The following is a 115343-nucleotide window of genomic DNA, read 5'->3' as shown; positions in this document are numbered from 1 at the left end:
CAACCCCAAGGTCGATGAGAGCACCCGCAACCTGCTGGTACGTGCGACCCTGGCCAACCCCGACGGCAAGCTGCTGCCCGGCATGTTCGCCAGCCTGTTGGTGCTGCTGCCCAACCCACAGCCACAGGTGGTGGTCCCGGAAAGCGCCATCACCTATACCCTCTACGGCAACTCGGTGTATGTCGTGACCCAGAAGAAAGGCAAGGACGGCCAGGTGGAAAAGAACGCCGATGGCCAGCCGCAGCTGATCGCCGAGCAACGCACGGTCAAGACCGGCGAACGCCGCGATGGCCTGGTGGTGGTGAGCGAAGGCCTCAAGGCTGGCGAGCAGGTGGTGAGTGCAGGCCAGTTGAAGCTGACCCCAGGCGCCGCCATCCGTATCAGTGCCGACAAGGCGCTCGAGCAGGGTGGCCAGGGCGCCGCCGGCGCCGAGTGAGCAGGAGGCAGGCATGGCGTTCACCGACCCGTTCATCCGCCGCCCGGTCCTGGCCAGCGTGGTCAGCCTGCTGATCCTGCTGCTGGGCTTCCAGGCCTGGAGCAAGCTGCAGATCCGCCAGTACCCGCAGATGGAAAACGCCCTGATCACGGTGACCACCGCCTACCCTGGCGCCAATGCCGAGACCATCCAGGGCTACATCACCCAGCCGTTGCAGCAGAGCCTGGCCAGCGCCGACGGCATCGACTACATGACCTCGGTCAGCCGCCAGAACTTCTCGGTGATTTCCGTCTACGCACGCATCGGCGCCGACACCGACCGGCTGTTCACCCAACTGCTGGCCAAGGCCAACGAGGTGCGCAACAAGCTGCCCCAAGACGCCGAAGACCCCGTGCTGAGCAAGGAAGCGGCCGACGCCTCGGCCCTGATGTACATCAGCTTCTACAGCCAGCAGATGAGCAACCCACAGATCACCGACTACCTGTCGCGGGTGATCCAGCCCAAGCTGGCCACCCTGCCCGGCATGGCCGAGGCCGAGATCCTCGGCAACCAGGTGTTCGCCATGCGCATCTGGCTCGACCCGGTGAAGCTGGCAGGCTTCGGCCTGGCCGCGAGCGATGTGACCGATGCGGTGCGCCGCTACAACTTCCTCTCTGCCGCAGGCGAGGTCAAAGGCGAGTACGTGGTCACCAGCATCAACGCCACCACCGAGCTGAAGTCCGCCGAGGCCTTCGCCAAGCTACCGGTCAAGACCGCCGGTGACCGGCGCGTGCTGCTGGGCGACGTGGCACGGGTGGAAATGGGCGCGGAAAACTACGACACGGTCAGCTCCTTCGACGGCACGCCTTCGGTCTACATCGGCATCAAGGCCACCCCGGCGGCCAACCCGCTGGAAGTGATCAAGGAAGTGCGGCGCATCATGCCCACCCTGGAGTCGGAGCTGCCCGCCAACCTCAAGGTTTCCATCGCCTACGACGCCACCTTGTTCATCCAGGCGTCCATCGACGAGGTGATCAAGACCCTTGGCGAGGCGGTGCTGATCGTGATCGTGGTGGTGTTCCTGTTCCTGGGGGCCTTGCGTTCGGTGCTGATTCCGGTGGTGACCATTCCGCTGTCGATGATCGGTGTGTTGTTCTTCATGCAGATGATGGGGTATTCGCTGAACCTGCTGACCTTGCTGGCCATGGTGCTGGCCATCGGCCTGGTGGTGGATGACGCCATCGTCGTGGTGGAGAACATCCATCGGCACATCGAGGAAGGCAAGACACCGTTCGAGGCAGCCCTGGAAGGCGCACGGGAAATCGCCATGCCGGTGGTGTCGATGACCATCACCCTGGCGGCCGTGTATGCGCCCATCGGCTTTCTCGAAGGCCTGACCGGCGCGTTGTTCAAGGAGTTCGCCCTGACTTTGGCGGGCGCCGTGATCATTTCCGGCATCGTCGCCCTGACCCTGTCGCCGATGATGTGCGCCCTGCTGCTGCGCCACGAGCAGAACCCCAGCGGCCTGGCGCATCGTCTGGACGTGCTGTTCGAAGGGCTGAAGGTTCGCTACCAGCGCTTGCTGCACGGCACCCTGGACAGCCGCCCGGTGGTGCTGGTGTTCGCCGTGCTCGTGCTGTGCCTGATCCCGGTGCTGTTGATGTTCACCCACAACGAACTGGCGCCGGACGAAGACCAGGGCGTGATCTTCATGATGAGCAATTCGCCGCAGACAGCCAACCTGGACTACCTCAACGCCTACACCGATGAATTCACACCGCTGTTCAAGACCTTCCCCGAGTACTATTCATCCTTCCAGATCAACGGCTTCAACGGCGTGCAAAGCGGCATCGGCGGCTTTCTCCTGAAGCCCTGGAACGAGCGCGAACGCACCCAGATGGAGCTGCTGCCGCTGGTGCAGGCCAAACTCGAGGAAATCGGCGGCCTGCAGATCTTCGGCTTCAACCTGCCATCGTTGCCCGGTACCGGCGAAGGCCTGCCGTTCCAGTTCGTGATCAATACCGCCGGCGACTATCCGGCGCTGCTGGAGGTGGCCCAACGGGTCAAGGAGCGGGCCCAGGCCTCGGGCAAGTTCGCCTTTCTGGACATCGACCTGGCCTTCGACAAACCGGAGGTGGTGGTCAACATCGACCGGGCCAAGGCCGCGCAGATGGGCGTATCCATGGACGATCTGGGCGGCACCCTGGCGACGCTGCTGGGCGAAGGGGAAATCAACCGCTTCACCCTCGAAGGGCGCAGCTACAAGGTCATCGCCCAGGTCGAGCGGCCCTACCGGGACAACCCCGGCTGGCTGAACAGCTACTACGTGAAGAACGACCAGGGCCGATTGCTGCCGCTGTCGACCCTGATCAGCGTCAGCGACCGCGCCCGGCCGCGCCAGCTCAACCAGTTCCAGCAGTTGAACTCGGCGATCATCCAAGGCTTCCCGCTGGTCAGCATCGGCGAGGCGCTGCAGACGGTGCAGGCGATCGCCCGCGAGGAAGCGCCTGAAGGCTTTTCCTTCGACTATGCCGGCGCGGCGCGCCAGTTCGTGCAGGAGGGCAGCGCCTTGTGGGTCACCTTCGGCCTGGCGCTGGCGATCATCTTCCTGGTGCTGGCCGCGCAGTTCGAAAGCTTCCGCGACCCGCTGGTGATTCTGGTGACCGTGCCCTTGTCGATCTGCGGCGCGCTGTTGCCGTTGTTCCTGGGGGTCTCCAGCATGAATATCTATACCCAGGTGGGCCTGGTGACGCTGATCGGGCTGATCAGTAAGCATGGCATCCTGATCGTCGAGTTCGCCAACCAGTTGCGTGAGGAAAAGGGGTTGGCCGTGCGCGAAGCGATCGAAGAGGCAGCCGCCATTCGCCTGCGCCCGGTGCTGATGACCACCGCGGCCATGGTGTTCGGCATGGTGCCACTGATTCTCGCCACCGGGGCCGGGGCGGTGAGCCGGTTCGATATCGGCATGGTGATCGCCACGGGGATGTCGATCGGGACCTTGTTCACATTGTTCGTGTTGCCGTGCATCTACACACTGTTGGCGCACAGGACGGCGGTACACGCTTGACTAACTGCTTTGGCCCAATCGCCGGCAAGCCGGCTCCCACAACATGACACTGCTCCTGAGCGGAACGCTATCCCTGTGGGAGATTCTGGAGCCCATCGCAGGCTGTCGCCAGCTCCCCCCACCGAGATTGCGCCGCTCTCAAGACTTGCGAAATCACTGTGGGAGCCGGCTTGCCGGCGATCGGGCCGGAATGAAAACGCCAGGGGCCCGTCATGGGCCCCTGGCGTTTTCAACCATCACGCGCTCGCTCACCCGAACGGCCGCAGCCCCTGGCGCATGCCGAACAGGAACAACAACAGGTCGTTGTCCGGCTGGACCCTGACCTGCTGCTTCACCTCACGGGGCACCGCGCACAGCCCCCCGACCTCTGCCTTGCTGAACACCGCGGGACGCGGCTCTTCCCAGGCCGCCACCGCCGCGGTGGTCACCGCCAGTGCAGCCAACAGGAACAAAGCTCGAGCGATTTCTAGTTTCATTGCTCTAACCCTTTGACAGCGCTGCCAAACGCCATCTGGTAAAAATAGAGCAGTGTCTGCCAGTGCGCCTCATTGAATGACGAATGGCGCCGCAACTGGCGAAGATCGTTGTAGGCCGCACGTTGGCAGCTGATGCGCCGCCGGCACTTTTCCAGGTCCAGCAGGGCGACTTCGGCCCGGGCCTGTTCACCTTCGCCGATGACTTTGACGAATACGTGCTTGCCATACAGGCAACCATGCTGCCAGTGCCCCAGGTGCATGCGCGCCAGGTTGTCCGCCAGGTCTTTGAGCAGGCGTTCATGCAGCGCTTGCGGGTAATGCTCCACGGCACCCTCGGCATGCCAGGTGTCCAGGTCGACGAAGCCGTCCAGGGCCTCGCTCACCAACAGCGCCCGCCATTGATGGTCGGCGCCTCGTTCAGCGCCAGCGAAGACAATACGCGGTACGCGCACGCCCAATTGTTCGAAGCTGTGCAAGGCGTCCAGTTCACGTAATACCGTCGGCCGGCCGAAGGGATGGCGCAGGCTGCGGTAGATATGCCCGACCTGGCGCTTGGCATACAGCAACTGCCCACCCGCAGCGGTCAAACGTTGCACGCCACTTTCGCCGCCACGGCGCTGATTGGGCGCTTCGACCCATTCACCCTGCTGGCTCCAGTAGAACTCGAACTGGGAAGCTGTATTGCCGGCCACTGCCATGAAACCTACCCCTTGCGTAATACGTATACCCGCCACATGGCGTAGAACGGCAGGAAGTCCAGGCGATCCTGGATCCGGAAACCTGCTGTCATAAATTCTTCTTCGATTGTATCAACTGGTAACACAAAACGATTCTGGTAACTGCCCTGCTCCGCCTTGGCGCTGCGACGGCGCTCGAGTTTCTTGCGACGCCACGCCTTGAAATTGCCATCGACCCACAGCGAGAGGATCACGCTGTCGCGACTAACCCGGTGAAACTCCGAGAGAATCGCCTTGCGATGAGTGGCCTCGCCGATGTGATGGAACAGGCGCATGCAGAAGATGTTGTCGACCGCATTGTCCGGCAGTTGGATATCGAAGGCGGAAGTCTGCAAGGGGCGTACCCGTGACACCACGTCTGCCGGCTGCGAGGCACAGGCGGTCTCGATCATTGCAGCGGAGTTGTCGGCGCCGATGATCACTCGATTGGGTTTTTCCGCCAGCAGCGGCCAGAAGCGGCCGGCACCGCATGGCAGGTCCAGCACCAGCCCCGGCTCTCCGGCCAAGGCCAGGGCACGGCGCGCCAGTTGTTCGTCGCGTTGGTGCGAGAGGCGACGCGCCAGGCCGTCCTGGTGCTTGAGGAAGTACTCCTGGGCGTGCTGCCGGTCGTACTTCTCGGAAAATTCGAGTTTGATGGGGCTACGCATGGTGCTCTCCTGACTCCAAGTGCGCTCACTCTAGGGCGCCAAGCGTTGGAATCAGGTCATGCGAATGTGAAAATTACGTCAGCCCTGCAACAGGATATTTCCGAAAAATCAACGGGAAACCGGTATCTGGTCACCGGTTTCGCTATCTTCGGCAGGGGTCTTGCCCTGGCTCAGGTCCACCTGGAAACGGCAGCCATGGGGCTGGGTTGCCGTCAGGGTGACCCGCCAGCCCTGGTCATCGCAGATCCGCTGCACCAGCGACAACCCCAGGCCCAGGCCTTCACCACGACGCTCGTCACCGCGCACGAAGGGCCGGAACATGGCTTCGCGCTGTTCTTCCGGGATACCCACGCCGCTGTCCTCGACACTGAAGCCGGCGGGCTCCAGGCTCAGACGAATGTAACCGCTGTCGGTGTAATGGGCAGCGTTACGTAGCAGGTTGCCCATCACCGATTGCAGGAACGTGGCGTTATAGAGCACCCGACCGGCGCTGATGCGGCCGTCGTAGTAGAGCGTCAGCCCCTTCTGCTCGATCGTGTCGCGCCACACACCGATCAAGTCGTCGGCCACCTCGCTCAAGGTCGCCTGGGAAGCGACCGCGCCTTCGTCGCGCTGGGCCCGGGCGAGCATCAGGAAGGTCTTGACCAGCTCGCGCATTTCTTCCATTGCCCGGGCGATGCGCTCCACCTGGCTGCGCGAACGGCTGTCGAGGTTCGGGTTCTCCATCAGCAATTCGCAGGAGGTGGCCAGCACCATCAAGGGCGTACGCAGTTCATGGCTCACGTCACTGGTGAACAGCCGCTCGCGGGTCAGGGCATCGCGCAGGCGGCCCAAGGTATCGTCGAAGGCCACCGCCAGCTGGCCGACTTCGTCCGCAGCGTAATCGGGGGCCAAGGGCGGCGCCAGGCCCAGTAACTGGTCACGATGGCGCACCTGTCGGGCCAGGCGGATGACCGGCGCCATCACGCGCCTGGCCAGCAACCAGCCAAGGGTCACGGCCAGCACCAGGCTGAGCATGAACCCTACGACCACGACGGCGAACAGCACCCGCTCGCGCTCTTCGAAGTCGCTCTGGTCCTGCAGCAGTACGTAATGGCGACCGTCGACGATCTCCACCATGGCGTGGTAGGACAGCTGGTCGCGAAACACTTCGTGGAAACCCGGCTTCAGATGGCGCAGGTCCTTGGGCAATTCGAAATCGTCGCGGCCTCCGCTGAAGTAGAACAGCTGGTCAGGGCGCGGTCGATGGCTCCAGTCACTGATACTGTCCATACGCAGCAAGCGCTGCAGGTCCCCACCGAGCACGGCGGAAATCAGCCGCTCCTCGACCAGGTGCACGGTGGCGACGATACCGAAGGCGAAGGCGCCGGCCACCAGCGCACTCATCAGCGCGAAAGCGATGATGATGCGCTGGGCAAGGCTCTGCTTAAACTCCATCACGGCCCTCGGCGAGGCGATAGCCGACGCCATGGACGGTATGCAGCAGCGGTTTTTCGAACGGTTTGTCGATCACCTGACGCAGTTGGTGGACATGGCTGCGCAGGCTGTCGCTGTCGGGGCAGTCATCGCCCCACAAGGCTTCTTCGAGCACCTCGCGGCGCAGCACATGGGGGCTCTTCTGCATCAGCACGGCGAGCAGCTTGAGGCCGACCGGGTTGAGCTTGAGCAGGCGCCCCTGGCGGGTGACCTCCAAGGTATCGAGGTCATAGCTCAGGTCCGCGACCTGCAGGGTACGGCGGCCCCCGCCCTGGGAGCGGCGTAGCACCGCCTCGATGCGCGCCGCCAGCTCCGACAGGGCGAACGGCTTGAGTAGGTAGTCATCGGCACCGGAGCGAAAGCCCTGCAGGCGGTCATCGAGCTGATCGCGGGCGGTCAGCATGATCACCGGGGTATCGCGGCGGGCATCCTCGCGCAGGCGCTTGCACAGGGTATAACCGTCGATGCCCGGCAGCATGATGTCGAGCACGATCAGGTCGTAATGCTCGGTGGCGGCCAGGTGCAACCCGGATAGGCCATCCTGGGCGCAGTCGACGGTGTAGCCTTTCATGCCCAGGTAGTCGGCCAGGTTGGCGAGGATATCGCGGTTGTCTTCAACCAGTAGAATGCGCATCGGGGTCTCCTGTGCGGCGCTTTCGCTGTGCGCGGCAGGCGCAGCTTAAGGCCATCGCCGGCGCGGCGCCAGTCTTGGGCAACGATCCTGAAGGCTGACGGATTTTTCACCCATCCTTCACGAACCCAGCATAGCGGCAAGCCGACAATGGCCGGCATTTATCGCCCCTGGAGCCGTCATGCAGCAAAATCCCCGCCCCCGCCCGCTCAACCTGTGGTTGTACCTGGGCATCCCGCTGGCCACCGCCGTGGCCTTGATCCTGCTGGAATGGACGTCGCTGGACATGGATGTGGCCAAGCTGGCTTTCGACCCGGTCGCTGGCCAGTTCATCGGCCGGCACAGCTACCTGTTGGAAAACATCCTGCACGACCGGGCCAAACAGGTGGTCATCGGCCTGGGCCTGCTGTCGATCGTCGCCTTCGTGGCCAGCGGCTTCTGGTCACGGCTGTTCGGTTGGCGTCGCGAGCTGGGCTGTCTGGTATTGTCGCTGGCGTTGTCCACTGCCTTCGTCACCCCGCTCAAGGCCGCGACCGAGGTGCAGTGCCCGTGGAGCCTGAGCCAATTCGGCGGCAAGGAGACCTACAGCAAACTGCTCGAACACCGCCCGGCCACCGACAAGCCCGGGCGCTGCTGGCCTGGCGGCCATGCGGCGACCGGTTTCAGCCTGTTCGCCCTGTTCTTCGTCCTGCGCGACCGGCGCCCACGCCTGGCGCGCGCCGCCTTCGTGCTGGCGTTCACCACCGGTACGGTACTGTCGATCGGGCGCATGCTGCAGGGCGCGCATTTCTTGTCGCACAACCTGTGGACAGCGGTGTTCTGCTGGATGATCGGGCTGGGGTGCTATTACCTAGTGCTGTATCGCCGGGGCGCAGTGACGGTGCCCGAAGCACAAGGTAGCGTTGCCTGAATGAACGGGGGCGCTTTGCGCCCCTTTCGCGGCACAAGGCCGCTCCTACAAAAAAGCGTGACCACGTAGGGGCGGCCTTGTGCCGCGAAAGGGCCGCCAAGCGGTCCACAGCTTGTCTAGTCCTGAAATAGGTTTACACCTGTTCAGGTAGGCCGATAGGCCTCAAAACGCCCGATGCACCGCATCGGGCGTTTTGTTTTTCAGGGCCATGTGAGGCCGCTCCGTGTTGTAGATTTGCACCGCCTCATCAACCATCTTTCTCGCCTGCTCCAGATTTTCTGGATTGCTCAGCAGCAGCTCTGTTTTGAGGATTCCGTTGATCCGTTCGGCCAGCGCGTTCTGATAGCAGTCATATCCGTCAGTCATCGAGCATTGGACCCCGTTCCGTGCATGCAGTGACTGATACAGCGCTGAGCAGTACTGAATGCCTCGGTCTGAGTGATGGACTAACGGCTGGCGACGCCGCCGTTTGCGCAGGGCCTGTCTAAAGGCTTGTGCAACCGACTCGGCATGCAGGCTCTCATGAACATGATGGCCAACAATCTTTCTAGAGTAAGCATCTGTTACCAGGCTTAGGTACAGTGGGCCGCTTCTGGCCGGCAGGTAGGTGATGTCCGCCACCCACACGTGCTCTGGCCCTGATGGGACAATCTGATTGGGGCCTGGCTTGAGTAGGTTGGGATGACGATAGAAGCGATGAAAGCTCTGTGTCGTCTTGTGATACGCCCGCTTGGGTAGCACCAACAAACGGCGCTCCCCCAAGACCTCAAACAGCCGGTCTCGGCCAACTTGAATCCGCCTATCAGGCTGGCAACGCAGCAGATAGTGCAGTTTCCGTGTGCCTAGCCGTGGCTGACGCATCCGGACTTGTTGCACAAACTCGACAACCCGATCTGCCTGGCGCGCTTTGCTATCAGCAACTCGATTACGTTTGTAGTAAGCCTGTCGGCTGATGCCTAGAAACTGACAAGCCCTAGCAATGCTCAGTCCTGCGACTTGACCTTGCGAGAGGACTTGCCGGATCGCTTTTTTACGACCGACACACCGTAGTCATTCTTTAGGACATCAACGACGGTCTCGAAGAACTGAGCCTTCTGGCTCATTAACTCAAGCTGCTGTTCAAGCTCTTTGATCCGCTGCTCTGGAGTGAGCGTTTTAGGGTCGGACATCGCGCAGCTCCTCTCGGCCCGGATCGACGCCCCTTGGCTCCAATCCTGCCGACCATGCTTACGCAACCATACCAGAACAGTCGACCGACCCTGGATGCCATATCGCGCCTGGGCCTGTTTGTAGGTCAGCTCGCCTTTTTCGATCTGATCAACGACAGCCAATTTAAAAGACAGCGAGTAATCTCGCTGCGTGCGCTTTACACCTTGCTCCATCTAGCTCTCCGGAAAATCGGGATAGGAGGTGTAAACCTTATTCAGGACGGGACAGCTGTAACAAAAAAGCCCCGCACTAGGCGGGGCTTTCTTGTTACAGCAGAGGGTAAGGCTGGCTTACATCATGCCGCCCATGCCACCCATGCCGCCCATGTCTGGCATGCCGCCAGCTGCTGGCTTGTCTTCCGGCAGGTCGGCAACCATCGCTTCGGTGGTGATCATCAGACCGCCGATCGAAGCTGCGGCTTGCAGGGCCGAACGGGTGACCTTGGCTGGGTCCAGGATACCCATCTCGATCATGTCGCCGTATTCGCCGGTAGCAGCGTTGTAGCCGTAGTTGCCCGAACCTTGCTTGACCTTGTCAGCGACAACGCTTGGCTCGTCGCCGGCGTTGGCAGTGATCTGACGCAGCGGAGCTTCGACCGAGCGACGCAGCAGCGCGATACCAACGTTCTGGTCTTCGTTCTCGCCCTTGAGGTCGGCAACGGCTTGCAGGGCACGCACCAGGGCAACACCACCGCCAGGCACCACGCCTTCTTCGACGGCTGCACGGGTAGCGTGCAGGGCGTCTTCGACGCGAGCCTTCTTCTCTTTCATCTCGACTTCGGTGCCAGCACCGACCTTGATCACGGCAACACCGCCAGCCAGCTTGGCCAGGCGCTCTTGCAGCTTCTCACGGTCGTAGTCCGAGGAAGTCTCTTCGATCTGGGCACGGATCTGCTTGACGCGTGCTTCGATGTCGGCATCGGAACCGGCGCCGTCGATGATGGTGGTGTTTTCCTTGGACAGGATTACGCGCTTGGCGTTACCCAGGTGCTCCAGGGTGGTGGTTTCCAGGGTCAGGCCGATTTCCTCGGAGATGACCTGGCCGCCGGTCAGGGTGGCGATGTCCTGCAGCATGGCCTTGCGGCGGTCGCCGAAGCCAGGTGCCTTGACAGCAGCGACCTTGACGATGCCGCGCATGTTGTTGACCACCAGGGTGGCCAGGGCTTCGCCTTCGACGTCCTCGGCAACGATCAGCAGCGGACGGCCGGCCTTGGCAACGGCTTCCAGAACAGGCAGCAGCTCGCGGATGTTGGAGATCTTCTTGTCGACCAGCAGCAGCAGCGGGCTTTCCAGCTCGGCAACCATGGTGTCCGGCTTGTTGATGAAGTACGGCGACAGGTAGCCACGGTCGAACTGCATGCCCTCGACGACGGACAGTTCGTTTTCCAGGCCCGAGCCTTCTTCAACGGTGATCACGCCTTCTTTACCGACCTTTTCCATGGCTTCGGCGATGATTTCACCGATGGAGGTGTCGGAGTTGGCGGAGATGGTACCTACCTGGGCGATGGCCTTGGAGTCGGCGCATGGCTTGGACAGGTTCTTCAGCTCGGCGACGATGGCGGCGGTGGCCTTGTCGATACCGCGCTTGAGGTCCATCGGGTTCATGCCGGCAGCAACGGCCTTCAGGCCTTCGTTGACGATGGCCTGGGCCAGGACGGTAGCGGTGGTGGTGCCGTCACCGGCAGCGTCGTTGGCCTTGGAAGCGACTTCCTTGACCAGCTGGGCGCCCATGTTCTCGAAGGCGTCCTTCAGCTCGATTTCCTTGGCGACGGAAACGCCGTCCTTGGTGATGGTCGGCGCGCCGAAGCTCTTGGCCAGGACCACGTTGCGGCCTTTCGGGCCCAGGGTCGCTTTGACGGCGTCAGCCAGAACGTTGACACCAACCAGCATTTTCTTACGAGCGGAATCGCCGAATTTTACGTCTTTAGCAGCCATGATCGTTTATTCCTTGAAAATCTTTGGAGTAACGGGAAGTCGGGGAAATCAGCCTTCGATGACGGCCAGGATTTCGTTTTCAGCCATGACCAGCAGGTCTTCGCCATCGACTTTCACGGTGTTGCTGCCCGAGTAGGGGCCGAAAACCACTTTGTCACCCACTTTCACGGCCAGCGCGCGTACTTCGCCGTTTTCCAGGATGCGACCGGTGCCGACGGCGACGACTTCGCCGCGGTTTGGTTTTTCAGCGGCCGAACCCGGCAGGACGATACCGCCAGCGGTTTTCGATTCTTCTTCGCTGCGACGGATGACGACGCGGTCATGCAGAGGACGAAGCTTCATTGTCGATCTCTCCCAAATTGTGGTTTTCATCGGCCGGTGTCGATACCGGCGGGTTGATACGGTCCGGCGTTGCCGGTCGGGGCTCGCCCGGGCGAACCCCGTATATATGTCTGGTGTTGCCACCAGAAACCTTGCGGTGACCCATACATGTGGTCGGCGAAATCAATTACAAGGCTTGGTGTGTAAAATTTTTTATCGGTTCGAAAAAGCGGGGCCGCTGCGCGCCCCTTTCGCGGCACAAGGCCGCTCCTACAGAAGCAAGCGCGATCCTGTGGGAGTGGCCTTGTGCCATGGGCGGGGCGCGAAGCGGCCCCAGCGATATTACTTGTCGCGACGCTCGTACTCGCCCTCGATCACATTCGGGCGATGACCACCGTCACGCGGCTGCGCCTGGAACGGGTCGTCCTGGAAGGCGCGTTGACGCATGGCCTGGGCTTCGGCGCGCTGGCGCATCTTGCGTGCGGCCAGGTGGCGGGTGAATGGCAACAGGCACAGCAGGCCCAGCACGTCGCTGATGAAACCGGGCAGCAACAGCAGGCCGCCACCGACGGCCAGCATCATGCCCTGGAACATGTCCTCGGCGGGCAGTTCGCCGCGCTGCAGGCTTTCACGGGCACGCAGGGCGGTCGCGAGGCCTGCCACGCGCATCACCAGCACACCCAGGGCGGAACCGGCGATGATCAACAGCAGCGCCGGGAAGAAACCGATGGCGGCGCTGACCTTGACGAAGACGAACAGCTCCAGCACCGGAAAAATCAGGAACAGCAGTAGAAAAGCACGCATTCAAGGGGTCCTCGGCGGAAGAAAACCTTCCAGTAAGACCATCAAATGGATGCGTGTGTGCCTGTTTTCAACCCTCGACCTTCGCCACAACCGGCCATTGGTCGGCGCGAGCCAGTAAAACCAAGGCTTCGCGAACCTGTATCGGCGTATTGCAAACAGTGGGAAACGCCAGCCAGTGGATGCCCTGGCCGATCCGCAGGTGCATGCCCTCGCTGTCGATGCCCACCAGTTGCGCCGGCGCCGTGCGCGGCAGGTTGGTGAGCTCGACGTAGTGGGCGATGGCATTGGCATGGTCGTTGTTCATGTGCTCGACCATGCTCGCCTCGACTTGGCCGGCGAAGGGGTTGGCCAGGGTCACCTGGTCGAGCCAGTGGATCGCGCCGAAGCCGCCGATGTAGCGGTGGCGCACCGGCTCCAGGCCCCAGAAGTCGAAATCGTGCGCCTTGTGGTAGTTCGCCGCATCCGGGAAGTAGCGGTAGTAGCGCTCGGCCGCCGCCTCGATGGCGGCTTCGTCGGTGAGCTTGCGGGCCTGCGCCATGATCGTCAGCCGCCCCACGGCCTGGACATCCTCCGCATCGCGCTCGCCCACCAGCAGCGAACACTTGGCGTCCTTCTGCAGGTTATGGGTGTGCTGGGCGATACGGCTGATCAAGATCAGCGGGTGTCCATCGCCGTCCAGGCAGTACGGCACCACCGAACCAAAGGGGAAACCGGGCATGGACTTGGAATGGGTCGAAAGGACGCCACGGTATTCCTTGAGCAGCAGTTCCCGGGCGGGGCGGATGGCATTGTTACTCACGAAGCGCGCTCCTGGGCGGCGGACTGGATGCGGACAAGATAAGCACTATCACTGCCCACTGCCAATCACCGCCTTGTCACACCCGTTGCTGGCGCAAGCCACCTTACGCTTTACCAGGTCACCCCGAAGCCGGCGGTGTAACGGGTCTTGTCCAGGTCGCTGTCCCGGGTTCCGCTGATGATGTCCTTCTCCGCCTTGAGGTTGAGCGAGGCCCATTCGGTGACCTTGTAGCGCAGGCCCGCCTCGGCATCCAGCGAGTAATCGGCCACGCCACCCAGAGGCTTGCCGAATTCGCCATTGGTGAAGATCTCGACGCTCTTGCCGATCAGGTAGCGGTTGTAGTCCCACTTCAGCGCCGCGGAATAGAAGTTGTCCTTGCCACCGTCCCGGTATTCGAAGTCGGTGCGGTTGATCAGCGAACCAAGGGAGAACGCCCCCAGCTCGTCGTCCCAGAACTGGTAGCCCGGGCCTGTACCGACGGTACGCTGGCGCGCCAAGTCCTCGATGTGGTCGCGCTTGTATTCCATGCGCCCCTGCCAGAACCATTGGTCGGTGATGAAACGGTCCAGGGCGTATTCGGCGCTCCAGTTGTTGGTGGTGGTGACGTCGTCCTTGGTCTCACGGTTGTATTCGCCTTCGGCATTGTGCCGCCAGCGACCATGGCGCGCGGTGGTCTTGAAGCTGACGTCATAGTCGTCGGTATCGTTCTCGGCGCGCTTGTAGTCCATGGCCACATCGACGTTGCCCTTCCACAGGAAGTCCTCGACCAATGGCTTGGGCTTCATGATCTGTTCGATGCTCGCCAGGTCCACGGTCTTGGGCGCCTCGCCATTGGCCAGGGTCACCTTGCCCGGTTCGGCAGCCTTGAGCGACTTGGTCTTCTCGCCGTTGTAGGCGTCCTGCTTGACCAGCAGTTCCTGGTCGCTTTCCAGGGTCTGCACTTCTTTCCAGTCCAGGGCGATGGAACCGCCATACGGGGTTTCCAGCAACAACTTGCCGCCATCGAAGACCTTGATCTTGCCGCTGAGCCTGTCGCCATTCTTCATCCACACGGTGTCGGCGAGCGCCGGCGCGCAGAGTGAGGCGGCAAGGATGCATAGCAGGGTTCTAGAATACATAAGCTGACTACGGGTTCGATTTACCAAAAAAAGCCGGGCATTATCCAGATCACCACGACCAGAGCAAGGACAGACCCAGACCATGCCGTTGAGTTCCACTCTCATTTACCCCGACCGCCGGTCCGCTTTCATCCACAGGCCAGGGCTGCAGTGATGCCGGCGCCCTTTCCTGGGCCAGCGGAAGATGCCGAGGGCCGACGAATGGCGCTTTACTCGGTGCTTGGCCAGATCCCGCCGGGCAAAGTCGTCAGCTATGGCCAGCTGGCCGAGCTGGCCGGCCTGGGGCGTGCAGCCCGCTGGGTCGGGCGCACCCTCGGGCAACTCCCGGTGGACACCCGCCTGCCCTGGCACCGGGTGCTGGGTGCAGGCGGCCGCCTGAGCCTGGCGCTGGGCACGCCATCGGGGGATGAACAGCGTGCTCGCCTGCGTGCAGAAGGCGTTGCAGTCGTGAACAATCGCGTCGATATGTCGCGTCATGGCTGGCGTCCGATGGAGCACAGCGGTTAGAGTGCGCGCTTTGTTTTCGCAAATGTTGAGGCAGATGTTGGCCCATGCCCCGTAAAACCTGGCGCGCTGCGCTCGCTGCCTATGCCAGCCCGTCGACCTTGGTGCTTTTGCTGCTTGGATTCGCTGCCGGCCTGCCCTACATGCTGGTGTTTTCGACGCTTTCCGTGTGGCTTCGGGAAGCAGGCGTAGCACGCGAGACCATCGGCTATGCCAGCCTGATCGGCCTTGCCTACGCGTTCAAATGGGTCTGGTCGCCGCTGCTGGATCAATGGCGCCTGCCGGTGCTCGGTCGCCTTGGCCGGCGCCGCTCCTGGCTGTTGCTGTCGCAGGCCCTGGTCGTGGTCGGCCTGGTCGGCATGGGCTTGTGCGATCCACAGAAACACCTGTCCTGGCTGATCGCCCTGGCCGTGCTGGTGGCTTTCGCCTCGGCGACCCAGGACATCGCCGTGGATGCCTACCGCCTGGAAATCGCCGATGACCAGCGCCAGGCCGCCCTGGCTGCCAGCTACATGGCCGGCTACCGTGTCGCGGCCCTGCTCGCCACGGCCGGTGCGCTGTTCTTCGCCGAATGGTTCGGCTCCACCGGTTTCAGCTACCTGCACAAGGCCTGGACCGGCACCTATGTGCTGTTCGGCGTACTGATGCTACCTGCGGTGTTCACCACCCTGGTGATGCGCGAGCCGCCCGTGCCGATGCGTACCCAGCTGTCGGCTGCGCGCTACGGCCTGGTCCACCAGCTGGCGTCGGTGTTCGTGCTGATCATTCTGCTGGTGTCGGTGCCGGCGAGCTTCACGCAGATGTTCAATACCGGCTGGTCCAGCGTGATTGCTGGTGATGCGACCATGCTCGACCTGCTGCTCGAGGATCGTGCCTTCCTGCGCCTGATCCTCTATGTGCTGCTGACCTGGGCTTGCCTGTCGTCCCTGGGCCGAAGAGGCCTGGCACCGGTGTTGACACCGGTCAACGACTTCATCCTGCGTTATCGCTGGCAGGCGTTGCTGCTGCTCGGGCTGATCGCCACCTATCGCATGTCCGATACGGTGATGGGCGTGATGGCCAACGTGTTCTACATCGACCAAGGCTTCACCAAAGACCAGATCGCCAGCGTCAGCAAGATCTTCGGGCTGGTCATGACATTGGTCGGCGCCGGGGCCGGCGGCCTGCTGATCGTGCGCTTCGGCATCCTGCCGATCCTGTTCATCGGTGGTGCAGCCTCGGCGGCGACCAACATCCTGTTCCTGATGCTGGCCGACATGGGCCCGAACCTGGAAATGCTGGTGGTCACCATATCCCTCGACAACTTCAGCTCGGGCCTTGCCACCTCGGCATTCGTGGCCTACCTGTCGAGCCTGACCAATCTGAAGTTCTCGGCCACCCAGTACGCACTGCTCAGCTCGATCATGCTGCTGCTACCGCGTCTGATCGGCGGTTACTCAGGGGTGCTGGTGGAGAAGTTCGGCTACCACGATTTCTTCCTGATCACGGCCCTGCTGGGCGTACCGACGCTGATCCTGATCGCCCTGCACTGGCACCAGGAGGCCGGGCGTGGCAAGCCGGCGCCTGTGGACAATTCTGCGGCCGAGCGACCTTGAGATCTTGGAGCTGCGATGCAGCCCATCGCGGGACAAGCCCGCGCCTACAGAGGGGGTAAGTCCCTGTAGGTGCGGGCTTGCTACGCGATGCGGCCCCAGGACCTAGACCACAGCGCCCTGGTCCCGACGCCCGCCTACCACAAACCACAACGGCCACAGCGCCAATGCTCCGGCAAGGCCGGCGCCCAGGGCAAAGTGCACCAGGCTCGCCCCCGCCCCCAGCATCGCCAGCACCGCGCCACCGAGCCCCAGCAGGGCGATGGTGATCATCCCCAGCATCGCCGATACCAACCCCTTGCTCTGCTCACTGGCGAACAGCGTCATGCGATACAACACGGCATTGGCCACACCCAGGCCCAGCGCATACAGCGACATGCCCGCTACCAGGCTGGTCACCGTCGGCCAGTACCAGGTCGCCAGAGCCATCAGGCACAGCCCTGCCAGGTATGGCCAAAGCGCCCCGCGCACCAGGCTGGCCAAGGGGTAGCGGTCGGCGATACGGTTGATGATCAGGTTGCCCAGGATCAGTCCACCGAACACCGGCAACTGCCACAGGGCGTACTCCATCGTGCTCAAACCTTCGTCGGTGATCAGCAACACCGGCGACAGGCCGATCCAGCCGATCAGCGGCAAGCCCACCAGCCCGAGCGCCGCACTGCCCGCGACGAAGCGAGAGTTGCCCAGCAGCTGGCCATAACCGGCGAGCAACGGCAGCAGGTGGATCGGCGTGAACGGCAGGCGCGAACCATCGCGGCGCTCCACGCCCAGGGTCTCCGGCATCAACCGGTAGAGCAGCGCCCAGGTCAGTACAGCGCCCACGGCAAACGCCACGAACAACCAGCGCCAATCCAGCCATTGCAGCATCAGGGTCCCCACCAGCGGCCCCAGCAGCGGCGACAACAGGGCGATGTTGGCCAACAGGGCCATCATGCGCACGGCATCGGCCTCGCTGAATGCCTCGTTGAGCGCCGGATAGCTGACCGTCACCACGAAGCCCAGGCCAATGCCCTGCAACAGCCGCAGCAGGTTGAATAGGCCAATGTCGTGCACCCAGTAGGTGGCCAGGCACGCCAGGCCGAAGAACGCACAACCGGCCAGCAGCAGCGGCCGCCGCCCATAGCGGTCGGCCAAGGGGCCGATCAGCCACTGCAGCAGCACGCCACCGAGCAGGTACAGGTTCAGGGCATGGGGAATGTATTCGGGGCTGGCCTTCAGATCGTCGACCACCACCGGCATGGCGGGCATGACCGCATCGCTGGCCAGGTAGGTCAGCAATTCGAACAGGGCCAAGGTCAGCCCGAACAGCAAGGCACGCAGGGGCGTGATGTACAGCAATGGTTTCATGGTCGAAGACAGCTTGGAAAACAGGAGGGGCCAGCCTATATGCCAGAAACGGCGGGGCGAGGCTGTGAACAAGTGTAATGGCTACCAACGCATCGCGGGGCAAGCCCGCCCCCACAGTCCTCTGTAGGAGTGGGCTTGCCCCGCGAAAGGGCTGCAAGCAGCCCCAGGAACACCGGCTTTACTGCGCAGCCGCTTCCTGCACCACGCGGATCACCCGCTGCGGGAACGGAATGTCGATACCCTCGGCCTTCAGGCGATCACGGGCCTGTTCATTGAGCATGAACATCACACTCCAGTAGTCGGCGGTTTTGACCCAGGCACGCAGGGAGACGGTAATGGCACTGTCGCCCAGGGTCGACACCACGGCTTCCGGAGCCGGGTCCTGCAGCACGCGCGGGTCCTTGGCCAGCTCCAACAGAACGTTGCGAGCCTTTTGCAGGTCAGCGTCGTAATCCACACCCACGTCGAACACCACCTTGCGGGTCGGCTGGCGGTTGTAGTTGGTGATGATGCCGTTGGACAGGTTGCCGTTGGGCATGATCACGGTCTTGTTGTCACCGGTGCGCAGCACGGTATGGAAGATCTGGATACTGTCGACAGTGCCGCTGACCCCTTGGGCCTCGATCCAGTCACCGACACGGAACGGGCGGAACAACAGGATCAGCACCCCTCCGGCGAAGTTGCCCAGGCTGCCCTGCAAGGCGAGGCCGATGGCCAGGGCCGAACCACCGATGGCCGCCACGAACGAGGTCGTCTCGATGCCGATCATGGAGGCGACGCTGATGACCAGCAGGACCTTCAACACGATGTTGGCGATGGTCTTGATGAAACCCTGCAATGCGGGATCAGGCGCGCGCAGGCCCACTAGCCGGCCCAGGCGGTCACTGATCTTGTTGGTCACCCACCAGCCGATGCCCAGGGTCACCAATGCCAGCAGCACACGGCTGCCGTATTCCATGATCAACGGGATCCAGGTCTGCGACTGGCGGACCAGCTGGTCCACTTCAGCATTCAAGTCCATCTATTTCATCTCCTGATGCCAAACGGCATGTACACGAAAAAAACAGGCCGCGAAGATCTCGCGGCCCCAGGTTCCGATGGACATCACTAGGCCATCAAGGTTCCTGTTTCACAAACGGTCAGTCGCGGAAGTTGTTGAACTGCAGCGGCATGTCGAATTCCTTGGTGCGCAGCAGGGCGATGGCTTCCTGCAGGTCGTCGCGCTTCTTGCCGGTAACCCGCACCTGCTCGCCCTGGATGGCGGCCTGGACCTTGAGCTTGGCGTCCTTGATGGTAGCGACGATCTTCTTGGCCAGTTCTTTATCGATACCCTCGCGGAACTTGGCTTCCTGCTTCATTTCCTTGCCGGAGGGGTAGGCATCCTTGACTTCCAGGCATTTGACGTCGATCTTGCGCTTGACCAGGGCCAGGCGCAGGATCTCGATCATCGCCTCGAGCTGGAATTCCGCCTCGGCGGTCAGGAGCACGGTCTGCTCCTTGTCCTTGAACTCGAAGCTGCCCTTGCCCTTGAGGTCGTAGCGACGGTCCAGTTCCTTCACCGCGTTGTCCACGGCGTTGGTGACTTCGTGCTTGTCCAGTTCCGATACCACGTCGAACGAAGGCATGGTTGTTCTCCAAAATAAAAGCGCGCTCGGTCGGATGGAGCGCGCCAGGTTTGACGGTTAAAATGCGGGCTCATTATAACGGGTTGCGAAACGCAGATGAGCAGCACCTGGCATATTCTCGGCGCCGGTAGCCTCGGCAGCCTCTGGGCCTGCCGCCTTGCCCGCGCGGGCAAGGCGGTGCGCCTGGTCCTGCGTGACGAACAGCGCGTGGCCGCCTACCAGGCCGTCGGCGGCCTGACCCTGGTCGAGCATGACCAGGCCAGCCGCTATGCGATCCCGGCCGAGAGCCCCGGTGCCCATGGGCCGATCCATCGCCTGCTGGTGGCCTGCAAGGCCTATGACGCCGCCCCTGCCGTGGCCCGCCTGGCGCCGCGCCTGGCCGAAGGGGCCGAACTGGTGCTGCTGCAGAACGGCCTGGGCAGCCAGGACGAAGTCGCCGAGCAGGTGCCTCGGGCCCGCTGCATCTTCGCCTCGAGCACCGAAGGCGCCTTTCGCGAGGACGACTGGCGCGTACGCTTCGCCGGGCAAGGCTTCAACTGGCTGGGCGACCCCGCCAACCCCACCATGCCGCACTGGTACGACGAACTGACCGAAGCCGCCATCCCCGCCGAATGGACGGTGGATATCAACACCCGCCTGTGGCGCAAGCTGGCGCTCAATTGTGCGATCAACCCCCTGACGGTGCTTCACGACTGCCATAACGGTGGCCTGTTGGAACACCTGGGAGAAGTCGCCACACTGTGCGACGAGCTCGCCGCACTGCTGCGCCATTGTGGCCAGCCCCAGGCCGCCGACAGGCTGTACGAGGAAGTACAGCGGGTCATCCTGGCCACGGCAGCCAACTACTCTTCCATGTACCAGGACGTACGCCATGGTCGGCGCACCGAAGTGCACTACCTGCTCGGCCATGCCTGCCGGACCGCAGCCCGCCATGGCCTGGGCCTGCCGCACCTGGAACGCCTGCACCAGCGCCTGGTCGATAGCTTGCAGGCCCGTGGCCTGCCCAGCGACTGACGCTGCCCCATCAACCGCACAGAGGACACCGCCTAGCCCATGACCCTGCGCCAACGCCTGGAAAACCTCCCGGTCGGGCAGAAACTGCTGGCGGCCTTGCTGGTACTGCTGGTCACCATCCTGCTGGTAGCCAACCTGGCGTTCATCAGCGCCGCCTATTGGATCACCCAGGAAAGCATGGCGCCCCAGGCCCTGCACACCATCGGCCGGCTGGTATCCAACCCACAGCTGTCGGCGCGCGCCGGCGACTCGCAGGAGGCGGCCAGCGCACTGCTCAAGGAACTGGACAGCTACTCTCCCCTGCGCGCCGCCGCCCTCTATGGCGGCGATGGGCGCATGCTCGCACAGCTGCAACATGGCGACCCGCTGGCGCTGCCCAAGCGTTTTCGCAACATCAGCGGCTGGCGCATGATGGAATTTCGCAGCACCCAGCTGATCCCCCTGCCCCGCGAAGGCAAGCCCCCGGCCCACCTGCTGCTGGTCGCCAGCAGCGAACTGCCGACGGCCTTCTACACTGGCACCCTCACCGCGAGCTTGGCGATCCTGGTCTTCAGTGTGCTGCTGTGGTTGCTCATCGCCCGGCAGATCAAGCGCCTGATCACCGAACCGATCAACCAGCTCGAAGAGCTGAGCCGCCAGGTCACCCGTGAGGAAAGCTACGCCCTGCGCGCCCAACGCGGCAACGACGACGAGATCGGCAGCCTGGCCAACGCTTTCAATACCATGCTCTCGCGCATCGAGGCCCGCGAGCAGCAGCTCAAGCGCACCCGCGACGAATTCCAGATGGCCTATGACCAGGCCCAGGGCCTGGCCGAAGAAACGCGACACACCAATCGCAAGCTGGAACTGGAAGTCCAGGTGCGCAGCAAGATCGAGAAGAAGCTCACGGGCTTCCAGAACTACCTCAACAGCATCATCGACTCCATGCCCTCGGCCCTGATCGCCCTCGATGAGCAGCTCTACGTGACCCAGTGGAACCATGAAGCCACGGTGCTCTCCGGCACACCGCTGGACGAGGCGCTGAACCAGCCGATCTTCATCGCCTTCGAGCCGCTCAAGCCGTTCCTTCCGCAATTCAAGGAAAGCGTGGAAAAACACCGCGTGGCGAAGATCGAACGGGTCACCTGGCCCAAGGGCGAGGACGTGCGCCACTACGCCCTGACCTTCTACCCGTTGACGGGCGGCGGAGGGCGTGGCGTGGTGATCCGCATCGACGACATCACCCAGCGCCTCTCGCTGGAAGAGATGATGGTGCAGTCGGAGAAGATGCTCTCGGTGGGCGGGCTCGCCGCGGGCATGGCCCACGAGATCAACAACCCCCTGGGGGCCATCCTGCACAACGTGCAGAACATCCGTCGACGGCTGTCGCCGGAGCTGCCTCGCAACCAGGAGCAGGCGGCCGAGCTGGACATCGACCTGTCCAGCGTCAACCGCTACCTGGAAAGCCGCGAGGTGCCCCAGCTGCTCGATGGCATCCAACAAGCCGGCGCGCGCGCAGCGAAGATCGTCACCCACATGCTCAGTTTCAGCCGCCGCAGCAACCGTCAGCTGGCGCCCTGCGATCTGCCGGCGCTGATCGACCAGGCCGTGGAAATCGCCGGCAACGACTTCGATTTGGCCATCGGCTTCGACTTCAAGGGCCAACACATCGTGCGTCAATTCGACCCAGCGCTCGGGCCAGTGCCCTGCACGGCCAATGAGCTGGAGCAGGTGCTGCTCAACCTGCTCAAGAACGCCGCCCAGGCCATCCACCAGCGCCCGCAAGCCAGCGAACCGGGGCGCATCACCCTGCGCACCCGGCTCAACCCGCCGTGGGCGGAAATCCAAGTGGAAGACAATGGCGTCGGCATGCCCGAAGCCGTACGCAAGCGAACCTTCGAACCGTTCTTCACCACCAAGGAGATTGGGCAGGGCACCGGCTTGGGCTTGTCGGTCTCGTATTTCATCATCACCAACAACCACAAGGGGCAAATGGAAGTGCATTCCGCCCCCGGCCAGGGTACCTGCTTCACCTTGCGCCTGCCCCTTGGCCAACCGGCGCCGACGGCACCGGGCACCACGGAGGCATGACATGGGCTATCGCCTGTCGAAGATCTACACCCGCACCGGCGACAAAGGCGAGACCGGCCTGGGCGATGGGCGCAGGGTGCCTAAGGACCACCCACGCATCGAAGCCATTGGCGAGGTGGACAGCCTCAACAGTCAACTGGGCCTGCTGCTCGCAGGGCTCGCCAGCGAAGGGCTGCAGGAGGTGATCGAGGTCCTTGCGCCCTGTCAGCACCGGCTGTTCGACCTGGGAGGCGAGTTGGCGATGCCCAGCTACCAGGCGTTGGATTCCCAAGAGGTCGAACGGCTGGAAGCGGCGATCGACCGCTGGAACGAAGAGCTGGGGCCGCTGAAGAACTTCATCCTGCCCAGCGGCTCGGCGCTGGTGGCCCAGGCCCATGTGTGCCGGAGCCTGGCCCGGAGCACGGAGCGGCGTTGCCAACAGCTGAATGCGCTCGAGCCGCTGGAGGGGGTCGGGTTGGCGTATATCAACCGATTGTCGGACCTGCTGTTCGTGGCGGCGCGGATCATCGGCCGGCGGCAGGGGGTGGCTGAGGTGTTGTGGCAGCCTGCGGATAAGCCTAACGGCTGATTTTTTGGGGCTACTTTGTAGCCCATCGCCGGCAAGCCGGCTCCCACAAAGTTCTGTGCAGGCCCTGCGGGAGCCGGCTTGCCGGCGATGGGCCGCAAAGCGGCCCCGATTACTCAGACTTCAGGCCAGAACGCCCGGATCCCGGCAACACCCTGTGCTCCGGCATCCCAGGCTTGCTCCCGCTCACCGGCACCGACGCCTCCGAGCAGGAACACCGGATGGTTGATCCCCTGGATCAACCGACTCGCCTGCTCCCACCCCAACGGCGTGGCGTCCGGATGAGTCTGGGTCGCCTGCACCGGCGACAGGGTGACGAAGTCCACGCCCATTTGCTCGGCCAGGGCCAACTCCTCGGCATCGTGGCAGGACGCCGCCAGCCAGCGCGCCTTGGGGAAGGGGCGGCCATTGGCAGCGTACTTGCGCAGCTGTGCCGAGGTCAGGTGCCAGCCGGCGGAAGGGAAATCCCCCAACCACTCCAAGGGCCCCTTGAGCATCAGCTGGGCCTTGCCGGCACACAGGCCGACCGCATCCACCGCCACGTCGCGATACTTGGGGTCGTACATGTCCGGTGCACGCAGCTGGATCAGGCGGATGCCGTTGGCGATGGCCTTCTGGATACCACGCAGCAGTTGCGGCGCGTCCAGCCCGTCCGGGGTGATCAGGTACTGGTCTGGCAGGCGGGCGGCTGCCACGATCGGCGTGTTGGCCTCGGGGAAGTCGTACTGCCCCAGGTCCCGGGGCGCCACCCAGGCCAGCGGCTGGCCCTCGGCGCCATGGGGCTCGCCGGTGAAACCGTCGACTTCACGGACATCCAGCAGCACCTGCTTGTCCGGGTAATCATGGCTGACCTTGATCAGCGGCCGGGAACGGGTCACCTCGATGCCCAGTTCCTCGCGCAGCTCACGGGCCAGCGCCGCCTCGACGGCCTCGCCCTCCTCCACCTTGCCGCCGGGGAACTCCCACAGGCCGCCCTGGTGCTGGGTGTCGGCGCGCCGAGCGATCAGGATGCGCCCATCGATACCACGAATGACTGCTGCTACCACATGAATCCGCTTCACCCTTCACGCTCCGCCAGGCCTGCCTTCTGCCAGGCTTGGAAGGCCGGCCACTGGTAGATGGTCTCGATGTACGTGGCCGCTTGCGCAGGCACTTCGACGCGGTAGGTACGCAGGCGCACAGCCACCGGGGCGAAGAAGGCGTCGGCCAGGCTCGGCTTGCCGAACAGGAACGGGCCGCTTTCCTTGGCCGCCAGCCGGCATTCGGACCACAGGGCGACCATACGATCGATATCCACCTGGACATCCAGCGGGATGCTTTCCAGGCCTTCGTCGCGAGACAGGTCGAATGGCATGGCACTGCGCAGGGCCATGAAGCCGCTGTGCATCTGCGCGCAAGCCGAGCGGGCCTGGGCACGGGCAGTGACATCGGCAGGCCACAGCTGGACGTCGGGGTGGCGCTCGGCCAGGTACTCGGCGATGGCCAGGGAATCGGCGATCACACCATGCTCGGTCTTGAGCAGCGGCACCTTGCCACTGGTCGAGAACTCGAGGATGCGCTTGCGGGTGTCGGGCTGGTTCAGCTTGATCAGCGTTTCTTCATAGGGCACGCCAGCCAGCTCCAGGGCCAGCGCGCCACGCAGCGACCAGGAGGAGTACAGCTTGTCGCCGATGATCAGGTGATAGCTCATGGTTCGGCTCCATTGGTTTGGAAATTCGTGGCTGCCTTGCAGCCCATCGCCGGCAAGCCGGCTCCCACAGGTTCAGCACAGATCGGGGGGTATACGGCGACATCTGTGGGAGCCGGCTTGCCGGCGAAAGGGCCGCGAAGCGGCCCTATGGATGGTTCAGGTACGGTACTCGGCGTTGATTTTCACGTACTCGTGGGACAGGTCGGTGGTCCAGATGGTTTCGCTGCATTGGCCACGGCCCAGCTCGATGCGAATGGTGATTTCCTCCTGGGCCATCACCTTGGAACCCTGCTCCTCGGTATAGCTCGGGCTACGGCCACCCTTACTGGCGATGCAAACGTCATCGAGGAACACGTCGATCAGGCTGACATCCAGCGCCGGTACGCCGGCACGGCCGACCGCGGCGAGGATGCGGCCCCAGTTGGGGTCGGAGGCGAACAGCGCGGTCTTGATCAGCGGCGAGTGGGCCACGGCGTAGCCGACGTCCAGGCACTCCTGGTGGTTGCCGCCGCCATTGACCTGCACGGTGACGAACTTGGTGGCGCCTTCACCGTCGCGCACGATGGCCTGGGCCACTTCCATGCACACCTCGAACACGGCCTGCTTCAGGGCGTCGAACAGCGCTCCGCGGGCTTCAGTGACTTCCGGCAGGTTGGCCTTGCCAGTGGCGACCAGCATGCAGCAGTCATTGGTCGACGTGTCGCCGTCGATGGTGATCCGGTTGAACGACTTGTTGGCGCCGTCGAGCAGCAGGTCCTTGAGCACGCCCGGCGCGACCTTGGCGTCGGTGGCGATGTAGCCGAGCATGGTGGCCATGTTCGGGCGGATCATCCCGGCGCCCTTGCTGATGCCGGTGACCGTGACGGTGACGCCGTCGTGCTGGAACTGGCGGCTGGCACCCTTGGGCAGGGTGTCGGTGGTCATGATGCCGGTGGCGGCTTGCGCCCAGTTGTCTTCCGACAGGTCGTCCAGGGCGGCCTGCAGCGCACCCTCGATCTTCTCGACCGGCAGCGGTTCGCCGATCACGCCGGTGGAGAACGGCAGTACCGTGCTGGCATCGACACCCGCCAATTCGGCCAGCTTGGCGCAGGTGCGCTCGGCGGCGGCGAGGCCCGGCGCGCCGGTGCCGGCATTGGCGTTGCCGGTGTTGGTCAGCAGGTAGCGCACGGTGCCTTGTACACGCTGCTTGGAGAGGATCACCGGTGCTGCACAGAAGGCGTTGAGGGTGAACACACCCGCGACGCTGGAGCCTTCGGCGCAACGCATCACCACCACGTCCTTGCGCCCAGGGCGCTTGATGCCGGCAGACGCGATGCCGAGTTCAAAACCGGGAACCGGGTGCAGGGTGGGCAAAGGACCAAGACCAACAGCCATTAGAGCGCTCCTAGAAAATACGGTGGACAGGTGATGGAAGAGCGAGGCCGCTTCGCCCCCCATTCGCGGCACAAGGCCGCTCCTACAGGGACAAGGCTCGAGCCTCTGTAGGAGCGGCCTTGTGCCGCGAATGGGCCGCACAGCGGCCCAGGTTGTCACGTTACAACAGGCGGATCAGATCATTCGATCTGGCCGTGGCAATGCTTGAACTTCTTGCCCGAACCGCACCAGCATGGCTCGTTGCGGCCCAGCTTCTGTTCGTTGCGCACCGGCGCGGTGGCCACGGCCACTTCGGCACCTTCCTGGGCAGCTTGCTCTTCGCTTTCCAGGCCAGGGGCGGCGGCATGCTGGAACTGCATGCGCTGGGCCAGTTCCTCGGCCTCGCGACGCAGGCGCGCTTCCTCTTCGGCCGGGTCCTCGCGACGGACCTGGACATGGGACAGCACACGGATGGTGTCGCGCTTGATCGATTCCAGCAGCTCCTGGAACAGGCTGAAGGACTCGCGCTTGTACTCCTGCTTCGGGTTCTTCTGTGCATAGCCGCGCAGGTGGATACCGTGACGCAGGTGGTCCATGGTGGACAGGTGGTCCTTCCACAGGTCGTCCAGTACACGCAGCAGGATCTGTTTCTCGAAGGTACGCAGGGCTTCCTCGCCGGCCTGGTCTTCCTTCTCGTTGTAGGCTGCGGTGATTTCGCTGAGCAGCTTCTCGCGCAGGGTCTCCTCGTAGAGGCGCTCGTCCTCGTCGAGCCACTGCTGGATCGGCAGCTTGATGGCGAAATCGCTGGCCAGGGCAGCTTCCAGGCCGGCCACGTCCCACTGCTCGGGCAGCGACTGTGGCGGAATGTGCTGGCTGATGGTGGCATCGAGCACTTCCTGGCGGAATTCGGCGATGGTGTCGCCGATGTTGTCGGCCGCCAGCAGGCTGTTGCGCATGTGGTAGATCACCTTGCGCTGCTCGTTGGCCACATCGTCGTATTCGAGCAACTGTTTGCGGATGTCGAAGTTACGGCCTTCGACCTTGCGTTGGGCCTTCTCGATGGCGTTGGTGACCATGCGATGCTCGATGGCCTCGCCGGACTGCATCCCCAAGGCCTTCATGAAGTTCTTCACCCGGTCGGAGGCGAAGATACGCATCAGGCTGTCTTCGAGCGACAGGTAGAAACGGCTGGAACCCGGGTCACCCTGACGGCCGGCACGACCGCGCAGCTGGTTGTCGATACGGCGGGATTCGTGACGCTCGGAGGCGATCACGTGCAGGCCGCCAGCCTCGATCACCTGCTGGTGACGCTTCTGCCAGTCGGCCTTGATCTGGGCGATCTGCTCAGGGGTCGGGTTCTCGAGCGCTGCGACCTCGGCTTCCCAGTTACCACCCAACAGGATGTCGGTACCCCGACCGGCCATGTTGGTGGCGATGGTCAGCGCGCCCGGCGCACCGGCCTGGGCGATGATTTCGGCTTCCTTCTCGTGGTACTTGGCGTTGAGCACCTTGTGGTCGATACCTTCCTTCTTGAGCAGGTTGGACATGTGCTCGGAGGTTTCGATGGTGGCCGTACCGACCAGGACCGGGCGGCCCTGCTTCATGCTTTCCTTGATGTCGGCGATGATCGCCGCGTACTTCTCGTCGGCGGTCAGGTACACCAGGTCGTTGAAGTCCTTTCGTGCCAATGGCTTGTTCGGCGGAATGACCATCACGTTCAGGGCGTAGATCTGGGCGAACTCGAAGGCCTCGGTGTCGGCGGTACCGGTCATGCCGGACAGCTTGGTGTAGAGGCGGAAGTAGTTCTGGAAGGTGGTCGAGGCCAGTGTCTGGCTCTCGGCCTGGATGTTCAGGTTTTCCTTCGCCTCGATGGCCTGGTGCAGGCCTTCGGACAGGCGGCGGCCCGGCATGGTACGACCGGTGTGCTCGTCGATCAGCAGGACCTGGCCGTCCTGGACGATGTATTCGACGTTGCGATGGAACAGCTTGTGAGCGCGCAGGCCGGCATAGACGTGGGTCAGCAGCCCCAGGTTGTGCGCCGAATAGAGGCTCTCGCCCTCGGCCAGCAGGCCGGCCTGGGTGAGCATCTCCTCGATGAACTGGTGGCCGGCTTCGTTGAGCTCCACCTGACGGCTCTTCTCGTCGATGGTGTAGTGGCCTTCCTGGGTCACCTGGCCTTCGACTTCTTCGATGTGCTGGGTCAGGCGTGGGATCAGGCGGTTGATCTCGATGTACAGCTTGGAGCTGTCCTCGGCCTGGCCGGAGATGATCAGCGGGGTACGGGCTTCGTCGATGAGGATGGAGTCGACTTCGTCGATCACGGCGAAGTTCAGCTCGCGCTGGAACTTCTCCTCCTGGCTGAACGCCATGTTGTCGCGCAGGTAGTCGAAACCGAATTCGTTGTTGGTGCCGTAGGTGATGTCGGCGGCGTAGGCGGCGCGCTTCTCCTCCGGCGGTTGGAAGGCCGAGACGATACCCACGGAAAGACCGAGGAACTCGTACAGTGGGCGCATCCAGTTGGCGTCACGGCGGGCCAGGTAGTCGTTCACCGTCACTACGTGCACGCCCTTGCCGGACAGTGCGTTGAGGTAGACGGCCAGGGTACCGACTAACGTCTTGCCTTCACCGGTACGCATTTCTGCGATCATGCCCTCGTGCAGGGTCATGCCGCCGATCAGCTGCACATCGAAGTGACGCATGCCCATGACGCGCTTGCCGGCCTCACGGGCCACGGCGAAGGCTTCGGGCAGCAATTGGTCGAGGGTCTCGCCTTTGGCCAGGCGCTCCTTGAACTCTGCGGTCTTGCCCCGCAGCTGCTCGTCGGAGAGGGCCACCATCTTCTCTTCGAAGGCATTGACGATATTCACCGTCTTGAGCATGCGTTTGACTTCACGCTCGTTCTTGCTTCCAAAAAGTTTCTTTAACAAAGGCGCAAACATATCGACAGGATCTTCCACACTTAGGGATGGAGGGCGGCCCCGTGAGTCGCCCGTGCAGCCCATGGGCTGCATGCGAACGAGCATTCTACCCGGAAACGATGGTGAGGAAAGTGGTGGATTTCCACGATGCTGGCACAGCGCTTTGGCGGGGGCCCTCCTAACATAAGGGCTTTTCGGGCAAGTTCAAGGTGCTGGAAGATGAAACGTATCCGGGACATTTCCGAAGCGGATCAGGCGGTTGCGTTGCATTTGCTGCCCAATGCCTGCTCCGGCAGGGGTTCGGCAAGACAAGCCGTGAGGCGTGCAGCTTCTGTTAAGATGGCCACCCAGCAACCCACTGTGTACTCCAATGGCCTACAAGCCCTCCCCCGCCCGCCCACCGGCCGCCCTGCTACGCCAGGCCCGACCGCTGCGCCTGCTGCTCAACCAGGCCGAACGCCTGGAATACCTGCAGCGCCTGCTGGAGAGCCAGCTGCAGCCGGCTGCTCGCGAGCATTGCCATGTGGCGTCCTGGCGCGATGGCACTTTGTTGCTGGTGGTGACGGATGGTCATTGGGCGACACGCCTGCGCTACCAGCAGAAACGGCTGCAACGTCAGCTGCAAACGCTGGAGGCGTTCGGCAACCTGCAGCGCATCCTGTTCAAGGTGCAGCCGCCGCTGGTGCCGGCCAAGCGCGAGGGGCAAGGGGTCGAACTGTCGAGCAAGGCAGCCGAGAGCATTCGCGATTCGGCCGAAGGCATTGCCGACCCCAGGCTGCGCGCCGCCCTGGAGCGGTTGGCCAGTCACGCGCGCGACAAGCGATAGGCCCGCAGGGACCGCTTCGCGCTCCGTCAGCAAGCATAAAAAAGGCCACCCGAAGGTGGCCTCAATGAACTAGAGAGTGTTCGAACTTACACGGCCGCAACAGGGCGCATGTAGGAGATCGGTGCCGTGCTGGCATCTTCGAAGGTGACCACTTCCCAGGCGTCTTTCTCGGCAATGAGCTTGCGCAGCAGCTGGTTGTTCAGCGCGTGTCCGGACTTGTAGCCCTTGAACTCGCCGATCAGGCTGTTGCCCAGCAGGTAGAGGTCGCCGATGGCGTCGAGGATCTTGTGCTTGACGAATTCGTCTTCGTAACGAAGGCCGTCTTCGTTGAGCACGCCGTCCTCATCGACCACGATGGCGTTTTCCACACTGCCGCCCAACGCAAGATTGTGCTTGCGCAGGTACTCGATGTCGCGCATGAAACCGAAGGTACGGGCGCGGCTGACTTCCTTCACGAACGACGTGCTGGAGAAGTCGACGCTGGCGCTCTGGGTCCGGTTGCGCAGTACCGGATGATCGAAGTCGATCTCGAAGCTCACCTTGAACCCGTCGAAAGGCAGGAAGGTGGCGCGCTTGTCGCCCTCCTCCACCGTCACTTCGCGCAGGATGCGGATGAACTTCTTGGCTGCGTCCTGTTCTTCCAGGCCGGCGGATTGAATCAGGAATACGAAGGGGCCCGCGCTGCCATCCATGATCGGTACTTCCGAGGCGGAGAGCTCGACGTAGGCGTTATCGATGCCCAGGCCCGCCATGGCGGAGAGCAGGTGCTCGACCGTATCGACCTTTACGTCACCGTTGACCAGCGTCGTCGACATGGTTGTCTCGCCGACGTTGGCCGCGCGCGCCGGGATCTCGACGACAGGGTCGAGGTCGGCACGGCGGAAGACGATGCCGGTGTCCACAGGCGCTGGCTTGAGGGTCAGGTAGACCTTCTCCCCGGAGTGCAGGCCGACACCTGTGGCACGGATGGTATTCTTCAGGGTGCGTTGTCTAATCATGGCATTGGCCGCTTCAGCGCAAATTGCGAACAGGTATCAACAAAGGCTGGGGATGATAACAGACCCGGCCTTTGCTGAACACCAATCACCCCTATACCCCTGATAAATTCCATTAATCGGCCTGACGACGCAGGAACGCCGGGATGTCGAGGTAGTCCAGATCATCCTGTGGGTTGAGTTTAGCGGCTGCGGCAGCACCGCCGTGGGCCTGGTTACGCATCACGGTCGGACGCTCCAGGTCACGGTAGTTGACCGCTGGCTGCTCCTGGCGGGCCGGTGCCGGGATGGACGCCTCGTAGGCCTGTTGGGCGTTCTGCAGGGTGTTGTCCACGACCTTGACCGGCTTCTCGATGCGCGCGCCCAGGCCGGTGGCCACCACGGTCACGTGCAGTTCGTCGCGCATGTCCGGGTCGATCACGGTGCCGACCTTGACCATTGCGTGGTCGGAGGCGAAGGCTTCGATGATGCTACCGACGTCGGAGTACTCGCCCAGGGACAGGTCCGGGCCAGCGGTGATGTTCACCAGGATGCCGCGGGCGCCCTGCAGGTTGACGTCCTCGAGCAGCGGGTTGCGGATCGCCGCCTCGGTCGCTTCGCGGGCACGGTTCGGGCCACTGGCGCAACCGGTACCCATCATTGCCATACCCATTTCGCCCATCACGGTGCGCACGTCGGCGAAGTCGACGTTGATCATGCCTGGGCGCTTGATGATGTCGGAGATACCGCGTACGGCACCGGCCAGTACGTCGTCGGCCTTGGCGAAGGCAGACAGCAGGCTGGCATCCTTGCCCAGGATGGTCAGCAGCTTCTCGTTGGGGATGGTGATCAACGAGTCGACGCTCTCAGCCAGCATGCGAATGCCTTCATCGGCGATCTGCATGCGCTTGCGGCCTTCGAACGGGAACGGACGGGTCACCACCGCAACGGTGAGGATCCCCATTTCCTTGGCCACTTCGGCGATGATCGGCGCAGCACCGGTACCGGTACCGCCACCCATGCCGGTGGTGATGAACACCATGTTGGTGCCCTGCAGCACTTCGGCGATGCGCTCGCGGTCTTCCAGCGCAGCCTGGCGGCCGACTTCCGGATTGGCACCTGCACCCAGGCCCTTGGTGACGCCGGTACCCAGTTGCAGGATGGTGCGCGCGCCGATGTTCTTCAGCGCCTGTGCATCGGTGTTGGCGCAGATGAACTCGACGCCTTCGATGTTGCTTTTGACCATGTGGTTGACGGCGTTGCCGCCACCACCGCCGACACCGATCACTTTGATGACCGGGCTTTGCGGGACGTTGTCTACGAGCTCGAACATTTTCCCTCTCCTTACAGTTCTCTAGTTTTTGCGCCTACCACTACTGCTTTGAAACTTAGAAGTTGCCCTGGACCCAACGCTTGAATCGCTCAAGCACCGGGGCCTTCGGTTCATCGCCATAGCTGTTGTTGCTGCTGTTACCGGTCAAGGGCAGGTCCTCGGTCTGCTTTTGCAGGCCATAGGTGAGCAGGCCCACGCCGGTGGAATAGATCGGGTTGCGTACTACATCGCTCAGCCCCCGAACGCTGTGCGGCACGCCCAGGCGTACCGGCATGTGGAAGATTTCCTCGGCCAATTCCACGGCGCCTTCCATCTTCGCGGTGCCGCCGGTGAGGACGATGCCGGCCGGCACCAGGTCCTCGTAACCGCTGCGACGCAGCTCGGCCTGGATGAGGGTGAAGAGCTCGTCGTAACGGGGCTCCACCACCTCGGCCAGGGCCTGGCGCGACAGCTCGCGCGGCGGGCGATCGCCCACGCTCGGCACCTTGATGGTCTCGCCGGCGCCGGCCAGCTTGGCCAGGGCGCAGGCGTAGCGGATCTTGATTTCCTCGGCGTACTGGGTCGGCGTACGCAAGGCCATGGCGATGTCGTTGGTCACCTGGTCGCCGGCGATCGGGATCACCGCGGTGTGGCGGATCGCGCCTTCGGTGAAGATGGCGATATCGGTGGTGCCACCACCGATGTCCACCAGGCACACGCCCAGTTCTTTTTCGTCATCGGTCAGCACCGAGTAGGCCGAGGCCAGCTGCTCGAGGATGATGTCGTCGATTTCCAGGCCGCAGCGGCGCACGCATTTTTCGATGTTCTGCGCTGCATTGACCGCACAGGTGACCACGTGAACCTTGGCCTCCAGGCGTACGCCCGACATGCCCAGGGGCTCGCGCACGCCTTCCTGGTTGTCGATCACGTAGTCCTGCGGCAGGGTGTGCAGCACCCGCTGGTCGGCCGGAATGGCCACAGCCTGGGCAGCGTCGAGCACACGCTCGAGGTCAGCGGTGCTCACTTCCCGGTCGCGGATGGCGACGATGCCGTGGGAGTTCAGGCTGCGGATGTGATTGCCGGCGACACCGACGAACGCCGAGTGGATACGGCAGCCGGCCATCAGCTGCGCTTCTTCCACGGCGCGCTGGATCGACTGCACGGTCGATTCGATGTTCACCACCACGCCCTTCTTCAGGCCGCGGGACGGGTGGGTGCCGATCCCCACGATCTCCAGGGAGCCGTCGTCGGCCACTTCACCCACCAGCGCCACCACCTTGGAGGTGCCGATGTCCAGCCCGACGATCATTTTGCCGCTATGCGCGTTTGCCATGGTCCTGCCTCTCTCTAATTCTTCGCAACGGCGGGTTGGGCCGTCGTCGGTGCAATCGGTTCCCGCCAGCCAACGGCAAGCCCGTTGGCGTACCGCAGATCAACGCGGGCGATGTTGGTGATCTGCTCTTTGAGTGTCTTGTCGTAAATGGCAATGAAACGGCGCATCTTCTCCACCAGGTGGTCGCGCCCCAGCAGCAGCTCGATCCCAGGCCCAGCGCTGCCCGCGCCGGTGGTCAGGAACCAGCTGCCTCGCTCGCGCAGCTCCAGGCGAGCGATGGAAAAGCCCAAGGGGCGCAGCATCTGGCTCAATACCTGATACTGCTGCATGACTTGTTGCTGAGCGCGCTGCGGCCCGAACAGCTGCGGCAGATGCTCATAGTTGGCCAGCTCGCGCGGGGTGAAGGCCTGCCCCTGGTTGTTGAGCAGGGCCTCGTCGCCCCAGCGCGCCACCGGCAACTGTTCTTCCAGGCGGATCACCACCTCGTCCGGCCAGACACGACGGACTTCGGCATGGGCGATCCACGGCATCTGTTCGAGCTCCGTACGCATCGCTGTGAGGTCGACGCTGAAGAAGCTCGCCGCCACGTAGGGCGCGATCCGCTGCTGCACCGCCTGCTGGCTGATGTAGCTCAGGTCGCCCTGCACGGCGACCTTGGTGATCGGCCGATCGGCGTACGGCATCAGGCGCACGGCACCTTCATAGGCACCGAAGCCCGCGGCCACCAGCAGCACCGGCCACAGCAGGCGCTTGAACACACTGAAGTTGGCCCTGGGCAGGCGCGCCGACATTGGCTCCTTGGCCACCAGTCGGCTGGCACCACGCGGCACCGGCTTGCTACGGCCGGTGGCGGGTTGCTGATGACGTAACATCGCGCCTTGCATGGCTGTTAACCTCGCGTCTCGACGCTGGCGGCCAGGATCGCCAGCACCAATTGCTGGAAGTCCAGGCCGGCCGCGCGGGCCGCCATGGGCACCAGGCTATGGTCGGTCATGCCGGGTGCGGTGTTGACTTCGAGCAGCCAGAACCGGCCCTGCTCGTCCTGCATCACGTCCAGCCGGCCCCAGCCTTCGATGCCAATGGCATCACAGGCGCGCGCGGTCAGGTCGATCAGTTCCTGTTCCTTGGCACTGTCCAGTCCGCACGGGATGCGGTACTGGGTGTCATTGGCGATGTACTTGGCGTCGTAGTCGTAGAACACATGCGGGGTGCCCAGCGCGATCGGCGGCAGCACCTGGCCACGCAGCACCGCGACGGTGAACTCCGGGCCGCGAATCCACTGTTCGACCAACACTTGGGAATCGTACTTGGCGGCATCCTTCCAGGCAGCGACCAGCTCTTCGACGCTGTTCACCTTGGCCATGCCGATACTGGAACCTTCATGGGCCGGTTTGACGATCAAAGGGAAGCCCAGTTCCGTGCCCGCCTCGACACAATCGTTTTCGTTACCCAGCACGGCGTGGCGCGGGGTCGGGATGCCCAGGCTCTGCCAGACCTGCTTGGTACGCAGCTTGTCCATGGCCAGCGCCGAGGCGAGGATGCCGCTGCCGGTGTAGGGAATGCCCAGGCACTCCAGCAGGCCCTGCATGCTGCCGTCTTCGCCGCCACGACCATGGAGGATGATGAAGGCGCGGTCGATCTTCTCGCTCTGCAGGCGAGCCAGCAGGTCATCGCCTACATCGATGCCGACCACGTCGACCCCGGCGTCGGTCAGCGCCTGCAGCACGGCCTTGCCGGACTTGAGCGAGACTTCGCGCTCGGCGCTCTTGCCTCCGTACAGCACGGCGACCCGCCCGAAGGCCTTCACGTCCAGGGTGGAATGCAACTTGGCGTATGCGCTGCTCATTTCGACTTCTCCGGGCTGGCGACGGCGCCAGCGAACAGCGGGCTCTTGATCAGTTGCGGGGCCAGGCCGCCGATGTCACCGGCGCCCTGGCACAGCAGGATGTCATCGGCGCGCAGCAGTGGCTTGACCAGCGGTGCCAGGTCGACACCACGCTCGATGTAGATCGGGTCCAGCTGGCCGCGCTGGCGGATGCTGTGGCACAGCTGGCGGCTGTCGGCACCGGGGATCGGCTCTTCGCCGGCCGGGTACACCTCCATCAGCAACAGCACGTTGGCGTCGGCCAGCACCTGCACGAAATCGTCGTACAGGTCGCGGGTACGGCTGTAGCGGTGCGGCTGGTAGACCATCACCAGGCGCCGGCTCGGCCAGCCGCCACGCACCGCCTTGATCACCGCAGCCACTTCGGTCGGGTGGTGGCCGTAGTCGTCGACCAGCATCACGCTGCCACCTTCGACCGGCAGCTCGCCATACACCTGGAAGCGTCGGCCGACGCCCTGGAAGCCGGACAGCCCCTGGACGATGGCTTCGTCGCTGATGCCTTCGTCAGTGGCGATGGCGATGGTGGCCAGGGCATTGAGCACGTTGTGGTTGCCCGGCATGTTGACCGAGACGTCCAGCGGCTCGCAGTCGCGGCGCAACACGGTGAAGTGCGTTTGCATGCCCTGCTGGCGCACGTTGATCGCGCGGATGTCCGCCTCGTCGCTGAAGCCGTAGGTGACGGTCGGGCGCTTGACCTGCGGCAGGATCTCACGCACCACCGGGTCGTCCAGGCACATCACCGCCAGGCCGTAGAACGGCAGGTTGTGCAGGAATTCGACGAAGGTTTTCTTCAGCTTGTTGAAGTCGCCCTCATAGGTGGCCATGTGGTCGGCGTCGATATTGGTGACCACCGCGACCATCGGCTGCAGGTGCAGGAAGCTGGCGTCGCTCTCGTCGGCCTCGGCGATCAGATAGCGGCTGGTGCCGAGCTGGGCGTTGGTGCCGGCGGCAGTCAGGCGGCCGCCGATGACGAAGGTCGGGTCCAGGCCGCCGGCGGCGAATACCGAGGCCAGCAGGCTGGTGGTGGTGGTCTTGCCATGGGTGCCGGCCACGGCGATGCCATGGCGGTAGCGCATCAGCTCGGCGAGCATCTCGGCGCGTGGCACCACGGGAATGCGACGTTCCAGGGCGGTAGCGACTTCCGGGTTGGCCGGGTTGATCGCGCTGGATACCACCAGCACATCGGCGTTGGCCGCGTTCTCGGCGCGGTGGCCGACGAAGATCTCGGCACCGAACGACTCCAGGCGCTCGGTAACCGGCGAGGCCTTGAGGTCGGAGCCGGACACCTGGTAACCCAGGTTCAGCAGCACTTCGGCGATGCCGCACATGCCCACGCCGCCGACACCGACGAAGTGGATACGACGGATACGGCCCATCTTCGGCTGGGGCATGGCTTTCTGGCTCTCAACCATGGGCCACCTCCAGGCAGATGTCGACCACGGTGCTGGTTGCGGCAGGTTTGGCCAGGCGCCGTGCGGTGCTGGCCATGGTGTTGAGTTTCTCGGGTTGCATCAGCACCTCGTTCAGGCGTTCAGCGAGCTGCGCTGCGCCAGTTGTCGCTTGTGGCATCAGGAAGGCGGCGCCTTCACGTGCCAGGTATTGGGCGTTATGGGTCTGGTGGTCATCGATGGCGTGGGGCAAGGGCACCAGCACCGAGGGCAGGCCTGCGGCCGCCAGTTCGCTGACGGTCAGGGCACCGGCCCGGCAGACCACCATGTCGGCCCAGCCATAGGCGTGGGCCATGTCCTTGATGAAGGGCTCTACCTGAGCCTCGACCCCGGCCTGGCGATAACGCTCGGCGGTGATCGGCGCATGCTGCTTGCCGGCCTGGTGGAACACCTCGGGGCGTACACTGGCGGGCACCTCCGACAGGGCCTTAGGCAGCAATTTGTTCAATGGTTCCGCACCCAGGCTGCCGCCGAGCACCAACAGGCGTGCACGACGCTCGGCCAGGGGCGCGCGATGGGCGTCCAGGAACAGCTCCGGGCGTACCGGGTTACCAGTGGTACGGCGCTTGTCGCTGGCCTCGAAGGTGTCCGGGAAAGCCTCGCAGACACGGGCCGACAATGGCACCAGCAGCCGATTGGCGGTACCGGCGCGGGCATTCTGCTCGTGAATCACCAGCGGAACGCCGCACAGCCGTGCGGCAACGCCGCCGGGGCCGGTCACGTAACCGCCGAAGCCCAGCACGCATACCGGCTTGAGCTGGCGAATGACACGCCGCGCCTGGAGCACAGCCTTGACCAAGGTGAACGGCGCCTTGAGCAGCGACAGCTTGCCCTTGCCACGCAGGCCGCTGACCTGGATCAGGTGCAGCGGCAGGCCCGCCTGGGGCACCAGTTCGTTTTCGATGCCACGCGGGGTACCCAGCCAGTGCACGCTGTAACCGCGGGCCTGGAATTCGCGGGCACAGGCCAGGGCCGGGAACACATGCCCTCCGGTGCCGCCAGCCATGATCAGGACGTTCTTGCCGTCAGCGGCCATGATAGGTCTCCTCGGCAAAATCGCTTTCCTTGAATTCGTGCTCCTCGCTGCCCAGGTGCGTGCGGCTCTCCCATTCGATGCGCAGCAACAAGCCCACACAGGCACAGCAGATCACCAGGGAACTGCCGCCGTAGCTGAGGAACGGCAAGGTCAGGCCCTTGGTAGGCAGCAGGCCGACGTTCACACCGATGTTGATCAGGAACTGGCCGATCCACAGGAAAGCCAGGCCGAATGCCATGTAGGCGGCGAAGAACTGCTTCGCCTTCTCGGCCCACAGGCCGATGTACAGGGCACGCACGGTGACGAAGACGAACAGCGCCACGGTGCACAGCGAGCCGATCACACCCAGCTCCTCGGCCAGTACCGAGAACACGAAGTCGGTGTGCGCCTCGGGCAGGTAGAACTGCTTCTGCACACTGTTGCCCAGGCCCACGCCCAGCCATTCGCCGCGACCGAAGGCGATCAGCGCCTGGGTCAGCTGGTAGCCGGAGCCGAACTGGTCGGCCCATGGGTCGGTGAAGGTGATCAGGCGCGCCATCCGGTAGGGTTGCGCCTGGACCAGGACGAACACCGCCACCACTGCCAGCGCCACCATCAGGCTGAAGCGGAACAGACCCACCCCGCCAAGGAACAGCATGGCCGCCGCAGCGCCCATCATGACCACGGTGGCCCCGAAGTCCGGCTCCATCAGCAACAGGCCTGCCATCGGCAGCAGGACGATGAACGGCTTGAAGAAGCCCATCCAGCTTTCGCGCACTTCCTGTTGCCGACGAACCAGGTAGCCAGCCAGGTAAATGACCACGAAGACCTTGGCGATCTCCGAAGGCTGGACGTTGAAGAAGCTGAAGCCGATCCAGCGCATCGAGCCGTTCACTTCCCGGCCGATGCCCGGCACCAGCACCAGCACCAGCAGGCCGAAGGCGCCGACCAGCATGGTGAAGCCCATGCGTTGCCAGGTGGCGATCGGGACCAGCAAGGTGGCGCCGCAGGCGACCAGGCCCAGGGCTACATACACCAAGTGCCGGAACATGTGGTACAGCGGGTTGCCCGACTGTACCGCGGCGACTTCCGACGACGCCGAGGTGATCATCACCAGGCCCAGGCCGAGCAGCGCCAGGCAACCGGCGAGGAAGGCGAAGTCCAGATCGATGCCGCGACCGCTGATCAGTGGCGATGGGTAGGGCTTGAGGATGCCGAAGATCATGCCAGCCCTCCCGCCGCCTGGGCGAACAGGCGCCCGCGTTCTTCGAAGTTCTTGAACATGTCCAGGCTGGCGCAGGCCGGCGACAGCAGCACGGCGTCCCCTGGCTGGGCCAGCTCGGCGCACTGCTGCACCGCTTCGTCCAGGGTCTTGACCCTGACCTGGCGCACGCCCTCGCCCAGCGACTCGGCCAGGCGTTCGGCGTCACGGCCGAGCAGCACCACCGCGCGGCAGAAACGCGCCACTGGTTCGCGCAGGGCAGAGAAATCGGCGCCCTTGCCATCGCCACCGGCGATCAACACCAGCTTGCCATCGATATCCGCGCCCAGGCCTTCGATCGCCGCCAGGGCGGCACCGACATTGGTGGCCTTGGAGTCGTCGTACCAGTTGACGCCATTGCGCTCGCGCACCCATTGGCAGCGGTGGGCGAGCCCGGCGAATTCGCGCAGGGCTTCGAGCATCGGGGCGAACGGCAGGCCCACGGCATGGCCCAGGGCCAGGGCGGCCAGGGCGTTGCTCTGGTTGTGGGCACCACGGATCTTCAGCTCGCGCACTGGCATCAATGCCTGGAACTCGAAGGCCAGGTGCTTCTCGCCGTTCACTTCACGCAAGCCGAAGGCCTTGAAGTCCGGAGTATTGAGACCGAAGGTCCAGCATGGGCGGCCTTCGACCGGCAAAGGCCGGCTCAGGGCATCCTGGCGGTTGACCACTACCTGACGCGCGCCACGGAAGATCCGGTGCTTGGCCAGGTGATAGGCCGGCAGGCCACTGTAGCGGTCCATGTGGTCTTCACTGATGTTCAGCACGGTGGCCACTTCGGCGTTGAGCTGGTCGGTGGTCTCCAGCTGGAAGCTGGACAGCTCAAGAACGTACAGCTCCACGGTGTCGTCCAGCAGGTCCAGCGCCGGAGTGCCCAGGTTGCCGCCCACGGCCACGCGCTTGCCGGCCTTGGCCGCCATCTCGCCGACCAGGGTGGTCACGGTGCTTTTGGCGTTGGAGCCGCTGATGGCCACGATCGGCGCCTTGGCGAAACGTGCGAACAGCTCGATGTCGCCGGACAGCTTCACGCCACGTGCGGCAGCCTGCTGCAGCGCCGGAGTGGCCAGCGCCAGGCCTGGGCTGACATAGAGTTCGCTGGCGCGGCACAGGAAGTCCACGTCCAATTCGCCACAGCGCACTTCCACCTGCGGGTATTCACGGCGCAGGGTGTCCAGTTCCGGCGGCTGCTCGCGGGTGTCGGCGACCGCAAAGGCGATGCCCCGGTTCGCCAGGAAGCGAACCAGGGACATGCCGCTCTTGCCGAGGCCGACAACGATGCGGAATTGGTCGGAAGCGATCAGTGACACGCTCGTCTACCTCAGTTTCAGGGTGGCAAGGCCGATCAGCACCAGAATCACGGTGATGATCCAGAATCGGACGATCACCCGCGGCTCGGGCCAACCCTTGAGTTCAAAGTGGTGGTGAATCGGCGCCATGCGGAACACGCGCTTGCCGGTCAGCTTGAAGGAGGCCACCTGGATCACCACCGAAAGGGTCTCCATGACGAACACGCCGCCCATGATGAACAGCACGATCTCCTGGCGAACGATGACCGCGATGGTGCCCAGGGCCGCGCCCAACGCCAGTGCGCCGACATCGCCCATGAAGACCTGTGCCGGATAGGTGTTGAACCACAGGAAGCCCAGCCCGGCGCCGATCAGCGCGCCGCAGAACACGATCAGCTCGCCGGCGCCCGGCACGTAGGGGATCAGCAGGTATTCGGCAAACTTCACGTTGCCCGACAGGTAGCAGAAGATGCCCAGGGCACCGCCGACCATCACCGTCGGCATGATCGCCAGGCCATCGAGGCCGTCGGTCAGGTTGACCGCATTGCTCGAGCCAACGATGACGAAATAGGTCAGCACGACGAAGCCGATGCCCAGCGGAATGGTCACATCCTTGAGCATCGGCACGATCAGGGTGGTCTCCACGCTGGTCGGCGCAGTCATGTAGAGGAACACTGCGGCCCCCAGACCGAACACCGACTGCCAGAAGTACTTCCAGCGGCTTGGCAGCCCGCGGGAGTTCTTCTCGATCACCTTGCGGTAGTCATCGACCCAGCCGATGGCGCCGAACAGCAAAGTGACGATCAGCACGACCCAGACGTAGCGGTTGGTCAGGTCGGCCCACAGCAAGGTGCTGATGCCGATGGCGGACAGGATCAGCGCACCGCCCATGGTCGGGGTGCCGGACTTGGACAGGTGCGATTGCGGGCCGTCGTTGCGCACGGCCTGACCGATCTGGCGAATCTGCAGGGTACGGATCATCCACGGCCCCAGCCACAGCGCCAGGGACAATGCGGTCAACACGCCCAGGATCCCGCGCAGGGACAGGTACTGGAAGACCGCGAAGCCCTTGTGGAACTGTTGCAGATACTCGGCCAACAGCAGCAGCATTAATGTTTCTCCCCGCTGGAACCGCACAAGGCCGCCACGACGTTTTCCATCGCAGCGCTGCGCGAGCCCTTGATCAAGATAGTGGTGTCGCTGGCAGTCTCGGCGCGAACGGCATCGATAAGCTCAGCCTGAGTAGCGAAATGACGGCCATTGGCACCGTACGCCGCAACCGCATGGGCCATGTTGGTACCCACCGCATACAGGGCGTCGACCTTGCCGCGCGCATAGTCGCCCACCTGACGGTGGCCTTCCTGCGCCCATTGCCCCAGTTCGCCGATATCTCCGAGCACCAGGACGGTGCGGCCGGAAAAGCCGGCGAGTATATCAATGGCGGCGCACATCGAGGTGGGATTTGCGTTGTAGCTGTCGTCGATCACCCGCACGCCGTTGGGCGCGATCTGCGCCACGGTACGGCCCTTGACCGGCTGCACTGCGCCAAGGCCTGCGGCGATACCGCTCAGGCTCAGACCGACGGCATGGGCGGCGGCGGCGGCGGCCAAGGCGTTGCTGACGTTATGGGTACCCAGCAGGTTCAGTTGCACCGGGACGCTGCCGTCCGGGCCATGCAAGGTGAACGACGGGCAGCCTCGGGCGTCGCGACCGATGTCGCTGGCATGGAAGTCGGCCTGCGGGTTGTCCAGGGCGAAACTCAGGACACGGTGCTCGCCCGCACGCCTGCGCCAGGTATCGAAGGCCTTGTCGGCCAGGTTGAGGATGGCGGTGCCCCCCTCGCTCAGGCCTTCGAGAATCTCGCCCTTGGCCTCGACGATCTTTTCAGGGCCACCGAACTCGCCCACATGGGCAGTGCCGGCATTGTTGATGATGGCCACTTGGGGTTGGGTCAGGCCGACGGTGTAGCGGATCTCGCCGATACGCGAGGCCCCCAGCTCGATCACCGCGGCGCTGTGTTCAGGCGCGATCTCCAACAAGGTCAGCGGCGCGCCGAGGTCGTTGTTCAGGTTGCCACGGGTCGCAAGCACCGGGCCACGGGTACGCAGGATGCTGGCCAGCATTTCCTTGACCGTGGTCTTGCCGCTGGAGCCGGTGATGGCCACCACCGGCTTGTCGAACGCGCCACGGTTCAGGGCGCCGAGCTGGCCCAGGGCGACGCGGCAGTCGGCGACCAGCAGCTGCGGCAGGTCGACATCGGCGACTTCGCGTTCGACCAGAGCGGCGACGGCGCCCTTGGCCTTCACATCGGCCAGGTAATCGTGGCCATCGAAACGCGGCCCGGCCAGGGCGATGAACAGCTGGCCGGCAGCCACGGTACGGCTGTCGATGCTCACGCCGATAAAGCTGGCATCGGCACCGACCACACGTGCCTGCAGCGGCGTGGCCAGCTGGCTGAGTGTCATGGGCTTAAGCATCGGTCGCCTCCCAGGCTGCAAGTGCCTTTTCGGCTTCGATCAAGTCGGAGAAGTCATGGCGCTGGCCGTCGATCTCCTGGTAGTCCTCATGCCCTTTGCCGGCCAGCACGATCACATCGTCAGCCGCAGCCGTGGCGATCAGGCGGCCGATGGCCTCGCCACGGCCGGCGACGAACTCGACCTCGGCGGGCTTGGCAAAGCCGGGGCGGATGTCATCGAAGATCCGCAGGGGGTCTTCGGTGCGCGGGTTGTCATCGGTGACCAGCACGCGATCGGCCAGGCGCTCGGCCACTTCGGCCATCAGCGGACGCTTGCCGCGATCGCGGTCGCCACCACAGCCGAACAGGCACAGCAGGCGGCCGTGGGCGTGGGGGCGCAGGGCTTCCAAGACTTTTTCCAGAGCGTCCGGGGTGTGCGCGTAGTCGACCACCACCAGCGGCTTGTCGCCGCCTCCCAGACGCTGCATGCGACCGACTGGGCCTTGCAGCTGCGGGGTGACCTTGAGGACTTCGTCCAGCGGGTAGTCCAGCGCCAACAGCGTGGCGACCGCGGCGAGCATGTTGCTCAGGTTGAAGCGGCCCAGCAACTGGCTGCGCAGGGTATGTTCACCCTGGGCGGTGACCAGGATGGCGCGCACGCCATCGTCATCGAAATGGGCTTCGCGGCAGAACAGCGAGGCGTCCGGGTTTTCCAGGCTGTAGCTGAGCAGCCGGGTTTCGACATGCTCGGGGCTCGGACGCCGGGCAAAGTCTTCAGCCAGGCGACGCCCGAACTCATCGTCCAGGTTGACCACCTGGCAACGCAGGTTCGGCCAGGCGAACAGCTTGGCCTTGGCGGCCTCGTAGGCCTCCATGCTGCCGTGGTAGTCCAGGTGATCGCGGGACAGGTTGGTCATCACCGCGATATCGAAGGCCAGGGCGGCGACCCGGCCCTGCTCCAGGGCGTGAGAGGAAACCTCCATGGCCACGGCCTTGGCGCCACCTTTCTTGAGGTCGTTCAGGGTCGCCTGCACAGCGATAGGGTCTGGGGTGGTCAGGCGGCCGCTGCGCAGCTCGCCATAGAAACCGGTACCCAGCGTGCCGATCAGCCCGCAACGCTGGCCCAACGCATCGAGGGCCTGGGCCACCAGCTGGGTGACGCTGGTCTTGCCGTTGGTACCGGTGACACCCACCAGGTCGAGCTGGCGGCTGGGCTCGCCGTAGAAGCGCCCGGCGATCTCCGACAACTGGCCGATCAGGCCACGCACCGGGATCAAGGGCGCCTCGGTGAGCGGCAGGACGCTGGCGCCCTGCTCTTCGTAGGCCACGGCGGCAGCGCCGCGAGCCAGTGCATCGGCAATGTGCGCACGGCCGTCGACCTTGGCACCGGGCACCGCCAGGAACAGGTCACCCGGCCGGACCAGGCGGCTGTCGAGGGTCAGCTCGCGGATCAACGGATCGCGGCTGGCATGGGCGAAAAGCTTGCTCAATGGCATTGTCATCAACCACGCCCTCCATTGGCGGGTACTGCGCTGGCCTGCTGGGTCTGGGGCTGGGTCGCCGAAGGGGCCGGTGGCGGTGGCAGGTTGTCCGGCGGCACGTTCATCAGGCGCAGGGTGCCCGACATCACCTTGCTGAATACCGGGGCCGATACCAGACCGCCGAAATAGCCCCCCTTGCTCGGCTCGTCGATGACCACGACGATGGCGTAGCGCGGGTCGCTCATCGGGCCGAAGCCCGCGAACAACGAGCGGTAGGCGTTTTCCCGGTAGCCCTTGGCGCCCACGGAAACCTTACGCGCCGTACCCGACTTGCCGCCCACGTGATAGAACGGCACCTGCGCACGGAACACGCCCCGCGGCGCCTCGATCACCTGTTGCAACATCGCTTGGACGGTCTCAGCCGTATCTTTCGGGATCGCCTGCACAGCATCAGGAGCCTTGTCGACCTTGACGATGGACAACGGCACCATCTTGCCGTCGTTGGCCAAGGCCGCGTAGGCATGCACCAGTTGCAAAGCGGTCACCGAAACGCCATAGCCATAGGACAAGGTGGCGGTTTCAGCCTTGCGCCACTCACGATGGTTAGGCAGGTTGCCAACGCGCTCGCCCGGGAAACCCAAGCCGGTGTATTGGCCAAGCCCCAGTTGCGACATGACCCGGTAGATCGCCTCGCCGCCGATGTCGAAGGCGATCTTGCTCATGCCCACGTTACTGGAGTTGATCAGGATGCCGGTCAGGTCGAGGATCGGCCCCTCGCTGCGGGACACGTCCTTGATGGTGTAGCGGCCGATCTGCAGGCTGCCGGGGTAGACCTCGACCTTGTCGGTAGGTTTCCAGCGACCGCTCTGCAGGGCGGCACTCATGGAGATCGGCTTGACCGTGGAGCCTGGCTCGAACACGTCGATGATCGCCCGGTTGCGCATGGCCGCGGGGAACATGCTGCGGCGGTTGTTCGGGTTGTAGGTCGGCTGGTTGACCATGGCCAGGACCTCGCCGGTCTTGACGTCCATGATCACCAGACTGCCGGCCTTGGCTTCCTGCTCGGCGATGGCGTTGCGCAGCTCGCGGGTGGCCAGGTATTGCAGGCGCAGGTCGATCGACAACGCCAAGGTCTTGCCGGCCTTGGCGTTCTTGGTCACCTGGATGTCCTTGATCAACCGGCCGCGCCGGTCCTTGATCACCTGCCGCTTGCCGGGCACCCCGGCGAGCCATTCGTCATAGGCCAGCTCCACCCCTTCGCGACCGTGGTCGTCCAGGTCGGTGAAACCGACCATGTGCGCGGTGACATCACCGGCCGGATAGAAGCGCCGGAATTCCTCCATGCCGTAGACACCCGGCACCTTGAGGTCAAGCACCTGCTGCCCCTGCTCCGGGGTCAGGCCTCGCACCAGGTAGATGAATTCCTTGCCGGCCTGCTGGGTCAGGCGGTCGGCCAGCTGCTGCGGGTTCTGCCCGAGTGCGGCGGCCAGTTGTGGCCAGCGCTCGCGGGAGGCCTGCATTTCCTTGGGGTTGGCCCACAAGGTGGTGACCGGCGTACTGACTGCCAACGGCTCGCCGTTGCGGTCGGTGATCAGGCCACGGTGCGCGGGAATGGGAATATGGCGCAGGCTGCGGGCATCGCCCTGGCCCTTGAGGAAGTCGCGATCGACCACCTGCAGGTCGATGATGCGCCAGGCGATCGCGCCGACCATCAACGCCAGCAATGCGATCACCACCCGGAAGCGCCAGGGGTAGAGTGCGCCTTCAAGCTTCATCATGGCGCCACCATCCGCACTTCGTCAGCGGCCGGCACGCGCATCTTCAATTGCTCGGAGGCCAGGTTCTCGATACGGCTGTGAGCCGTCCATGTGCTTTGCTCGAGGATCAGCCGGCCCCATTCGGCCTGGGCCTTGTCACGCTCGTTCAGTTCACCGTACAGCGTGTTGAGCAGTTGGCGGTTCCAGTGGGCGCTGTAGGACACGGCAATGGCCGAAACCAGGACGCCGACGAACAGCAGAAGCATCAGGAAGCTTCCGCCTGGCAGGGGCTTGGCGAACAGCCGGCTCACCGCAATTTCTCCGCCACCCGCATGACGGCGCTGCGCGCCCGCGGGTTGGCCTTGAGTTCGGCTTCAGAGGCGAACTGTGCTTTGCCGATCAGGCGGATCTTCGGCTCGAACACCTTGTGTTGCACCGGCAGGTTGCGCGGCAGGTTGTCCGCCTCGCCCTTGGCCAGTTTGCGCATGAACAGCTTGACGATGCGATCTTCGAGCGAGTGGAAGCTGATCACCGCCAGGCGGCCACCGACCTCCAGCGCCTCGATAGCAGCCTCCAGGCCCGCCTCCAGGTCGCCCAGTTCGTTGTTGACATGGATGCGCAGGCCCTGGAAGGCGCGGGTCGCCGGGTTCTTGCCCTTCTCCCAGGCCGGGTTGGCGACCTTGAGGACTTCGGCCAGGTCGGCCGTGCGGGTGAACGGCTGCTGCTCGCGGCGCTGCACCACGGCGCGCGCCATGCGCTTGGCGAAACGCTCTTCGCCGTACTCCTTGAAGACACGGGCGATTTCTTCTTCGGGCGCGGTGGCGATGAACTCGGCAGCGCTGATGCCCTGGTCCGGGTTCATGCGCATATCCAAAGGGCCATCATTGAGGAAGCTGAAGCCGCGCTCTGGGTCGTCCAGCTGCGGCGACGACACGCCCAGGTCGAGCAGTACGCCGCTGACCTTGCCGTCCAAGCCACGCTGGGCGACTTCATCGCCCATCTCGGCAAAGCTGCGCTGCACAATGACAAAGCGGCCGTCTTCGGCCGCCAGCGCTTGCCCCGTGGCAATCGCTTGTGGATCTTTGTCGAAGCCCAGCAGCCGCCCTTGCGGCCCGAGCTTGCTGAGGATCAGGCGGCTATGCCCGCCCCGGCCGAACGTGCCGTCCAGATAGCAACCGTCGGCGCGCAGGGCCAATGCCTCGACAGCCTCGTCGAGCAGCACGGTGATGTGGTTGAAGCCGCTATCTATCGTCACAGGATCAGGTCACGCAAATCGTCGGGCATGGCGCCCGGTTGTTGGATAGCTGCAAGATCAGCTGCCGAAACCGCGTTCCAGGCATCCTCATCCCACAGCTGGAATTTGTTCAGCTGCCCCACCAGCATCGCCTTCTTGTCGAGCTTGGCGTATTCGCGCAGGCGGGGCGGTACCAGGAAACGGCCACTGCCATCGAGCTCCAGGTCCACCGCATTACCGATCAGCAAACGCTGCAAACGGCGGTTTTCCTCACGCAGCGACGGCAAGGCACGCAACTTGGCTTCTATCTGTTCCCACTCATCGAGGGGATAAACACACAAGCAGGGGTCCACCGCGTCGATGGTCACGATCAATTGACCATTGCAACGCGAATCGAGCTCGTCACGGTACCGACTCGGCATGGCGAGTCGGCCCTTTGCATCGAGGCTGACGGCGTTAGCTCCGCGGAACACGGCTGCGATTCCCCACAATGTTAGCTTTTTTGTGTCAGAAAACCCACTTCATCCCACTTTCTGCCACTTGCGCACACTATAGGAATCCGTCCGGCACACCGTCAAGGCACGTTCAGAAGGAAATCCCTTACAGGACGGAGATTTAGCGCAACAAAGGAAGGAGGAAGCATTACCGGAAGGAAAAACTGGCGAGAAAAATCAAGTTCACTCAAGCGGATAGAGTGAGAACTTAAAGTGATTTATTAAGAGTAAGATTTTTTTGGTATTACCGGGACGTATCTGCTGACGATTCAAGCAGGGAAGGAAGGAGGTGGAGAGTCGATCTGTAAGCCGGGTTCTGTCGAGGACAGTCATTCCTCTACGACGGCCATCACTGGACGCCTTTAGCAACCTACCCGGTTCCGACGCGGGCCACGCCGTATGGAACCCTATTTGGTCTTGCTCCGAGTGGGGTTTACCTAGCCACGAACTGTTACCAGTCGCGCGGTGCGCTCTTACCGCACCTTTTCACCCTTACCGGCACCGAAGTGCTTAGGCGGTTGTTTTCTGTGGCACTTTCCGTAGGCTCGCGCCCCCCAGGCATTACCTGGCACTCTGCCCTATGGAGCCCGGACTTTCCTCCCCCCTCTTTTGCGGAACAAAAGAAGGCAGCGACTGTCCAATCGACTCTCCGCCGACAAGGTTAACGGCACAAGCGCCCAAGAACAAGTGACACAATGAACCATGTCACTTTGCCACTACTGCGCTTTTTGTTTTTCCAATGCCACCTGATAGAGCAGGTTCTTGCGCACACCGGTGATTTCCGCCGCCAGCGCAGCCGCACGCTTGAGTGGCAGCTCCGCCAGCAGCAGGTCCAACACGCGCTGCGCTTCGCTGCCGATGGCCTGCTCATCCTCGGGAGCACTCCAGCCGCCCACCAGAACCACGCACTCTCCACGCTGTTGGTTGCTGTCGCCTGCGACGAAGGCTCGCAACTCACCCAACGGCAACCCCTTGAGCGTCTCGAAGGCCTTGGTCAGCTCACGGCCCAGCACCGCCGGGCGCTGCGCGCCGAATACCGCTTCCATGTCCTCCAGGCACTCGAGGATACGGTGCGGCGCCTCGTAGAAGATCAAGGTACGCGGCTCCTCCTTGACCTGCTCCAGGCGCGCGCGACGGCCAGCCGCCTTGGCGGGCAGGAAACCTTCGAAGATGAACCGGTCCGACGGCAGGCCGGCCGCAGACAACGCGGCGATCAAGGCGCAAGCGCCCGGCACCGGCACCACCTGCACCCCGGCGGCGCGCGCCTGGCGCACCAGATGGTAGCCGGGGTCTGAAATCAACGGCGTGCCCGCGTCGGACACCAGGGCCACGTCATCACCGGCCAGCAGGCGAGTGATGAAGCGCCCACCCTCGTCGCGCTCGTTGTGCTCATGGCAGGCGGCCAGAGGCGTATCGATGCCGAAGTGCTGGAGCAGGCGCACCGAGTGACGGGTGTCCTCGGCGGCGATCAGCGCCACGTTGGCCAGCACCTTGAGGGCCCGGGCACTCATGTCGTCGAGGTTGCCGATTGGCGTGGCGACCACGTAAAGCGTGCCCACCGTGGATTTCGAAGCCCCTGCACCATCAGTCACTGCGCATACCTGTCATGTGGATCAAAGGCGCCATTGTAGCCCGAGCGCCCGCAACAACGCGCAAAGAACTTCGCCGGCAAGCCCCGCAAGGCGACCTATATTGAAGGATCAACGTCAGCGACATCGCACCCCGGCCGACGCTTGGGTACAATTGCCGGCCAACTTGATCGAGTAATAGGACTTTTACATGATCGCTTGCCTGCGGCTGTTCACAGCCCTCTGCCTGGCTGCCCTGCTGGCAGCCTGCGCCAGCTCGCCCTCATCCAGCCTGGGCGAACTGCCACGCACCCCGGATGCCAGCATCGAGCAACTGCTCGACAAGGCCGCCACCAGCAAGTCCGCTGAAGATGCCGCCCTGCTGCGCCTGAGCGCCGCCGACCTGGCCTACAAGCAGAAGGACTACCCACGCGCCGCACGCATTCTCGAGCAGGTCCCGCTGGACTCGCTCAAGCCTGCCCAGCAGGTGTTCGCCAGCACCCTCGCTGCCGAGCTCGCCATGAGCCGCAACCAGCCCAAGGCCGCCCTGACCGCCCTCGCCCACCCGAGCCTGCAGCGCCTGGGCGAACTGCCGCAGGAGCAGCAGGCACGCACCTACAGCGTCCATGCCGCCGCCCTCGAGGCCGATGGTCAGGCACTGGCCGCCGCCCAACAGCGCGTGTTGCTCGCGCCTCTGCTCAGCGACCAGGCTGCTGCCGCCAACAACGACTCGATCTGGGCATTGGTCGCCTCGCTGCCGGCCGAACAGCTGCAACAGCCCGCCGCCAACGAAACCCTGGCCGGCTGGACCAGCCTGGCCCTGGCGGTGAAGAGCGCCGGCACCCTGGAGCAGCAACAGGCCGCCATCGACACCTGGCGCAACCAGCACCCGGAACACCCTGCCGCCAAGCAACTGCCCCTGGCCCTGGTCAAGCTCAAGGAGCTGGCCAGCCAGCCGCTGACCAAGATCGCCCTGCTGCTGCCCCAGGAAGGCCCGCTGGCCGGCGTCGCCCGCGCCCTGCGCGACGGCTTCATGGCGGCCCACTTCCAGGCCCAGCAATCCGGTCAGCCGGCTCCTGCCGTACAGGTGTTCGACAGCTCGCGCCTGACCTCGCTGGACGATTTCTACCGCCAGGCCCAGGCCGCCGGCGTGCAGCTGGTGGTCGGCCCGCTGGAAAAACCACTGGTGAAGAAGCTCGCGGCCAACCCGCAACTGCCGATCACCACCCTGGCACTGAACTACGCCGATGCCGGCCAGAAAGCACCACCCCAGCTGTTCCAGTTCGGCCTTGCCGCCGAGGACGAAGCCCGCGAAGTCTCGCGACGTGCCCGCGCCGATGGCCTGGTCCGCGCCGTAGCCCTGGTACCGAGCGGTGAGTGGGGCGATCGCGTGCTCGCCGCCTTCCGCCAGGATTGGGAAGGCCATGGCGGCACACTGCTGGCCGCCGAACGCATCGCCCAGCCGGTCGCCCTGGCCCAGCAGATTGCCGAGCTGTTCCAACTGCGCCAGAGCGAAGGTCGTGCCAAGAGCCTGCAGAGCACCGTTGGCGGCAATATCGCCGCGCAACCGTCGCGGCGCCAGGACATCGACTTCATCTTCCTCGCCTCCACCCCACAGCAGGCCCAGCAGATCAAGCCGACCCTGAACTTCCAGTACGCAGGCGATGTGCCGGTCTACGCCACCTCCAACCTCTACAGCGCCAGCGGTGACGTGAACCAGTACAACGACATGAACGGCATCCGCTTCTGCGAGACCCCCTGGCTGCTCGACAGCAGCAACAGCCTGCGCCAGCAGGTGGTCCAGCAGTGGCCCCAGGCGGCCGGCAGCCTCGGCCGCCTCTACGCCATGGGCGTGGACGCCTACAGCCTGGCCCCTCGCCTGGGCCAGCTGAAGGCCCTGCCGGACAACCGCATCGAAGGTCTCTCCGGCAGCCTGACCATGAGCTCCAGCCAGCGCGTCGAGCGCCAACTGCCCTGGGCCGAGTTCTCCGGTGGCCAGGTCAAGCGCCTGCCGGACACCCCACGCTGATGCCCGACGCATCGCCTTCCAGCGCAGGTCTTGCCGCGGAAAACCATGCCCTCGAATACCTTCGAGGACATGGCCTGCGACTACTGGCGCGCAATTGGCGATGCAAGGGCGGTGAGCTCGATCTGGTCATGCTCGACGCCGATACAGTAGTATTCGTCGAAGTCCGCTACCGGTTGCATGCGGCCTTCGGCGGCGCCATCGGCAGCATCGACAGACGCAAGCAGAAGCGACTGGCGCTAGCCGCCAACCTGTTCCTGCAGAAGGAGCCGCGCTGGGCCAACCAACCCTGCCGCTTCGACGTTGTCGCCCTGCAGGGCAGCCACCACGCGGGCCAGCCGCTGCAATGGCTGAAAAACGCCTTCGAATGCTGAACCCATTCCGATTTTTTAGCTCTATGTTTCGCGGGCTGGTTCCTGTCGCGCGTCGCGTCGGCCACCGCCCCACTTAAGGTCACACCAGATGGACATGCAATCCCGAATTCGCCGGCTGTTCCAGGCCAGCATCGATACCAAGCAACAGGCGATGGACATCCTGGCACCCCACATCGAGCAGGCCAGCCTGGTCATGGTCAATGCGCTGCTCAACGAGGGCAAGATGCTTGCCTGCGGCAACGGCGGCTCGGCCGGCGACGCGCAGCACTTCTCCTCGGAGCTGCTCAACCGCTTCGAGCGCGAGCGCCCCAGCTTGCCGGCCATTGCCCTGACCACCGACAGCTCGACCCTGACCTCGATCGCCAACGACTACAGCTACAACGAAGTCTTCTCCAAGCAGATCCGTGCCCTGGGCCAACCGGGCGACGTGCTGCTGGCGATCTCTACCAGCGGCAATTCCGCCAACGTGATACAAGCGATTCAGGCCGCGCACGACCGTGAAATGATCGTCGTGGCACTGACTGGGCGTGACGGCGGCGGCATGGCCTCGCTGTTGCTGCCTGAAGATGTGGAGATCCGCGTGCCGTCGAACGTCACCGCGCGAATCCAGGAAGTCCACCTGCTGGCGATCCACTGCCTGTGCGACCTGATCGACAGCCAACTGTTCGGGAGTGAAGAATGATCCCCAAGCGCCTTGGCCTGATGGCCCTGACCCTGTGCCTGAGCATCTCCGGCTGCAGCTCGGTACTGACCTCGGCTCGCAATTCGCCCATCGAGGATGATCGCGGCACCCGCACCATCGGCAGCAAGATCGACGACTCGCTGATCGAAACCAAGGTCTCGGTGAATATCGCCAAGGCCAACGCGGACCTCGACAAAGGCTCGCACATTGTCGTCAGCAGCTACAACGGCATCGTCCTGCTGGCCGGCCAGACCCCGCGCGCCGACCTCAAGAGCCTGGCCGAACAAACCGCAGGCCAGGTACAGCGGGTCAAGAAGGTGCACAACGAACTGCAGGTCATGCAGCCCTCTTCGATCCTGGCGCGCAACAATGACGCCTGGCTGACCACCAAGATCAAGGCACAAATGCTTGGCGATGCCAACGTACCAAGCACGCGCATCAAGGTGATCACCGAGAACGGCATCGTCTACCTGCTGGGCCTGGTGACCCAACAGGAAGCCAACGCCGCCACCAACGTGGTCCAGGGTGTGTCGGGCGTGCAGAAGATCGTCAAGCTGTTCGAATACATCGATTGATACCCAACTGCATCGCCGGCTTGCCGGCGATGAGACCATGACTGGCAACAACAGCGTTCAACCAAAACCCAGGAAGTACCCATGAAGAAGTCCCTGCTGTCCGTCCTTGCAATCGGCGCCTTCGCCGCCCTGGCCGGCTGCTCCACCCCGAGCCAGATCACCCTCAACGACGGCCGCGAATTCCAGACCACCGACGCCCCAGAATACGACGCCGATTCGGGCTTCTACGAGTTCGAGCAACTGGACGGCAAACGCACCCGCGTCAACAAGGACCAGGTGCGCAGCATCAAGGATCTGTAATCACAGGCCCCGCGACACAAAAAAGGCGATCCATCCGGATCGCCTTTTTTGTTTACTTGACCACTTTGAGGCTGGGCCGGCCACTCGGGCGCGGTGGCTCGGGCGGGCCATCGTCATCCGGCTCGACGCTTTCGTCGTCCAGATCGTCGCCGCCCATCAACGGCGGCTCCAGCTCGAACACCATGCCCTGGCCATTCTCCCGGGCATAGATGCCCAGGATCGCGCCCACCGGCACGAACAGCGAATGGGCCACACCACTGAAGCGACCTTCGAAGCTCACGGCGTCGTTATCCATGTGCAGGCTGCGCACGGCATTGGGGGAGATGTTCAGGACGATCTGGCCGTCACTGGCGAATCCCTGGGGAACCTGGACAGCCGGATATTCAGCGTTGACCAGCATGTGGGGGGTGCAATCGTTGTCGACGATCCACTCGTACAGCGCTCGAACCAGATAGGGGCGACTGGAGTTCATCAACGGCTCCTTAAAGCTTGCGCATTTCAAGTTCTGCAGCGGACAGGCTCGCCTGGAAAGGCTCGCGGGCAAACTGCCGCTCCATGTAATCCAATAGCGGCTTGGCCTGCCGCGGCAATTCGATACCCATGACCGGCAACCGCCACAATATGGGTAATAGACAACAATCGACCAGGCTTTGCTCCTCACTCATGAAGCAGGAGAACTCGCCGAACAACGGCGACACGCCTGTCAGGCTTTCGCGCAGCGCCTTGCGCGCCTCGGCACGCGCCGCATCCGTGCTGCGCGGGTCGAGGATGGTGTCCGCCAACACGCACCAGTCGCGCTGGATACGATGCATCAGCAAGCGGCTGTTGCCCCGGGCCACCGGGTAGACCGGCATCAAGGGCGGGTGCGGGTAACGTTCCTCGAGGTACTCCATCACCACGCTGGGCTCGTAGAGCGCCAGGTCACGATCGACCAGCGTCGGCACACTGCCGTAAGGGTTCACTTCGACCAGCTTGGGCGGCAGACGACCGGGGTCGACGTCGACAATCTGTACACTGACGCCCTTCTCGGCGAGAACAAGGCGTACCCGATGAGAATAATGATCAGCGGGGTCGGAATAGCAGGCTAACCTGTTGGTTGCGCCCATGTAGCGCCTCCTCGCATGGGGATGCTTGTGAAACTCCAAATGCAAACGCGCCCTGGAGGACCCCGACGCAATCGCGAAGGGGCGCCCCAGGGCGCGTTCAACTACCAGAAACTACTGCGTGATCAGTGCACGTCCTTCCAGTATTCGCGCTTGAGCAAGTAGGCGAACACGAAGAAGAAAGCCAGGTACAGCAACACATAGGTACCGATGCGCTGGCTTTCCAGTTTGACCGGGTTGGCCGAATAGGCCAGGAAGGTCACCAGGTTCTTGACCTTCTCGTCGAACTGCTCGGTCGTCAGGGTACCGGAATTCGGCTCGATGGTCAGCTGGTCACAGGCTTCATGGGTCAATGGGCTGCCGGTCAGCGGGTCGAATTGTTTCTTGCCGTCGACCACAGTCTGCACTTGCTTGCAGCCGATCACCTGGTTGCCTTGCAAGCCCACCAGCACGTTAGGCATGCCGACGTTCGGGAACACCTTGTTGTTCACCCCATAAGGACGCGACTTGTCCTCATAGAAGCTGCGCAGGTAGGTGTACAGCCAGTCAGTGCCGCGCACGCGGGCGACCAGGGTGAGGTCCGGCGGCGCCGCACCGAACCAGGTCTTGGCATCGTCGGGCTGCATGCCGATCTTCATGTGGTCGCCAATCTTGGCCCCGGTGAACACCAGCTTCTCGAGCATCAGCTCGTGCGGGATGTCCAGGTCGTCGGCGACCCGCTCGTAACGCTGGAACTTGGCGCTATGGCACCCCATGCAATAGTTGGCGAAGGTACGCGCACCGTCCTGCATGGCGGCCTTGTCGGTGAGGTCGATATCGACCTTGTCCAGCACCGGGCCGTGCTCGCTGGCGGCAAAGGACAAGGCGGGCATCACTGCCAGGAACAATACTGCTATTAGCTTTTTCATCAGCCAGTCACCCTTTCCGGAACCGGTTTGGTCTTCTCGAGCCTGGTGTAGAACGGCATCAGGAGGAAGTAGGCGAAATACAGCACGGTGCAGACCTGCGACAGCAAGGTCCGACCCGGCGTCGGCGCCAGTACGCCCAGCACACCCAGGATCATGAAGGCCACGCAGAACACGAGCAGGAAGATCTTGCTCAGCCAGCCCTTGTAGCGCATGGAGCGCACGGGGCTGCGGTCAAGCCAGGGCAACACGAACAGTACGGCAATGGCGGCGCCCATGGCGATGACGCCGAACAACTTGTCAGGGACGGCACGCAGGATCGCGTAGAACGGCGTGAAGTACCATACCGGCGCGATGTGCTCGGGGGTCTTGAACGCGTTCGCCTGCTCGAAGTTCGGTTTCTCCAGGAAGTAGCCACCCATTTCAGGGAAGAAGAACACCACGGCGCAGAACACGAACAGGAACACCACCACCCCGACGATATCCTTCACGGTGTAGTACGGGTGGAAAGGAATGCCATCGAGCGGCACGCCGTTCTCGTCCTTGTTCTTCTTGATGTCGACGCCATCGGGGTTGTTGGAACCCACCTCATGCAGCGCCAGGATGTGCAGCACCACCAGGCCCAGGATGACGATCGGCAAGGCGATCACGTGCAGGGCGAAGAAGCGGTTCAGGGTGATGCCCGAGATCAGGTAGTCACCACGGATCCACTGGGTCAGGTCGTCGCCGATCACCGGAATGGCACCGAACAGCGAGATGATCACCTGTGCGCCCCAGTAGGACATCTGGCCCCAGGGCAGCAGGTAGCCCATGAACGCCTCGGCCATCAGTGCCAGGTAGATCAGCATGCCGAACAGCCAGACCAGCTCGCGCGGCTTCTGGTACGAGCCATAGAGCAGCCCGCGGAACATGTGCAGGTACACCACGATGAAGAACGCCGAAGCACCGGTGGAATGCAGGTAGCGCAGGATCCAGCCGTACTCCACGTCGCGCATGATGTATTCGACCGAGGCGAACGCCTCTTCGGCCGACGGCGTGAAACTCATGGTCAGCCAGACGCCAGTGACGATCTGGTTGACCAGCACCAACAAGGCCAGGGAGCCGAAGAAGTAGAAGAAGTTGAAGTTCTTGGGCGCGTAATACTTGCTCAGGTGGTCTTCCCACATCTTGGTAGCGGGGAAGCGAGCATCAATCCAGTCCATGAACTTGCTCATCATGCGTTCTCCTGATCGACGCCGATGACGATGATGTCATCCGACTCGTACGAGTGCGGAGGCACTGGCAGGTTGAGAGGTGCCGGCTGCGCCTTGTAGACGCGACCAGCCAGGTCGTAGTGCGAACCGTGGCAAGGGCAGAAGTAGCCCCCCACCCATTTCGGCCCCAGGTCGGCGGGCGCCACTTCAGGACGGAACGTGGGCGAGCAGCCCAGGTGGGTGCATAGACCGACCAGCACGAGGATCTCGGGTTTGATGGCGCGGTTCTGCGGATCGACATAGGTCGGCTGCACCGACGACTTGGACTCGGGGTCGGACAAATCCCCGGTGATCTTCTTCAGGTTGCCGAGGATCTCCTCGGTTCGTCGCACAATGAAAACAGGTTGCCCCCGCCACTCAGCCACCATCTGCTGACCCGGCTCGACCTTGGCGATATTGACCTTCACCGGTGCACCTGCGGCTTTCGCCTTGGCACTGGGGAACCATGACCCCACGAACGGTACCGCAGCCCCCACTGCCCCCGCTGCGCCTACCACGGATGTGGCGGCTACGAGGAAGCGGCGCCGGCCTGCGTTGACGCCGTCATTGCTCATTCAGTCCTCTCCCATCAGCTGCTTTGGCCTGTTGGATCAGGCATCTACTTAGTAATGTCTGTGGCACTAAAAATTGGCCGCAATGGTAAGGAACAAGTCCACACACTGACAAGGTGATTACCCCCCGGTCGGGCTGCAACCCTCGCTTTGCTTGATCTGTGTCTATGCGGCAAGTCGTCACTGACATGCTGACAGGTTAGTTCAAGACATAAAAAAAGCCCGGTTCCAAATATGGAACCGGGCTTTTTTTCGACTGCCGAAGCGGTATTAACGCTTGGAGTACTGAGGACGCTTACGCGCTTTACGCAGACCCACTTTCTTACGCTCGACTTCACGAGCGTCGCGGGTGACGTAGCCAGCACGACGCAGGGCGCCACGCAGGGTTTCGTCGTATTCCATCAGCGCACGGGTGATACCGTGACGGATCGCACCGGCCTGACCGCTGACACCACCACCGGCGACGGTGACGTAGATGTCGAACTTCTCGACGGTCTCGGTCAGCTCCAGCGGCTGGCGAACAACCATGCGAGCGGTTTCGCGGCCGAAGAAGGTGTCCAGAGGACGGTTGTTGATGGAGATGTTACCAGTACCCGGACGCAGGAAAACGCGAGCGGTTGCGGTCTTGCGACGGCCAGTGCCGTAATTTTGAGTCGCCGACATAATGAACTATCCCGTTAGATCTTCAGTTCTTGAGGCTGCTGAGCAGTGTGAGGGTGAGCAGCACCCGCGTACACTTTCAGCTTGCGGTACATGTCGCGACCCAGCGGGTTCTTCGGCAGCATGCCTTTGACCGCAGTTTCGATAACACGCTCAGGGGCTTTGTCGATCAGCTTCTCGAAGCTGATTTCCTTGATGCCGCCTGGGAAACCGGAGTGGGAGTAGTACATCTTGTCCGAAGTCTTGGCACCAGTGACACGTACCTGCTCGGCGTTGATGACGACGATGTAGTCGCCGGTGTCAACGTGAGGGGTGTATTCTGGCTTGTGCTTGCCACGCAGGCGACGAGCGATTTCGGTAGCCAGACGACCCAGGGTCTGACCAGCGGCGTCAACTACGTACCAGTCGCGCTTTACTGTTTCCGGTTTAGCAGTAAAAGTTTTCATTCTCTAAAGCCTCAGAGGCCGCCCAGCGAAAAATAGACGGCGAATCTTACTGGATAGTGCACAGCTTGCCAAGGGCAAGCGCGCAGCCGCACACGGACGCTATTGGGGGCTCGGGTCGGCGCGTCCAATGTTCGACAAGGGTTCCTCCTGCATGGTGGTGCATCACTTCCGCCACACGGAGAGGGGCAGAATTATCCAGATTGCGCAAAAAATTTCAACCTGATTTGATGGCTTCATTTGCAAGGAGACGATGCCTGATGGAATACCGCCAGCTCGGCCGTACCGACCTCAACGTCAGCGCCCTGTGCCTGGGGACCATGACCTGGGGCGAGCAGAACGACGAGGCCGAAGCCTTCGCCCAGATCGCCCTGGCCAAGGCCAGTGGGGTCAATTTCATCGATACCGCCGAGATGTACCCGGTGCCCCCGCGCCCGGAAACCTACGCTGCCACCGAGCGCATCATCGGCAACTGGTTCCGCCGCCATGGCGATCGCGACGACTGGGTCCTGGCCAGCAAAGTGGCCGGCCCAGGCAACGGCATCAGCCATATCCGCGATGGCCAGCTCAAGCACAACCGCCAGCACATCGTCGCCGCCCTGGACGAGAGCCTGCGCCGCCTGCACACCGATCGCATCGACCTGTACCAGCTGCACTGGCCCGAGCGCAGCACCAACTTCTTCGGCAAGCTCGGCTACCAGCACCTGCCGCACGACCACTTCACGCCGCTGGAAGAAACCTTGGAAGTGCTCGACGAGCAGGTGCGCGCGGGCAAGATACGCCACATCGGCCTGTCCAATGAAACGCCCTGGGGCACGATGAAGTTCCTGCACCTGGCCGAAACCCGCGGGTGGCCGCGAGCAGTGTCGATCCAGAACCCCTACAACCTGCTCAACCGCAGCTTCGAGGTGGGCCTTGCGGAAGTGGCGATCCGTGAACAGTGCGGGCTGTTGGCCTATTCGCCTCTGGCGTTCGGCATGCTCTCGGGCAAGTACGAAGACGGTGCCCGGCCGGAGCGTGCGCGTCTGACCCTGTTCAGCCGCTTCGCCCGCTACTCCAACCCGCAGACCGTGGCGGCCTGCAGCCGCTACGTACAACTGGCCCGGGCCCATGGCCTGGACCCGGCGCAGATGGCCTTGGCGTTCGTGACCCGCCAACCGTTCGTGACCAGCAATATCCTCGGCGCCACCAGCGTGGAGCAATTGCAGAGCAACCTGGACAGCCTGGCCCTGACCCTCAGCGACGAACTGCTCGCGGCCATCGAGGCGATCCATCAGGAGCAGCCCAACCCGGCGCCTTGAGCGCAGCCCCGTACCGCCCTCTTCGCGGGTAAACCCGCTCCCACTGGGCCTCGCTGCCCTTCTGGCCTGTCGGGCACTTGTGGGAGCGGGTATATCCGCCAAGGAACCCGCGCGGTATGCCAGGGTAGACACAACCGCCAAAAAATAAGACGATCCAGCCGGTGATTGACCACTCTACCCTATAAGAACAATGACAATGATGTTCACCCAACCCTCCGCGTCGCTGCGGCGCGTCAGCATCCTGGCCATCGACAAGGTGTTCGCTTCGACCCTCATGCAGGCCAAGGACTTCTTCCACCTGGCCAGCCTGCGCTACAGCAAGCAATTGGGCCTGGGCCTGCAACCGATGTTCGACATCAGCCTGGTGAGCCCGGACGCCAAACCCGTGGACAGTTTCAGCAACGTGCAGGTGCCGGTCGATGGTGGCCTGGGTGATGCCGACGTGATCATTCTCCCGGCGTTCTGGGAAGACTTCGACATCTTGCAGCAACGCTACCCGCAGGTCCTGCCGTGGTTGCGCGAACAGCACGCCCGCGGCGCCGTGCTGTGTGGCGAGGCCAGTGGCGTGTTCTGGCTCGCCGAGGCCGGCCTGCTCGACGGCAAGGAGGCGACCACCTACTGGCGCTTCTTCAACAGCTTCGCCGAGCGCTTCCCGAACGTGCGCCTGAACCAGGACAAGCACCTGACCGATGCCGACAACCTTTACTGCGCAGGCGGCTCCACCTCGGCGTGCGATCTGTACATCTACCTGATCGAGCGTTTCTGCGGCGCCAACGTCGCCCGCGCCGTGGCACGTGACATTCTCTACGAGGTCCAGCGCAGCTATACCCCGGGGCGCATGGGTTTCGGCGGGCAGAAGCTGCACCAGGACCTGATCATCCTGCAGATCCAGCACTGGCTGGAGGAGCACTTCGCCGACAAGTTCCGGTTCGAGGACGTGGCGCGCAACCACGGCATGAGCATTCGCAACTTCATGCGTCGCTTCCAGAGCGCCACCGGTGACAAGCCCCTGCACTACCTGCAGCGCCTGCGCATCGAGACGGCCAAGGGCTTGCTCTCGAGCACCCGCAAGAGCATCAAGACCATCAGCTACGAAGTGGGCTATGACGATGCCAGCTTCTTTGCGCGGTTGTTCCGCCAGCATACCGAACTGTCGCCGAACCAGTATCGGCAGCAGTTCATGCAGGAAGCCTGAAACAAAAAAGGCCGCTTCGCCCCCCAATCGCCGGCCAGCCGGCTCCCACAAGACCCGCGCAGATCGTGGGAGCAACTGTCTTGATCTTTTTGCCCTGGCTCAATCGCCGGCAAGCCGGCTTCCACAAGACCCGCGCAGATCTTGTGGGAGCAACTGTCTTGATCTTTTTGCCCTGGCTCAATCGCCGGCAAGCCGGCTTCCACAAGACCCGCGCAGATCTTGTGGGAGCAACTGTCTTGATTTTTTTGCCCTGGTTCAATCGCCGGCAAGCCGGCTCCCACAGGCTCTGAAAACAGCACAGGACAGGTGGGAGCCGGCTTGCCGGCGATTGGCCGCGAAGCGGCCCCTTTCACCCAATCAAGGCTTGTGCGCGCGGGACAGGAACTCGTGGGACTGCATCTCCAGCAGGCGGCTCAAGGTGCGCTGGAACTCGAAGCTCAGACGCCCGCCCGTGTACAGGTCCTTGAGCTCCACCTCTGCCGAGATGATCAGCTTCACGTTCCGGTCGTAGAACTCGTCGACCATGTTGATGAAACGGCGGGCGATATCGTCGGTGGTCACCCCCATCTGCTCGACATTGCTCAGCAGCACGGCATGGAAGATCTTGCCCAGCTCGATGTAGTCGTTCTGGCTGCGCGGGCCGTCGCACAGGGCGCGGAAGTCGAACCAGGCAACGTCGTCGCAGGTGCGGATGGCCTGGATCTCGCGGTTCTCGATCACCAGCACGTCGTTCTCGACCGCCTGGGTGCACTCGGGTGTCAATGCCCGGAAGCTCTGGCGCAGGCTCTCGTGAGCGGCATCGTCGAGCGGGTAGTGATACAGCTCGGCCTGCTCCAGGTGGCGCAAGCGATAGTCGACGCCGCTGTCGACGTTGACCACTTCGGTGTTCTGCTTGATCAGGGCGATGGCCGGCAGGAAGCGCGCGCGTTGCAGGCCGTCCTTGTACAGGCCATCGGGGACGATGTTGGACGTCGCCACCAGGGTCACGCCGTTCTTGAACAGCTCTTCCATCAAGGTGCCGAGGATCATGGCATCGGTGATGTCGGAAACGAAGAACTCGTCGAAGCAGATCACCTTGGCTTCCTCGGAGAAGCGCTTGGCGATAATGGTCAGCGGGTTCTTCTCGCCCTTGAGGGTCTTCATTTCTTCGTGCACACGCTTCATGAAGCGGTGGAAGTGCGTACGCATCTTCTGCTTGAAGGGCAACGCCTCGAAGAAGGTGTCGACCAGGTAGGTCTTGCCTCGCCCTACCCCACCCCAGAAGTACAGGCCCTTGACCGGCGCCTGTTCCTTCCTGCCGAACAGCTTGCCGAACACGCCCGGCTTGTTGTTCTGCGCCGCCAGCAGGTCGTCGTACAGGCGCTGCAGGTGACGCACCGCAGTTTCCTGCGCCGCATCATGGAAGAAGTCGGGACGTTTCAGATCTGCTTGATATCGTTCGAGGGGCGTCATGATTCGTTAGCGAGGCAACAAAAAACGGGCCGTCACTGTAGCGACAGGCCCGCATAATGGCAATTGGCGTTGCGGCGAATTGCCTCAGCCCTGCTGCGGCGCCAAGGCCTCGTGCAGGCTCTGGATGGCCGAATCACGGGCCTCGACGCTATCGAACTGCGGCCCGTCGGCAACCTGCTCGCCGTTCAGCCAGAGCGAGAAACCCAGCCCTTCGACGCGCACATCGGCGTCACCGCCCTGCTGCAGCTGCTTGCTCACGGCGCCGGCGCTCTTGCCATCGGCGAAGCGGCGCGAAAGCAGCAATTGCTCGCCATCGGCGGCCAGCAGGCGGAAGCGGAAGCTGCCGTCTTCATCACGGAAGCTGACGAAGCGGGCGCTCTTGGCAGCCTTCTTTTTCACTTCGGTGGACACCTGCACGGCGGTGCGGAAGGAACGCAGGCCAACAGCTTCGCGCAGCTGCTCGAGGAACGGCGTGGCGATCTTGCGGGCCTTGGCGGCACCAGCCAGGAGAATGTCTTCCAGGTCCGAAGGGCGAGCGATCAGCTGGTGGTACTGCTCGCGAGGCCCGGCCAGCTGGCCGTCGAGCAACTGGAACAGGCGCTGCTTGGCCTCGCCCCAACCCAGGCCCTGCAGCAGCTCTTCGCGGAACTCGGCCGACTGCGCCGGGGTGGAGAAGGCCTGGAACAGGGTGAACAGGTGGGAGGTGTCCGGATCCTTCGGCTCGCCCGGGGCACGGGAATCGGTGACGATGCGGGAGATGGCATCCTTCATGTCCTTGGCGCTGGTGAACAACGGGATGGTGTTGTCATAGCTTTTGGACATCTTGCGGCCATCCAGGCCCGGCAGGGTGGCCACGCTTTCCTCGATCACAGCCTCCGGCAGGGCGAAGAAGTCCTTGCCCTGGCCGAACAGGTGGTTGAAGCGCTGGCCGATGTCGCGGGCCATCTCCACGTGCTGAATCTGGTCGCGGCCAACCGGCACCTTGTGGGCATTGAACATCAGGATGTCGGCGGCCATCAGCACCGGGTAGCTGAACAGCCCCATGGTCACGCCGGCGTCCGGGTCTTCGCCGGCCTCGACGTTCTTGTCCACGGAGGCCTTGTAGGCATGGGCGCGGTTGAGCAGGCCCTTGGCGGCCACGCAGGTCAGGAGCCAGGTCAGCTCGGGGATCTCGGGGATATCGGACTGGCGGTAGAAGGTGACCTTGGCTGGGTCCAGGCCGCCGGCCAGCCAGGTGGCGGCGATTTCCAGGCGCGAGCGCTGGATACGCAGCGGGTCGTCGCACTTGATCAGGGCGTGGTAGTCGGCCAGGAAGTAGAACGAGTCGGCGCCGGGCTGCTGGCTGGCGAGGATCGCCGGGCGGATGGCGCCGGCGTAGTTGCCCAGGTGCGGGGTGCCGGTGGTGGTGATACCGGTGAGGATGCGCGTAGTCATGGGTTATCGCTTGATCAGGCTTGGCTCAGTTCGAAAGACGCGGCAGCACCAGATCCTTCAGATCGGTCAGCTTGCCATGGAAGAAGTGTCCGCATTCTGCCACTTTCAGCAGCTCATGGGGGCGCGGCAGCTTGTCGGACCAGTCGTATACCAGCTGTGGGTCGACGACTTCGTCGGTTTCCGGCTGCACCACGGTCAGCGGGCAACGCTGGGGCAGCGGGAACTGCTCGCTCAGGCGCATCACGGCCGGGGCAATCATGAACAGATGCTGCAGCTCGACGGCATCGACCTCCAGGCGACCGGCCAGGCTGGCGGCGACGAAACCGCCGAACGAGAAGCCCATCAGCACCAGCGGCAGGCCAGGATGCTTGGCACGCAACCAGGTGGCGGCGGCCTCGGCATCGGCGACTTCGCCGGCGCCCATGTCATGGCTGCCAGCACTCTGGCCCACGCCACGGTAGTTGAAGCGCAAGGTGATGTAGCCGGCATCGCGGGCAGTGCGCTGCAGGGTCGAGACCACCTTGTTGAGCATGGTACCGCCCTGCACCGGGTTCGGGTGGCAGATCAGCACCGCACCGCGGGCATCGGCCACATCCAGGTACAAGGCTTCCAGCTGGCCGCAGGGACCATCGATGAACAAGGGGGTTTCGCGGATAAGCAAGGCACAACTCCGTGACCTCGGGAAGGGTCGACTCGTCTAGCTGAAGAATTCTGTTCTGATTTGCGATCGCTCGCGGTATACAGCGCAGGTCTGAGCCGTTAACGTAAAGCAAAGCCGTTTATAGAGGAAGGACTCGTGGAACTCTCGCTCCTTGTTTGGTTGTTGCCGACCCTGGCCCTCGTCGTCGGCGTGGTGGTCGGCTTCGTCGTGGCCCGCCTGCTGCCCAACGCAGCGCCCAGCAATACCCAGCGCCAGCTGGATGATATCCAGCAGCGTTTCGACAATTACCAGAATGAAGTGGTCACCCACTTCAACAGCACTGCAGCCCTGGTCAAGAAACTGACCCAGAGCTACCAGGACGTACAGGACCACCTGGCCGACGGTGCCAACCGCCTGGCCCTGGATGACCTGACCCGCCAGCGCCTGCTGGCCGCGCTGCACTCTGAAGCCGCGCAGGGCCCACGTGACCGCCTGACCCCGCCGAAGGACACCGCCGAGGTACCACGCGACTACGCGCCCAAGGCACCGAACTCGCCGGGCATGCTCGACGAGAGCTACGGGCTCAAGCGCTGAACATCGAAAAGGCCTCGCAAGAGGCCTTTTTCATGGATGCCGCCGGGCGGGCTACGCCCTCGCCTCAGCAATACCAGGGAGCCATACGCTCGCCCACTCCATACCGCTCCCTCGCCTGCGCCAGCACCTCCTCACTCAACCGCCCCTGCCCGACCAGGCTGTACAACGCTCCCATCACCACGCTGTACCGGTCCACCTCGAAGAAGCGCCGCAATTGCGGGCGGGTGTCGCTACGCCCGAAGCCGTCGGTGCCGAGGGTCATATAGGGCGCCTGTACATATTCGGCAATCAACTGCGGCCAGGCCCGCGCATAGTCGCTGGCCGCGACCACGGGCGCATCACCGGCCAGGCAACGGCTTACATGGCTTTCCTGCCCACCGCCGTGCCCACGTACCGACGCACGCTGCGCATCCCGCGCCTCGCGGGCCAGTTCGCTGTAGCTGGTCACGCTGAACACCTCGCTGTCGACCTGCCATTCGGTGGCCAACAGCTCACTGGCGGCGACGACCTCGCGCAGGATCGCACCCGAGCCCAGCAGCCGCACCGTGCCACGCGACTGCAGCGCGTGCTGGCTGGCGAACAGGTACATGCCGCGCAACACATCCGCATGCTTGCCCTCGGGGAGCGAAGGCTGTGGGTAGTTTTCGTTCATCACCGCCACGTAATGGAACTCGTCCTGCTGTTCCACCAGCATGCGCCGGGCGGCATGGTCGAGGATCACCGCCAGCTCACCGGCAAAGCAGGGGTCCCAGGCTCGGCAATTGGGGACCAGCGCCGCCATCACCAGGCTCGAACCGTCTTGGTGCTGCAGCCCTTCGCCACCCAAGGTGGTACGCCCGGCCGTGGCGCCCAGCAACAGGCCGCGGGCACGCTGGTCCGCGGCCGCCCAGATCAGGTCGCCGACCCGCTGGAAGCCGAACATCGAATAGTAGATGTACACCGGCAGCATGGGCTCGCCATGCACCGCATAGGACGTTGCCGCAGCCACCCACGAGGAAATCGCCCCAGCTTCGGTGATGCCCTCCTCCAACAACTGACCGTCCCTGGCTTCCCGGTAGGTCAGCAGGGAACCTGCATCCTCCGGCTCATAACGTTGCCCGCAGGACGAGTAGATGCCGATCTGCCGGAACAGGCTGGCCATGCCGAAGGTACGCGCCTCGTCCGCGACGATGGGCACTACCCGCGGCCCCAACCCTGGCGCCTTCAGCCAATGCCCAAGCAGGCGCACCGCCGCCATGGTGGTGGACATCTCCTTGCCCTGGGCCTGCAGGGCGAAGTCGCCGAAGGTTGCCAGGTCAGGCACCGGCAGTCGGGGGCAATCGCTGCGCCGTACAGGCAAAGGCCCACCGAGAGCCGCACGGCGCTGGTGCAGGTACAGCATTTCCGGGCTGTCGTCGGCCGGGCGATAGAAGCGCAACTGCGCCACCGCTTCGTCCGATAACGGCAGGTGGAAGCGATCACGAAACGCCAGCAGCGCCTGGACATCCAGCTTCTTGGCCTGGTGCGCGGTCATCCTTGATTCGCCGGCACTGCTCATGCCGTAGCCCTTCTTGGTCTTGGCCAGGATCACCGTTGGCCGGCCCTTGCAGGCCTTGGCCGCAGCGTAGGCCGCATGCAACTTGCGAAAATCGTGGCCACCCCGTTTGAGGGCGTTGATCTGCTCGGCGCTCATGTGCGCCACCAGCCGCTGCAGGGCCGGGTGCTGGTTGAAGAAGTGCTCGAGGTTGTAGGTGCCGTCCTTGGCGCCGAGGGTCTGATACTGCCCATCCGGCGTCGCGGCCAGCTGGCGCAGCAGCACGTGCTCATGGTCGCGGGCGAACAGCGGGTCCCATTCCGAGCCCCAGAGCACCTTGATCACATTCCAGCCGGCGCCACTGAACAGTGCCTCGAGTTCCTGGATGATCTGGCCGTTGCCGCGTACCGGGCCATCCAGCCGCTGCAGGTTGCAGTTGACGATGAAGGTCAGGTTGTCCAGCCCCTCCCGCACCGCCAGGGTCAAGCCGGCGATGGATTCCGGCTCGTCCATCTCGCCGTCTCCGAACACGCCCCAGACATGCCGCGAGTCTGTGTCGGCCAGGCCGCGATGCTGCAGGTAGCGCATGAAGCGCGCCTGGTAGATTGCATTGAGCGGGCCGATGCCCATGGAGCCGGTGGGAAATTGCCAGAAATCGGGCATCAGCCAGGGGTGTGGATAGGAGCACAGGCCAGTGCCAGTGACCTCCTGGCGATAGTTGGCCAGTTGCGCCTCGCTCAGGCGCCCTTCGAGAAAGGCACGCGCATAGATGCCCGGTGCCGAATGGGGCTGGAAGAACACCAGATCGCCGGTGCGCTGTTCTCCACCGCCTTCGCCGCGGAAGAAATGCTGGAAGCCGACCTCGAAGATCTCCGCAGCCGAAGCGTAGCTGGCGATATGCCCGCCCAGGTCCCCATAGGCGTGATTGGCTCGCACCACCATGGCCAGGGCGTTCCAGCGCAGGATGCCGGTGATGCGTTCGTCCAGTTCCAGATCACCGGGATAGGCGCCCTGCTGCTCCACCGGCAAGGTGTTGCGGTAGGCGGAAAACGGCAGGGCATCGCGCGCCAGGCCCAGCGCCAGGGCATGGCTCTGCAGGCGCTGCAACAAGTAGCGTGCCCGCGCCGGGCCGCAATGGGCCAGCGTGGATTCGAGTGCATCGCACCATTCAGCCGTTTCGGCCGGGTCGCTGTCCAGATCGACATCTTGAGCCGAGGATGGCTCGTTCGGGTTGATCATTGCCACCATCGGGTGTCCCCTTCGCAGAACAAACGCATCACTGTCTGATTTCGCGGTCCCTGTAGGAGCGGGCTTGTCCCGCGAAGCCCTTGCCAGGCAACCGCGATGGCAAGACCAGCCCAATCGCGGGGCAGGCCCGCTCCCACAGCGTTCAGCGTTGCCCCGAGAAAGCACAGGCCTTCAACGCCTGGGCGATATCGGCGACCAGGTCCTCGATGTCCTCCAGGCCCACCGACAGGCGCACCAGGCCTTCGGAAATGCCATGGTGGGCGCGCTCCTGCGGCGTATAACTGGAATGGGTCATGCTCGCCGGGTGCTGGGCCAACGACTCGGCGTCGCCCAGGCTCACGGCGCGGCTGAACAGTTGCAGCGCATTCATGAACCGCCGCCCCGCCTCGATGCCGCCTTTGAGTTCGAAGGCGATCATCCCGCCGGGCAGGCGCATCTGCCGCTGGGCCAGCGCATGCTGAGGGAAGCTGGGCAAGCCTGGATAGTGGATCAGTTCCACCTGGGGCTGGCGCGCCAGGTACTCGGCCAGTTGCTGGGCATTGCTGCAATGGCGCTCCATGCGCAGGGTCAGGGTCTTCATGCCGCGCATCAGCAGCGAGGCATCATGGGGCGAGAGCACCGCACCGGTCATGTCCTTGAGACCTTCCAGGCGGATCCGGTCGATCAACGCCTTGCGCCCTACCACCAGGCCTGCCGTGATATCGCCATGGCCGCTCAGGTACTTGGTGGCCGAATGCACCACCAGGTCGGCGCCGAGCTCCAGCGGGCGTTGCAGGTAGGGCGTGCAATAGGTGTTGTCGACCACGATGTGGATGTCATGCCCGCGCACCGCGTCGGCCACGGCCGCGATATCGACCAACTGCATGTTGGGGTTGGCCGGGCTTTCGAAATAGATCATCCGGGTTTTCGCCGTGATGGCCGCCTTCAGGGAGTTTTCGTCGTTGAGGTCGACGTGGCGGATCTTCACGCCGAACTCACCGATGCCGTGGTGCAGGTAGGCGAAGGTGCAGCCATACAAGGTGCGCCCCACAATCAGCTCGTCGCCCGGACGCAGCAAGGTCCATAGCGTCGAGGTGATGGCGCCCATCCCCGAGGCCAGCGCCAAGCCCGCCTCGCCGCCTTCCAGTGACGCCATGCGCTGCTCGAGCAAGGCCAGGGTCGGGTTGGAGATGCGGCTGTAGAAATGCCCGCTCTCCTCTCCGGCGAAACAGGCAGCACCGTACTCGACAGTCGGGAAGGCATAGGTCGCGGTCTGGTATACCGGCGGCACCAGTGCGCCGCCATGGGACAACGGGTCGTAACCATGGTGGATGGCCCGCGTGGAAAAACCGGTCTTGTTATCGCAGTCGCGCATGGCAACAGCCTCTGGTGGTTTGTTATAAGCTTATGCCACCAGGCGGCGGGTATTTTTCCAAAATCGCCCACTCACCTGCAGGTTTTCTGGAATAAAAACAACAATCATGACATCGGGAGGGCAAGAAATGCCTTCGACCCTGGACCGCACCGACCGCGCCCTGCTCGCGGCCCTGCAAGACAACGCCCGCCTCACCGTCGCCGAACTGGCCGACCAGGTTTCCCTGACCACCTCGCCCTGCTGGCGGCGCGTGAAGCTTCTAGAGGACAACGGCTATATCACCGGCTACCAGGCCATCCTTTCGCCCAAGTCACTGGGCTTCGGCGTCACGGCCTTCGTCAGCATCATGATGGATTCGCACACCAAGGAGATGGCCCTGGCATTCGAAAAGCGATTGCTGGAGATCCCGGAGATCGTGTCTTGCCACAACATCTCTGGGCGGTATGACTTTCTGCTGGAGATATTGGCGCGGGATTTGGAGTCGTTTGGGGAGTTCACCCGGGAAGTGTTGCAGCGGTTGCCGGGGGTGAAGGAGATCTATTCGAGTTTTTCGTATAAGGCGGTGAAGGAGCGGCGGGTGATCCCAGTGTCGGAGCAGCATATATAAATTCGAAAATCAATTTAAGCCAATACATCCAACAAAGGCGGAAATCGAGAGGTGCCTCGATGCCCGCCCAAAATACCGCATCAACATGCTATTAGAATTCAAACACCCATTTTTTAGTAAGAAACCATACGTCTGCCATCCAAATAACAGCGCTTTTTTTCTTCAAGCACTAGATTTCCATCCTGACGGTAACATTTCCCACTAAACACATAGAAAAACCCTACCCATGCAAGAAACCAATAAGTGATAGCGTGCATCTGATCCATATCAGATCGGAACTTAATCATGGAAAAAGCTGCGCCACACCGCCTATTGGCATCCTTACGAAGCTCGTTAAAAACGGAAAAATGCTGCCATATGACAAGACTCGGACTCGTCACAGCCACTTTTTTGATATCAGCCTGTGGCTCAGGACGACCTTATCTATTACAGGACAATGACGAGCGACGTTTCAAATGCCACATGGATCCACTCATGCAACAGTGCGCGGAAATTCAAGATTTCGATCGACATCTTGAAGACATAAAAAACAAAAAATCAAACTAAGATAGGTTCGGCGTGATGGATTTTGAATAGGGGCAATCTTGATGAGTCGCCGGTTACACAGCGGCATCAGAACAATAGACCTGAACCTTGATCAGAGCCCCCACCATGGCGGGGTGCTCTGCATCAGCGGAACAAGAGGGTCATTGCCCGCATCCAACCCGACTCACGGCTTGCGCCAGGAGTGGCCGCCCTCGTCATCGCCACCACGGCGGAGGTCGATAATGCCCTGCTGAATTGCTGCTTTCATGGTCATGCTCCTTGTGCAAAAGCTGGCGGCGTTGCCAGCTTGGGTAGCATGCCGGTGGTAGCGACCGGGATGCAGCATGCAGCGATTCCTGGATTGGTTTGTGAGCCGGAGGCCGGTGCTGCGTTGTCTAGGCAGCCGCAATCGCAGGGCAAGCTGCTCCCACAGGATCGGCGCTACGCGCCTGTTCTCGGCCTAACAGCGCAGCCCGGCTCGCGGGACGTCAATGATGAGCGGCCTGGGCCTTTTCCAGCACTTCGATACGCTGGTTCAGCTCACGTACCGATTCGATCAGCGGGCCCACCAGCTTCTCGTAGTCGACCGTCAGCAGGCCATCCTTCTCATGCACCAGCTCGGGGTACACCTCTTTCACATTCTGCGCAACGACGCCGATGTCCTCGCGCCCCGATTCCTTCCACTTGAAGCGCACACCTTGGATCTTGGTCAAGGTGTTGGTCGAGTCCGACAGGGTCTCGACGTTGGTCTTCAAACGCTCATCGCTGAACGGGCAGCACTTGGCGCCGAGGTCGGCGTAGGCAGTGCTTGCAACGGTACCGGAAAGAGCGAGTAGCGCGATGGAGACGACTTTCTTGAGGGTCATGAATTTTCCTACACGGATTGTTTATTTGCCGCACAACGATGCCGCAGCGAGGCAACGCGCAAAAGTTGGCTTTTCAACAACACCCTGGGGAAAACAGCCAAATGCAAAAAAGAAAAGGTTCTTCACGGAAAGCCGGGGAAGAGTGGCTGCGATTTGCATGTCGGGGAGATAGGATGAGGGCTTCCAGATGCATGCCTTGGGATTTAAGGTGATGCACAGATCGAGCGCCGCCCGCGCGGCGCATCGCGAGCTGCGCTCGCTCCTACGCTTGTTTCGGGCCAGTCCATCCTGTGGGTTTTTCGCGCGGACGCTTTGGCGCCAGACGCGAGATTGTGTCGTACGAACCAAGCGGTCGCGCGCACCTGTCACAGGCGTTACTGGCCGTAAACAAACGTAGGAGCGAGCGCAGCTCGCGATGCGCCGCGCGGGCGGCGCTCGATCGGATAGGCGCTGAACCTCTCACGACGAACACCCGCCCCCTGACACATCCTCAAAGCCCCATAAAAAAAAGAAAACCCCGCCGAAGCGGGGTTTTCCATTGACGCATCGCAGATCAGATCGCGCCGCGTTTGCGCAGCACGTCCAGCACCTGCTTGACGCCTTCTTCGACGCTGGTGACCTGGGTGTCGATCACCAGGTCCGCGTCCAGCGGCACATCGTACGGGAAGCTTTCGCCCGGGATGTTGTCGCCACCAGCAGCGTACAGGCCTTGCGGGTCGCGCTCACGGCAGGCGATCGGCGATGCCTGCACGTAGACGGTGACCAGGCGCTCCTTGCCGATCAGTGCCTTGGCCTGCTCGCGGCCTTCGGCGTCCGGCGCCACGAAGGCGGCCAGGGTCAGCATGCCGGCTTCGTTGAACTGGCGCGCCACATGGGCGGCACGACGCCAGTTCTCGGTACGGCCGGCGCGGTCCTGCGGCAGGCCCTTGTTCAGGTCATGGCGCAGGTTCTGGCCGTCGAGCACGTATACCGCACGGCCCATGTCGAACAACTTGCGCTCCACGGCATAGGCCAGGGTGCTCTTGCCCGCGCCGGACAGGCCGCTGAACAGCACGGTGGCCGGCTGCTGGCCGAAGCGCAGGGCACGTTCCTCGGTGGAGACGTGCGCCAGCTTGCCATGGTGGCCGGTGCTGCCGTGCGGCAATACGGGCGGCGCGATGATCATGCCGGCGCCGACGGTGCCGTTGGTCAGGCGGTCGATGACGATGAACGCGCCGGTGGTGCGGTTGCTGTCGTAACCGTCCAGGGCGATAGCGGCGTCCAGGCTGACCTTGACGCGGCCGATCTCGTTCAGTTGCAGCGCACTGGCAGCGCCCTGCTCCAGGGTATTCACATCCACCTTGTGGGTGATGCTGGCGATAGAGCCCGGCACGTAGCTGGTGGCGCGCTTGATGTCGTACTTCTTGCCCGGCAGCATCGGCTCCTCGGCCATCCACACCAGCATGGCGTCGAACTGGTCGGTCACCGGTGGGACGTTGTCGGCATGCACCAGCAGGTCGCCACGGGAAATGTCGATCTCGTCTTCCATGGTCAGGGTCACGGCCTGGCCTGGCCCTGCGTTTTCCAGCTCGCCTTCGAAGGTGACGATGGACTTGACCCGGCTGCTCTTGCCCGACGGCAGCACGACCACTTCGTCACCCTTGTGCACGATGCCGCTGGCGATGGTGCCGGCAAAACCGCGGAAGTTCAGGTTCGGACGGTTGACGTACTGCACCGGGAAGCGCAGGTCGGTGAAGTTGCGATCGGCCGCCACTTCCACGGTCTCGAGGATCTCCATCAGCGCAGGGCCGGTGTACCAGGGCGAACGCTCGCTGCGGTTGACCACGTTGTCGCCCTTGAGCGCCGACATCGGCACGAAGTGCAGGCTCGATGGCTTGAGGTTGATGCCTTCGGCGAACTTCAGGTAGTCGGCTTTAATCGACTCGAAGACCTGCTCGTCGAAGTTTTTCAGGTCCATCTTGTTGACCGCGACCACGATGTGCTTGATGCCCAGCAACGAGGCGATGAAGCTGTGCCGGCGGGTCTGGGTCTGCACGCCGTAGCGGGCATCGACCAGGATGATCGCCAGGTCGCAGGTCGAGGCGCCGGTGGCCATGTTGCGGGTGTACTGCTCGTGGCCCGGGGTGTCGGCGATGATGAACTTGCGCTTGGCGGTGGAGAAATAGCGGTAGGCGACATCGATGGTGATGCCCTGCTCGCGCTCGGCCTGAAGGCCATCGACCAGCAGCGCCAGGTCCACGTCCTCGCCGGTGGTGCCGACTTTCTTGGAGTCGCGGGTGATGGCCTCGAGGTGGTCCTCGTAGATCATCTTGGAGTCGTGCAGCAGGCGCCCGATCAGGGTGCTCTTGCCGTCATCCACGTTGCCGCAGGTGAGGAAACGCAGCAGTTCTTTGCGCTCGTGCTGAGCCAGATAAGCGACGATGTCTTCGCTGATCAAATCGGATTGGTGCGACATGGAGTAACCCTGAGAATTAGAAATAGCCCTGACGTTTCTTGTCTTCCATGGAGCCTGCGCCATCGTGGTCGATGACACGGCCCTGGCGCTCGGAAGTGCGCGTCAGGAGCATTTCCTGAATGATGTCGGTGAGGCTGTCGGCCTCCGACTCCACCGCGCCCGTCAACGGGTAGCAGCCGAGGGTACGGAAACGCACCTTCTTCTTGACGATACGTGCCTTCTCCTCATCGGTAAGGTGCTCGAGGATGCGCTCGTCGTCGATCATGATCAGGGTGCCGTTCTTCTCGATGACCTCGCGCTCGGCGGCGAAGTACAGCGGCACGATCGGGATGCCTTCGAGATAGATGTACTGCCAGATGTCCAGCTCGGTCCAGTTCGACAGCGGGAAGACGCGGATCGACTCGCCCTTGTTGACCTTGCCGTTGTAGATGTTCCACAGCTCCGGGCGCTGGTTCTTCGGGTCCCAGCGGTGCTTGCTGTCGCGGAAGGAGTACACGCGCTCCTTGGCCCGGGACTTCTCCTCGTCGCGGCGGGCGCCGCCGAACGCGGCATCGAAGCCGTACTTGTCCAGCGCCTGCTTCAGGCCCTGGGTCTTCATGATGTCAGTGTGCTTGGAGCTGCCATGGGTGAACGGGTTGATGCCCTGGGCCACGCCCTCGGGGTTGACGTGGGTGATCAGTTCCAGGCCCATCTCCTCGACCATCTTGTCGCGGAAGCGGTACATCTCCTGGAATTTCCACTGGGTGTCGACGTGCATCACCGGGAACGGCAGCTTGCCCGGGAAGAAGGCCTTGCGCGCCAGGTGCAGCATCACGGCGGAGTCCTTGCCGATCGAGTACAGCATCACCGGGTTGTCGAACTCGGCGGCCACCTCGCGGATGATGTGGATGCTCTCCGCCTCCAGCTGTTTCAAGTGCGTCAGTTTGTCGACCATGGCTACTCACGAAAAACGATCTTATGGACGGCCAGCGGGCCGTGTTCGAGGCTGGCACTGTATCACAGCACTTGATTCTATTTAGGAGGCTGGATAGACCGAAAGAATCTAACGATATGACTGGGGGTTTGGGGTGAATCGAGGGCCGCTGCGCAGCCCAATCGCCGGCAAGCCGGCTCCCACCGGCCTGCGCTGTTCCAGAGACAGCGCCATAGCAGTGGAAGGCGGCTTGCCGGCGATTGGGCCGATGAAATCAGATCGGGTTCGGGCAGTCGATGAACAGGTGCTCCAGCGCAAAGCGCCGTGCCAGGTAGTCGCCCAGGGCCTGGACGCCATAACGCTCGGTGGCGTGGTGGCCAGCGGCGATGAAGCTGATGCCGTTCTCGCGGGCGCTGTGGAAGGTCTGCTCGGACGCCTCGCCGCTCAAGAACAGGTCGACCCCTGCAGCAATGGCGGTGTCGATGTACCCCTGCCCACCGCCGGTGCACCAGCCCACCCGACGGATCATCTGCTCGCCCTCGATCACCAGCGGTTCGCGCCCCGTGACCTCCTGCACCCGCCGAGCGAAATCACGCGCCGACACCGGCTCGGCGAGCGACCCCACCAGGCCGACCACCTTGGGGTTGTCCGGGTCCAGCAGCCCCTCGACGGTGATATCCAGTTGGCGAGCCAGCTGCACGTTGTTGCCCACCTCCGGGTGCAGGTCCAACGGCAGGTGATAGGCCAGCAGGCTGATGTCATGCTTGAGCAGGGTCTTGAGGCGGCGCTGCTTCATGCCGGTGATGCAGGGGTTCTCGCCTTTCCAGAAGTAACCGTGGTGCACCAGCACCAGGTCGGCCTCGGCCTCGACCGCGGCGTCGAGCAAGGCCTGGCTGGCGGTGACACCACTGACGATGCGGCTGACCTGCGGCCGGCCCTCGACCTGCAGGCCGTTGGGGCAGTAATCCTGGATCTTGGCGCTGGCCAGGTAGCGCTCGGCTTCCTCCACCAGGGTGCTCAGGGCGACGGCCATGGAAAATCTCCTCGAAATCTGCACGTTCGGTGGGCGCAACGCCCGTATAATGGCCGCCATTATGGGCCGTCGCCGGCTTCGGGGAAACCGGCCGCAATCGCCTGGGGATCCGTGCGTGGCATCGTCAGTCGCGGGTAAATCCGCTCCCACAGGGTCGAGACACCCCGTGTAGGAGCGCTGCTACCAGTGTATGATCGCGCGCGCTCGCTCCCCGCTGCGTAGCCACCGGCCCCTGCCCTACTCCCAGGATTCATTCGATGCTCAAGGCTTTGCGTTTTTTTGGATGGCCCCTGCTTACCGGCGTGCTGATCGCCATGCTGATCATCCAGCGTTTTCCCGAATGGGTCGGCCTGCCCAGCCAGGACGTCAACCTGCAGCAGGCCCCCCAGACCTCGCGCATCGTGCAGGGGCCGGTGTCCTATGCCGACGCCGTGACCCTGGCGGCCCCGGCCGTGGCCAACCTGTACACCACCAAGGTGGTGAACAAGAGTTCGCACCCGCTGTTCGAAGACCCGCAGTTCCGCCGCTTCTTCGGCGACAACCTGCCCAAGCAACGGCGCTGGGAGTCGAGCCTGGGTTCGGCGGTGATCATGAGCCCCGAAGGCTACCTGCTGACCAACAACCATGTGACCAGCGGCGCCGACCAGATCGTGGTAGCGCTCAAGGACGGCCGTGAAACCCTTGCGCGGGTGATCGGCAGCGACCCGGAAACCGACCTCGCCGTCTTGAAGATCGACCTGAAGAAACTGCCGGCCATCACCATCGGCCGCTCCGACACCATCCACATCGGCGACGTATCCCTGGCCATCGGCAACCCCTTCGGCGTCGGCCAGACCGTGACCATGGGCATCATCAGCGCCACCGGCCGCAACCAGCTGGGCCTGAACAACTACGAAGACTTCATCCAGACGGACGCGGCGATCAACCCGGGCAACTCGGGCGGGGCGCTGATCGATGCCAACGGCAACCTGATCGGCATCAACACTGCGATCTTCTCCAAGTCCGGTGGTTCCCAAGGCATCGGTTTCGCCATCCCGGTCAAGCTGGCGTTGGAGGTCATGAAGTCGATCGTCGAGCACGGCCAGGTGATCCGCGGCTGGCTGGGCATCGAGGTTCAGCCGCTGAGCCAGGAGCTGGCCGAGTCCTATGGCATGAAGGACCGCCCGGGCATCGTGGTGGCAGGCATCTTCCGCGACGGCCCGGCGCAACGTGCAGGCCTGCAGCTCGGTGACGTGATCCTGAGCATCAACGGCGAACCGGCCGGCGACGGACGCAAGTCGATGAACCAGGTGGCGCGGATCAAGCCCAACGAGAAGATTTCCATCGAAGTGATGCGCAATGGCGAACAGCTCAAGCTGATTGCCGAAGTGGGGCTGCGGCCGCCACCGGCGCCGGTTGCGGCGCAGGAACAGAAGTAAACCAGGGGCTGCTTTGCAGCCCTTTCGCGGCACAAGGCCGCGCCTACAGGAAATCGCGTGTCTCCCGTAGGAGCGGCCTTGTGCCGCGAAAGGGCCGCAACGCGGCCCCAACATATCAATGCAGGATCTGGCTGAGGAACAATTTGGTCCGGTCACTGCGCGGCCGGTCGAAGAAGTCATCCGGCGCCGCCTGCTCCACGATCTCGCCCTTGTCCATGAAGATCACCCGGTTCGCCACCGTCCGGGCAAAGCCCATCTCGTGGGTCACACAGAGCATGGTCATGCCGTCCTCGGCCAGGCCCACCATGGTATCGAGCACCTCCTTGACCATCTCCGGGTCCAGCGCCGAGGTCGGCTCGTCGAACAGCATGATCTTGGGCTTCATGCACAGCGCCCGGGCGATCGCCACGCGCTGTTGCTGGCCGCCGGACAACTGCCCCGGATACTTGTGCGCCTGTTCGGGAATGCGCACCCGCTCCAGGTAGTGCATGGCGATTTCCTCGGCCTTGCGCCGGGGCATCTTGCGTACCCACATCGGCGCCAGGGTGCAGTTCTCCAGGATGCTCAGGTGCGGGAACAGATTGAAGTGCTGGAACACCATGCCCACCTCGCGGCGGATCGCCTCGATCTGCTTGAGGTCATTGGTCAGCTCCACGCCATCGACCACGATACGGCCCTGCTGGTGCTCTTCCAGGCGGTTGAGGCAGCGGATGGTGGTCGACTTGCCCGAGCCCGACGGCCCGCACAGCACGATACGTTCACCCTGGCGCACGTTCAGGTTGATGTCCTTGAGCACGTGGAACTGCCCATACCACTTGTTCACACCCTGCATCTGGATGATGCCTTCGGGGCCGACAGGCTGCTTGCTCGCTTCACTCATTTCGAAACTCCTAACGCTTGTGGCCAGTGTCCAGCTTGCGCTCCAGGTGCATGGAGTAGCGGGACATACCGAAACAGAAAACCCAGAACACCAAGGCCGCGAACACGTAACCCTCGGTGGCCATGCCCAGCCAGGCCGGGTCGGCGGCGGCCTGCTTGACGCTGTTGAGCAGGTCGAACAGGCCGATGATGATCACCAGGCTGGTGTCCTTGAACAGGGCGATGAAGGTGTTGACGATGCCGGGGATCACCAGCTTCAGCGCCTGGGGCAGGATCACCAGCCCCATCGCCCGCCAGTAGCCCAGGCCCATGGCCGCAGCCGCCTCGTACTGGCCCTTGGGGATGGCCTGCAGGCCACCGCGAACCACTTCGGCGATGTAGGCCGACTGGAACAGGATCACCCCGATCATCGCCCGCAGCAGCTTGTCGAAGCTCATGCCCTCGGGCAGGAACAACGGCAGCATCACCGAAGACATGAACAGCACGGTGATCAGCGGCACGCCACGCCAGAACTCGATGAAGGTCACGCACACCACCTTCACCGCCGGCAGGTTGGAGCGCCGCCCCAGCGCCAGCAGGATGCCCAGCGGCAAGGCACCGACGATACCGACGGTGGCGATCACCAGGGTCAGCATCAGGCCACCCCATTGGCTGGTGGAGACTGTGGCAAGGCCCAGGTAACCACCATGCAGCAATGTGTAGGCCAGCACCGGGTACGACACCAAGAAGCCCAGGCCGTAGGCCACCTTGCGCGGGAAGCGCTTGATGAACAGCGGCGCGGCGCCGAGCACGGCGAGCCAGACGGTCAGATCGACCCGCCAGCGCAGCTCCACCGGGTAGTAGCCGTACATGAACTGGCCGAAGCGCTGCTGGATGAACACCCAGCAGGCGCCCTCCTGGGTGCAGTCGGCACGGGTGGTACCGACCCAGTTGGCATCGATGAACGCCCACTGCACCAGCGGTGGCACGATGAGCCAGACCAGGTACAGGGCGAACAGGGTCAACAAGGTGTTGAGCCAGTTGGAGAACAGGTTGGCACGCATCCATGCGAGCGCGCCGACGGTCTTTACCGGTGGCGGCATGTCGGGTTTGAAAACATGGGCTGTCACAGGCGTACCCTCACCGCTCGATCAGCGCGATGCGCTTGTTGTACCAGTTCATCAGCAGCGAAATGCTGAGGCTGATGGCGAGATAGACACTCATGGTGATGGCGATCACCTCGATGGCCTGGCCGGTCTGGTTGAGCACGGTACCGGCGAACAGCGAGACCATCTCTGGGTAGCCGATACCGGCCGCCAGGGATGAGTTCTTCGCCAGGTTCAGGTACTGGCTGGTCAACGGCGGCACGATCACCCGCAAGGCCTGGGGGATGATCACCTTGCGCAGGGTCGGCCCCTCGCGCAGGCCCAGCGAACGCGCGGCCTCGGTCTGGCCATGGCTGACCGAGCGGATACCCGAGCGCACGATCTCGGCGATGAACGCTGCGGTGTAGATGGTCAGCGCCAGGGTCAATGCCAGCAGCTCGGGGATCAGCACCCAGCCGCCGACGAAATTGAAGCCTTTGAGCTGTGGCACCTCCCAGTGCACCGGGCTGCCGAACAGCAGCACGCAGATCCCAGGGATGCCGATGAACATCAAAAGCCCCACCCAGAACTTGTGGAACGGCTCGCCAGTCTCGTCGAAACGCTTGTTGGCCAGGCGCACCATGAGCACGATGGCGAGCACCGCCAGCACCAGCGCCAGCACGAACGGCCAGAAGCCTTCGGCCAGGGTCGCACCGGGCATGTTCAGGCCACGGTTGCTGATGAAGAAGGTGTCGTCGAGGTTGATGCTGCCCCGTGGCCCCGGCAAGGTGAGGAACACGGCGAAATACCAGAACAGGATCTGCAGCAGCGGCGGGATGTTGCGGAAGGTTTCCACGTACACGGTCGCCAGCTTGCTGATCATCCAGTTCGGCGACAGCCGCGCCACGCCGATGACGAAGCCCAGCACCGTGGCCAGGATGATGCCGATGAAGGTCACCAGCAGGGTGTTGAGCAGGCCGATGACGAATACCCGGGCATAGCTGTCCGACTCCACGTACGGAATCAGGTGCTGGGCGATGCCGAAGCCCGCACTGCGCTCGAGGAAGTCGAAGCCCGAGGTGATGCCCCGGTGTTGCAGGTTGGCCTGGGTGTTATGGAACAGGTACCAGCCCAGGCCGACCACGAACACCACCGTGACCACCTGGAACAGCCACGCGCGCACACGTGGATCGCTCAGGGAAAACCCCTTCTGCGCGCCGATTCGATTTTGCATGAAATGCCCCGCAAGGATGGGATCGAACAACCTGCGGCGGCGGGATGCCGCCGCAGGGTGCAGCCATCAGCGCACTGGAGGCGCGTACTGGATGCCACCGTTGTTCCACAGGGCGTTCATGCCACGGTCGATCTTCAGGTCGGTGCTCTGGCCCAGGTTCTTCTCGAACACTTCGCCATAGTTGCCTACCTGCTTGACGATCTGCACCACCCAGTCCTTGGGCAGCTTCAGGTCCTTGCCGTATTCGCCGTCGGTGCCCAGCAGGCGGGCGACGTCAGGGTTCTTGGTGGACTTGGCCTCGGCTTCGACGTTCTTCGAGGTGATGCCCGCCTCCTCGGCGTTGAGCATGGCGAAGAGCGTCCACTTGACGATGCTGAACCACTCCTCGTCGCCCTTGCGCACCACCGGGCCCAGCGGCTCCTTGGAAATGGTTTCCGGCAGGACCACGTATTCGCTCGGTGCGGCCAGCTTCGAGCGCTGGGCGAACAGCTGCGACTTGTCCGAGGTCAGCACGTCGCAACGGCCGGACTCCAGCGACTTGGCGCTTTCGTCGGAGGTGTCGAAGGTGATGGGGGTGTACTTCAGGCCATTGGCGCGGAAGAAGTCCGAGACGTTCAGCTCGGTGGTGGTACCGGCCTGGATGCAGATGGTCGCGCCATCGAGCTCCTTGGCGCTGGAGACGCCCAGTTTCTTGTTGACCAGGAAACCGACGCCGTCATAGTAGGTGACACCGGCGAACACCAGGCCCATGCCGGCATCGCGCGAACTGGTCCAGGTGGTGTTGCGCGACAGCACGTCGACTTCGCCCGACTGCAGCGCGGTGAAGCGTTCCTTGGCGTTGAGCTGGCTGAACTTGACCTTGGTGGCATCGCCGAACACCGCCGCTGCCACGGCGCGGCACACATCGGCGTCGATACCGACGATCTTGCCGGTGCTGTCCGGTACCGAGAAGCCCGGGAGGCCGTCACTCACGCCACACTGGACGAAGCCCTTCTTCTTGACCGCATCGAGGGTGGCGCCGGCCTGGGCGAAACTGGTGGCGCCCAGCGCAGCGGCAGCGGTCAGGACTGCCAGGGTGGTTTTCAACATCTTCATTCACAACCTCCAATCGCTCTTGTTGTATCGAGCCGGAATTGCACCGCACCCTTATGAGGCGCATCCGACCCTGGTTGGCTTGTTATTGGGTCAATGGCGCAATGAGCTGTTCTGATGACAGCCTTACTCTCCGCACAGGGGTGTTACCGTCGCCGGCCTCTCCCCTCGCATCGGTTGATCCGTAGCAAAGGGCGTACCACAGTCGCGCGCTTAAGCGTTTAAGCGGTCGTCAAGCCGGAAAAGTTGTAGAGTTGCGACATCTTCTTGTGGCATTACCCATGCACGCCTTCTTTTCACGCACCAGAACCTGGGCGTGCGCACACTTTCGGAGCAGCCATGACCAACCCGTTGATCCTCGAACCCCAGAACACCGCCGACGCCTGTGTGATCTGGTTGCACGGCCTGGGGGCCGATCGTTACGACTTCCTACCTGTGGCCGAATTCATGCAGGAGCGCCTGCTCAGCACCCGCTTCGTCATGCCCCAGGCCCCCACCCGGCCGGTGACCATCAATGGCGGCTACGCCATGCCCAGTTGGTACGACATCAAGGCCATGACCCCGGCACGCGCGATCGACGAGGCGCAACTGGAGGAGTCGGCCGAGCAGATCATCGGCCTGATCGAAGCGGAACGGGCCAAGGGCATCGACCTGACCCGAATCTTCCTGGCCGGTTTTTCCCAAGGCGGCGCCGTGGTCCTGCACACAGCCTATATAAAGTGGCAAGAGGCGCTGGGTGGCGTGATCGCGCTGTCTACCTACGCCCCGACCTTCAGTGACACCCACCAGTTGAGCGCCTGCCAGCAACGTACCCCAGCCCTGTGCCTGCATGGTGTGCACGACCCGGTGGTGATCCCCTCCATGGGCCGTACCGCCTTCGAATACCTGAACAGCTGGGGTGTCGCCGCCCGCTGGCATGAATACCCGATGGAACACGAAGTGGTGGTCGAGGAACTCGGCGATATCCACGACTGGCTGGGCAAGCAGCTGCAATAAGCAGGGTTCGCCTGTAGTTGTCAGCGCACTCCACTACGCCGCGCCCGGTTCTTGCATTACACTGCCCGGCGTACATTCCTTAACCAGTTGACGAGACGATCGTGCTCAAGGCACTCAAGAAAATATTCGGCAAGCCCGACGCTGCCCCGCAGGCCGTCGCGCCCGTTGCCAACGTGATTACCCCTCCGCCCGCGGCAGAGCCGCCGACAGCGGCCGTGCAACCCGTCGAAACGCCAGCGCCGGCAGCCGCCCCGCGCGCAGACAAACCCGCAGCCAAGGACAAGCCGCGCCGCGAGCGCAAGCCAAAGCCCCAGGCCAGCCTGTGGAAGCCGGAAGACTTCGTGGTCGAGCCCCAGGAAGGCAAGACCCGCTTCCATGACTTCAAGCTGTCCAACGAGCTGATGCATGCCATCCACGACCTGGGCTTCCCCTACTGCACACCGATCCAGGCCCAGGTACTGGGCCATACCCTGCGTGGCAAGGACGCTATCGGCCGGGCCCAGACAGGCACCGGCAAGACCGCGGCGTTCCTGATCTCGATCATCTCCCAGCTGCAGCAGACCCCACCGCCCAAAGAGCGCTACATGGGTGAGCCGCGTGCGCTGATCATCGCGCCGACCCGAGAGCTGGTGGTGCAGATCGCCAAGGACGCCATGGCCCTGACCAAGTACAGCGGCCTGAACGTGATGACGTTCGTGGGCGGCATGGACTTCGACAAGCAGCTCAAGGCACTGGAAGCGCGCCATTGCGATATCCTGGTGGCCACCCCGGGCCGCCTGCTGGACTTCCACCAGCGCGGCGAGGTGCACCTGGACATGGTCGAGGTACTGGTGCTGGACGAAGCCGACCGCATGCTCGACATGGGCTTCATCCCGCAGGTGCGCCAGATCATTCGCCAGACCCCACCCAAGAGCGAACGCCAAACGCTGCTGTTTTCGGCCACCTTCACCGATGATGTAATGAACCTGGCCAAGCAGTGGACCACCAACCCGGCCATCGTCGAGATCGAGCCGGAGAACGTGGCCAGCGAAACGGTCGAGCAACACGTCTATGCCGTGGCCTCGAGCGACAAGTACAAGCTGCTGTACAACCTGGTGACCCAGAACAAGTGGGAACGGGTGATGGTCTTCGCCAACCGCAAGGACGAAGTGCGGCGGGTCGAGGAGCGCCTGGTGCGCGACGGCATCAACGCCGCCCAGCTGTCAGGCGACGTGCCGCAGCACAAGCGCATCCGCACCCTGGAAAGCTTCCGTGAAGGCCGCATCGCCGTGCTGGTGGCTACCGACGTGGCCGGCCGCGGCATTCACATCGATGGCATCAGCCACGTGATCAACTTCACCCTGCCGGAAGACCCGGACGACTACGTGCACCGCATCGGCCGCACGGGCCGGGCCGGCACCAATGGCGTGTCGATCAGTTTCGCGGGCGAGGACGACGCCTACCAGCTGCCGGCCATCGAAGAGCTGCTGGGGCGCAAGATCAAGTGCGAAATGCCGCCGGACGAGCTGCTGAAGGCGGTACCGCGCAAGCATCACTGATGCGCTGTACCTTGGGGCACCTTGTGCCCCTTCCCGAACGGTCCGGTACCCCGGCAAGACCGCCCCCACACGCACTGCGCCGAGCCGCAGTGCCTGTTCTCTGGGCAACGCCCCGCCCCTCCTCCTTTGCCCCTCCCTTTCTGGTGCTGCGCTGCATCCCAACCTTTTTGCGCCCGCGATATTGTCCAAATAAACAAAAAGTCCATAATGGAAAAAATAGTTTATCCGGAGCTTCGCATGACCGCGCCCCTCGTCGTCGATCAACAACACGCCCGCCAGTTGCTCGCCCAGGTGGATGTCCCACACATCCTGCGTAACCTGTTCCGAGACCTGGCCAGCGGCCAGGCGGTACAGCCGCCCCAACAACGGGTGGAGTTTCCGGCTGGCCGGGGCGACTTCATCAACTATGGCGGCGTGTTGGCCACCGAGGGGGTCTATGGGGTAAAAACCTCGCCCTACATCGTCCGTGACCAAGGCCCCCTGGTCACCGCCTGGACCCTGCTGATGTCCATGGATAACGGTCAACCGCTGATGCTCTGCGACGCCGGTGAACTGACCACCGCACGCACTGCCGCCACCACTGCCGTGGCCATCGACACGCTGGCCCCAGGCCATGCCCGTCGCCTGACGGTAATCGGCAGCGGCCCGATCGCCCGCGCTCACCTGCACCACGTGCGCGGCCTGCGCGACTGGCAGGACATTCGCCTGTATTCCCCCAGCCTGCGCCAGCAGAGCGCGGGGCAACGCGAACAACTGGCCGGCCTCGACAGCCGCCTGCAACTGATGGAAAACCTGGAGCAGGCCCTGGACGATGCCGACGTGATCATGCTCTGCACCTCCTCGGCCGTGCCAGTCATCGACCCACGCACGCTGAGCAAACCTGCGCTGATCACCTCGATCAGCACCAATGCCGTGCGCGCCCATGAAATCCCGCCAGCCTGCCTGGCCGAGATGGATATCTACTGCGATTACCGGGTAACCACCCCCGCCAGCGCGGGCGAAATGCGCATCGCCGCCGAGCAGTTGGGGTGGCAGGCAGACGCGATCGTCGGCGACCTGCCGCAACTGCTCAGTGGCAAGGCCCCCGTGCCCGCCTACCAACGCCATGCCTTCTTCCGCTCCATCGGACTGGGCCTGGAGGACATTGCCCTGGCCAATGCCCTGTACCAGCTGCTGCGCGAAGCCTGAGGAGAACAGCATGCAAACTGCCGACTACATCATCGTAGGCGCGGGTATCGCCGGTGCCTCCACCGGCTACTGGCTCTCAGCCCATGGCCGCGTGCTTGTGCTCGAGCGCGAATCCCAGCCCGGCTATCACTCCACCGGCCGCTCGGCGGCGCTCTACACCGCCGCCTATGGCACACCCCAGGTACGCGCCCTGACCCTCGCCAGCCGCGCCTTCTTCGATCATCCGCCCAGTGGCTTCGCCGAGCACCCACTGCTCACCCCGCGCGGTGAGATGACCGTGGACTTCAACGGCGACCCCATCGAACTGCAACGCCAGTACCTCAGCGCCAAGGCCTGCGTGCCCGAGTTCGAGCTGCTCGATGCCGACCAGGCCTGCGCCCGCCTGCCGGTGCTGCGTCGGGATAGGGTCCATGGCGCCCTCTACGACCCGAGCGCCAGCGACATCGACACCGATGCCCTGCACCAAGGCTACCTGCGGGGCATTCGCCGGCAGCAGGGCGAAGTGCGCAGCGATTGTGAGGTGCAACGTGTGGAGCGTGACGTCCAAGGGCTGTGGCAGGTGCATACCAACCACGGCAATTTCAGCGCGCCCGTGCTGATCAACGCCGCAGGCGCCTGGGCGGACCATATCGGGATGTTGGCCGGCGCTCACCCCCTCGGCCTGCAACCCAAGCGCCGCGCTGCCTTCATCTTCGCCGCCCCCGAGGGCGTCGACTGCCACCACTGGCCGATGCTGGTCAGCCTCGATGAGTCCTTCTACATGAAGCCGGATGCCGGCATGCTCCTTGGCTCTCCCGCCAACGCCGACCCGGTGGAACCGCACGATGTACAGCCCGAAGAGCTCGACATCGCCCTGGGCATCTACCAGATCGAGGAAGCCACCACCCTGCGCATCCGCCGCCCTACCCGCACCTGGGCCGGGCTGCGCAGTTTCGTTGCCGACGGCGACCTGGTCGCCGGCTTCGACCCGCAGGTACCTGGGCTGTTCTGGGTCGCGGGCCAGGGCGGCTACGGCATCCAGACCTCACCCGCCATGGGCCAGGCCAGCGCCGCTCTGGTGCGTGGCGAGGCGCTACCGGAACACCTGCATGGCTTTGGCCTGACGGCCGCCATGCTGTCCCCGGCGCGCCTGTCGGGATGACGCGCCGCCGCGATTGCGGCACACTCGCAGCGCCCTGGCCGCAGGGCGCTGACACAACCTGGAGCCTGCCTCAATGCCATCCCCTCGCCCTGACCCGGCCCTGGACAACTACCGGGCCATCGCCGATGCCATCGCCACTCTGTTCTTCCCCCATGCCGAAGTGGTGCTGCACGACCTGCGCACACAGAAGATCGATTACATCGCCAACAACCTGTCCAAGCGCGAGATTGGCGACGATGCGGCCCTGGAAGACATGCTCGAACACGGCACCGATGAAACCAACATCGGCCCCTACGAAAAACTCAACTGGGACGGGCAAAAGATCCGCTCGTTGAGCACCGTGTTGCGCGATGCCGCAGGCACGCCTCTGGCAATGCTGTGCATCAACCTGAATATCTCGTTGTTCGAGAACGCCAAGGCGGCGCTGGACCTGTTCCTTTCGCCCAGCCGATTGATTCCCCAACCCGACGCGCTGTTTCGCGACGACTGGCAGGAACGCATCAACACCTTCCTCAACGGCTGGCTGCGCCAACGTCAATTGAGCCTTAACCTGCTGACCCGCGATCACAAGCGCGAGCTGGTCCTGGCCCTGCATGCCGAGGGCGCCTTCAAGGGCAAGAGCGCGGCCAACTACGTGGCCAACGTGCTGGGAATGGGACGGGCGACGGTGTACAAGCACCTGAAGGAACTCAAGGCCTGAGCGGTTCAGGCGTCCCTTGACGATTGCCGAAGCCCCTACGCGAATGCCTGTCAGTTAAGGCCCATCGCCGGCAAGCCGGCTCCCACCTGTCCTGCGCTGCTGTTGTAGACACCGCAGAACCTGTGGGAGCCGGCTTGCCGGCGATGGGCTGCGAAGCAGCCCCAAATGCAGCCGATAAGGCTTAACTGACTGGCATTACCCCCTACGCACTGTTTCAGTCGCCGTAGATATCCGATTTGAAATACTTGGCCTGGATCTTCTGGTATTCGCCGTTGGCACGAATGGCATCGATGGCGCTATTGAGCTGGCTCACCAATTCGGTGTTGCCTTTGCGCACTGCGATTCCGGCACCTTCACCGACGTACTTGGGGTCCTTCAGCTCCGGCCCTACGAAAGCAAAGTCGGCGCCACGAGGCATCGACAGGAAGTCCTCCAGGGGAATGGTATCGGCAAAAATGGCATCCACACGCCCGGACGCCAGGTCCATGTAGATCTCTTCGTTGTTGCTGTAGCGGTTGACCTTCACCCCCATCGGCTCGAGCACTTCGGTGGCGTAGCGGTCGGTGGTGGTGGCACGCTGCACGCCGATGGTCTTGCCCTTGAGGCTCTGGTATTGGTCATCGACGACCGCCCCCTTCTTCATCACCAGACGCGATGACGTGAAGTAGTACTTGTGGGTGAAGTCCACCGATTGCTTGCGCTCTTTGGTGATGGTCATCGACGACAAGGCCGCATCGATCTTCCTGACCTTCAACGAGGGGATCAGCCCGTCGAACTCGACCTCGTGCCAGACACACTTGACCTTCATCTGCGCGCACAGGGCATTGCCGATCTCGTAGTCGAAGCCCACGATTTCGCCCTTGTCGTTTTTCGAGGCAAACGGCGGGTAGGCGGCCTCGATACCGATACGCAGGACGTTCTCGGCAGCGTACAGGTTGCTGCCGGCCAACAGGCCCAGGGCCAGACCACTGATCAGGGTGAGCTTTCTCATGGGGATCTCTCTCGCTCGTTATTGGAGGTGTGGTGCAAGACAGAGGAAAAGTGACAGGCGCAAGGCTGCCTGGAATCATTTTGTACTTATGATTCCATACTGGACTTTTTTGTATAGAAACTCAACTACCCACCACACAACGTGCGGCGAGGGCGAACGCATCCGGCCCGCCCATGCCTCGGCAGGTTTACCAGCGGCCGGCGGCGTCCTGATCGCTTTGTCGGCCTTCGACCCAACGCGGCCCATCCTGGGTGCTCTCTTTCTTCCAGAACGGCGCCCGGGTCTTGAGGTAGTCCATGATGAAATTGCAGGCGTCGAACGCCGCCTGACGGTGGGCGCTGGCCACGCCGACAAAGACGATCGGTTCACCCGGCTCCAGCGCACCGATGCGGTGCAGCACCTCGACCTTGAGCAGCGGCCAGCGCTGCTCGGCCTCGACGACGATCTTGGCCAACGCTTTTTCGGTCATGCCTGGGTAATGCTCGAGGAACATCCCCGCCACGTCCAGGCCGTCGTTGAAATCACGCACGTAGCCCACGAACCCCACCACCGCGCCGACGCCGACGTTGGCGGCATGCATGGCATTGGTTTCTACGCCGGGGTCGAACGCCTGCTGCTGAACTCGAATACCCATGGTCAGCCCCCGGTTACCGGCGGGAAGAACGCCACTTCGTCGCCCTCTTCCAGCGCCTCGTCGAGCTTGCACAGTTCTTCGTTACGCGCACACATCAGGTTCTGCTCGGCCAGCACCGCGTATTGGCCACCTTTGGCGACCAATGCCTGGCGCACATCCTCGAGCACTGTGAAATCCCCTTCCAGGCGCTCGCTGTCGAGCCCCAGCAATTCGCGATAACGGGCGAAATACATGACTAGGACCTTCATCACGCCTCCACCTGGTAATGGCCGCTCTTGCCACCGACCTTTTCCAGCAGGCGCACCTGCTCGATAACCATGCCCTTGTCCACGGCCTTGCACATGTCATAGATCGTCAGCGCCGCAACGCTGGCGGCGGTCAGCGCTTCCATTTCCACACCGGTCTGCCCGGCCAGCTTGCAACGGGCAACGATGCGCACCGCATCAGCGCCTTCGGCGGTGAGCTCGACCTTGACGCTGGTGAGCATCAAGGGATGGCACAGCGGGATCAGGTCGCTGGTCTTCTTCGCCGCCTGGATACCGGCGATGCGCGCCACGGCGAACACGTCGCCCTTGGGGTGTTCGCCATCGACGATCATCTGCAAGGTCTGCGGCAACATGCGCACCCGCGCCTCGGCAACGGCCTCGCGCGCCGTCACGGCTTTTTCAGTGACGTCGACCATGTTGGCGCGCCCCTGGGAATCGAGATGAGTCAGCACTGCTCTGCTCCTGTGAAGGGAACAAAGAGTGTAAACCTGTAGGTCAGGTTTGAGCAGGGGAATGTGTCGGGCCGGTGCTCGCCTGCAACGGGTCTGCGCAATGAACAGGCAAAGGCCGGGCGGCGAACCGCCCGGCGGTGGGGTTACAGATGCGACTCGGCGTACTCGGCCAGCACCGAGCGTGGCACGCCCTGCAGGGTGATGTGAACGCCGTGGGGGAAGTCCTTGAAGCGTTCGGTGAGGTACGTAAGGCCAGAGCTGGTGGCCGACAGATAAGGGGTGTCGATCTGCGCCAGGTTGCCCAGGCAGACCACCTTCGACCCGGCCCCGGCACGGGTGATGATGGTTTTCATCTGGTGCGGGGTAAGGTTCTGGCACTCGTCGATCAGGATCAAGCTCTGCTGGAAGCTGCGGCCGCGAATGTAGTTCAGCGACTTGAACTGCAGCGGTACCCGCTCGAGGATGTATTCCACGCTGCCGTGGGTGCTCTCGTCATCCATGTGCAGGGCTTCGAGGTTGTCGGTGATGGCGCCCAGCCAGGGTTCCATCTTCTCGGCCTCGGTGCCCGGCAGGAAGCCGATCTCCTGGTCCAGCCCCTGCACGCTGCGCGTGGCGATGATGCGCCGGTAGCGCTTGCTGACCATGGTCTGTTCGATGGCTGCAGCGAGTGCCAGGATGGTCTTGCCGGAGCCTGCGGCGCCGGTGAGGTTGACCAGGTGGATATCCGGGTCGAGCAGTGCGAACAACGCCAGGCTCTGGTGGATGTCGCGCGGTTTCAGGCCCCAGGCTTCCTGGTGCAGCAAAGGCTCCTGGTGCAGGTCGAGCAACAGCAGCTCGTCTTCACGGATGCCCTTGATCCAGCCGACGAAGCCCTGTTCATCGATGATGAACTCGTTGACGTGCACCGCCGGCAGGTTGTCGGTCAGCTGCACCCGATGCCAGGTACGGCCGCGCTCCTGGCGGGTCTCGACCTTGCTGACCCGGTCCCAGAACGAACCCGTCACCGAGTGGTAGCCCTTGGACAGCAAGGACACGTCATCGACCAGTTGGTCGGTGCTGTAGTCCTCGGCAGCGATGCCACAGGCACGCGCCTTCAGGCGCATGTTGATGTCCTTGGTCACCAGCACGACGTCAAGGTCGGCACGCCGGCTGCGCAGTTCCAGGAGCTGGTTGATGATGATGTTGTCGTTGAGGTTTTCCGGCAGCAGCCGGTTCGGTTCGTTGCGCGGGCTCATCAGGATCGACAGGAAGCCTTTCGGCCCGCCCTTGCCACGCTGGATCGGCACACCCTGTTCGACATCGCTGGGCGAGGCATCACCGAGGGTCTGGTCGATCAGGCGGATGGCCTGGCGGCATTCGGCGGCGATGGTATGTTTGCCGGTCTTGAGTTTGTCGAGTTCCTCCAGCACCGTCATCGGGATGGCGACATGGTGCTCCTCGAAGTTGAGCAATGCGTTGGGATCGTGAATCAGGACATTGGTATCGAGCACATACAGGATTGGCTGGGTGGAGGAAGGGTTGCGTCCTTGGTCATCCATACTCGGTCACCTTATGTGAAAGCCACACGGCGCGTAATGCTGCGCCGCAGAGTGACCGCCGTTCTCCCCGTATCCGCGTCGTTACGGGCGGGGAGCGCACCTGGCAAGGAGGGCCTGGATGACGCCACCTGTGCTGCAGGATTCGGCTGTCTGGTTCCTACATACCGCATAAATGATGACCAGAAAAAGTCTTTTTACGTTCAGTTGAAGTTTATTTTTCCGATTGATGTTCGGGGCTTGGCTTGCGGCCGGGACGGGTCTAGAGTCAAAGATCAAGCACGGCGTCATTGCGCGATATACACCGTTCCTGCAGTGGCCCTCTTACTCGCGCCGCCCGTATTCCAGGCAATCCTCCCAGCCGATCCCGCTCTGCGCCGTACTGCGCAACAACCACTCCACTGCCGGCTGCGCCTTGGGTTGGCTGTCGTGCAGCTGGATCACGCCCTTGCGCCACAACAACATCAAGGTCAGTACCCGCTGGGCCGAGGCCTGGGCGCTCAAGGCGCTGTCATCCTGGGCATCGATGTCCCACAACGATACTTGCAGTTTCTGACGCCTCATGAACGCCTCGCCATCGGCCCTGCGCTGCCCATAGGGCGGTCGGAACAGCGGCACGTACTGCTCCGGCAGGTCTGCCTGGACCCGCGCCTGGGCTCGGCGCAGCGAGTCCTGCCAATCCTGCCACTGGGCATGCGAGCGGTACTCCCAACCCTGGATACCCACGCATTGGCCGTCATAGAGTGCGCCGAGCGAGCCAGCCGCACCGGCGTCACGTCGCTGTTGCAGGCGGTTGCCGATGACGAAGAACAGGCCGCCAAGCTTCTGCCGGCGCAGGTAGTCAGCCAGCACGTCGGTACTGCCGCCTGCCGGGCCAGGGCCACCGACGAAGGTCAGCAGGAACATCCGGTCGTTGAGCTCGTCGCCATTGCGCTCGCGGCTGGAGACGCGGTCGATCTCACTGCTGGTCTGGGGCAACACCGCCGCCTTGCGCAGCTGTTCGTCCAGGTAACGACTATGGAACTGCCGGCTGGGCTCGATCCATGGCACATAGAACTCCCCCACGTCGGCAGCGAAATTGGCAGCCAGGGTGCGCAACTCGGCCATCGAGTCCAGGGGGTAGCAGAACGAGGCATCCTGTTCACAGCTTCGCTGGGCCTGTTGGTAGTTTTCCCACAGCCTTTGCCACATGCGCGCACGCACCGCACGCACCGACGCCAGGTTGACCTGACGCAGCTGCAAACGCGCCGCCAGGGCCGGTTCGTCGAGCAACTCGCTTTCCTGCAGCACTTGGGCGAATGACAGGATCTCGGCCCGGGAGGCGACATCGAACAGCGCCGGGCTGTCCAGCTGCTCCGGCCACGAGCTGCGGTCCAGGCTGGCCACAGGTAACGGGGCGGCCTGGGCAGCCAGGCTCAGCAGGGCCGTCAACAGGACGAAGGCAATACGCACGATCGGACTCTCCGCAGCATCATCACGCGCACTATAACGTGGCGCCCGTCGATGGTCCGCGACTATCGTCGCCATAGTTTGGCCTCGCCTGCGCCAACCCGTAGAATCGGCGCCGACGATTCCAGGAGCCGACCCGATGCTGACGGTGATTTCCCCCGCCAAGACCCTCGACTACGACACCCCGCCGGTGACCCAGCGCTTCACCCTGCCCCAGTACCTGGACGACTCCCAGGAGCTGATCACCCAGCTGCGCGAATTCACGCCCGCCCAGATCGCTGAACTGATGCATCTGTCCGACAAGCTTGCCGGCCTCAACGCCGCCCGCTTCGGCAGCTGGACACCGGATTTCACGCCCGCCAATGCCAAGCAGGCCCTGCTGGCCTTCAAAGGTGACGTGTACACGGGGCTCGATGCCGAAAGCCTCGGCGAAGACGATTTCACTTACGCCCAGGATCACCTGCGCATGCTCTCGGGCCTGTACGGCCTGTTGCGACCACTGGACCTGATGCAGCCTTACCGCCTGGAGATGGGCACCAAGCTGGCCAACGCCCGCGGCAAGGACCTCTACGCCTTCTGGGGCACACGTATCAGCGAATGGTTGAACCAGGCCTTGGCCGACCAAGGCGATGACGTGCTGCTGAACCTGGCGAGCAACGAGTACTTCAGCGCAGTCAAGCGCAGCGCATTGAAGGCGCGGGTGGTCAATGTCGACTTCAAGGACCTGAAAAACGGCCAGTACAAGATCATCAGCTTCTATGCCAAGAAGGCTCGCGGGATGATGAGCCGCTTCGTGATCCAGGAACGGATCGACACCCCCGAGCAACTCAAACGGTTCGATGTGCAGGGGTATTACTACAGTGCCGAGCAGTCGAAGCCGGATCATTTGGTGTTCCTGCGGGATCATCCCTCCGACTGAATATGGCAGGGGCGGATCGAACACCCGCCCCTGGTTCCGTCAGGGTATTGCCTAACTGCGAAGAAGCGATTTGAAACCGTTTCGTCTGGCAGGGACTGAAGACGAAACTTTCGTGTTGTGACCCTCTGCTGCAACACGGCTGGGGTTGGCGGCGCTTTGTTGTGCGCCTCGCATCTGCTGCATTAACTCTGACACTTGCGAAATTCTTTTATTCCCTACCGCTTCACCATAATGAGCCAAAAGCGTTTTAAGTTTATTGATTTTCTGATCCAACAGCTCTTTTCTTTTGCCCGTATTGAATTCACTACTCCATTGGTATAGCTGTTCGTCGATGCTGAGCTCAAGTTTTTCTCCGGCCTCTCTCAGCAAACGTGAAAATATAGATGACCTGGACTCATCATAGGCCCGCCCCCGCGCCTCGACCTCTTTGCGCAGACCATGTTCGCCCAGGAATTCCAGCACGCGCCGAGCCCGCTCGGCACGGTCCTGTATGCTGCGAAACTCTTGGACTTTGTTCACATATTCTTCCGGCGACGACAACATCGTCATACGCGGCATGTGCGGGGAGGGGTCATATTTATGCTTATATTTGAAGTTGTGCGAAATGGCACCTTCATGACCTCCGGGCGTCTTATAATGACCGGTCTCGTTGGTCACTTTTTGATCAGGGTACAGAACGCCGACAAAATCAGGAAACCCCTTTTCTTCGGGACGTATACTCAAATGCCGATTTGCTGCGCTTGCATAAATATTGTCCCCCCAGATGGCGATGGCCAATCCATCCCTCGGTATGGCATCACCCTCGCGGTACGGGACATAGCCGCTCTCCAGGCTTGTGAGACCGGTAAATATATCGTTCACGAACACGCTGACGGGAGGAATGACCGGCTCGAAGCCTTGCTCATCAATGAATGACAATGGGTTGTTCCTACACATCCTGAACAAATTGATACTGTCCACCAATCCACCCGGGTCGGCACTCAACCATCGACCCAGTTCGGGCTGGTAGTATCGCCAGCCGTAGCAATACAACCCCGTCGCATCCTGCTCCTTGCCTGAATAGCGCATCGTCCGTTGGGTCAGGTTGCTCACTTCCTCGGCAGCCTCGTCACGCCCCACCGTACCGCCATAGGGCGCGTATTCCTCTCGGGAAATGAGTGTGCCCGACTCGTCTGTCTCCCCTCCCACGCTGGTCAGATGATCAGTGAAGCAATAGCGCAGATGGACCGTGCCTGTGAGCCGATCCTCCACCACCCGTACACTGCCTGCTTCGCTGATGACGATGTGCTTCTGCGGATCGCTTTTGCCTGTCAGCCACCGCTGGCGAACCTCGCAACCGCCGGCATAGGTCGTGATCGTGGTCTGCATGCCTGCGCTGACCTGTGCCGTATGGACCTTGCGGGTGCGAGTGCCGCCGTCGGCGTAGTGGTAGCGCTCGCTGTCATCATCGCCATCGACGCGGCTGACAGGCGTGACCTTGCCGAGCTGGTTGTCGGCCAGCCACTGCAACGCCCTGCCGTCGGCCAGTTGCTTTTGCAGGCCTCCCGCGAGGAAGCCCGTCTCCGGTGTCAGGCTGTGGCCCTTCACCATCGCCCGGTTGCTGCCCTCGGAAATCTGTAGCTCTCGGGTGCGGTTGCCCGCGACACTGACATGGCGGATCGTCGTCAGGTTGTTGCCATCGTCATAGCTGTACTGCTCGCTATAAGGTGCCCAAACGCTGCCCGACGAGGCCTCGGCGCCGTGGTAGCGGGCCACCGGCGTGCGCTCCCGGCCCGTGGCGCTGGCCAGGCGGTACAAGGTGTCGTAGCTGTATTCGCGCAGCCCGGTGGCCTGTTGGTTGGCGTGCCAGGTGGGGTCGGCCCCCTGGTCTTCCAGGCTGATGATGTTGCCCACCGGGTCATAGCGGTAGTGCAGGTCGCTGATGACCAGTGGCCCTTTGCGGTGCCCCTCGGGGCGCTCGGTCAGGTGCCGGCTCAGGCGCTGGGTTTTGGGGGCGTATTCATAGCGATCGATGACGCCATTGCCCGCCGTTTGCGACAACACCACGCCGTCGGCCCGGTACTGGATAGCCTTCAGGGTGACAGCCTGCTTGACGCTGCCCTGCTCCGTGTACGCCAGGCGTGTCTGGGCCACCGCTCCGTTGATGGCATAGTCGGTGATCGAGATGACGCCGGCCGCATTGGTCATCGCCAGCGGCGCGCCGGTCGCGTCATAGGTGCCGGCGATGGACAACGGCGCTTCGGTGTCGTCCGCCGTGGTCGTCGTCCAGTCCAGCGTCTCGATCTCAGGCTTGAGCAAGCGCTGTTCGCTGGCCAGGGGCTGGCCTGTCAGCGCAACGCTCAAGGGCCGGCTGATGCCGGCATTGTTGCGCAGTTCCACCTGGCTCCCGGCCAGGTTCAGCGCTTGCCATTTCGCCTCGGCCAACGGCGCATACGTGTACTGCTCACGCACGCGCCCAACCGGCGCGCCAAGCGCTGTTTCGCTCAGCGACAATGGCCGGCCGCCGGCATTGGCCGACTCGTAGGCAGCCGTGGACACGGTGCCCTGGGCATTGCGCGACCACAAGGGGCGGCCTGCCACGTCGGGCAACGTGAAAGCGGCATCGCCATCGGCGGTATGCAGGCACAAGGGTTGGCCGGCCAACCCTGAAACGGTGAGCGCATCGGCATTGCCGGTGGCGGCGTTGTTCAACGCCCGGGCGCCCAACAGCCGCGTGGTGCGGCTGAACGGGCAAACGACCGTGCGGCTGACCAGCACGCGGGCAGGTGCCCGCGCAGCCTGGGGAGTGCGCAACAACGATAAGGTGCGAAACGTGCCCGACACGGCAGGGGTGCCCGCGTGCAGGGCATCGGATTGATGACCGACCCAGCCGGTCGAACGGCTATCCAACATATAACGGCGATTCCACTCAGCCTCATTGAAGGCTCGAAGATAGCAACGAAGAACACACCGCCAAACTGTGAGAACACCGAGGTCATCGCCCGTCAGGATGAGCACTGATCGAGGCGTACAACAGGCCCTGCTTCAAAACGCCACCACGTCATTCGCTCGACGCCAAAATCCTGGCGACCTAGCCCTTATCGCAAAATGCCATAAGACCGTTCGTAGTTTTTTGACGTTTTTTGAAAAATTTTTTCACATGCTGGCATATAACCATCCCGCATCAATTCGGCCCTTTATATATAGGGGTTACACCGGACCGTGCTATCAATTTGAAAGTATTTCCGACTGAGAAAATATTTAGAAATCTTTCACCGGTGCGAAACCGACCTTGGAACTTCTGCTACCGACGATGGCTCATAGGACCCGTAACGCATTTCCTGCGGCAGACGTGAGAAATGACTTACAGATGACAACCGGCCGGTATCCACTACCGGCTCCGATAACTTCGACAGGCGCAACGGTACCGACCGAGGCCCCTGTCCACGAAGGAGAGACGCGCCCCTACTAATCGTCCTAGTGGTTGATTTCATAGGATTTTTCCAATTGAAAGAACAAGCACAGCAGTATGCGAACTAGCACACTGCAATAAAGACGGCTGCATTTCAGGGCACGCCTTTTAATTACTGGCCTTTGACTGCCAATAGTGAGTGCACAACTTTGCGCGCTCCGGATTTATTCATGCCTGCGTTCGGCGAACTGTCCATTCGCCAGGGAGCCGTGCGCCCGAAAACTGCTGGTCAATCAACCCGGTTCGGTTCTTCCCGGAGGAACCGACGTGATAAACACACGAGGTGAATACGATGCGTATCAGCATCTTTGGTTTGGGTTATGTGGGTGCCGTCTGTGCAGGTTGCCTGTCGGCACGGGGCCATGAAGTGATTGGTGTGGACGTGTCCAAGACCAAGATCGACCTGATCAACCAGGGCAAGTCGCCCATCGTCGAGCCGGGTCTGGAGCCGCTCCTGCAGCAAGGCATCGCCAATGGCCGCCTGCGTGGCACCACCGACTTCGCCGAAGCCATTCGTGCCAGTGACGTGTCGATGATCTGCGTCGGCACCCCGAGCAAGAAGAACGGCGACCTGGGCCTTGAGTACATCGAGTCGGTGTGCCGCGAGATCGGCTACGTACTGCGCGATACCGAGCGCCGCCACACCATCGTGGTCCGCAGCACCGTACTGCCGGGCACCGTCAAGAACGTGGTGATCCCGATCCTCGAAGACTGCTCCGGCAAGAAGGCCGGCGTCGACTTCGGCGTCGCGGTCAACCCTGAGTTCCTGCGCGAAAGCACCGCCATCGCCGACTACGACCGCCCACCGATGACCGTCATCGGTGAGCTGGACAAAGCCAGCGGCGACGTGCTCCAGGCCATCTACGAGGAGCTGGACGCGCCGATCATCCGCAAGCCGGTCGAAGTGGCCGAGATGATCAAGTACACCTGCAACGTCTGGCACGCCACCAAGGTCACCTTCGCCAACGAGATCGGCAACATCGCCAAGGCCGTGGGTGTCGATGGCCGCGACGTGATGGACGTGGTCTGCCAGGACAAGGTGCTGAACCTGTCCCAGTACTACATGCGCCCAGGCTTCGCCTTCGGCGGCTCGTGCCTGCCCAAGGACGTGCGCGCCCTGACCTACCGCGCCTCGAGCCTGGACGTGAAGGCACCGCTGCTCGACTCGCTGATGCGCAGCAACGAGTCCCAGGTGCAGAACGCCTTCGACATCATCGAAAGCCACGACAAGCGCAAGGTCGCCCTGCTGGGCCTGTCGTTCAAGGCCGGCACCGATGACCTGCGTGAAAGCCCGCTGGTGGAACTGGCCGAGCGCCTGATCGGCAAGGGCTACGAGCTGAACATCTACGACCAGAACGTCCAGTACGCCCGCGTCCACGGCGCCAACAAGGACTACATCGAGTCGAAGATCCCCCACGTGTCCTCGCTGCTCAACGATGACCTGCAGCACGTCATCGACAGCGCCGACGTGATCGTCCTGGGCAACCGCGACGAGAAGTTCCGCGCCCTCGCCCAGCAGGCGCCGGAAGGCAAGCAGGTGATCGACCTGGTCGGCTTCATGACCAAGCCGACCTGCACCACCAGCCGTACCGAAGGCATCTGCTGGTAACCGGCCGGGCAGCGGGCAACCGCTGCCCTTCCCCCTGATTCTCGCGACGGATGCTGAACATGCAAAGGCTCCAGACAGTGCTGTTGCAGTGCGCCGGGTGGCTGCTCTACGTGAGCCTGCTCATGCTGATCGCCCTGGCCCTGCCCAGCGACATCTTCGACTCGCAGTCGAAGCACTTCATCTTCCTGGTCGGCGCTGTCGGCATCTGGCGCTATTCCATGGGCGCCACCCATTTCATCCGTGGCATGGTCTTCCTCTACGGCGTCTACCCGTACCTGCGCCGCAAAGTGCGCAAGCTGGGCAAGGCGGCCGACCCGTCCCACGTGTACCTGATGGTCACCAGCTTCCGCATCGACGCCCATACCACCGCGCAGGTCTACAGCTCGGTGATCCGCGAGGCGATCGATTGTGGCTACCCCACCACCGTGGTCTGCTCGCTGGTGGAGATGTCCGATGAGCTGCTGGTCAAGAGCCTGTGGGCCCGCTACAACCCGCCCGCCCACGTCAAGCTGGACTTCGTGCGCATCGCCGGTACCGGCAAGCGCGACGGCCTGGCCTTCGGCTTCCGCGCCATCTCGCGGATGATGCCCGACGAGCATGCGGTGGTCGCGGTGATCGACGGCGACACCGTGCTCGGCGAAGGCGTGGTCCGCAAGACCGTACCTTGGTTCAAGCTGTTCCCCAATGTCGGTGGCCTGACCACCAACGAATTCTGCGAAGTGCGCGGCGGCTACATCATGAGCGAGTGGCACAAGCTGCGCTTCGCCCAGCGCCACATCAACATGTGCTCGATGGCCTTGTCCAAGCGCGTGCTGACCATGACCGGGCGTATGTCGATGTTCCGCGCAAGCGTGGTGACCAACCCCGAGTTCATCGCCGACGTGGAAAGCGACTCGCTGCACCACTGGCGCCTGGGCCGCTTCAAGTTCCTTACCGGTGACGACAAGTCCAGCTGGTTCAGCCTCATGCGCCTGGGCTACGACACCTTCTACGTGCCGGACGCGGCGATCAACACGGTCGAGCACCCGCCGGAGAAGAGCTTCCTCAAGGCCAGCCGCAAGCTGATGTACCGCTGGTACGGCAACAACCTGCGACAGAACTCCCGCGCACTGGGCCTGGGCCTCAAGCGCCTGGGGCTGTTCACCAGCATCGTCCTGTTCGACCAGCGCGTGTCCATGTGGACCAGCCTGCTGGGCCTGACCGTGGCGGTGATCGCCAGCCTCAAGTTCGGCCTGGGCTTCTTGCTGGTGTACCTGCTGTGGATCGGCATCACCCGCCTGATCCTCACCATCATGCTGCTGTGCTCGGGCCACAACGTAGGGCCGGCCTACCCGCTGATCCTTTATTACAACCAGATCGTCGGCGCGATCATGAAGATCTACGTGTTCTTCCGCCTCGACAAACAGTCGTGGACCCGCCAGCCGACTGCGCTCAAGCGTGACCTCGCAAGTTTTCAACAATGGTTCAACACCTGGTCCTCGCGGACCATGACCTTCTCGGCGGCCAGCATCTTCGTCGCTGTGCTGTTCATGATCGTGTGAGCCCCCCGGAACGGAACTAACAGGAAAGAAATCGCCATGAATACCGCCGTGAACGCCAATGTCGTGCATGAGTCCGAAGCCCAGCGCCAGCATGTACGGGTACGCATCCCCGCCAAGCTGCGCTACCTGGACCGCAATCGCGAGACGCACGATGTGAAGGTGGACGATCTCTCCGCCGGGGGCCTGTCCTTCCATACCAACAAACCGCTGAATGTCGGGGACGTGCTGCGTGGCCGCCTGCAGTTCACGGTCGACAACCTGGGCCTGTCCATGGACGTCGAGTTCCAGGTCCGCTCCTACCAGAGCACCGGCCGCACCGGCGTGCAGTTCCAGAACCTGGAGCCGCGCGACGTGGCGACCCTGCGTCACATCATCACCACCTTCCTGTCCGGCGAGATGATCGACGTGGGCGGCGTGCTCAGCACCCTGCAGCGCGACAACTTCACCAAGGCGCGCAAGCAGAAGGACAACGGCTCGGGCCTGTCGGCCTTCGGCCGCCTGCGCGCGGTCACCGTCAGCCTCGGCGTGTTCGTGGTCGGCGTGGCCGCCTTCGGCTTCATCGCCAAGTCGCTGTATGGCATGTACTTCGTCAGCCACGCCGAGGCCGGTGTGGTCGCCGTACCCACCACCAACGTCACCATGCCCCGCGACGGCACCGTGCAGAGCCTGGTGGAAAGTGGCGGCCAGGTGGTCAAGGGCGCGCCGCTGGCAAGCTTCAGCACCAGCATGCTGGACATGCTCAAGGGCCACCTGGATGACTCGCAGCTCGAGCCGGCCAAGGTCGAGGAGCTGTTCGGCAAGCAGTTGTCCGGCACCCTCACCAGCCCCTGCGACTGCGTGGTCTCGCGCCAGTTGGTGGACGACGGCCAGTATGCAGCCAAAGGCCAGCCGATCTTCCAGCTGGTCCCACGTACCAGCAACCCGATGATCGAGGCACGCTTCAGCTACCGCCAGTTCGACCAGGTCAAGCCCGGCACCCGCGTGCAGTTCCAGATCGCCGGCGAAGACGATGTACGCACCGGCCAGATCGTCAGCAGCGCCAACCTCAACAGTGAGGACCTGGCCTCGGACATCCGCGTGCAGATCAAGCCCGACGGCGCCCTGCCTGCCGAACTGGCTGGCCGCCCTGCCTCCGTCAATACCGACCGTGGCCCGTCGCTGGACTGGCTGATCGACAAGGCCGTGGCTCGCGGGCTGTAAGAGGGATCGAACGATGACTAGCGGACTTCGCACCCCCTGTGGGAACCGGCTTGCCGGCGATCGAGCGCGCAGCGCACGCCCAGCCGCGGCATTGGCCAATCGCTGGCAAGCCAGCTCGCACTGGGCCCGGGAAAACCTGGGGCTCTGTGGCCTGGCCCTGGCCGTCGCCCTGGCCGGCTGTGCCGGCCTGCCCGACCAGCGCCTGGCCAACGAGGCCATGAAGCGCGGTGATACCGCCCTGGCCGAGCGCAACTACAAGGCCCTGGCCGACCTGGGCTACAGCGATGCCCAGGTCGGCCTGGCCGATATCCAGGTCGCCACCCGCGACCCGGCCCAGCTCAAGCAGGCCGAGGCCACCTACCGCGCCGCTGCAGCCACTTCGCCGCGTGCCCAGGCCCGCCTCGGCCGCCTGCTGGTGGCCAAGCCCGACGCCACCCAGGCCGAGCGCCAGGAGGCCGAGACCCTGCTCAAGCTCGCGGCGCAACAAGGTGAGAGCAACACCCTGATCCCCCTGGCGATGCTCTACCTGCAGTACCCGCAGAGCTTCCCCAACGTCAACGCCCAACAGCAGATCGACCAGTGGCGCGCCGCCGGCAACCCCGAGGCGGGCCTGGCCCAGGTGCTGCTCTATCGCACCCAGGGCACCTACGACCAGCATCTGGGCGATGTGGAGAAGATCTGCAAGGCCGCGCTGAGCACCACCGACATCTGCTACGTGGAACTGGCCACCGTCTACCAGAAGCGTGCCCAGCCCGACCAGCAGGCCGCGCTGATCCAGCAGCTCAAGGCTGCCTACGGCAGCGGCGCGGTACCGGCCACCCGGGTCGACAGCGTCGCCCGCGTCCTGGCCGACCGCAGCCTGGGCCAGACCGACGAGAAGACCGCCAAGGAACTGCTCGAACACGTGGCCCCGGTCAACCCGGCCTCTTGGGTGAGCCTGGCGCAACTGGTGTACGACTTCCCCGAGCTCGGCGACACCGACCAACTGCTGGCCTACATCGACAAGGGCCGCGAGGCCGAACAGCCGCGCGCCGAACTGCTGCTGGGCCGCCTCTACTACGAAGGCAAGACCTTGCCGGCCGACGCGGTGAAAGCCGAAGAACACCTGCAGAACGCCGCAGCGGCTGGCGAAGTCAGCGCCCATTACTACCTGGGCCAGCTGTACCGCCGCGGCTACCTGGGCCATGTCGAGCCACAGAAGGCCGTGGACCACCTGCTCGGTGCCGCCCGTGGCGGGCAGAACAGCGCCGACTATGCCCTGGCCCAGTTGTTCAGCGAAGGCCGCGGCATCCGCCCGGCCCCCACCAATGCCTGGGTATTCGCCCAACTGGCCCAGGCCAACCCGACGCCCCAATCGGCCGAGCTGCTGCAAAAGCTCGACCAGCAACTGACACCCGAGCAACGCAACCAGGCCCAGCAACTGCTGGACCAGGAAAAGCAGGCGCGCGGCAGCATGGCCCAGGTCGGCAACAGCACCCTGGCCCAGGAAGCCCTGCAAGACGAAGAAAAAGAAGTAGACGGTGAGGACTCGCTATGACGCTCAATCCATTCGTGAAAGCCGGCATTGGCCTGAGCTTCGCCCTGCTGTGGTCCTGCCCGACCCTGGCGGAAATGACAGCCGACAAGAACTTCGGCCTGGACATCAAGATCACCGGCCAGTCCGAGGACGACCGTGACCTGGGCACCCGCTCCGGCGGCGACGTCAACGGCCTGGGCCTTGACCTGCGCCCCTGGGTATATGGCGAGCGCGGCAACTGGAGCGCCTTCGCCATGGGCCAGGCGGTGGCCGCCACCGACATCATCGAGACCGACACCCTGCGCCAGTCCGACGACGGCAGCACCGTGGACAACGCCGACGATGGCCGCAAGCCCGACAAGAGCTACCTGGCGATGCGCGAATTCTGGGTCGGCTACAGCGGCTTCACCCCGTACCCGGGCGAGCAGCTGCGCTTCGGTCGCCAGCGCCTGCGCAGCGACGACGGCATGTGGCGCGACACCAACATCGAGGCGCTGAACTGGACCTTCGACACCACCCTGCTCAAGGCCGACCTGGGCGTGGCCCAGCGCTTCAGCGAATACCGCACCGACCTCACCGAGCTCGCCCCCGAGGACAAGGACCGTACCCACGTCTACGGTAACGTCGCCACCCAATGGACGCCGGGGCACTGGGTTGGCGTGCGTGCCCACCACACCCACGACAGCGGCAGCCTGAAAGACCCGGGCGAAACCGTCGATGCGCTGGACAAGACCCGCACCGGCGATCTCACCTGGCTGGGCCTGGAAGCCAACAGCGACGCCTACAACTGGCGCAACGACCACACCGTCAACTACTGGGGCAGCGTCACCTGGCTGACCGGCGATCGCGACACCCTCAGCAGCCAGACCGTGGGCAACGAGCAGGTCGCCACCGGCAAGCAGAGCGGTGACGTCAATGCCTGGGCCACCGACCTGGGCGTGCGCCTGCGCCTGAACCCCAACTGGCAGGTCGGTGCGGCCTATGCCCGCGGCAGCGGCGGTGGCGGCAGCGACGGCTCGAGCAACTACGAGCAGACCGGCCTCGAGAGCAACCGCTCCAACTACACCGGCACCCGCTCGCGCGTACACCGCTTCGGCGAAGCCTTCCGTGGCGAGCTGGGCAACCTGCAGGCAGCCACCCTGTTCGCCTCCTGGCAGCTGCGCGACGACTACGACGCAAGCTTCATCTACCACAAGTTCTGGCGCGTCGATGACCAGCAGAACATCGGTTCCAGCGGCATCAACGCCGTGGTCGAGGACAACGGCGTGAACCGTCCGCTGATCAACGGCGAGAAGGACCTGGGCCAGGAGATGGACGTGGTGGTCACCAAGTACTTCAAGCAGGGCCTGCTGCCGGCTTCGCTGAGCCAGTCGATCGACGAGCCGTCGGCCCTGGTGCGCCTGCGTGCCGGCGTGTTCAAGCCGGGCGACGCCTACGGCAGCGAGACCGACTCCTACATGCACCGCGCCTTCGTCGACGTGATCTGGCGCTACTGAGGCCCGGGAGAGGACACTCATGAACCTTCACCCGAATTTCCGCCACGGCCTGCTGGCCAGCGCCCTGCTGCTGGCCAGCAGTGGCCTGGCCCTGGCCGAGCCGGCCAAGCCGGTGGTCAAGGAGTTGCAGCAGGCCAAGACCTACACGGTCTCCAGCGCACCGGTCGAGCCGTTGCACATGGATCCGCCCAAGCTGCCCGACCTCACCGGCTATACCGCTGAAGCGGTACAGAAGAAGCTCGATCGCAGTCGCAAGGGCAAGGTCAGTGTGCGCCGCATGCTCCAGGAGGAGTCGCTCAAGGAATTCATCGGCGGCGACAACAAGGGCGCCGAATGGGTTCGACGCCAGCACGGCATTCCCCAGGCAATCTTCGTCGATGAGGGGCATGTCGACCTGGTACAACTGAGCAAGCAGGTGCCCAAGCAGTACCTGCGCGAGACCGAACCGGGGGTTTACCTGGCGCGTCTGCCGATCGTGGTCGGCCAGAAAGGCGTGCTGGAAATCAATGGCAAGGTCAAGGAGCTGCGCCTGTCCCAGGAGGGCGGTTCGTTCATCGTCAACGACGGCAAGCTGTTCGTCACCGACACCAAGGTCACCGGCTGGCGCGAGCAGGCCAACGGCCCGGCCACCTTCCGCAAGCCGGACGAGTTCCGCCCGTTCCTGCTGTCCTGGGGCGGCACCGAGACCTACATCGTCAACACCAAGATGGCCAGCTTCGGCTACGCCAAGAGTAAGTCGTACGGGGTGAGTATCTCCCAGTACACGCCGAACATGGCCAAGCGCATGGGCCGCCCGGAACCCACCGGCTGGATCATCGGCTCGGAGTTCAGCGACATGTGGTACGGCTTCTACTGCTACGAGACCCAGGACTTCGTGGTCAAGGACAACACCTACCGCGACAACATCGTCTATGGCATCGACCCCCACGACCGCTCGCATCGGCTGATCATCGCCGGCAACACCGTGTACGGCACCAAGAAGAAGCACGGGATCATCATTTCCCGTGAGGTCAACGACAGCTGGATCATCAACAACAAGAGCTACGACAACAAGCTCTCCGGTGTGGTCCTGGACCGTAACAGCGTCAACAACCTGGTCGCCTACAACGAGATCTACCGCAATCACACCGACGGCATCACGTTGTACGAGAGCGGCGACAACCTGATCTGGGGCAACAAGCTGATCAACAACCGCCGCCACGGCATCCGCGTGCGTAACAGCGTGAACATCCGCCTGTATGAGAACGTCGCCATGGCCAACGGCCTGGTCGGTGTGTACGGCCACATCAAGGACCTTTCCGACACCGACCGCGACATCGCCCTCGACCCGTTCGACACCAAGGTCTCGCTGATCGTCGTCGGTGGCGAACTGGCGGCCAACGGCTCCGGCCCGCTGTCGATCGACTCGCCGCTGTCGGTGGAGCTGTACAAGGTCTCCATGCTGGCACCGCGCAAATCCAACGGCATCAGCCTCAACGGCGTGCTGGGCGAGCGCCAGGACGAAATCCTCGACCTGCTGGTGCGCCAGCAGAAGGCTGTGCTGATCGACCCGGTCGAACGCCAGGCCGAAATGATCGACTAAGGAAGCCCAGACCATGACCCCACACCTGATGAAACTGCTCGGCCTGTCCGCCGCCCTCCTGGCCATCAGCCAGGGCGTGCGCGCCGCCGATGTGCAGGCCCCGAGCTTCACCGCCGAGCCTTGCTGCCAGCTGTGCCCCGAAGCCCACGACGCCAGCCGCTACGTGACCCGCTACCAGCAGAACTTCACCACCCTGGTCCAGGCCCAGGGCGACTGGCTGTTCCGTACCCGCGAAGACCTGCGCACCGAATTCAGCACCACCCCGGCCGGCTACAAACGCCTGCAGCAGGTCCACGATGCCTTCAAGAAACGCGGCATCGAACTGGTGCTGGTGTACCAGCCGACCCGTGGCCTGGTGAACCGCAACATGCTCAACCCGGCCGAGAAAGCCGCCTTCGACTACCAGAAGGCCCTGGGCAACTACCGCGCCATGCTCCAACGCTTCGCCAAGATGGGCTACAACGTGCCCGACCTGTCGCCGTTGACCAACGAGCAACTGGCCGCGGCCGACCAAGGCAAGGACTTCTACTTCCGCGGCGACCAGCACTGGACGCCGTACGGCGCCGAGCGCGCGGCCAAGATCGTGGCCGACACCGTGCATGACATGCCAGCCTTCGACGGCATCCCGCGCAAGGAATTCGAGACCCACAAGTCCGGGCGCATGGGCAAGACCGGCACCCTGCACAACGTTGCCGGCCAGCTGTGCGGCACCAGCTACGCGGTGCAGTACATGGACCAGTTCGCCACCGAGCCCAAGGGTGGTGCGAGCGGTGGTGACGACCTGTTCGGCGACTCGGGCAACGCCCAGATCACCCTGGTCGGCACCAGCCACAGTGGCAAGAACTACAACTTCTCCGGTTTCCTGCAGCAGTACATCGGTGCCGACGTGCTCAACGTCGCCTTCCCCGGCGGCGGCCTGGAAGGCTCGATGATCCAGTACCTGGGCAGCGAGGAGTTCCGGAAGAACCCACCCAAGATCCTGATCTGGGAATTCTCCCCACTCTATCGCCTGGACCAAGAAACCATCTGGCGCCAGATCCTCGCCCTGCTCGACGACGGCTGTGACGGCCGCCCTGCGCAGATGAGCGCCAGCGCCACCCTCAAGCCCGGCAAGAACGAGCTGATGGTCAATGGCAAGAACGGCGTGATCAAGGACCTGATCAACCGCAACCTGCAGATGGACATCAAGTTCGAAGACCCCTCGGTCAAGGTGCTGCAGGCCACCCTCTGGTACCTCAACGGTCGCCACGAGGACATCAAGATCGAAAAACCGGAGACCTCCGACACCGATGGCCGCTTCGTCTTCCAGATGCGCGAGGACGAGGACTGGGCTGACCAGAACCTGCTCGCCCTCGAAGTCCAGGGGCCGGAAAACGGTACCCAGAAGGTCGAGGCCAAGCTGTGCAAACGCAACAACTTCGCCGGCCATGCGCAGAACACCGCGCAGGCTGGCCAGTGAGGCGATCATGACTCCATTGCGCAAGATCACCACCCCCGCCCTGCTCGCCCTGGCCCTGTTCGGCCCGGCCGCGCAGGCCGGCGGCCTGGTGCCCCCACAGGGGTACTACGCCGGGATCGAAAAGCTCAAGACCAAGGACGGCAACTTCCGCTGCGAACCCGCGCCCAGGCCCTACACAGGCGCCTTGCAGTTTCGCAGCAAATACGAAGGTTCCGACAAGGCCCGGGCGACGTTCAATGCTGCCTCCGACAAGGCCTTCCGAAAGTCCACCGAGGACATCACCACCCTTGAACGTGGCGTGAGCAAGATGGTCGGCCAGTACATGCGCGACGGCCGCCCGGCGCAGCTGGACTGCACCCTGACCTGGCTCGGCACCTGGGCCCGGGCCGGGGCGCTGGAGTCCACCGACTACAACCACACCGGCAAGTCCATGCGCAAATGGGCGCTGGGCAGCATGAGCGGTTCGTGGCTGCGCCTGAAGTTCTCCAACTCCCAGCCGCTGGCTGCGCACCAGGCCGAGGCCGAGCTGATCGAGAAATGGCTGGCGCGCCTGGCCGAACAGACCGTGCGCGACTGGAGCGACCTGCCGCTGGAGAAGATCAACAACCATAGCTACTGGGCGGCCTGGGCGGTCATGGCCACCGCCGTGGCCACCGACCGGCGCGACCTGTTCGACTGGGCGGTGAAGGAATACAAGGTCGGCGCCAACCAGGTCGACGAGCAGGGCTTCTTGCCCAACGAGCTCAAGCGCAAGCAACGCGCCCTGGCCTACCACAACTATGCCCTGCCGCCGCTGGCGATGATCGCAAGCTTCGCCCAGGCCAACGGTGTAGACCTGCGCGGCGAGAACAACAACGCCCTGCATCGCCTGGGCCAGAAGGTGCTCTACGGCGCCCGCGACCCGAGCGCGTTCAAGAAGCGCAACGGCGAGAAGCAGGACATGAAGGACCTGAAGGTCGACAGCAAGTACGCCTGGCTCGAACCGTGGTGCAGCTTGTACCAGTGCAGCGGCGACACCCTCAAGCGCAAGCGCGGCATGCAGCCGTTCAACAACTTCCGCCTGGGTGGCGACCTGACGCGGGTCTATGACCCGAGCGCGCAAAGCAAGAAGTAACACAAACCCTGTGGGAGCCGGCTTGCCGGCGATGGGCCGCACTGCGGCCCCGGACTACCGCTGAGCAAGGCTTCGCCTTGCATCGCCGGCAAGCCGGCTCCCACCGAATACTTGGTTGCTCCCCGTCTTCGGGCTGGGGGGTTTGGGGGGCCTTTGCCCCGGTTGATGTGAACGACAAGGAGAACCCGGATGGTCTTTTCGTCCAACGTGTTCCTGTTCCTGTTCCTGCCGATATTCCTCGGCCTGTACTACTTGAGCGGGCAACGCTATCGAAACCTGCTGCTGCTGATCGCCAGCTATATCTTCTATGCCTGGTGGCGGGTGGATTTCCTTGCCCTGTTCGCCGGCGTCACGCTGTGGAACTACTGGATCGGCCTGAGAGTCGGCGCCGCGGGTGTGCGCACCAAGCCGGCGCAGCGCTGGCTGCTGCTGGGCGTGGGCGTCGACCTGGCGATCCTGGGCTATTTCAAGTACGCCAACTTCGGCGTCGACAGCCTCAACGCGATCATCACCTCGTTCGGCATGCAGCCGTTCATCCTCACCCATGTGCTGCTGCCGATCGGTATCTCGTTCTACATCTTCGAGTCGATCAGCTACATCATCGACGTGTACCGCGGCGACACCCCGGCCACGCGTAACCTGATCGACTTCGCGGCCTTCGTGGCGATCTTCCCGCACCTGATCGCCGGCCCCGTGCTGCGTTTCAAGGACCTGGTCGACCAGTTCAACAACCGCACCCACACCCTGGACAAGTTCTCCGAAGGCTGCACCCGTTTCATGCAGGGCTTCATCAAGAAAGTGTTCATCGCCGACACCCTGGCAGTGGTGGCCGACCATTGCTTCGCCTTGCAGAACCCCACCACCGGTGATGCCTGGCTCGGCGCGCTGGCCTACACCGCTCAGCTGTATTTCGACTTCTCCGGCTACAGCGACATGGCCATCGGCCTGGGCCTGATGATGGGCTTCCGCTTCATGGAGAACTTCAAGCAGCCGTACATCAGCCAGTCGATCACCGAGTTCTGGCGGCGTTGGCACATCAGCCTCTCCACCTGGCTGCGCGACTACCTGTACATCACCCTGGGCGGTAACCGCAAAGGCACCTTCAACACCTACCGCAACCTGTTCCTGACCATGCTGCTCGGTGGCCTTTGGCACGGCGCCAACTTCACCTACATCATCTGGGGCGCCTGGCACGGCACCTGGCTCGCCATCGAGCGCGCCCTGGGCCTGGACACCAACCCGCAACGTTTCAACCCGGTCAAGTGGGCCTTCACCTTCCTGCTGGTGGTGATCGGCTGGGTGATCTTCCGCGCCGAGAACCTGCACGTGGCCGGCCGTATGTACGGCGCCATGTTCAGTTTCGGCGACTGGCAGCTGTCGGAGCTCAACCGCGCCCAGCTCACCGGCCTTCAGGTCGCGACCCTGGTGCTGGCCTACGTCACCCTGGCGGTGTTCGGCCTGCGCGACTTCTACCGCAACGCCAAGCCCACGCCCAAGGCGGCCCCGGTGCAAATCAACGCCGACGGTTCCATCGGCCTGGACTGGACTCGCGTCATGACCCGCGCCCTGGTCCTGCTGTTGTTCGTTGCCTCGGTGCTCAAGCTCTCGGCACAGAGCTACTCACCGTTCCTCTACTTCCAGTTCTGAGGCCTGAATCATGAACCGGACACTACGCATCACCTATTCGCTGTCGTTCCTGGGCTTGCTGACCGGGCTCGGTGCCTGGTCGGTGGGTGGCCTGGAGAGCTTCAACCGTACCGAGCAGATGACCCTGCTCAACGGCAAGCTGGCCAAGGCCGCCGAGACCCACTACGACGAGCAGTTCCCGATCAAGCGCATCGGCACCAACCTGTGGGCAGCCCTGGACTTCAAGCTGTTCAACGAAGGCCGCCCGGGCGTCGTGCTGGGCCGCGACCAGTGGCTGTTCACCGACGAGGAGTTCAAGCCCACCGCCGGCGCCGAGCAACTGATGCAGGAGAACCTGGCACTGATCCGCGGCGTGCGTGACACCCTGCAGCGCCACGGCACCCAGTTGGTACTGGCGATCGTCCCCGCCAAGGCGCGGGTCTACTCGGAGTACCTGGGCAAGGCCCTGCCGGCCAGCCTGCACAACGACCTGTACAACCAGTTCCACGCCCAGGCCCGCCAAGCCGGCGTGTTCGCCCCGGACCTGATGGCACCGCTGGAGCAGGCCAAGGCCCGCGGCCAGGTGTTCCTGCGCACCGACACCCACTGGACGCCCATGGGCGCCGAAGTCGCGGCCCAGGCCCTGGCCGAGGCGGTATCGCGCCAGAACCTGCTCAATGGCGACCCGCAACAGTTCATCACCGAGGCCGGTGGCACCAGCCCGTACAAGGGCGACCTGACCAACTTCCTGCCGCTCGACCCGCTGTTCAGCAACCTGTTGCCGAGCCCGGACAACCTGCAGCAACGCACCACCCGGCCGGCCGAGGCCGCGGGTGAATCAGGCGATGCGCTGTTCGCCGAAACCCAGATCCCGGTGGCGCTGGTGGGCACCAGCTACAGCGCCAACCCGCACTGGAACTTCCTCGGCGCCCTGCAACAGGCATTGCGCAGCGACGTGGCCAACTACGCCGAAGACGGCCATGGCCCGCTGCTGCCGATGCTCAAGTACCTGCAGAGCGACGCCTTCAAGGACAACGCCCCGCAAGTGGTGGTGTGGGAATTCCCGGAACGTTATCTGCCAATGAAGAACGACCTCAGCGCATTCGATCCGCAGTGGATCGCGCAGCTGAAGAACACCCGCAAGACCGAAGAAAACCTGGCCCTGTCGTCCAATCGGACGGTTCACTGAAGAGGACATGCACATGACCAACAAACCTTCCTTCGCCAAAGCGTTCACCCTCGCGGCAGGCCTGTCCCTGCTCTCCCTGCAGGCCCTCGCCGGCGCCGATGCCGCGCTGTATGGCCCGAGCGCACCGAAGGGCTCGACCTTCGTGCGCCTGTACAACGCCGCAAGCGCCCCGGCCGCCGCGTCGGTGGGCAACACCCAGATCAAGCAGGTCGGCGCCCAGGCCAGCAGCGACTTCAGCTTCCTGCCAGGCGGTGACTACACCGCCCAGGTCGGCGGCAAGAGCGTCCCGGTCAAGCTGGCCGCGGACAAGTACTACACCCTGGTCAACAACGCCAGCGGCACCCCGCAGCTGATCGAGGAGCCACCGTTCAAGAACAAGCAGAAGGCCCTGGTGCGGGTACAGAACCTCACCGACCAGCCGCTGACCCTCAAGACCGCCGACGGCAAGACCGAAGTGGTCAAGACCGTGGCCGCCAACGGCCGCGGCGAGCGCGAGATCAACCCGGTCAAGGTCAACCTGGCCCTGTACGAAGGCGACAAGAAGGTCAGCGACCTCAAGCCTGTCGCCCTCGAGCGCGGCGAAGCGGCGGTGCTTTATGTCACCGGTTCCGGCAGCAGCCTGTCGCCGGTCTGGGTCACCCGCCCAGTCGCCAGCAACTGATCCAAGCCCCTATCGACCTTTTGGAGAAACATCATGATTCCGGTAATTCTTTCTGGTGGTAGCGGTTCGCGTCTGTGGCCTCTGTCGCGCAAGCAGTTCCCCAAGCAGTTCCTGGCCCTGACCGGTGAACACACCCTGTTCCAACAGACCCTCCAGCGCCTGGTGTTCGAAGGCATGGACACCCCCATCGTGGTGTGCAACAAGGACCACAAGTTCATCGTCCAGGAGCAGTTGGCCGGCCTGAACCTCCAGACCCAGGGCCTGCTGATGGAGCCCTTCGGCCGCAACACCGCCCCGGCGGTGGCCATGACTGCCATGAAGCTGGTCAACGAAGGCCGTGACGAGCTGATGCTGGTACTGCCAGCCGACCACGTGATCGAGGACCAGAAAGCCCTGCAGCGTGCCCTGGCCCTGGCCACCGTGGCGGCCGAGCGCGGCGAGATGGTGCTGTTCGGCGTGCCGGCGACCAAGCCCGAGACCGGCTATGGTTACATCCGCTCCAGCCAGGACGCCCTGCTGCCCGAAGGCGTGGCGCGAGTGGCACAGTTCGTCGAGAAGCCTGACGAGAAGCGTGCCAACGAGTTCGTCCGTGCCGGCGGCTACTTCTGGAACAGCGGCATGTTCCTGTTCCGCGCCAGCCGCTTCCTCGAAGAGCTGAAGAAGCATGACCCGGATATCTATGACACCTGCCTGCTGGCCCTGGAGCGCAGCGAGGAAGACGGCGACGCCCTGAGCATCGATGCCGCCACCTTCGCCTGCTGCCCGGACAATTCCATCGACTACGCGGTGATGGAGAAGACCCAGCGTGCCTGCGTGGTGCCGCTGTCGGCCGGCTGGAGCGACGTGGGTTGCTGGTCGTCGCTGTGGGAAGTGCACGACAAGGACGCCGACGGCAACGTCACCAAGGGCGACGTGGTGGTGCAGGACAGCCGCAACTGCATGATCCATGGCAACGGCAAGCTGGTGTCGGTGATCGGCCTGGAGAACATCGTCGTGGTCGAGACCAAGGACGCCATGATGATCGCCCACAAGGACAAGGTCCAAGGCGTCAAGCAGCTGGTCAACACCCTCGACCAGCAGGGCCGCAGCGAAACCCAGAACCACCTGGAGGTGTACCGCCCGTGGGGCTCGTACGACTCGGTGGACATGGGCGGCCGCTTCCAGGTCAAGCACATCACCGTCAAACCGGGCGCGAGCCTGTCGCTGCAGATGCACCACCACCGCGCCGAGCACTGGATCGTGGTATCGGGTACGGCCGAGGTGACCTGCGACGAGAACGTGTTCCTGCTCACCGAGAACCAGTCGACCTACATCCCCATCGCATCGATCCACCGCCTGCGCAACCCGGGCAAGATCCCGCTGGAGATCATCGAAGTGCAGTCCGGCAGCTACCTGGGCGAGGACGACATCGAGCGCTTCGAGGATGTCTACGGGCGTACTTCCACGCCCATGGAGCGCGGGGTTTCGGTTAAGACCATCGCGCAGTGAAGCAAGATCCTGGGGCCGCACTGCGGCCCTTTCGCGGCACAAGGCCGCTCCTACGGAATGCGAACGATGTGGAGCGGCCTTGTGCCGCGAAAGGAGGGTAAAGCCCTCCCGCTTTTGAGCCCTCCCCGTTTTCCAGCTAGGATGACCTGACCCGCTGCAACAAGGTCTACCTCGCGATGCTCATCGGCGCCCTGCTCATCCTCACCTGGTTGGTACTGCTGCTGCGCTACCCGGCCAAGGCCTTGCCGATTTCCCTGGCCGCCGTGCTCGGCCTAGGGGTGGTGGCGCTGTGGGTGGTCTGGCAGGACACCCGCGAAGCCTCCCAGCTGGCACGCCTGGACCTGCGCCTGGCCTACGCCCCCGACCAGTGCCCCGCCGATCGCGCTCTACAGGTGCGCATGAAGAACGGCAACGATGTTCCCCTGGTCGAGTTGCGCTGGCGCGTCGCTGCCTATACCCCGGGCGATACCGTCAACCTGGCCGAGAACACCTACAACGCCCCGCGCTACCGCGGCCCCGGCGAACTGCAGCCCGGTGCCACCTGGACCGACTGCCTGCCAGTGCCGCCACTGCGCTCCGGGTATCGTCCGCAGACGCTGGAGTTTCGGGCTGAGCACCTGCAAGGCACATTCGCCAATTGATCCGCCGCCAATACCGGCCCGATCGCCGGCAAGCCGGCTCCCACCAGCACTGTGGCGTACCTGTGGGAGCCGGCTTGCCGGCGATCGGGCCGGTATTGGCAACACCTCCCTTCCTTGATGACAGGCCTTTCCCATGCCCACTGTCCTGATCACCGGTTGCTCCAGCGGCATCGGCCGCGCCCTGGCCGAAGCCTTCCGCGACGCCGGCCATGAAGTCTGGGCCACGGCCCGCAAAGCCGAAGACGTCGAGCGACTGGCCGCTGCCGGCTTCGCCGCCCGGCAATTGGACGTGAACGACGCCGACGCCCTGGCAGGCCTGGCCGAGGAGCTGGAAGATCGCCACGGCAGCCTGGACATCCTGATCAACAACGCCGGCTACGGCGCCATGGGCCCCTTGCTCGATGGCGGTGTCGAAGCCCTGCGCCAGCAGTTCGAGACCAACGTCTTCGCTGTGGTCGGGGTGACCGGCGCACTGTTCCCGCTGCTGCGCCGTGCACGCGGCCTGGTGGTGAACATCGGCAGCGTCTCGGGGGTGTTGGTCACTCCGTTCGCGGGTGCCTACTGCGCGTCCAAGGCTGCGGTGAACGCGCTGAGCGATGCCCTGCGCCTGGAACTGGCACCGTTCGGCATCCGGGTGATGGAGGTGCAGCCGGGGGCGATCGCTTCGCAGTTCGCCAACAACGCCCAGCGCCAGGCGGATGAGGTGCTGGCCGCAGACTCGCCGTGGTGGCCGTTGCGTGAGTACGTCCAGGCGCGGGCCAGAGCTTCGCAGGACAAGCCCACGCCAGCTGCGGTGTTCGCCCAAGGGGTACTGGCGGCTATCGGCAAGACCCCGACGCCCGCGCTGGTGCGCCTGGGCAATGGCAGCACGGCCCTGCCGCTGCTGGCCCGGGTGGTGCCGCGGCGGTTGCTGGACACGGTGCTGCGCAAGCGGTTCGGGTTGCTGCGCCCTCTGTGACATTTTTAGGGGCGCTTTGCGCCCTTTCGCGGCAGCTCCCACGCGAACCTGTAGGAGCGGGCTTGTCCCGCGATAGGGCCGCGCAGCGGCCCCCTACACCGGCTCGTCGAACGCCTGCCACCCACCGCCCAACGCCTTGTACAGCCCCACCAATGCCTGGGACACGGCCGCAGAACTGTCGATCCACTGCTCTTCGCTGGCCAGCAGCGCGCCTTGCACACTCAACACATTGAGGAAGTCCACCGCCCCTTCCACATATTGACGCTGCGCGGTCTCCAGCGCGATGCGGTTCTGCGCCACCGCTTCGGCCAGATGATCACGACGCAATTGGCTGGCGTTGTACAAACGCAGCACATCGTCGATCTCGTGCCACGCCGCCAACACCACCTTGCGGTAGTTCAGCGCCGCCTCCTGCTGCTGGGCCTCGCGCAATTGCAGGGTGCCTTTCAAACGCCCACCTTCGAAGATCGGTAACGACAGCTGCGGCCCGAAAGCGAAACGCCGAGCATCCCAGGCGCCGAAATCGGAGAGCTGCATGGCCTGGAAACCGACACTGCCCGACAACCGGATACTGGGGTAGAAATCGGCCTTGGCCACGCCGATGCTGGCGGTGGCCGCATGCAGGCGCGCCTCGGCCTGACGGATGTCCGGGCGACGCTCGGCCAGCTCTGAGGGCAGGCCGATGGCGAACGACTGGCGCGGCGCCGGCAGCTCGCCAGTGGCCAGCAACTGGCGTTGCAGGCTGCGCGGCGGCTCGGCGGCG

At 63.5% G+C, this 115343-nt stretch carries 103 protein-coding genes and 1 other RNA gene (2 of these 104 running past the window's edge); 39 read left to right on the top strand and 65 right to left on the bottom strand.

Going from position 1 to position 115343, the window contains the following annotated elements; all coding sequences use genetic code 11:
* Together ACXHGZ_RS03285 and ACXHGZ_RS03280 are read left to right on the top strand one after the other, a co-directional pair.
* On the top strand, positions 1 to 436 hold the 3' end of the coding sequence (locus ACXHGZ_RS03285; protein WP_480462353.1) for an efflux RND transporter periplasmic adaptor subunit. Its footprint begins 716 nt before the window's first position; 436 of the gene's 1152 nt are visible here — the last part of the coding sequence; its start codon lies off the left edge, out of view; the stop codon is at positions 434 to 436.
* 13 nt (positions 437 to 449) lie between these two features.
* On the top strand, positions 450 to 3482 hold the full coding sequence (locus ACXHGZ_RS03280) for a multidrug efflux RND transporter permease subunit (protein WP_480462351.1): 3033 nt from the start codon (positions 450 to 452) through the stop codon (positions 3480 to 3482).
* 248 nt (positions 3483 to 3730) lie between these two features.
* On the opposite strand, the gene ACXHGZ_RS03275 is transcribed toward ACXHGZ_RS03280, so the two are convergent.
* The 5 genes from ACXHGZ_RS03275 to colR form a co-directional block, all read right to left on the bottom strand.
* On the bottom strand, positions 3731 to 3958 hold the full coding sequence (locus ACXHGZ_RS03275) for a hypothetical protein (RefSeq protein ID WP_084855811.1): 228 nt from the start codon (positions 3956 to 3958) through the stop codon (positions 3731 to 3733).
* On the bottom strand, positions 3955 to 4656 hold the full coding sequence (locus tag ACXHGZ_RS03270; RefSeq protein WP_480462349.1) for a lipopolysaccharide kinase InaA family protein: 702 nt from the start codon (positions 4654 to 4656) through the stop codon (positions 3955 to 3957). Before ACXHGZ_RS03270 ends, ACXHGZ_RS03275 begins: the two co-directional genes overlap by 4 nt.
* A 5-nt stretch (positions 4657 to 4661) precedes the next feature.
* Positions 4662 to 5342 (bottom strand): class I SAM-dependent methyltransferase, encoded by a 681-nt coding sequence (locus ACXHGZ_RS03265; protein ID WP_480462347.1) that lies wholly within the window; start codon positions 5340 to 5342, stop codon positions 4662 to 4664.
* Positions 5343 to 5450: 108 nt separating this feature from the next.
* Positions 5451 to 6779, bottom strand: coding sequence for a sensor histidine kinase (locus tag ACXHGZ_RS03260; protein WP_480462345.1), 1329 nt, complete (start codon positions 6777 to 6779; stop codon positions 5451 to 5453).
* Positions 6769 to 7452 carry a two-component system response regulator ColR gene (gene colR, locus ACXHGZ_RS03255; protein WP_043213544.1) on the bottom strand — a complete coding sequence of 228 codons (684 nt, stop codon included), beginning with the start codon at positions 7450 to 7452 and terminating at the stop codon, positions 6769 to 6771. The genes ACXHGZ_RS03260 and colR overlap by 11 nt, the downstream gene beginning before the upstream one ends.
* 178 nt (positions 7453 to 7630) lie before the next feature.
* Here colR and ACXHGZ_RS03250 point away from each other — a divergent pair, with 178 nt between their 5' ends.
* Positions 7631 to 8359, top strand: coding sequence for a phosphatase PAP2 family protein (locus ACXHGZ_RS03250; protein WP_480462343.1), 729 nt, complete (start codon positions 7631 to 7633; stop codon positions 8357 to 8359).
* A 162-nt stretch (positions 8360 to 8521) separates the two neighbouring features.
* Here the strand turns inward: ACXHGZ_RS03250 and ACXHGZ_RS03245 are convergent.
* The 6 genes from ACXHGZ_RS03245 to ACXHGZ_RS03220 all read right to left on the bottom strand — a co-directional run bounded on the left by ACXHGZ_RS03245 (position 8522) and on the right by ACXHGZ_RS03220 (position 14544).
* A protein-coding gene (locus tag ACXHGZ_RS03245; RefSeq protein ID WP_416768414.1) for an IS3 family transposase occupies positions 8522 to 9741 on the bottom strand; the annotation gives its coding sequence in 2 pieces (ribosomal slippage) (positions 8522 to 9393 and positions 9393 to 9741; 1221 coding nt in all).
* Positions 9742 to 9858: 117 nt separating this feature from the next.
* Entirely contained in the window at positions 9859 to 11502 is a 1644-nt protein-coding gene (gene groL / locus ACXHGZ_RS03240; protein ID WP_084855806.1) for a chaperonin GroEL, read from the bottom strand.
* 48 nt (positions 11503 to 11550) lie between these two features.
* Positions 11551 to 11844: a co-chaperone GroES gene (locus tag ACXHGZ_RS03235; RefSeq protein WP_012274036.1), complete on the bottom strand. Its 294-nt coding sequence runs from the start codon at positions 11842 to 11844 to the stop codon at positions 11551 to 11553.
* 321 nt (positions 11845 to 12165) lie between these two features.
* On the bottom strand, positions 12166 to 12627 hold the full coding sequence (locus tag ACXHGZ_RS03230) for an FxsA family protein (protein WP_084855805.1): 462 nt from the start codon (positions 12625 to 12627) through the stop codon (positions 12166 to 12168).
* Between the two features lie 67 nt (positions 12628 to 12694).
* Positions 12695 to 13426, bottom strand: coding sequence for a HugZ family pyridoxamine 5'-phosphate oxidase (locus ACXHGZ_RS03225; protein WP_480462341.1), 732 nt, complete (start codon positions 13424 to 13426; stop codon positions 12695 to 12697).
* A 110-nt stretch (positions 13427 to 13536) separates the two neighbouring features.
* A complete protein-coding gene (locus ACXHGZ_RS03220; RefSeq protein WP_084855803.1) occupies positions 13537 to 14544 on the bottom strand; it encodes a DUF481 domain-containing protein in 1008 nt (335 codons plus the stop codon).
* Between the two features lie 153 nt (positions 14545 to 14697).
* Between ACXHGZ_RS03220 and ACXHGZ_RS03215 the strand changes: the two genes are divergently transcribed.
* Positions 14698 to 15051: an MGMT family protein gene (locus tag ACXHGZ_RS03215; RefSeq protein ID WP_480462339.1), complete on the top strand. Its 354-nt coding sequence runs from the start codon at positions 14698 to 14700 to the stop codon at positions 15049 to 15051.
* Between the two features lie 44 nt (positions 15052 to 15095).
* A complete protein-coding gene (locus ACXHGZ_RS03210) occupies positions 15096 to 16643 on the top strand; it encodes an AmpG family muropeptide MFS transporter (RefSeq protein WP_224458046.1) in 1548 nt (515 codons plus the stop codon).
* Positions 16644 to 16745: 102 nt separating this feature from the next.
* Here the strand turns inward: ACXHGZ_RS03210 and ACXHGZ_RS03205 are convergent, their stop codons facing one another.
* The 3 genes from ACXHGZ_RS03205 to ACXHGZ_RS03195 all read right to left on the bottom strand — a co-directional run bounded on the left by ACXHGZ_RS03205 (position 16746) and on the right by ACXHGZ_RS03195 (position 19612).
* A complete protein-coding gene (locus ACXHGZ_RS03205; RefSeq protein ID WP_084855800.1) occupies positions 16746 to 17987 on the bottom strand; it encodes an MFS transporter in 1242 nt (413 codons plus the stop codon).
* 178 nt (positions 17988 to 18165) lie between these two features.
* Entirely contained in the window at positions 18166 to 19008 is an 843-nt protein-coding gene (locus tag ACXHGZ_RS03200) for a mechanosensitive ion channel family protein (RefSeq protein WP_084855799.1), read from the bottom strand.
* Positions 19009 to 19126: 118 nt separating this feature from the next.
* Positions 19127 to 19612, bottom strand: a complete 486-nt coding sequence (locus tag ACXHGZ_RS03195) for a YajQ family cyclic di-GMP-binding protein (RefSeq protein WP_084855798.1) — start codon at positions 19610 to 19612, stop codon at positions 19127 to 19129.
* A 96-nt stretch (positions 19613 to 19708) separates the two neighbouring features.
* Here ACXHGZ_RS03195 and ACXHGZ_RS03190 point away from each other — a divergent pair, with 96 nt between their 5' ends.
* The 3 genes from ACXHGZ_RS03190 to ACXHGZ_RS03180 are packed head-to-tail and all read left to right on the top strand — an operon-like array spanning position 19709 to position 23264.
* Positions 19709 to 20626 (top strand): putative 2-dehydropantoate 2-reductase, encoded by a 918-nt coding sequence (locus ACXHGZ_RS03190; RefSeq protein WP_480462336.1) that lies wholly within the window; start codon positions 19709 to 19711, stop codon positions 20624 to 20626.
* A 39-nt stretch (positions 20627 to 20665) separates the two neighbouring features.
* A complete protein-coding gene (locus tag ACXHGZ_RS03185) occupies positions 20666 to 22696 on the top strand; it encodes a sensor histidine kinase (protein WP_480462334.1) in 2031 nt (676 codons plus the stop codon).
* Position 22697: 1 nt separating this feature from the next.
* Positions 22698 to 23264: a cob(I)yrinic acid a,c-diamide adenosyltransferase gene (locus tag ACXHGZ_RS03180; RefSeq protein WP_480462332.1), complete on the top strand. Its 567-nt coding sequence runs from the start codon at positions 22698 to 22700 to the stop codon at positions 23262 to 23264.
* A 113-nt stretch (positions 23265 to 23377) separates the two neighbouring features.
* Here ACXHGZ_RS03180 and ACXHGZ_RS03175 read toward each other — a convergent pair whose 3' ends face one another.
* The 4 genes from ACXHGZ_RS03175 to secA form a co-directional block, all read right to left on the bottom strand.
* On the bottom strand, positions 23378 to 24322 hold the full coding sequence (locus tag ACXHGZ_RS03175; RefSeq protein WP_480462330.1) for a Nudix family hydrolase: 945 nt from the start codon (positions 24320 to 24322) through the stop codon (positions 23378 to 23380).
* The gene (locus ACXHGZ_RS03170) at positions 24319 to 24951 is read right to left on the bottom strand and encodes a glutathione S-transferase family protein (protein ID WP_480462328.1); all 633 of its coding nucleotides are present in this window, start codon (positions 24949 to 24951) and stop codon (positions 24319 to 24321) included. The genes ACXHGZ_RS03175 and ACXHGZ_RS03170 overlap by 4 nt, the downstream gene beginning before the upstream one ends.
* A 156-nt stretch (positions 24952 to 25107) precedes the next feature.
* Complete coding sequence (argJ, locus tag ACXHGZ_RS03165; protein WP_084857297.1) at positions 25108 to 26325, bottom strand: bifunctional glutamate N-acetyltransferase/amino-acid acetyltransferase ArgJ; 1218 nt, start codon at positions 26323 to 26325, stop codon at positions 25108 to 25110.
* Between the two features lie 179 nt (positions 26326 to 26504).
* On the bottom strand, positions 26505 to 29243 hold the full coding sequence (secA, locus tag ACXHGZ_RS03160; protein WP_480462326.1) for a preprotein translocase subunit SecA: 2739 nt from the start codon (positions 29241 to 29243) through the stop codon (positions 26505 to 26507).
* A 349-nt stretch (positions 29244 to 29592) separates the two neighbouring features.
* On the opposite strand from secA, the gene ACXHGZ_RS03155 reads away from it, so the two are divergent.
* Positions 29593 to 30048 (top strand): DUF721 domain-containing protein, encoded by a 456-nt coding sequence (locus ACXHGZ_RS03155; protein WP_084857293.1) that lies wholly within the window; start codon positions 29593 to 29595, stop codon positions 30046 to 30048.
* 86 nt (positions 30049 to 30134) lie between these two features.
* Here ACXHGZ_RS03155 and lpxC read toward each other — a convergent pair whose 3' ends face one another.
* The 18 genes from lpxC to rsmI all read right to left on the bottom strand — a co-directional run bounded on the left by lpxC (position 30135) and on the right by rsmI (position 49494).
* A complete protein-coding gene (gene lpxC, locus ACXHGZ_RS03150) occupies positions 30135 to 31046 on the bottom strand; it encodes a UDP-3-O-acyl-N-acetylglucosamine deacetylase (protein WP_070092350.1) in 912 nt (303 codons plus the stop codon).
* Positions 31047 to 31158: 112 nt separating this feature from the next.
* The gene (ftsZ, locus tag ACXHGZ_RS03145) at positions 31159 to 32355 is read right to left on the bottom strand and encodes a cell division protein FtsZ (protein ID WP_084857291.1); all 1197 of its coding nucleotides are present in this window, start codon (positions 32353 to 32355) and stop codon (positions 31159 to 31161) included.
* A gap of 55 nt (positions 32356 to 32410) precedes the next feature.
* Complete coding sequence (gene ftsA, locus ACXHGZ_RS03140; RefSeq protein ID WP_084857289.1) at positions 32411 to 33667, bottom strand: cell division protein FtsA; 1257 nt, start codon at positions 33665 to 33667, stop codon at positions 32411 to 32413.
* 14 nt (positions 33668 to 33681) lie between these two features.
* A complete protein-coding gene (locus tag ACXHGZ_RS03135; RefSeq protein WP_480462323.1) occupies positions 33682 to 34551 on the bottom strand; it encodes a cell division protein FtsQ/DivIB in 870 nt (289 codons plus the stop codon).
* Between the two features lie 5 nt (positions 34552 to 34556).
* Positions 34557 to 35513 carry a D-alanine--D-alanine ligase gene (locus ACXHGZ_RS03130; protein WP_084857285.1) on the bottom strand — a complete coding sequence of 319 codons (957 nt, stop codon included), beginning with the start codon at positions 35511 to 35513 and terminating at the stop codon, positions 34557 to 34559.
* Complete coding sequence (murC, locus tag ACXHGZ_RS03125) at positions 35510 to 36964, bottom strand: UDP-N-acetylmuramate--L-alanine ligase (RefSeq protein WP_480462321.1); 1455 nt, start codon at positions 36962 to 36964, stop codon at positions 35510 to 35512. The genes ACXHGZ_RS03130 and murC overlap by 4 nt, the downstream gene beginning before the upstream one ends.
* Entirely contained in the window at positions 36957 to 38036 is a 1080-nt protein-coding gene (gene murG, locus ACXHGZ_RS03120) for an undecaprenyldiphospho-muramoylpentapeptide beta-N-acetylglucosaminyltransferase (RefSeq protein ID WP_480462319.1), read from the bottom strand. The genes murC and murG overlap by 8 nt, the downstream gene beginning before the upstream one ends.
* Positions 38026 to 39240 carry a putative lipid II flippase FtsW gene (gene ftsW / locus ACXHGZ_RS03115; protein WP_480462317.1) on the bottom strand — a complete coding sequence of 405 codons (1215 nt, stop codon included), beginning with the start codon at positions 39238 to 39240 and terminating at the stop codon, positions 38026 to 38028. The genes murG and ftsW overlap by 11 nt, the downstream gene beginning before the upstream one ends.
* Positions 39237 to 40583: a UDP-N-acetylmuramoyl-L-alanine--D-glutamate ligase gene (gene murD / locus ACXHGZ_RS03110; protein ID WP_480462315.1), complete on the bottom strand. Its 1347-nt coding sequence runs from the start codon at positions 40581 to 40583 to the stop codon at positions 39237 to 39239. Before murD ends, ftsW begins: the two co-directional genes overlap by 4 nt.
* A gap of 6 nt (positions 40584 to 40589) precedes the next feature.
* On the bottom strand, positions 40590 to 41672 hold the full coding sequence (mraY, locus tag ACXHGZ_RS03105) for a phospho-N-acetylmuramoyl-pentapeptide-transferase (protein ID WP_084857275.1): 1083 nt from the start codon (positions 41670 to 41672) through the stop codon (positions 40590 to 40592).
* Positions 41672 to 43039, bottom strand: a complete 1368-nt coding sequence (locus tag ACXHGZ_RS03100; RefSeq protein WP_480462312.1) for a UDP-N-acetylmuramoyl-tripeptide--D-alanyl-D-alanine ligase — start codon at positions 43037 to 43039, stop codon at positions 41672 to 41674. The genes mraY and ACXHGZ_RS03100 overlap by 1 nt, the downstream gene beginning before the upstream one ends.
* The gene (locus ACXHGZ_RS03095; protein ID WP_480462310.1) at positions 43032 to 44522 is read right to left on the bottom strand and encodes a UDP-N-acetylmuramoyl-L-alanyl-D-glutamate--2,6-diaminopimelate ligase; all 1491 of its coding nucleotides are present in this window, start codon (positions 44520 to 44522) and stop codon (positions 43032 to 43034) included. Before ACXHGZ_RS03095 ends, ACXHGZ_RS03100 begins: the two co-directional genes overlap by 8 nt.
* Entirely contained in the window at positions 44519 to 46273 is a 1755-nt protein-coding gene (locus ACXHGZ_RS03090; RefSeq protein WP_172403020.1) for a peptidoglycan D,D-transpeptidase FtsI family protein, read from the bottom strand. The genes ACXHGZ_RS03095 and ACXHGZ_RS03090 overlap by 4 nt, the downstream gene beginning before the upstream one ends.
* Positions 46273 to 46566: a cell division protein FtsL gene (ftsL, locus tag ACXHGZ_RS03085; protein ID WP_070092339.1), complete on the bottom strand. Its 294-nt coding sequence runs from the start codon at positions 46564 to 46566 to the stop codon at positions 46273 to 46275. Before ftsL ends, ACXHGZ_RS03090 begins: the two co-directional genes overlap by 1 nt.
* On the bottom strand, positions 46563 to 47510 hold the full coding sequence (rsmH, locus tag ACXHGZ_RS03080; RefSeq protein WP_084857267.1) for a 16S rRNA (cytosine(1402)-N(4))-methyltransferase RsmH: 948 nt from the start codon (positions 47508 to 47510) through the stop codon (positions 46563 to 46565). The genes ftsL and rsmH overlap by 4 nt, the downstream gene beginning before the upstream one ends.
* Positions 47507 to 47962 (bottom strand): division/cell wall cluster transcriptional repressor MraZ, encoded by a 456-nt coding sequence (gene mraZ / locus ACXHGZ_RS03075; RefSeq protein WP_011535546.1) that lies wholly within the window; start codon positions 47960 to 47962, stop codon positions 47507 to 47509. Before mraZ ends, rsmH begins: the two co-directional genes overlap by 4 nt.
* A gap of 310 nt (positions 47963 to 48272) precedes the next feature.
* Positions 48273 to 48632, bottom strand: an RNA gene (gene rnpB, locus ACXHGZ_RS03070) — RNase P RNA component class A.
* 67 nt (positions 48633 to 48699) lie between these two features.
* Positions 48700 to 49494, bottom strand: a complete 795-nt coding sequence (rsmI, locus tag ACXHGZ_RS03065) for a 16S rRNA (cytidine(1402)-2'-O)-methyltransferase (RefSeq protein ID WP_253249342.1) — start codon at positions 49492 to 49494, stop codon at positions 48700 to 48702.
* 268 nt (positions 49495 to 49762) lie between these two features.
* Between rsmI and ACXHGZ_RS03060 the strand changes: the two genes are divergently transcribed.
* From ACXHGZ_RS03060 to ACXHGZ_RS03040, 5 genes are all read left to right on the top strand, one after another.
* Complete coding sequence (locus ACXHGZ_RS03060; protein WP_084857264.1) at positions 49763 to 51580, top strand: penicillin-binding protein activator; 1818 nt, start codon at positions 49763 to 49765, stop codon at positions 51578 to 51580.
* Positions 51580 to 51951, top strand: coding sequence for a YraN family protein (locus ACXHGZ_RS03055; protein WP_480462308.1), 372 nt, complete (start codon positions 51580 to 51582; stop codon positions 51949 to 51951). The genes ACXHGZ_RS03060 and ACXHGZ_RS03055 overlap by 1 nt, the downstream gene beginning before the upstream one ends.
* Positions 51952 to 52039: 88 nt before the next feature.
* The gene (locus ACXHGZ_RS03050; protein WP_043207486.1) at positions 52040 to 52633 is read left to right on the top strand and encodes a phosphoheptose isomerase; all 594 of its coding nucleotides are present in this window, start codon (positions 52040 to 52042) and stop codon (positions 52631 to 52633) included.
* Complete coding sequence (locus tag ACXHGZ_RS03045) at positions 52630 to 53208, top strand: BON domain-containing protein (RefSeq protein WP_084857260.1); 579 nt, start codon at positions 52630 to 52632, stop codon at positions 53206 to 53208. Before ACXHGZ_RS03050 ends, ACXHGZ_RS03045 begins: the two co-directional genes overlap by 4 nt.
* Before the next feature lie 81 nt (positions 53209 to 53289).
* Entirely contained in the window at positions 53290 to 53508 is a 219-nt protein-coding gene (locus tag ACXHGZ_RS03040; RefSeq protein ID WP_084857259.1) for a YgdI/YgdR family lipoprotein, read from the top strand.
* Between the two features lie 52 nt (positions 53509 to 53560).
* On the opposite strand, the gene ACXHGZ_RS03035 is transcribed toward ACXHGZ_RS03040, so the two are convergent.
* The 7 genes from ACXHGZ_RS03035 to rplM form a co-directional block, all read right to left on the bottom strand.
* Complete coding sequence (locus ACXHGZ_RS03035) at positions 53561 to 53980, bottom strand: ClpXP protease specificity-enhancing factor (RefSeq protein WP_084857257.1); 420 nt, start codon at positions 53978 to 53980, stop codon at positions 53561 to 53563.
* A 10-nt stretch (positions 53981 to 53990) separates the two neighbouring features.
* Positions 53991 to 54614 carry a glutathione S-transferase N-terminal domain-containing protein gene (locus ACXHGZ_RS03030; RefSeq protein ID WP_480462305.1) on the bottom strand — a complete coding sequence of 208 codons (624 nt, stop codon included), beginning with the start codon at positions 54612 to 54614 and terminating at the stop codon, positions 53991 to 53993.
* A 122-nt stretch (positions 54615 to 54736) separates the two neighbouring features.
* Positions 54737 to 55519 carry a cytochrome c1 gene (locus ACXHGZ_RS03025; RefSeq protein WP_084857253.1) on the bottom strand — a complete coding sequence of 261 codons (783 nt, stop codon included), beginning with the start codon at positions 55517 to 55519 and terminating at the stop codon, positions 54737 to 54739.
* A complete protein-coding gene (locus tag ACXHGZ_RS03020; RefSeq protein WP_084857251.1) occupies positions 55519 to 56730 on the bottom strand; it encodes a cytochrome b in 1212 nt (403 codons plus the stop codon). The genes ACXHGZ_RS03025 and ACXHGZ_RS03020 overlap by 1 nt, the downstream gene beginning before the upstream one ends.
* Complete coding sequence (gene petA, locus ACXHGZ_RS03015) at positions 56730 to 57323, bottom strand: ubiquinol-cytochrome c reductase iron-sulfur subunit (RefSeq protein WP_084857248.1); 594 nt, start codon at positions 57321 to 57323, stop codon at positions 56730 to 56732. Before petA ends, ACXHGZ_RS03020 begins: the two co-directional genes overlap by 1 nt.
* A gap of 267 nt (positions 57324 to 57590) precedes the next feature.
* Entirely contained in the window at positions 57591 to 57983 is a 393-nt protein-coding gene (rpsI, locus tag ACXHGZ_RS03010; protein ID WP_054893989.1) for a 30S ribosomal protein S9, read from the bottom strand.
* 14 nt (positions 57984 to 57997) lie between these two features.
* Positions 57998 to 58426 carry a 50S ribosomal protein L13 gene (gene rplM, locus ACXHGZ_RS03005; RefSeq protein WP_043207468.1) on the bottom strand — a complete coding sequence of 143 codons (429 nt, stop codon included), beginning with the start codon at positions 58424 to 58426 and terminating at the stop codon, positions 57998 to 58000.
* Positions 58427 to 58683: 257 nt separating this feature from the next.
* Here rplM and ACXHGZ_RS03000 point away from each other — a divergent pair, with 257 nt between their 5' ends.
* Together ACXHGZ_RS03000 and ACXHGZ_RS02995 are read left to right on the top strand one after the other, a co-directional pair.
* Complete coding sequence (locus tag ACXHGZ_RS03000; RefSeq protein ID WP_084857246.1) at positions 58684 to 59724, top strand: NADP(H)-dependent aldo-keto reductase; 1041 nt, start codon at positions 58684 to 58686, stop codon at positions 59722 to 59724.
* 298 nt (positions 59725 to 60022) lie between these two features.
* A complete protein-coding gene (locus ACXHGZ_RS02995) occupies positions 60023 to 60919 on the top strand; it encodes a GlxA family transcriptional regulator (protein WP_172403018.1) in 897 nt (298 codons plus the stop codon).
* 357 nt (positions 60920 to 61276) lie between these two features.
* Here ACXHGZ_RS02995 and zapE read toward each other — a convergent pair whose 3' ends face one another.
* From zapE to ACXHGZ_RS02980, 3 genes are all read right to left on the bottom strand, one after another.
* Positions 61277 to 62371, bottom strand: coding sequence for a cell division protein ZapE (gene zapE / locus ACXHGZ_RS02990; protein WP_084857244.1), 1095 nt, complete (start codon positions 62369 to 62371; stop codon positions 61277 to 61279).
* Between the two features lie 84 nt (positions 62372 to 62455).
* Positions 62456 to 63805 carry a tryptophan--tRNA ligase gene (locus ACXHGZ_RS02985; protein ID WP_084857242.1) on the bottom strand — a complete coding sequence of 450 codons (1350 nt, stop codon included), beginning with the start codon at positions 63803 to 63805 and terminating at the stop codon, positions 62456 to 62458.
* A 25-nt stretch (positions 63806 to 63830) separates the two neighbouring features.
* A complete protein-coding gene (locus ACXHGZ_RS02980; protein WP_084857239.1) occupies positions 63831 to 64466 on the bottom strand; it encodes an alpha/beta hydrolase in 636 nt (211 codons plus the stop codon).
* Between the two features lie 135 nt (positions 64467 to 64601).
* On the opposite strand from ACXHGZ_RS02980, the gene ACXHGZ_RS02975 reads away from it, so the two are divergent.
* Complete coding sequence (locus ACXHGZ_RS02975) at positions 64602 to 65039, top strand: Z-ring associated ZapG family protein (RefSeq protein ID WP_084857237.1); 438 nt, start codon at positions 64602 to 64604, stop codon at positions 65037 to 65039.
* A gap of 64 nt (positions 65040 to 65103) precedes the next feature.
* Here ACXHGZ_RS02975 and mdeB read toward each other — a convergent pair whose 3' ends face one another.
* Positions 65104 to 67800 (bottom strand): alpha-ketoglutarate dehydrogenase, encoded by a 2697-nt coding sequence (mdeB, locus tag ACXHGZ_RS02970; RefSeq protein WP_465001744.1) that lies wholly within the window; start codon positions 67798 to 67800, stop codon positions 65104 to 65106.
* A gap of 142 nt (positions 67801 to 67942) precedes the next feature.
* On the bottom strand, positions 67943 to 69154 hold the full coding sequence (locus ACXHGZ_RS02965; RefSeq protein ID WP_480462302.1) for a methionine gamma-lyase: 1212 nt from the start codon (positions 69152 to 69154) through the stop codon (positions 67943 to 67945).
* A 127-nt stretch (positions 69155 to 69281) separates the two neighbouring features.
* Here ACXHGZ_RS02965 and ACXHGZ_RS02960 point away from each other — a divergent pair, with 127 nt between their 5' ends.
* Entirely contained in the window at positions 69282 to 69761 is a 480-nt protein-coding gene (locus ACXHGZ_RS02960; RefSeq protein ID WP_480462301.1) for an Lrp/AsnC family transcriptional regulator, read from the top strand.
* Positions 69762 to 70470: 709 nt separating this feature from the next.
* Here the strand turns inward: ACXHGZ_RS02960 and ACXHGZ_RS02955 are convergent.
* The 5 genes from ACXHGZ_RS02955 to ACXHGZ_RS02935 all read right to left on the bottom strand — a co-directional run bounded on the left by ACXHGZ_RS02955 (position 70471) and on the right by ACXHGZ_RS02935 (position 75553).
* Complete coding sequence (locus ACXHGZ_RS02955) at positions 70471 to 70632, bottom strand: hypothetical protein (RefSeq protein ID WP_480462300.1); 162 nt, start codon at positions 70630 to 70632, stop codon at positions 70471 to 70473.
* Between the two features lie 142 nt (positions 70633 to 70774).
* Complete coding sequence (locus ACXHGZ_RS02950; RefSeq protein WP_480462298.1) at positions 70775 to 71152, bottom strand: tail fiber domain-containing protein; 378 nt, start codon at positions 71150 to 71152, stop codon at positions 70775 to 70777.
* 553 nt (positions 71153 to 71705) lie between these two features.
* Positions 71706 to 73607: a sulfate adenylyltransferase subunit CysN gene (gene cysN / locus ACXHGZ_RS02945; RefSeq protein WP_480462297.1), complete on the bottom strand. Its 1902-nt coding sequence runs from the start codon at positions 73605 to 73607 to the stop codon at positions 71706 to 71708.
* 16 nt (positions 73608 to 73623) lie between these two features.
* Positions 73624 to 74541 (bottom strand): sulfate adenylyltransferase subunit CysD, encoded by a 918-nt coding sequence (gene cysD / locus ACXHGZ_RS02940; RefSeq protein ID WP_084857225.1) that lies wholly within the window; start codon positions 74539 to 74541, stop codon positions 73624 to 73626.
* A gap of 253 nt (positions 74542 to 74794) precedes the next feature.
* Positions 74795 to 75553 (bottom strand): Nif3-like dinuclear metal center hexameric protein, encoded by a 759-nt coding sequence (locus ACXHGZ_RS02935; protein WP_480462296.1) that lies wholly within the window; start codon positions 75551 to 75553, stop codon positions 74795 to 74797.
* A gap of 257 nt (positions 75554 to 75810) precedes the next feature.
* Between ACXHGZ_RS02935 and algW the strand changes: the two genes are divergently transcribed.
* Complete coding sequence (algW, locus tag ACXHGZ_RS02930; RefSeq protein WP_084857221.1) at positions 75811 to 76971, top strand: Do family serine endopeptidase AlgW; 1161 nt, start codon at positions 75811 to 75813, stop codon at positions 76969 to 76971.
* 115 nt (positions 76972 to 77086) lie between these two features.
* Here algW and ACXHGZ_RS02925 read toward each other — a convergent pair whose 3' ends face one another.
* The 4 genes from ACXHGZ_RS02925 to ACXHGZ_RS02910 all read right to left on the bottom strand — a co-directional run bounded on the left by ACXHGZ_RS02925 (position 77087) and on the right by ACXHGZ_RS02910 (position 81243).
* On the bottom strand, positions 77087 to 77851 hold the full coding sequence (locus ACXHGZ_RS02925; RefSeq protein WP_084857219.1) for an amino acid ABC transporter ATP-binding protein: 765 nt from the start codon (positions 77849 to 77851) through the stop codon (positions 77087 to 77089).
* A gap of 10 nt (positions 77852 to 77861) precedes the next feature.
* Positions 77862 to 78959, bottom strand: coding sequence for an amino acid ABC transporter permease (locus ACXHGZ_RS02920; protein ID WP_084857217.1), 1098 nt, complete (start codon positions 78957 to 78959; stop codon positions 77862 to 77864).
* A gap of 10 nt (positions 78960 to 78969) precedes the next feature.
* The gene (locus ACXHGZ_RS02915) at positions 78970 to 80148 is read right to left on the bottom strand and encodes an amino acid ABC transporter permease (RefSeq protein WP_368829348.1); all 1179 of its coding nucleotides are present in this window, start codon (positions 80146 to 80148) and stop codon (positions 78970 to 78972) included.
* A 66-nt stretch (positions 80149 to 80214) separates the two neighbouring features.
* Positions 80215 to 81243, bottom strand: coding sequence for an amino acid ABC transporter substrate-binding protein (locus ACXHGZ_RS02910; protein ID WP_084857213.1), 1029 nt, complete (start codon positions 81241 to 81243; stop codon positions 80215 to 80217).
* A gap of 336 nt (positions 81244 to 81579) precedes the next feature.
* On the opposite strand from ACXHGZ_RS02910, the gene ACXHGZ_RS02905 reads away from it, so the two are divergent.
* The 5 genes from ACXHGZ_RS02905 (at position 81580) to ACXHGZ_RS02885 (ending at position 86803) form a co-directional block, all read left to right on the top strand.
* Positions 81580 to 82236, top strand: coding sequence for an alpha/beta hydrolase (locus tag ACXHGZ_RS02905; RefSeq protein ID WP_224458013.1), 657 nt, complete (start codon positions 81580 to 81582; stop codon positions 82234 to 82236).
* Between the two features lie 101 nt (positions 82237 to 82337).
* Positions 82338 to 83774: an ATP-dependent RNA helicase RhlB gene (gene rhlB / locus ACXHGZ_RS02900; RefSeq protein ID WP_084857210.1), complete on the top strand. Its 1437-nt coding sequence runs from the start codon at positions 82338 to 82340 to the stop codon at positions 83772 to 83774.
* Between the two features lie 237 nt (positions 83775 to 84011).
* A complete protein-coding gene (locus tag ACXHGZ_RS02895; RefSeq protein ID WP_480462293.1) occupies positions 84012 to 84962 on the top strand; it encodes an ornithine cyclodeaminase family protein in 951 nt (316 codons plus the stop codon).
* Positions 84963 to 84972: 10 nt separating this feature from the next.
* Positions 84973 to 86103, top strand: coding sequence for an NAD(P)/FAD-dependent oxidoreductase (locus tag ACXHGZ_RS02890; RefSeq protein WP_480462292.1), 1131 nt, complete (start codon positions 84973 to 84975; stop codon positions 86101 to 86103).
* Between the two features lie 73 nt (positions 86104 to 86176).
* Positions 86177 to 86803, top strand: a complete 627-nt coding sequence (locus ACXHGZ_RS02885; protein ID WP_043207432.1) for a helix-turn-helix transcriptional regulator — start codon at positions 86177 to 86179, stop codon at positions 86801 to 86803.
* Positions 86804 to 87017: 214 nt separating this feature from the next.
* Here the strand turns inward: ACXHGZ_RS02885 and ACXHGZ_RS02880 are convergent, their stop codons facing one another.
* The 6 genes from ACXHGZ_RS02880 to ACXHGZ_RS02855 form a co-directional block, all read right to left on the bottom strand.
* On the bottom strand, positions 87018 to 87794 hold the full coding sequence (locus ACXHGZ_RS02880) for an ABC transporter substrate-binding protein (RefSeq protein WP_084857201.1): 777 nt from the start codon (positions 87792 to 87794) through the stop codon (positions 87018 to 87020).
* 187 nt (positions 87795 to 87981) lie between these two features.
* A complete protein-coding gene (gene moaE / locus ACXHGZ_RS02875; RefSeq protein ID WP_480462291.1) occupies positions 87982 to 88428 on the bottom strand; it encodes a molybdopterin synthase catalytic subunit MoaE in 447 nt (148 codons plus the stop codon).
* 2 nt (positions 88429 to 88430) lie between these two features.
* Positions 88431 to 88676 (bottom strand): MoaD/ThiS family protein, encoded by a 246-nt coding sequence (locus tag ACXHGZ_RS02870; RefSeq protein WP_480462290.1) that lies wholly within the window; start codon positions 88674 to 88676, stop codon positions 88431 to 88433.
* Positions 88676 to 89146 (bottom strand): cyclic pyranopterin monophosphate synthase MoaC, encoded by a 471-nt coding sequence (gene moaC / locus ACXHGZ_RS02865; protein WP_480462288.1) that lies wholly within the window; start codon positions 89144 to 89146, stop codon positions 88676 to 88678. The genes ACXHGZ_RS02870 and moaC overlap by 1 nt, the downstream gene beginning before the upstream one ends.
* A gap of 143 nt (positions 89147 to 89289) precedes the next feature.
* Positions 89290 to 90684, bottom strand: coding sequence for a PhoH family protein (locus ACXHGZ_RS02860; RefSeq protein WP_084857192.1), 1395 nt, complete (start codon positions 90682 to 90684; stop codon positions 89290 to 89292).
* A 321-nt stretch (positions 90685 to 91005) separates the two neighbouring features.
* Entirely contained in the window at positions 91006 to 92133 is a 1128-nt protein-coding gene (locus ACXHGZ_RS02855) for a polysaccharide deacetylase family protein (RefSeq protein ID WP_480462286.1), read from the bottom strand.
* A gap of 136 nt (positions 92134 to 92269) precedes the next feature.
* Here ACXHGZ_RS02855 and yaaA point away from each other — a divergent pair, with 136 nt between their 5' ends.
* Complete coding sequence (yaaA, locus tag ACXHGZ_RS02850; RefSeq protein WP_480462285.1) at positions 92270 to 93049, top strand: peroxide stress protein YaaA; 780 nt, start codon at positions 92270 to 92272, stop codon at positions 93047 to 93049.
* Positions 93050 to 93100: 51 nt separating this feature from the next.
* On the opposite strand, the gene ACXHGZ_RS02845 is transcribed toward yaaA, so the two are convergent.
* Complete coding sequence (locus tag ACXHGZ_RS02845) at positions 93101 to 95941, bottom strand: RHS repeat-associated core domain-containing protein (protein ID WP_480462284.1); 2841 nt, start codon at positions 95939 to 95941, stop codon at positions 93101 to 93103.
* An 851-nt stretch (positions 95942 to 96792) separates the two neighbouring features.
* Here ACXHGZ_RS02845 and ACXHGZ_RS02840 point away from each other — a divergent pair.
* From ACXHGZ_RS02840 to ACXHGZ_RS02775, 14 genes are all read left to right on the top strand, one after another.
* Complete coding sequence (locus ACXHGZ_RS02840) at positions 96793 to 98109, top strand: nucleotide sugar dehydrogenase (RefSeq protein ID WP_480462283.1); 1317 nt, start codon at positions 96793 to 96795, stop codon at positions 98107 to 98109.
* A 59-nt stretch (positions 98110 to 98168) separates the two neighbouring features.
* Entirely contained in the window at positions 98169 to 99650 is a 1482-nt protein-coding gene (gene alg8, locus ACXHGZ_RS02835) for a mannuronan synthase (RefSeq protein WP_216356236.1), read from the top strand.
* Between the two features lie 36 nt (positions 99651 to 99686).
* A complete protein-coding gene (locus ACXHGZ_RS02830) occupies positions 99687 to 100850 on the top strand; it encodes a PilZ domain-containing protein (protein WP_480462282.1) in 1164 nt (387 codons plus the stop codon).
* 13 nt (positions 100851 to 100863) lie between these two features.
* Positions 100864 to 102387 carry an alginate biosynthesis TPR repeat lipoprotein AlgK gene (algK, locus tag ACXHGZ_RS02825; protein ID WP_480462281.1) on the top strand — a complete coding sequence of 508 codons (1524 nt, stop codon included), beginning with the start codon at positions 100864 to 100866 and terminating at the stop codon, positions 102385 to 102387.
* Positions 102384 to 103862 carry an alginate export family protein gene (locus ACXHGZ_RS02820; RefSeq protein WP_084857168.1) on the top strand — a complete coding sequence of 493 codons (1479 nt, stop codon included), beginning with the start codon at positions 102384 to 102386 and terminating at the stop codon, positions 103860 to 103862. The genes algK and ACXHGZ_RS02820 overlap by 4 nt, the downstream gene beginning before the upstream one ends.
* A 19-nt stretch (positions 103863 to 103881) precedes the next feature.
* Complete coding sequence (gene algG / locus ACXHGZ_RS02815; RefSeq protein ID WP_480462280.1) at positions 103882 to 105444, top strand: mannuronan 5-epimerase AlgG; 1563 nt, start codon at positions 103882 to 103884, stop codon at positions 105442 to 105444.
* A gap of 13 nt (positions 105445 to 105457) precedes the next feature.
* Entirely contained in the window at positions 105458 to 106903 is a 1446-nt protein-coding gene (locus tag ACXHGZ_RS02810; protein WP_480462279.1) for an alginate O-acetyltransferase, read from the top strand.
* 7 nt (positions 106904 to 106910) lie between these two features.
* Positions 106911 to 108017: a mannuronate-specific alginate lyase gene (locus ACXHGZ_RS02805; protein WP_480462278.1), complete on the top strand. Its 1107-nt coding sequence runs from the start codon at positions 106911 to 106913 to the stop codon at positions 108015 to 108017.
* A gap of 189 nt (positions 108018 to 108206) precedes the next feature.
* Positions 108207 to 109664, top strand: coding sequence for an MBOAT family O-acyltransferase (locus tag ACXHGZ_RS02800; RefSeq protein ID WP_084857160.1), 1458 nt, complete (start codon positions 108207 to 108209; stop codon positions 109662 to 109664).
* Positions 109665 to 109674: 10 nt separating this feature from the next.
* Positions 109675 to 110832 (top strand): alginate O-acetyltransferase, encoded by a 1158-nt coding sequence (locus ACXHGZ_RS02795; RefSeq protein ID WP_480462277.1) that lies wholly within the window; start codon positions 109675 to 109677, stop codon positions 110830 to 110832.
* Positions 110833 to 110839: 7 nt separating this feature from the next.
* Positions 110840 to 111493 carry an alginate O-acetyltransferase AlgF gene (locus ACXHGZ_RS02790; protein WP_253249338.1) on the top strand — a complete coding sequence of 218 codons (654 nt, stop codon included), beginning with the start codon at positions 110840 to 110842 and terminating at the stop codon, positions 111491 to 111493.
* A gap of 33 nt (positions 111494 to 111526) precedes the next feature.
* Entirely contained in the window at positions 111527 to 112981 is a 1455-nt protein-coding gene (locus ACXHGZ_RS02785) for a mannose-1-phosphate guanylyltransferase/mannose-6-phosphate isomerase (RefSeq protein ID WP_084857154.1), read from the top strand.
* A gap of 176 nt (positions 112982 to 113157) precedes the next feature.
* On the top strand, positions 113158 to 113622 hold the full coding sequence (locus ACXHGZ_RS02780) for a multidrug transporter (protein ID WP_084857153.1): 465 nt from the start codon (positions 113158 to 113160) through the stop codon (positions 113620 to 113622).
* A gap of 133 nt (positions 113623 to 113755) precedes the next feature.
* On the top strand, positions 113756 to 114580 hold the full coding sequence (locus ACXHGZ_RS02775; protein ID WP_480462275.1) for an SDR family oxidoreductase: 825 nt from the start codon (positions 113756 to 113758) through the stop codon (positions 114578 to 114580).
* A gap of 93 nt (positions 114581 to 114673) precedes the next feature.
* Here ACXHGZ_RS02775 and ACXHGZ_RS02770 read toward each other — a convergent pair whose 3' ends face one another.
* On the bottom strand, positions 114674 to 115343 hold the final stretch of the coding sequence (locus tag ACXHGZ_RS02770) for an efflux transporter outer membrane subunit (RefSeq protein WP_480462274.1). It continues 770 nt past the right edge of the window; only the last 670 of its 1440 coding nucleotides appear in the window; its start codon lies off the right edge, out of view; it ends in the stop codon at positions 114674 to 114676.

The sequence above is a fragment of the Pseudomonas shiyinii genome, assembly GCF_056725765.1.
This window is presented reverse-complemented; position numbering and strand designations above follow the sequence as displayed.

Coding starts and splice junctions, on each gene's coding strand:
- lpxC (WP_070092350.1), bottom strand. CDS start 31,046: ATGATTAGACAACGCACCCTGAAGAATACCATCCGTGCCACAGGTGTC.
- rplM (WP_043207468.1), bottom strand. CDS start 58,426: ATGAAAACTTTTACTGCTAAACCGGAAACAGTAAAGCGCGACTGGTAC.
- colR (WP_043213544.1), bottom strand. CDS start 7,452: ATGCGCATTCTACTGGTTGAAGACAACCGCGATATCCTCGCCAACCTG.
- ACXHGZ_RS03270 (WP_480462349.1), bottom strand. CDS start 4,656: ATGGCAGTGGCCGGCAATACAGCTTCCCAGTTCGAGTTCTACTGGAGC.
- ACXHGZ_RS03135 (WP_480462323.1), bottom strand. CDS start 34,551: ATGCAAGGCGCGATGTTACGTCATCAGCAACCCGCCACCGGCCGTAGC.
- zapE (WP_084857244.1), bottom strand. CDS start 62,371: ATGACGCCCCTCGAACGATATCAAGCAGATCTGAAACGTCCCGACTTC.
- ACXHGZ_RS03265 (WP_480462347.1), bottom strand. CDS start 5,342: ATGCGTAGCCCCATCAAACTCGAATTTTCCGAGAAGTACGACCGGCAG.
- ACXHGZ_RS03215 (WP_480462339.1), top strand. CDS start 14,698: ATGCCGGCGCCCTTTCCTGGGCCAGCGGAAGATGCCGAGGGCCGACGA.
- petA (WP_084857248.1), bottom strand. CDS start 57,323: ATGAGCAATGACGGCGTCAACGCAGGCCGGCGCCGCTTCCTCGTAGCC.
- ACXHGZ_RS02800 (WP_084857160.1), top strand. CDS start 108,207: ATGGTCTTTTCGTCCAACGTGTTCCTGTTCCTGTTCCTGCCGATATTC.
- ACXHGZ_RS02935 (WP_480462296.1), bottom strand. CDS start 75,553: ATGGCCGTCGCCCTGAGCACCCTGGTGGAGGAAGCCGAGCGCTACCTG.
- moaE (WP_480462291.1), bottom strand. CDS start 88,428: ATGGGTATTCGAGTTCAGCAGCAGGCGTTCGACCCCGGCGTAGAAACC.
- ACXHGZ_RS03100 (WP_480462312.1), bottom strand. CDS start 43,039: ATGCTTAAGCCCATGACACTCAGCCAGCTGGCCACGCCGCTGCAGGCA.
- ACXHGZ_RS03025 (WP_084857253.1), bottom strand. CDS start 55,519: ATGAAAAAGCTAATAGCAGTATTGTTCCTGGCAGTGATGCCCGCCTTG.
- ACXHGZ_RS02860 (WP_084857192.1), bottom strand. CDS start 90,684: ATGGATGACCAAGGACGCAACCCTTCCTCCACCCAGCCAATCCTGTAT.
- ftsZ (WP_084857291.1), bottom strand. CDS start 32,355: ATGTTCGAGCTCGTAGACAACGTCCCGCAAAGCCCGGTCATCAAAGTG.
- ACXHGZ_RS03190 (WP_480462336.1), top strand. CDS start 19,709: ATGAGCAGCACCTGGCATATTCTCGGCGCCGGTAGCCTCGGCAGCCTC.
- ACXHGZ_RS03185 (WP_480462334.1), top strand. CDS start 20,666: ATGACCCTGCGCCAACGCCTGGAAAACCTCCCGGTCGGGCAGAAACTG.
- ACXHGZ_RS02780 (WP_084857153.1), top strand. CDS start 113,158: ATGCTCATCGGCGCCCTGCTCATCCTCACCTGGTTGGTACTGCTGCTG.
- ACXHGZ_RS02845 (WP_480462284.1), bottom strand. CDS start 95,941: ATGTTGGATAGCCGTTCGACCGGCTGGGTCGGTCATCAATCCGATGCC.
- ACXHGZ_RS03180 (WP_480462332.1), top strand. CDS start 22,698: ATGGGCTATCGCCTGTCGAAGATCTACACCCGCACCGGCGACAAAGGC.
- ACXHGZ_RS02885 (WP_043207432.1), top strand. CDS start 86,177: ATGCCATCCCCTCGCCCTGACCCGGCCCTGGACAACTACCGGGCCATC.
- ACXHGZ_RS03050 (WP_043207486.1), top strand. CDS start 52,040: ATGGACATGCAATCCCGAATTCGCCGGCTGTTCCAGGCCAGCATCGAT.
- ACXHGZ_RS03170 (WP_480462328.1), bottom strand. CDS start 24,951: ATGAGCTATCACCTGATCATCGGCGACAAGCTGTACTCCTCCTGGTCG.
- algK (WP_480462281.1), top strand. CDS start 100,864: ATGACTAGCGGACTTCGCACCCCCTGTGGGAACCGGCTTGCCGGCGAT.
- ACXHGZ_RS03205 (WP_084855800.1), bottom strand. CDS start 17,987: ATGAAACCATTGCTGTACATCACGCCCCTGCGTGCCTTGCTGTTCGGG.
- ACXHGZ_RS02955 (WP_480462300.1), bottom strand. CDS start 70,632: ATGCTGCATCCCGGTCGCTACCACCGGCATGCTACCCAAGCTGGCAAC.
- algW (WP_084857221.1), top strand. CDS start 75,811: ATGCTCAAGGCTTTGCGTTTTTTTGGATGGCCCCTGCTTACCGGCGTG.
- ACXHGZ_RS02880 (WP_084857201.1), bottom strand. CDS start 87,794: ATGAGAAAGCTCACCCTGATCAGTGGTCTGGCCCTGGGCCTGTTGGCC.
- ACXHGZ_RS03230 (WP_084855805.1), bottom strand. CDS start 12,627: ATGCGTGCTTTTCTACTGCTGTTCCTGATTTTTCCGGTGCTGGAGCTG.
- ACXHGZ_RS02965 (WP_480462302.1), bottom strand. CDS start 69,154: ATGCGCGACTGCGATAACAAGACCGGTTTTTCCACGCGGGCCATCCAC.
- ACXHGZ_RS03055 (WP_480462308.1), top strand. CDS start 51,580: ATGCCCGACGCATCGCCTTCCAGCGCAGGTCTTGCCGCGGAAAACCAT.
- alg8 (WP_216356236.1), top strand. CDS start 98,169: ATGCAAAGGCTCCAGACAGTGCTGTTGCAGTGCGCCGGGTGGCTGCTC.
- ACXHGZ_RS02775 (WP_480462275.1), top strand. CDS start 113,756: ATGCCCACTGTCCTGATCACCGGTTGCTCCAGCGGCATCGGCCGCGCC.
- ACXHGZ_RS03045 (WP_084857260.1), top strand. CDS start 52,630: ATGATCCCCAAGCGCCTTGGCCTGATGGCCCTGACCCTGTGCCTGAGC.
- secA (WP_480462326.1), bottom strand. CDS start 29,243: ATGTTTGCGCCTTTGTTAAAGAAACTTTTTGGAAGCAAGAACGAGCGT.
- ACXHGZ_RS02805 (WP_480462278.1), top strand. CDS start 106,911: ATGACTCCATTGCGCAAGATCACCACCCCCGCCCTGCTCGCCCTGGCC.
- ACXHGZ_RS03090 (WP_172403020.1), bottom strand. CDS start 46,273: ATGAAGCTTGAAGGCGCACTCTACCCCTGGCGCTTCCGGGTGGTGATC.
- ACXHGZ_RS03280 (WP_480462351.1), top strand. CDS start 450: ATGGCGTTCACCGACCCGTTCATCCGCCGCCCGGTCCTGGCCAGCGTG.
- yaaA (WP_480462285.1), top strand. CDS start 92,270: ATGCTGACGGTGATTTCCCCCGCCAAGACCCTCGACTACGACACCCCG.
- ACXHGZ_RS02795 (WP_480462277.1), top strand. CDS start 109,675: ATGAACCGGACACTACGCATCACCTATTCGCTGTCGTTCCTGGGCTTG.
- ACXHGZ_RS03250 (WP_480462343.1), top strand. CDS start 7,631: ATGCAGCAAAATCCCCGCCCCCGCCCGCTCAACCTGTGGTTGTACCTG.
- rpsI (WP_054893989.1), bottom strand. CDS start 57,983: ATGTCGGCGACTCAAAATTACGGCACTGGCCGTCGCAAGACCGCAACC.
- ACXHGZ_RS03040 (WP_084857259.1), top strand. CDS start 53,290: ATGAAGAAGTCCCTGCTGTCCGTCCTTGCAATCGGCGCCTTCGCCGCC.
- ACXHGZ_RS03275 (WP_084855811.1), bottom strand. CDS start 3,958: ATGAAACTAGAAATCGCTCGAGCTTTGTTCCTGTTGGCTGCACTGGCG.
- ACXHGZ_RS02985 (WP_084857242.1), bottom strand. CDS start 63,805: ATGACTACGCGCATCCTCACCGGTATCACCACCACCGGCACCCCGCAC.
- rsmI (WP_253249342.1), bottom strand. CDS start 49,494: ATGAGTGCCCGGGCCCTCAAGGTGCTGGCCAACGTGGCGCTGATCGCC.
- ACXHGZ_RS02890 (WP_480462292.1), top strand. CDS start 84,973: ATGCAAACTGCCGACTACATCATCGTAGGCGCGGGTATCGCCGGTGCC.
- ACXHGZ_RS03155 (WP_084857293.1), top strand. CDS start 29,593: ATGGCCTACAAGCCCTCCCCCGCCCGCCCACCGGCCGCCCTGCTACGC.
- ftsW (WP_480462317.1), bottom strand. CDS start 39,240: ATGATCTTCGGCATCCTCAAGCCCTACCCATCGCCACTGATCAGCGGT.
- murC (WP_480462321.1), bottom strand. CDS start 36,964: ATGGTTGAGAGCCAGAAAGCCATGCCCCAGCCGAAGATGGGCCGTATC.
- ACXHGZ_RS03060 (WP_084857264.1), top strand. CDS start 49,763: ATGATCGCTTGCCTGCGGCTGTTCACAGCCCTCTGCCTGGCTGCCCTG.
- ACXHGZ_RS03210 (WP_224458046.1), top strand. CDS start 15,096: ATGCCCCGTAAAACCTGGCGCGCTGCGCTCGCTGCCTATGCCAGCCCG.
- ACXHGZ_RS03195 (WP_084855798.1), bottom strand. CDS start 19,612: ATGCCTTCGTTCGACGTGGTATCGGAACTGGACAAGCACGAAGTCACC.
- ACXHGZ_RS03030 (WP_480462305.1), bottom strand. CDS start 54,614: ATGGGCGCAACCAACAGGTTAGCCTGCTATTCCGACCCCGCTGATCAT.
- ACXHGZ_RS02950 (WP_480462298.1), bottom strand. CDS start 71,152: ATGACCCTCAAGAAAGTCGTCTCCATCGCGCTACTCGCTCTTTCCGGT.
- cysN (WP_480462297.1), bottom strand. CDS start 73,607: ATGTCGCACCAATCCGATTTGATCAGCGAAGACATCGTCGCTTATCTG.
- ACXHGZ_RS02960 (WP_480462301.1), top strand. CDS start 69,282: ATGCCTTCGACCCTGGACCGCACCGACCGCGCCCTGCTCGCGGCCCTG.
- ACXHGZ_RS02785 (WP_084857154.1), top strand. CDS start 111,527: ATGATTCCGGTAATTCTTTCTGGTGGTAGCGGTTCGCGTCTGTGGCCT.
- ACXHGZ_RS03235 (WP_012274036.1), bottom strand. CDS start 11,844: ATGAAGCTTCGTCCTCTGCATGACCGCGTCGTCATCCGTCGCAGCGAA.
- ACXHGZ_RS03200 (WP_084855799.1), bottom strand. CDS start 19,008: ATGGACTTGAATGCTGAAGTGGACCAGCTGGTCCGCCAGTCGCAGACC.
- ACXHGZ_RS02840 (WP_480462283.1), top strand. CDS start 96,793: ATGCGTATCAGCATCTTTGGTTTGGGTTATGTGGGTGCCGTCTGTGCA.
- mdeB (WP_465001744.1), bottom strand. CDS start 67,800: ATGGTGGCAATGATCAACCCGAACGAGCCATCCTCGGCTCAAGATGTC.
- ftsA (WP_084857289.1), bottom strand. CDS start 33,667: ATGGCAAACGCGCATAGCGGCAAAATGATCGTCGGGCTGGACATCGGC.
- ACXHGZ_RS02820 (WP_084857168.1), top strand. CDS start 102,384: ATGACGCTCAATCCATTCGTGAAAGCCGGCATTGGCCTGAGCTTCGCC.
- mraY (WP_084857275.1), bottom strand. CDS start 41,672: ATGCTGCTGCTGTTGGCCGAGTATCTGCAACAGTTCCACAAGGGCTTC.
- ACXHGZ_RS03020 (WP_084857251.1), bottom strand. CDS start 56,730: ATGAGCAAGTTCATGGACTGGATTGATGCTCGCTTCCCCGCTACCAAG.
- ACXHGZ_RS03000 (WP_084857246.1), top strand. CDS start 58,684: ATGGAATACCGCCAGCTCGGCCGTACCGACCTCAACGTCAGCGCCCTG.
- groL (WP_084855806.1), bottom strand. CDS start 11,502: ATGGCTGCTAAAGACGTAAAATTCGGCGATTCCGCTCGTAAGAAAATG.
- ACXHGZ_RS02870 (WP_480462290.1), bottom strand. CDS start 88,676: ATGAAGGTCCTAGTCATGTATTTCGCCCGTTATCGCGAATTGCTGGGG.
- ACXHGZ_RS02810 (WP_480462279.1), top strand. CDS start 105,458: ATGACCCCACACCTGATGAAACTGCTCGGCCTGTCCGCCGCCCTCCTG.
- ACXHGZ_RS02895 (WP_480462293.1), top strand. CDS start 84,012: ATGACCGCGCCCCTCGTCGTCGATCAACAACACGCCCGCCAGTTGCTC.
- ACXHGZ_RS02915 (WP_368829348.1), bottom strand. CDS start 80,148: ATGCAAAATCGAATCGGCGCGCAGAAGGGGTTTTCCCTGAGCGATCCA.
- ACXHGZ_RS03220 (WP_084855803.1), bottom strand. CDS start 14,544: ATGTATTCTAGAACCCTGCTATGCATCCTTGCCGCCTCACTCTGCGCG.
- argJ (WP_084857297.1), bottom strand. CDS start 26,325: ATGGCTGTTGGTCTTGGTCCTTTGCCCACCCTGCACCCGGTTCCCGGT.
- ACXHGZ_RS02790 (WP_253249338.1), top strand. CDS start 110,840: ATGCACATGACCAACAAACCTTCCTTCGCCAAAGCGTTCACCCTCGCG.
- cysD (WP_084857225.1), bottom strand. CDS start 74,541: ATGGTCGACAAACTGACGCACTTGAAACAGCTGGAGGCGGAGAGCATC.
- ACXHGZ_RS02925 (WP_084857219.1), bottom strand. CDS start 77,851: ATGAGTGAAGCGAGCAAGCAGCCTGTCGGCCCCGAAGGCATCATCCAG.
- ACXHGZ_RS02910 (WP_084857213.1), bottom strand. CDS start 81,243: ATGAAGATGTTGAAAACCACCCTGGCAGTCCTGACCGCTGCCGCTGCG.
- murG (WP_480462319.1), bottom strand. CDS start 38,036: ATGGCCGCTGACGGCAAGAACGTCCTGATCATGGCTGGCGGCACCGGA.
- ACXHGZ_RS02830 (WP_480462282.1), top strand. CDS start 99,687: ATGAATACCGCCGTGAACGCCAATGTCGTGCATGAGTCCGAAGCCCAG.
- algG (WP_480462280.1), top strand. CDS start 103,882: ATGAACCTTCACCCGAATTTCCGCCACGGCCTGCTGGCCAGCGCCCTG.
- ACXHGZ_RS02905 (WP_224458013.1), top strand. CDS start 81,580: ATGACCAACCCGTTGATCCTCGAACCCCAGAACACCGCCGACGCCTGT.
- ACXHGZ_RS03130 (WP_084857285.1), bottom strand. CDS start 35,513: ATGAGCAGCGCATACGCCAAGTTGCATTCCACCCTGGACGTGAAGGCC.
- ACXHGZ_RS03260 (WP_480462345.1), bottom strand. CDS start 6,779: ATGGAGTTTAAGCAGAGCCTTGCCCAGCGCATCATCATCGCTTTCGCG.
- ACXHGZ_RS03035 (WP_084857257.1), bottom strand. CDS start 53,980: ATGAACTCCAGTCGCCCCTATCTGGTTCGAGCGCTGTACGAGTGGATC.